Annotated in this window: 108 protein-coding genes and 2 pseudogenes (1 of these 110 only partly in view); 58 read left to right on the plus strand and 52 right to left on the minus strand. The window is 63.6% G+C overall.

Features of this window, described 5'->3' with window-relative positions; translation table 11 throughout:
• Positions 1-499: 499 nt before the first annotated feature.
• On the minus strand, positions 500-2,401 hold the full coding sequence (locus RCF13_RS11985; RefSeq protein ID WP_308141217.1) for an AAA family ATPase: 1,902 nt from the start codon (positions 2,399-2,401) through the stop codon (positions 500-502).
• A gap of 101 nt (positions 2,402-2,502) precedes the next feature.
• Complete coding sequence (locus RCF13_RS11990; RefSeq protein WP_049401586.1) at positions 2,503-3,579, minus strand: site-specific integrase; 1,077 nt, start codon at positions 3,577-3,579, stop codon at positions 2,503-2,505.
• A gap of 104 nt (positions 3,580-3,683) precedes the next feature.
• Between RCF13_RS11990 and RCF13_RS11995 the strand changes: the two genes are divergently transcribed.
• From RCF13_RS11995 to RCF13_RS12005, 3 genes are all read left to right on the plus strand, one after another.
• Entirely contained in the window at positions 3,684-4,658 is a 975-nt protein-coding gene (locus tag RCF13_RS11995; protein ID WP_049402764.1) for a DNA-binding protein, read from the plus strand.
• Positions 4,659-4,805: 147 nt separating this feature from the next.
• Positions 4,806-5,411, plus strand: coding sequence for a hypothetical protein (locus RCF13_RS12000; RefSeq protein WP_100442041.1), 606 nt, complete (start codon positions 4,806-4,808; stop codon positions 5,409-5,411).
• Between the two features lie 234 nt (positions 5,412-5,645).
• Positions 5,646-6,674 carry a hypothetical protein gene (locus RCF13_RS12005; RefSeq protein WP_049402763.1) on the plus strand — a complete coding sequence of 343 codons (1,029 nt, stop codon included), beginning with the start codon at positions 5,646-5,648 and terminating at the stop codon, positions 6,672-6,674.
• Between the two features lie 589 nt (positions 6,675-7,263).
• Here RCF13_RS12005 and RCF13_RS12010 read toward each other — a convergent pair.
• Positions 7,264-7,887: a TetR/AcrR family transcriptional regulator gene (locus RCF13_RS12010; RefSeq protein ID WP_043033616.1), complete on the minus strand. Its 624-nt coding sequence runs from the start codon at positions 7,885-7,887 to the stop codon at positions 7,264-7,266.
• A gap of 5 nt (positions 7,888-7,892) precedes the next feature.
• Complete coding sequence (locus RCF13_RS12015) at positions 7,893-8,228, minus strand: hypothetical protein (RefSeq protein ID WP_043033500.1); 336 nt, start codon at positions 8,226-8,228, stop codon at positions 7,893-7,895.
• Positions 8,229-8,254: 26 nt separating this feature from the next.
• On the opposite strand from RCF13_RS12015, the gene RCF13_RS12020 reads away from it, so the two are divergent.
• Positions 8,255-8,608: a hypothetical protein gene (locus RCF13_RS12020; RefSeq protein ID WP_043033501.1), complete on the plus strand. Its 354-nt coding sequence runs from the start codon at positions 8,255-8,257 to the stop codon at positions 8,606-8,608.
• 215 nt (positions 8,609-8,823) lie between these two features.
• Here RCF13_RS12020 and RCF13_RS12025 read toward each other — a convergent pair whose 3' ends face one another.
• The 6 genes and pseudogenes from RCF13_RS12025 to RCF13_RS26295 all read right to left on the minus strand — a co-directional run.
• Entirely contained in the window at positions 8,824-9,942 is a 1,119-nt protein-coding gene (locus tag RCF13_RS12025; protein WP_049402762.1) for an NADH:flavin oxidoreductase/NADH oxidase, read from the minus strand.
• Positions 9,943-9,994: 52 nt separating this feature from the next.
• Positions 9,995-10,522: an SRPBCC domain-containing protein gene (locus RCF13_RS12030; protein WP_223224789.1), complete on the minus strand. Its 528-nt coding sequence runs from the start codon at positions 10,520-10,522 to the stop codon at positions 9,995-9,997.
• A gap of 177 nt (positions 10,523-10,699) precedes the next feature.
• Positions 10,700-11,209, minus strand: a complete 510-nt coding sequence (locus tag RCF13_RS12035; protein ID WP_033836000.1) for a lactoylglutathione lyase family protein — start codon at positions 11,207-11,209, stop codon at positions 10,700-10,702.
• 519 nt (positions 11,210-11,728) lie between these two features.
• Positions 11,729-12,019: a hypothetical protein gene (locus tag RCF13_RS12040; protein ID WP_049402761.1), complete on the minus strand. Its 291-nt coding sequence runs from the start codon at positions 12,017-12,019 to the stop codon at positions 11,729-11,731.
• A gap of 151 nt (positions 12,020-12,170) precedes the next feature.
• The gene (locus RCF13_RS12045; RefSeq protein ID WP_231298592.1) at positions 12,171-12,644 is read right to left on the minus strand and encodes an AraC family transcriptional regulator; all 474 of its coding nucleotides are present in this window, start codon (positions 12,642-12,644) and stop codon (positions 12,171-12,173) included.
• 108 nt (positions 12,645-12,752) lie between these two features.
• Positions 12,753-12,974 (minus strand): annotated as a pseudogene (locus RCF13_RS26295) (AraC family transcriptional regulator); the annotation flags it as partial.
• Positions 12,975-13,071: 97 nt separating this feature from the next.
• Between RCF13_RS26295 and RCF13_RS12050 the strand changes: the two are divergent.
• The gene (locus RCF13_RS12050) at positions 13,072-13,980 is read left to right on the plus strand and encodes a DMT family transporter (RefSeq protein ID WP_043033504.1); all 909 of its coding nucleotides are present in this window, start codon (positions 13,072-13,074) and stop codon (positions 13,978-13,980) included.
• Positions 13,981-14,948: 968 nt separating this feature from the next.
• On the opposite strand, the gene RCF13_RS12055 is transcribed toward RCF13_RS12050, so the two are convergent.
• The gene (locus RCF13_RS12055; RefSeq protein ID WP_043033505.1) at positions 14,949-15,194 is read right to left on the minus strand and encodes a helix-turn-helix transcriptional regulator; all 246 of its coding nucleotides are present in this window, start codon (positions 15,192-15,194) and stop codon (positions 14,949-14,951) included.
• A 94-nt stretch (positions 15,195-15,288) separates the two neighbouring features.
• Between RCF13_RS12055 and RCF13_RS12060 the strand changes: the two genes are divergently transcribed.
• Positions 15,289-15,567 (plus strand): hypothetical protein, encoded by a 279-nt coding sequence (locus tag RCF13_RS12060; RefSeq protein WP_033835997.1) that lies wholly within the window; start codon positions 15,289-15,291, stop codon positions 15,565-15,567.
• Positions 15,568-15,610: 43 nt separating this feature from the next.
• On the opposite strand, the gene RCF13_RS12065 is transcribed toward RCF13_RS12060, so the two are convergent.
• The 3 genes from RCF13_RS12065 to RCF13_RS12075 are packed head-to-tail and all read right to left on the minus strand — an operon-like array spanning position 15,611 to position 20,310.
• Complete coding sequence (locus RCF13_RS12065) at positions 15,611-18,604, minus strand: Tn3 family transposase (RefSeq protein ID WP_043033507.1); 2,994 nt, start codon at positions 18,602-18,604, stop codon at positions 15,611-15,613.
• Positions 18,605-18,628: 24 nt separating this feature from the next.
• Complete coding sequence (locus RCF13_RS12070; RefSeq protein WP_005413373.1) at positions 18,629-19,900, minus strand: site-specific integrase; 1,272 nt, start codon at positions 19,898-19,900, stop codon at positions 18,629-18,631.
• Positions 19,897-20,310 (minus strand): helix-turn-helix domain-containing protein, encoded by a 414-nt coding sequence (locus tag RCF13_RS12075; protein ID WP_012480230.1) that lies wholly within the window; start codon positions 20,308-20,310, stop codon positions 19,897-19,899. The genes RCF13_RS12070 and RCF13_RS12075 overlap by 4 nt, the downstream gene beginning before the upstream one ends.
• Positions 20,311-20,400: 90 nt before the next feature.
• Between RCF13_RS12075 and RCF13_RS12080 the strand changes: the two genes are divergently transcribed.
• The 7 genes from RCF13_RS12080 to RCF13_RS12110 are packed head-to-tail and all read left to right on the plus strand — an operon-like array spanning position 20,401 to position 29,106.
• The gene (locus RCF13_RS12080; protein WP_043033508.1) at positions 20,401-22,359 is read left to right on the plus strand and encodes a cytochrome c/FTR1 family iron permease; all 1,959 of its coding nucleotides are present in this window, start codon (positions 20,401-20,403) and stop codon (positions 22,357-22,359) included.
• Between the two features lie 24 nt (positions 22,360-22,383).
• Positions 22,384-23,001: a cation transporter gene (locus RCF13_RS12085; RefSeq protein ID WP_005413376.1), complete on the plus strand. Its 618-nt coding sequence runs from the start codon at positions 22,384-22,386 to the stop codon at positions 22,999-23,001.
• A complete protein-coding gene (locus tag RCF13_RS12090) occupies positions 22,998-23,354 on the plus strand; it encodes a hypothetical protein (RefSeq protein WP_012480228.1) in 357 nt (118 codons plus the stop codon). Before RCF13_RS12085 ends, RCF13_RS12090 begins: the two co-directional genes overlap by 4 nt.
• Before the next feature lie 55 nt (positions 23,355-23,409).
• Entirely contained in the window at positions 23,410-24,687 is a 1,278-nt protein-coding gene (locus RCF13_RS12095) for a TolC family protein (protein ID WP_043033510.1), read from the plus strand.
• A complete protein-coding gene (locus RCF13_RS12100) occupies positions 24,684-25,634 on the plus strand; it encodes an efflux RND transporter periplasmic adaptor subunit (protein WP_134967680.1) in 951 nt (316 codons plus the stop codon). Before RCF13_RS12095 ends, RCF13_RS12100 begins: the two co-directional genes overlap by 4 nt.
• Before the next feature lie 8 nt (positions 25,635-25,642).
• Positions 25,643-28,834, plus strand: coding sequence for a CusA/CzcA family heavy metal efflux RND transporter (locus RCF13_RS12105; protein WP_049402758.1), 3,192 nt, complete (start codon positions 25,643-25,645; stop codon positions 28,832-28,834).
• A complete protein-coding gene (locus RCF13_RS12110) occupies positions 28,831-29,106 on the plus strand; it encodes a hypothetical protein (RefSeq protein ID WP_019184735.1) in 276 nt (91 codons plus the stop codon). Before RCF13_RS12105 ends, RCF13_RS12110 begins: the two co-directional genes overlap by 4 nt.
• A gap of 15 nt (positions 29,107-29,121) precedes the next feature.
• Here the strand turns inward: RCF13_RS12110 and RCF13_RS12115 are convergent, their stop codons facing one another.
• Positions 29,122-30,219: a UvrD-helicase domain-containing protein gene (locus tag RCF13_RS12115; protein WP_043033512.1), complete on the minus strand. Its 1,098-nt coding sequence runs from the start codon at positions 30,217-30,219 to the stop codon at positions 29,122-29,124.
• Complete coding sequence (locus RCF13_RS12120) at positions 30,197-31,777, minus strand: AAA family ATPase (protein ID WP_026070029.1); 1,581 nt, start codon at positions 31,775-31,777, stop codon at positions 30,197-30,199. The genes RCF13_RS12115 and RCF13_RS12120 overlap by 23 nt, the downstream gene beginning before the upstream one ends.
• A 274-nt stretch (positions 31,778-32,051) precedes the next feature.
• Here RCF13_RS12120 and RCF13_RS12125 point away from each other — a divergent pair, with 274 nt between their 5' ends.
• Positions 32,052-33,104, plus strand: a complete 1,053-nt coding sequence (locus RCF13_RS12125) for a DNA-binding protein (protein WP_021201903.1) — start codon at positions 32,052-32,054, stop codon at positions 33,102-33,104.
• A gap of 20 nt (positions 33,105-33,124) precedes the next feature.
• Here the strand turns inward: RCF13_RS12125 and RCF13_RS12130 are convergent, their stop codons facing one another.
• On the minus strand, positions 33,125-33,739 hold the full coding sequence (locus tag RCF13_RS12130) for a hypothetical protein (protein ID WP_238379596.1): 615 nt from the start codon (positions 33,737-33,739) through the stop codon (positions 33,125-33,127).
• Between the two features lie 266 nt (positions 33,740-34,005).
• On the opposite strand from RCF13_RS12130, the gene RCF13_RS12135 reads away from it, so the two are divergent.
• The 15 genes from RCF13_RS12135 (at position 34,006) to RCF13_RS12205 (ending at position 46,735) form a co-directional block, all read left to right on the plus strand.
• The gene (locus RCF13_RS12135; RefSeq protein WP_043033515.1) at positions 34,006-34,356 is read left to right on the plus strand and encodes a helix-turn-helix transcriptional regulator; all 351 of its coding nucleotides are present in this window, start codon (positions 34,006-34,008) and stop codon (positions 34,354-34,356) included.
• A gap of 174 nt (positions 34,357-34,530) precedes the next feature.
• On the plus strand, positions 34,531-34,950 hold the full coding sequence (gene copL / locus RCF13_RS12140; protein WP_012480218.1) for a transcriptional regulator CopL: 420 nt from the start codon (positions 34,531-34,533) through the stop codon (positions 34,948-34,950).
• A gap of 113 nt (positions 34,951-35,063) precedes the next feature.
• Positions 35,064-36,932, plus strand: a complete 1,869-nt coding sequence (locus tag RCF13_RS12145) for a copper resistance system multicopper oxidase (RefSeq protein ID WP_012480217.1) — start codon at positions 35,064-35,066, stop codon at positions 36,930-36,932.
• Positions 36,929-38,197, plus strand: coding sequence for a copper-binding protein CopB (locus RCF13_RS12150; RefSeq protein ID WP_005413421.1), 1,269 nt, complete (start codon positions 36,929-36,931; stop codon positions 38,195-38,197). The genes RCF13_RS12145 and RCF13_RS12150 overlap by 4 nt, the downstream gene beginning before the upstream one ends.
• A 12-nt stretch (positions 38,198-38,209) precedes the next feature.
• A complete protein-coding gene (locus tag RCF13_RS12155; protein WP_231352090.1) occupies positions 38,210-38,980 on the plus strand; it encodes a cytochrome c in 771 nt (256 codons plus the stop codon).
• Positions 38,964-39,509 (plus strand): nuclear transport factor 2 family protein, encoded by a 546-nt coding sequence (locus RCF13_RS12160; protein ID WP_223224792.1) that lies wholly within the window; start codon positions 38,964-38,966, stop codon positions 39,507-39,509. The genes RCF13_RS12155 and RCF13_RS12160 overlap by 17 nt, the downstream gene beginning before the upstream one ends.
• Before the next feature lie 173 nt (positions 39,510-39,682).
• A complete protein-coding gene (locus RCF13_RS12165) occupies positions 39,683-40,048 on the plus strand; it encodes a DUF411 domain-containing protein (protein WP_019184727.1) in 366 nt (121 codons plus the stop codon).
• A gap of 70 nt (positions 40,049-40,118) precedes the next feature.
• Positions 40,119-40,469: a four-helix bundle copper-binding protein gene (locus RCF13_RS12170; RefSeq protein WP_012480213.1), complete on the plus strand. Its 351-nt coding sequence runs from the start codon at positions 40,119-40,121 to the stop codon at positions 40,467-40,469.
• A 178-nt stretch (positions 40,470-40,647) separates the two neighbouring features.
• Entirely contained in the window at positions 40,648-41,031 is a 384-nt protein-coding gene (copC, locus tag RCF13_RS12175) for a copper homeostasis periplasmic binding protein CopC (protein ID WP_134967681.1), read from the plus strand.
• A gap of 10 nt (positions 41,032-41,041) precedes the next feature.
• A complete protein-coding gene (gene copD / locus RCF13_RS12180; RefSeq protein WP_017354978.1) occupies positions 41,042-41,971 on the plus strand; it encodes a copper homeostasis membrane protein CopD in 930 nt (309 codons plus the stop codon).
• A gap of 61 nt (positions 41,972-42,032) precedes the next feature.
• Positions 42,033-44,354 carry a copper-translocating P-type ATPase gene (locus RCF13_RS12185; protein WP_219625521.1) on the plus strand — a complete coding sequence of 774 codons (2,322 nt, stop codon included), beginning with the start codon at positions 42,033-42,035 and terminating at the stop codon, positions 44,352-44,354.
• A 28-nt stretch (positions 44,355-44,382) separates the two neighbouring features.
• Positions 44,383-44,658 carry a hypothetical protein gene (locus RCF13_RS12190; RefSeq protein ID WP_005413412.1) on the plus strand — a complete coding sequence of 92 codons (276 nt, stop codon included), beginning with the start codon at positions 44,383-44,385 and terminating at the stop codon, positions 44,656-44,658.
• 74 nt (positions 44,659-44,732) lie between these two features.
• Positions 44,733-45,284 (plus strand): DUF305 domain-containing protein, encoded by a 552-nt coding sequence (locus tag RCF13_RS12195; RefSeq protein WP_031269107.1) that lies wholly within the window; start codon positions 44,733-44,735, stop codon positions 45,282-45,284.
• A gap of 153 nt (positions 45,285-45,437) precedes the next feature.
• Positions 45,438-45,878: a TonB-dependent receptor gene (locus RCF13_RS12200; protein ID WP_229298439.1), complete on the plus strand. Its 441-nt coding sequence runs from the start codon at positions 45,438-45,440 to the stop codon at positions 45,876-45,878.
• A gap of 26 nt (positions 45,879-45,904) precedes the next feature.
• Entirely contained in the window at positions 45,905-46,735 is an 831-nt protein-coding gene (locus tag RCF13_RS12205; RefSeq protein WP_005413408.1) for a DUF4198 domain-containing protein, read from the plus strand.
• A 104-nt stretch (positions 46,736-46,839) separates the two neighbouring features.
• On the opposite strand, the gene RCF13_RS12210 is transcribed toward RCF13_RS12205, so the two are convergent.
• The 5 genes from RCF13_RS12210 to RCF13_RS12230 all read right to left on the minus strand — a co-directional run bounded on the left by RCF13_RS12210 (position 46,840) and on the right by RCF13_RS12230 (position 53,662).
• Positions 46,840-49,980 carry a CusA/CzcA family heavy metal efflux RND transporter gene (locus RCF13_RS12210; RefSeq protein ID WP_005413407.1) on the minus strand — a complete coding sequence of 1,047 codons (3,141 nt, stop codon included), beginning with the start codon at positions 49,978-49,980 and terminating at the stop codon, positions 46,840-46,842.
• Positions 49,977-51,491 (minus strand): efflux RND transporter periplasmic adaptor subunit, encoded by a 1,515-nt coding sequence (locus tag RCF13_RS12215; protein WP_005413406.1) that lies wholly within the window; start codon positions 51,489-51,491, stop codon positions 49,977-49,979. The genes RCF13_RS12210 and RCF13_RS12215 overlap by 4 nt, the downstream gene beginning before the upstream one ends.
• Positions 51,488-52,792 carry a TolC family protein gene (locus RCF13_RS12220; RefSeq protein ID WP_170935783.1) on the minus strand — a complete coding sequence of 435 codons (1,305 nt, stop codon included), beginning with the start codon at positions 52,790-52,792 and terminating at the stop codon, positions 51,488-51,490. Before RCF13_RS12220 ends, RCF13_RS12215 begins: the two co-directional genes overlap by 4 nt.
• 73 nt (positions 52,793-52,865) lie before the next feature.
• Entirely contained in the window at positions 52,866-53,261 is a 396-nt protein-coding gene (locus RCF13_RS12225; RefSeq protein WP_005413404.1) for a hypothetical protein, read from the minus strand.
• Positions 53,262-53,398: 137 nt separating this feature from the next.
• Positions 53,399-53,662, minus strand: a complete 264-nt coding sequence (locus RCF13_RS12230) for a cation transporter (protein ID WP_021201833.1) — start codon at positions 53,660-53,662, stop codon at positions 53,399-53,401.
• A gap of 294 nt (positions 53,663-53,956) precedes the next feature.
• Here RCF13_RS12230 and RCF13_RS12235 point away from each other — a divergent pair, with 294 nt between their 5' ends.
• The 5 genes from RCF13_RS12235 to RCF13_RS12255 all read left to right on the plus strand — a co-directional run bounded on the left by RCF13_RS12235 (position 53,957) and on the right by RCF13_RS12255 (position 58,247).
• Entirely contained in the window at positions 53,957-54,250 is a 294-nt protein-coding gene (locus RCF13_RS12235; RefSeq protein WP_223224794.1) for a BPSL0761 family protein, read from the plus strand.
• Positions 54,251-54,252: 2 nt separating this feature from the next.
• A complete protein-coding gene (locus RCF13_RS12240) occupies positions 54,253-55,194 on the plus strand; it encodes an SseB family protein (RefSeq protein WP_049401588.1) in 942 nt (313 codons plus the stop codon).
• A 175-nt stretch (positions 55,195-55,369) separates the two neighbouring features.
• Entirely contained in the window at positions 55,370-55,999 is a 630-nt protein-coding gene (locus RCF13_RS12245; protein WP_136191796.1) for a hypothetical protein, read from the plus strand.
• Positions 56,000-56,087: 88 nt separating this feature from the next.
• On the plus strand, positions 56,088-56,519 hold the full coding sequence (locus tag RCF13_RS12250) for an NIF family HAD-type phosphatase (protein WP_031269101.1): 432 nt from the start codon (positions 56,088-56,090) through the stop codon (positions 56,517-56,519).
• A gap of 1,269 nt (positions 56,520-57,788) precedes the next feature.
• Positions 57,789-58,247 carry a cyclin-dependent kinase inhibitor 3 family protein gene (locus RCF13_RS12255; protein WP_021201830.1) on the plus strand — a complete coding sequence of 153 codons (459 nt, stop codon included), beginning with the start codon at positions 57,789-57,791 and terminating at the stop codon, positions 58,245-58,247.
• Positions 58,248-58,561: 314 nt separating this feature from the next.
• On the opposite strand, the gene RCF13_RS12260 is transcribed toward RCF13_RS12255, so the two are convergent.
• Together RCF13_RS12260 and RCF13_RS12265 are read right to left on the minus strand one after the other, a co-directional pair.
• Entirely contained in the window at positions 58,562-59,236 is a 675-nt protein-coding gene (locus tag RCF13_RS12260; RefSeq protein ID WP_005413401.1) for a helix-turn-helix transcriptional regulator, read from the minus strand.
• Positions 59,237-60,442: 1,206 nt separating this feature from the next.
• Positions 60,443-60,703 carry a hypothetical protein gene (locus RCF13_RS12265; RefSeq protein WP_049401600.1) on the minus strand — a complete coding sequence of 87 codons (261 nt, stop codon included), beginning with the start codon at positions 60,701-60,703 and terminating at the stop codon, positions 60,443-60,445.
• 61 nt (positions 60,704-60,764) lie between these two features.
• On the opposite strand from RCF13_RS12265, the gene RCF13_RS12270 reads away from it, so the two are divergent.
• Positions 60,765-60,965 carry a hypothetical protein gene (locus RCF13_RS12270; RefSeq protein WP_032966765.1) on the plus strand — a complete coding sequence of 67 codons (201 nt, stop codon included), beginning with the start codon at positions 60,765-60,767 and terminating at the stop codon, positions 60,963-60,965.
• Here the strand turns inward: RCF13_RS12270 and RCF13_RS12275 are convergent.
• The 8 genes from RCF13_RS12275 to merT form a co-directional block, all read right to left on the minus strand.
• A complete protein-coding gene (locus RCF13_RS12275) occupies positions 60,962-63,928 on the minus strand; it encodes a Tn3-like element TnAs1 family transposase (RefSeq protein WP_308141218.1) in 2,967 nt (988 codons plus the stop codon). The two genes, RCF13_RS12270 and RCF13_RS12275, sit on opposite strands and share 4 nt — an antisense overlap.
• 3 nt (positions 63,929-63,931) lie before the next feature.
• Positions 63,932-64,492: a recombinase family protein gene (locus RCF13_RS12280; RefSeq protein WP_010921730.1), complete on the minus strand. Its 561-nt coding sequence runs from the start codon at positions 64,490-64,492 to the stop codon at positions 63,932-63,934.
• 175 nt (positions 64,493-64,667) lie between these two features.
• A complete protein-coding gene (locus tag RCF13_RS12290) occupies positions 64,668-65,657 on the minus strand; it encodes a DUF3330 domain-containing protein (protein ID WP_003132006.1) in 990 nt (329 codons plus the stop codon).
• A complete protein-coding gene (merE, locus tag RCF13_RS12295) occupies positions 65,654-65,890 on the minus strand; it encodes a broad-spectrum mercury transporter MerE (protein WP_003132004.1) in 237 nt (78 codons plus the stop codon). Before merE ends, RCF13_RS12290 begins: the two co-directional genes overlap by 4 nt.
• Entirely contained in the window at positions 65,887-66,252 is a 366-nt protein-coding gene (merD, locus tag RCF13_RS12300) for a mercury resistance co-regulator MerD (RefSeq protein ID WP_000995360.1), read from the minus strand. Before merD ends, merE begins: the two co-directional genes overlap by 4 nt.
• Positions 66,253-66,269: 17 nt before the next feature.
• A complete protein-coding gene (gene merA, locus RCF13_RS12305; protein WP_003156770.1) occupies positions 66,270-67,955 on the minus strand; it encodes a mercury(II) reductase in 1,686 nt (561 codons plus the stop codon).
• Between the two features lie 71 nt (positions 67,956-68,026).
• A complete protein-coding gene (gene merP, locus RCF13_RS12310) occupies positions 68,027-68,302 on the minus strand; it encodes a mercury resistance system periplasmic binding protein MerP (RefSeq protein WP_003131987.1) in 276 nt (91 codons plus the stop codon).
• Between the two features lie 12 nt (positions 68,303-68,314).
• Positions 68,315-68,665 (minus strand): mercuric ion transporter MerT, encoded by a 351-nt coding sequence (gene merT, locus RCF13_RS12315; protein ID WP_003131974.1) that lies wholly within the window; start codon positions 68,663-68,665, stop codon positions 68,315-68,317.
• Between the two features lie 71 nt (positions 68,666-68,736).
• Here merT and merR point away from each other — a divergent pair, with 71 nt between their 5' ends.
• Both merR and RCF13_RS12325 read left to right on the plus strand, forming a co-directional pair.
• A complete protein-coding gene (merR, locus tag RCF13_RS12320) occupies positions 68,737-69,171 on the plus strand; it encodes an Hg(II)-responsive transcriptional regulator (RefSeq protein WP_005413387.1) in 435 nt (144 codons plus the stop codon).
• A 197-nt stretch (positions 69,172-69,368) separates the two neighbouring features.
• A complete protein-coding gene (locus RCF13_RS12325) occupies positions 69,369-69,740 on the plus strand; it encodes a hypothetical protein (protein WP_021201824.1) in 372 nt (123 codons plus the stop codon).
• 896 nt (positions 69,741-70,636) lie between these two features.
• On the opposite strand, the gene RCF13_RS12330 is transcribed toward RCF13_RS12325, so the two are convergent.
• Positions 70,637-71,086 (minus strand): hypothetical protein, encoded by a 450-nt coding sequence (locus RCF13_RS12330; protein WP_282294867.1) that lies wholly within the window; start codon positions 71,084-71,086, stop codon positions 70,637-70,639.
• A 538-nt stretch (positions 71,087-71,624) separates the two neighbouring features.
• Between RCF13_RS12330 and RCF13_RS12335 the strand changes: the two genes are divergently transcribed.
• Positions 71,625-72,401 (plus strand): hypothetical protein, encoded by a 777-nt coding sequence (locus tag RCF13_RS12335; protein WP_032966761.1) that lies wholly within the window; start codon positions 71,625-71,627, stop codon positions 72,399-72,401.
• Between the two features lie 576 nt (positions 72,402-72,977).
• Here RCF13_RS12335 and RCF13_RS26300 read toward each other — a convergent pair.
• Positions 72,978-73,160 (minus strand): annotated as a pseudogene (locus RCF13_RS26300) (hypothetical protein); the annotation flags it as partial.
• A 493-nt stretch (positions 73,161-73,653) separates the two neighbouring features.
• On the opposite strand from RCF13_RS26300, the gene RCF13_RS12340 reads away from it, so the two are divergent.
• On the plus strand, positions 73,654-74,223 hold the full coding sequence (locus tag RCF13_RS12340; protein WP_224481995.1) for an RsbRD N-terminal domain-containing protein: 570 nt from the start codon (positions 73,654-73,656) through the stop codon (positions 74,221-74,223).
• A gap of 24 nt (positions 74,224-74,247) precedes the next feature.
• Positions 74,248-74,772, plus strand: coding sequence for a HAMP domain-containing sensor histidine kinase (locus tag RCF13_RS12345; protein WP_224481987.1), 525 nt, complete (start codon positions 74,248-74,250; stop codon positions 74,770-74,772).
• 22 nt (positions 74,773-74,794) lie between these two features.
• Here the strand turns inward: RCF13_RS12345 and RCF13_RS12350 are convergent, their stop codons facing one another.
• Entirely contained in the window at positions 74,795-75,274 is a 480-nt protein-coding gene (locus RCF13_RS12350) for a GNAT family N-acetyltransferase (protein ID WP_076738934.1), read from the minus strand.
• 133 nt (positions 75,275-75,407) lie between these two features.
• Here RCF13_RS12350 and RCF13_RS12355 point away from each other — a divergent pair, with 133 nt between their 5' ends.
• Positions 75,408-77,603, plus strand: coding sequence for a hypothetical protein (locus RCF13_RS12355; RefSeq protein WP_076738933.1), 2,196 nt, complete (start codon positions 75,408-75,410; stop codon positions 77,601-77,603).
• A gap of 72 nt (positions 77,604-77,675) precedes the next feature.
• Entirely contained in the window at positions 77,676-78,161 is a 486-nt protein-coding gene (locus tag RCF13_RS12360) for a TspO/MBR family protein (RefSeq protein WP_044571331.1), read from the plus strand.
• Between the two features lie 10 nt (positions 78,162-78,171).
• Here the strand turns inward: RCF13_RS12360 and RCF13_RS12365 are convergent, their stop codons facing one another.
• Positions 78,172-78,465, minus strand: coding sequence for a hypothetical protein (locus RCF13_RS12365; protein ID WP_005413314.1), 294 nt, complete (start codon positions 78,463-78,465; stop codon positions 78,172-78,174).
• A 251-nt stretch (positions 78,466-78,716) separates the two neighbouring features.
• Here RCF13_RS12365 and RCF13_RS12370 point away from each other — a divergent pair, with 251 nt between their 5' ends.
• The 3 genes from RCF13_RS12370 to RCF13_RS12380 are packed head-to-tail and all read left to right on the plus strand — an operon-like array spanning position 78,717 to position 83,813.
• Positions 78,717-80,954, plus strand: a complete 2,238-nt coding sequence (locus RCF13_RS12370; RefSeq protein ID WP_012480164.1) for an ATP-binding protein — start codon at positions 78,717-78,719, stop codon at positions 80,952-80,954.
• A complete protein-coding gene (locus RCF13_RS12375) occupies positions 80,951-81,421 on the plus strand; it encodes a response regulator (RefSeq protein WP_005409633.1) in 471 nt (156 codons plus the stop codon). The genes RCF13_RS12370 and RCF13_RS12375 overlap by 4 nt, the downstream gene beginning before the upstream one ends.
• Entirely contained in the window at positions 81,414-83,813 is a 2,400-nt protein-coding gene (locus RCF13_RS12380; protein ID WP_076738932.1) for a hybrid sensor histidine kinase/response regulator, read from the plus strand. Before RCF13_RS12375 ends, RCF13_RS12380 begins: the two co-directional genes overlap by 8 nt.
• 2 nt (positions 83,814-83,815) lie before the next feature.
• On the opposite strand, the gene RCF13_RS12385 is transcribed toward RCF13_RS12380, so the two are convergent.
• The 3 genes from RCF13_RS12385 to RCF13_RS12395 are packed head-to-tail and all read right to left on the minus strand — an operon-like array spanning position 83,816 to position 85,814.
• Positions 83,816-84,508, minus strand: a complete 693-nt coding sequence (locus RCF13_RS12385; protein WP_005409631.1) for a hypothetical protein — start codon at positions 84,506-84,508, stop codon at positions 83,816-83,818.
• A gap of 11 nt (positions 84,509-84,519) precedes the next feature.
• Positions 84,520-85,194, minus strand: a complete 675-nt coding sequence (locus RCF13_RS12390; RefSeq protein ID WP_005409630.1) for a ChrR family anti-sigma-E factor — start codon at positions 85,192-85,194, stop codon at positions 84,520-84,522.
• Positions 85,191-85,814, minus strand: coding sequence for a sigma-70 family RNA polymerase sigma factor (locus RCF13_RS12395; protein ID WP_005409629.1), 624 nt, complete (start codon positions 85,812-85,814; stop codon positions 85,191-85,193). The genes RCF13_RS12390 and RCF13_RS12395 overlap by 4 nt, the downstream gene beginning before the upstream one ends.
• A 134-nt stretch (positions 85,815-85,948) precedes the next feature.
• On the opposite strand from RCF13_RS12395, the gene RCF13_RS12400 reads away from it, so the two are divergent.
• The 12 genes from RCF13_RS12400 to RCF13_RS12455 all read left to right on the plus strand — a co-directional run bounded on the left by RCF13_RS12400 (position 85,949) and on the right by RCF13_RS12455 (position 97,787).
• The gene (locus RCF13_RS12400) at positions 85,949-86,716 is read left to right on the plus strand and encodes a hypothetical protein (RefSeq protein ID WP_005409628.1); all 768 of its coding nucleotides are present in this window, start codon (positions 85,949-85,951) and stop codon (positions 86,714-86,716) included.
• Positions 86,717-86,796: 80 nt separating this feature from the next.
• The gene (locus RCF13_RS12405; protein WP_043033535.1) at positions 86,797-87,747 is read left to right on the plus strand and encodes an acyl-CoA desaturase; all 951 of its coding nucleotides are present in this window, start codon (positions 86,797-86,799) and stop codon (positions 87,745-87,747) included.
• A gap of 1 nt (position 87,748) precedes the next feature.
• A complete protein-coding gene (locus tag RCF13_RS12410; RefSeq protein WP_076738931.1) occupies positions 87,749-89,026 on the plus strand; it encodes an FAD-dependent oxidoreductase in 1,278 nt (425 codons plus the stop codon).
• Complete coding sequence (locus tag RCF13_RS12415) at positions 89,023-89,790, plus strand: DUF1365 domain-containing protein (protein WP_012480157.1); 768 nt, start codon at positions 89,023-89,025, stop codon at positions 89,788-89,790. Before RCF13_RS12410 ends, RCF13_RS12415 begins: the two co-directional genes overlap by 4 nt.
• Positions 89,787-91,046, plus strand: a complete 1,260-nt coding sequence (locus RCF13_RS12420) for a cyclopropane-fatty-acyl-phospholipid synthase family protein (protein ID WP_012480156.1) — start codon at positions 89,787-89,789, stop codon at positions 91,044-91,046. The genes RCF13_RS12415 and RCF13_RS12420 overlap by 4 nt, the downstream gene beginning before the upstream one ends.
• 1 nt (position 91,047) lies before the next feature.
• Positions 91,048-91,593 carry a DUF2878 domain-containing protein gene (locus RCF13_RS12425; RefSeq protein WP_012480155.1) on the plus strand — a complete coding sequence of 182 codons (546 nt, stop codon included), beginning with the start codon at positions 91,048-91,050 and terminating at the stop codon, positions 91,591-91,593.
• A complete protein-coding gene (locus RCF13_RS12430) occupies positions 91,590-92,375 on the plus strand; it encodes a DUF1295 domain-containing protein (RefSeq protein WP_308141219.1) in 786 nt (261 codons plus the stop codon). The genes RCF13_RS12425 and RCF13_RS12430 overlap by 4 nt, the downstream gene beginning before the upstream one ends.
• Positions 92,372-93,445: a cyclopropane-fatty-acyl-phospholipid synthase family protein gene (locus RCF13_RS12435; RefSeq protein WP_049397267.1), complete on the plus strand. Its 1,074-nt coding sequence runs from the start codon at positions 92,372-92,374 to the stop codon at positions 93,443-93,445. The genes RCF13_RS12430 and RCF13_RS12435 overlap by 4 nt, the downstream gene beginning before the upstream one ends.
• Positions 93,446-93,453: 8 nt before the next feature.
• Positions 93,454-93,987, plus strand: coding sequence for a lipocalin family protein (locus RCF13_RS12440; RefSeq protein WP_076738930.1), 534 nt, complete (start codon positions 93,454-93,456; stop codon positions 93,985-93,987).
• Between the two features lie 96 nt (positions 93,988-94,083).
• Positions 94,084-94,590, plus strand: coding sequence for a GNAT family N-acetyltransferase (locus tag RCF13_RS12445; RefSeq protein WP_043033545.1), 507 nt, complete (start codon positions 94,084-94,086; stop codon positions 94,588-94,590).
• A gap of 261 nt (positions 94,591-94,851) precedes the next feature.
• Positions 94,852-95,478 (plus strand): response regulator transcription factor, encoded by a 627-nt coding sequence (locus tag RCF13_RS12450; RefSeq protein ID WP_043033547.1) that lies wholly within the window; start codon positions 94,852-94,854, stop codon positions 95,476-95,478.
• Between the two features lie 2 nt (positions 95,479-95,480).
• Positions 95,481-97,787, plus strand: a complete 2,307-nt coding sequence (locus RCF13_RS12455; RefSeq protein ID WP_308141220.1) for an ATP-binding protein — start codon at positions 95,481-95,483, stop codon at positions 97,785-97,787.
• Here RCF13_RS12455 and RCF13_RS12460 read toward each other — a convergent pair whose 3' ends face one another.
• The 9 genes from RCF13_RS12460 to RCF13_RS12500 all read right to left on the minus strand — a co-directional run bounded on the left by RCF13_RS12460 (position 97,788) and on the right by RCF13_RS12500 (position 107,923).
• Positions 97,788-98,543 carry a SapC family protein gene (locus tag RCF13_RS12460; RefSeq protein ID WP_005409617.1) on the minus strand — a complete coding sequence of 252 codons (756 nt, stop codon included), beginning with the start codon at positions 98,541-98,543 and terminating at the stop codon, positions 97,788-97,790.
• 110 nt (positions 98,544-98,653) lie between these two features.
• Positions 98,654-98,926, minus strand: coding sequence for a hypothetical protein (locus RCF13_RS12465; protein ID WP_005409616.1), 273 nt, complete (start codon positions 98,924-98,926; stop codon positions 98,654-98,656).
• A gap of 251 nt (positions 98,927-99,177) precedes the next feature.
• Positions 99,178-101,214: an elongation factor G gene (gene fusA / locus RCF13_RS12470; protein ID WP_060380914.1), complete on the minus strand. Its 2,037-nt coding sequence runs from the start codon at positions 101,212-101,214 to the stop codon at positions 99,178-99,180.
• A gap of 468 nt (positions 101,215-101,682) precedes the next feature.
• Positions 101,683-102,432 (minus strand): hypothetical protein, encoded by a 750-nt coding sequence (locus RCF13_RS12475; RefSeq protein WP_076738928.1) that lies wholly within the window; start codon positions 102,430-102,432, stop codon positions 101,683-101,685.
• A gap of 64 nt (positions 102,433-102,496) precedes the next feature.
• Positions 102,497-103,258, minus strand: coding sequence for a heme ABC transporter ATP-binding protein (locus RCF13_RS12480; protein ID WP_076738927.1), 762 nt, complete (start codon positions 103,256-103,258; stop codon positions 102,497-102,499).
• Positions 103,255-104,298 (minus strand): iron ABC transporter permease, encoded by a 1,044-nt coding sequence (locus RCF13_RS12485; protein WP_076738926.1) that lies wholly within the window; start codon positions 104,296-104,298, stop codon positions 103,255-103,257. Before RCF13_RS12485 ends, RCF13_RS12480 begins: the two co-directional genes overlap by 4 nt.
• A complete protein-coding gene (locus tag RCF13_RS12490; RefSeq protein ID WP_060380375.1) occupies positions 104,295-105,344 on the minus strand; it encodes an ABC transporter substrate-binding protein in 1,050 nt (349 codons plus the stop codon). Before RCF13_RS12490 ends, RCF13_RS12485 begins: the two co-directional genes overlap by 4 nt.
• A 51-nt stretch (positions 105,345-105,395) precedes the next feature.
• Positions 105,396-106,772 (minus strand): ATP-binding protein, encoded by a 1,377-nt coding sequence (locus RCF13_RS12495; RefSeq protein WP_076738925.1) that lies wholly within the window; start codon positions 106,770-106,772, stop codon positions 105,396-105,398.
• A 122-nt stretch (positions 106,773-106,894) separates the two neighbouring features.
• Positions 106,895-107,923, minus strand: a complete 1,029-nt coding sequence (locus RCF13_RS12500) for an alpha/beta hydrolase-fold protein (protein WP_059034410.1) — start codon at positions 107,921-107,923, stop codon at positions 106,895-106,897.
• A gap of 320 nt (positions 107,924-108,243) precedes the next feature.
• Between RCF13_RS12500 and RCF13_RS12505 the strand changes: the two genes are divergently transcribed.
• A complete protein-coding gene (locus tag RCF13_RS12505; RefSeq protein WP_043033556.1) occupies positions 108,244-108,618 on the plus strand; it encodes a hypothetical protein in 375 nt (124 codons plus the stop codon).
• Positions 108,619-108,691: 73 nt separating this feature from the next.
• Here the strand turns inward: RCF13_RS12505 and RCF13_RS12510 are convergent, their stop codons facing one another.
• From RCF13_RS12510 to RCF13_RS12525, 4 genes are all read right to left on the minus strand, one after another.
• On the minus strand, positions 108,692-109,081 hold the full coding sequence (locus RCF13_RS12510) for a DUF805 domain-containing protein (RefSeq protein ID WP_308141221.1): 390 nt from the start codon (positions 109,079-109,081) through the stop codon (positions 108,692-108,694).
• Between the two features lie 144 nt (positions 109,082-109,225).
• On the minus strand, positions 109,226-110,524 hold the full coding sequence (locus RCF13_RS12515) for a replication-associated recombination protein A (protein ID WP_224481979.1): 1,299 nt from the start codon (positions 110,522-110,524) through the stop codon (positions 109,226-109,228).
• Positions 110,525-110,888: 364 nt separating this feature from the next.
• Positions 110,889-111,527 (minus strand): outer membrane lipoprotein chaperone LolA, encoded by a 639-nt coding sequence (gene lolA / locus RCF13_RS12520; protein WP_005413289.1) that lies wholly within the window; start codon positions 111,525-111,527, stop codon positions 110,889-110,891.
• A 111-nt stretch (positions 111,528-111,638) separates the two neighbouring features.
• Positions 111,639-113,247, minus strand: partial view of a DUF3857 domain-containing protein gene (locus tag RCF13_RS12525; RefSeq protein WP_099562509.1) — the 3' portion only. Its footprint extends 335 nt past the window's final position; the window shows 1,609 of its 1,944 coding nt (coding positions 336-1,944); its start codon lies beyond the right edge, outside the window; it ends in the stop codon at positions 111,639-111,641.

Here is a 113,247-nt window from a genome sequence, read left to right on the forward strand (position 1 = left end):
AGGTCCGAGCGACTCGGCCAACTCCACGGCTTGGTGCTTGAACTCATCGGTGTAGCTACGACGGGTGATACGGGACATAAGGGACCTCCAAGTGCGATCAAAGTATCGCTTCTTGGCGTCCGCTGACGGGGGGCCAGATCATTCATCCGGTTGGCTGATGAGTTGAAGTACGGTGGAACGCCGCCGACTCTGATGTGGGAGGCGTTCCGCTGGAACCGGCAGGGTGGTCGCCGCATTCACGGATCAGACTGGGCTTGGCGCGTCTAAAGCGCCCTCTGCGGACCCGGCATTCGCAGGGCCAGCATGGCAGGGAAAGGGCGCACTGTTAGAGGCCGATTTCATGGCGCGGGAGTCAGGCAGCCGAGTCCTGCCCTCCGATGAGTGCGCGCCGGGAGAGGAACCCGCTGCCATTGCGGAGCTCTGGCAGAGGTTCATCTACGCACCGGCCCCTAGCGCCGCATTGATCTCAGCGAAGGCCTTCTCAAAGCGCTCCAGCGTTTCATTGATGGCCGTAGTTTCCGCGGCCAGCACGTGCTGATTCTGGATGAGCCAGTTGGCGGGAGTGAAATGATCCAGGGGGCGGAACGGAAGCCCCCATGACATTAAACAGTGCTTCGGCCTGTTTGACCTGGCGCGTCAGGGCACCGTCTTGGCTGAACTGCCGGGCGGAAATTTGCCCTTTTCCCTTCAGACCGTAGGCACCGTTGAGGATGTCGGCGAAGACGGCGGGTGCGAAGAAGTCCTCAATGTCGCTCTCCGCCTTTCCGGTGAAATCCGTGGCTACCAAGACGCCGGAAGTCTTCATGATCTGAGACTCCCTCAGCCGCTGCACCTTGCCTTTATCGCCATTGCCGTAGTCACACAAGGCGACCATGTGGATGCCCTTGCCAGAGAAGAGCGAGGCGAACGATTGCACTTTGTCTATGCCGCCTGTGGGGCAGATCACCCACCGGCTGTCCAAGCCTTGGCGCTTGCGTTGCTTGAGCGCGTGCGATGCCGCCTGAAGATAGAGCACATCCGAAGGTCCTTCGACCAACAGGGTATGCGCTCCCACAAACAGGCTTTGGGTAACCTCGTAACCGAGATGGGCCTGAAGGGGGAACAGCGTGTCCTGATCGACGCTCAGGACGTCCGCGGAGACCTGTGTGCCCTTAACGGTGGGGCGGCGACGCTGGTCGTAGGTGACAACGTCCTCGACGACGCGAACGTCCGCAAGACGATCGGCCGGCACCATAAAGGGCGAGTGGGTGCTGTAGATGACCTGGGGGTCGGGGAGTAGACGCTCAATGATGTAGCGGAGCAGATCAGCTTGCGCCTTTCCATGTAGCGTCAATCCAGGCTCATCCAGAAGGATGATCGCACCGGGGTTCCTCTTTCGCATCTGCTTGAACTGCGACAGGAAGGAGAAGAACCAGACGAATCCGGCGCTGCGCTCAGACAGGGGCACCGAAACCTTGTGGTTGTCATTCCGAATGCGGATTTTGGCAACAGTCCCGCTATTGAAGGGGGCGGGATCCTCGGAGAGGCCTTGGGCAAGCGCTATCTCTACACTGAGCGCGTCGTTCTGACTCCAAAACTCGAAGATCTCATCGGTAATTTCATTGGAGGCGGCTTGGCAACGTGCGTTGAGCTCTTCCAGGCGTGTGCTGGACTGCAATTCGCTGACCGACGTCCCGGCGTACTCGAGGAAGTCGAGGAAAATCTGGTCACCCGGGGAGATCGTCGCGCCGCTTTGGGTGTCACGAGACAGCTTGTCCAGCGATATCTCCCCGGACATGCGATCAAAGTGAGAGGTATAGAAGAACGCCGGCATCCTTTTCTGCAGGATATCGATGGCCGCCAGCACTGGTTTCCCCTTGCGGAAGCCGCTGATGGACCGCTTGACCGCCTGCAATTGGTCAGACGGCTCGGGGTGCGCATCTATCTCGACCACGAGTCGATCCAGCAATATCTTGGAAAACTTCTCCCGCTCCTCGCCTGCCACACCGTGCTGGTCGAGCAGAAACGCGCGCACCACGTTGGGATCGACGTGAATGCTCCAAGTGCTGTGGCCACTGTAATCTGTCGTTACGTCAACGGTCGTACTACTTAACGCGCCGGCACCCAGGACGTCGGCGACCGCCTTTTGGTCTTCGTGGCTGAGCTCCCAGGTCAGGGTGGCAACCGGTGCGGGTTCGTCGTCGTGGCGTTCCTCATACCGCGTGAGGAAGCGGCGGGGGTAATCGTGCACCGTGTCGTAAGCAAACTGGTCGGCGATGGGACGGGTACCAAACAACGCCGTCAGAATTGCAGTCTTGCCCGCCTCGTTCTTACCGACCAAGCAGGTCAGCTCTCCGACATCGAACGTTCCGGAATCCTCTGCAGAACGGAAGTTTCGGATCCGTGCCTTGACTAGCTTCATGCTGCCCCCTGATTCCTGCCGTGGATGGTGCGCGTCTTGTGCAGGATAGGGCCCGAGCGGGGCACATTCAACGCGCACTGCTGGCCGCTCGGGCCGGAGGCTCAGTCCTCATCCATCAGGCGCGCGGCGGGGTTGCTGCCGACGCCGCCCTGCTGGAAATATCCGATCACGCTGGCCACGGAGCGGTGATCGGTCATCGCCATCAGCGCCGGCAGGGCCACCCCACGCCGCGCACCTTCGGTAACAAAGCCCGAGCGCAGGCTGTGGCCGGCAAAGTCCCCGTCCAGACCGGCCAACCGCGCCCGGTCCTTAACGATGGCGGCGACCGCCTTGCCGCTGAGCGCGCCGCCCAATGACCGTGGCCAGACGCGCCGGAACAGGGGGCCGTCGGTAATCTCGGCCATGTCCAGCCAGTCCTGCAGTGCGGTGGCTGCCTCTCCCAGGATGGGCTTGTCGGGGCTGCTGCCAACCACTGGCCCGGACTGCAAGGTTTTTCCGTGATCCAAGCGATAGGTGTAGCCGCCTTCGGGCAGTCGGGTGAGGTGATTCACCGTCGCCTCGGCGACTTCGCTGCGGCGGCGCCCGCCGCTAGCAAAGGCAAAGTAGAGCAGGGCGCGATCGCGCTTCCCCTTGAGCGAGGTGTCGCAGGTGGCCGCCATTGCGCGCAGATCTGCGGCTGACAGCGCGGTCTTCTTGGCCGGGCGCTCGCCTCGTTTGTGAGAAGCCCTGCGCCCCTTGGACAGTAGGGTCCTCACGGCGCGATCCTCGCAAGGGTTGTCTTGGCGGGCCTGCTTGTGGGCCGCCGACAAGACCGCCACCCGGTGGACCAGGCTGGAGAACGCCAGCGGCCCAGGCTTCTTCTTCAGGCCCGCATGCACCAAGGCACTATCCAAGTCTGCAGGCAGATCCCAACGAAGCCCCAAATCGCCTGAGCGCCCCATGTGATCCACGATGAACTGAACCACTGCCGCCGGGGGGACGGGTAGGGCGATGGGCCTGCCATAGCGCCCTTCGAACCAGCCCGCCCAATAGCGCAGGGCGCCGGCGTAGCTGCGAATGGTGTTAGGCGCTTCGGCCTCCTGCAGGATGTCTCGCACCGCTTCTGCGGCGGAAGTGGCCAGCCGCTCCGGAACCAGCCCCGAAACGAGTTCCCCTGACGCAGCAGTGATATTATTCATATGTACTATGTATTGTGCACTATGATTAGGTTGAGCTACATCTGATAAATATGCCTTATCAGACATGGCCTGCCAATTCTCACCGTTCCGCAGAAGGACACCCAATGGCCAAGGGCATCAGCGAACTGGATGTGCACCAGGCAGCGGACGACATCATCGCCGCCGGCGAACGTCCCACCGTCGAGCGAATCCGAGCCCACTTGGGCACCGGCTCGCCCAACACCGTCACGCGTTGGCTGGAGACCTGGTGGCAGACCGTAGGCTTTCGCCTGCGCCAGCGCGCCATTGAGGCGGCGGTTCCAGGCATCCCAGAGCGGGTAGCTCACCTGAGCCAGCGTTTGTGGCAGGCCGCGCTGCAGGATGCCGGCGAGCTCGCTCAGACCCAGCTGGAGTCGACCAGGCACGCACTGGAGGAACGCGAGCGCCTGCTGGAGGAGGACCGGGTGGCCCTGACGCTGGCGATTGAGGCCAGCCAGAAGCGCGAAAGGGAGGCTCAGGTCCAGACTCAGGCCGCCGCCACCACCGCGGAGCAGTTGGCGGCACAGGTCTCCCAGATGACGGCACAAGTACAAGACCTGCTGCGCCAACGCGATGGAGCCTATGGACGGGCGGAGCGACTCGAGCAGGAACTGGATGCCGTACGCCGCAGTCTGGGCGAGGCCGCGGCCGCTCACGAAGAAGAGAGGAGGGCGCTCCAGGCGCACGTCAGGGCAGTGGAGGATCGTGCCCATACGGAGGTTGACCGGCATCGCCAGGCGTTGCGGTCAGCCGAGCAGGAGTGGGGGCGGGAGCGCATGGCCTTGGCCACCTCATTGCGAGAGAGCGAGCAACAAGCCATTGCTGCTGCCAACCGCGAGCAACAGGCATTGCGCCGACTGGAAGGCGTGAACGCGCGGGCTGATGGCTTGGAGGCGCAGCTGACGTCACTGAAGGAAACCACTCGGCAAGTTACCGAGGCACTCCGACAAGGGAGAGCGAACACGGCAACGCCAAGCAGGCAAAGCAAGCCACGCCGCACCGCGCCCAGAAGAGTGGGCGAGCCGACACAAGAACCCAATAGCAGGAAATCTAAGACTTGAGGCCATCCATTCGATCAAGGCTTCTTTCCCCGAAAGACTTGGAGGACGTACACGCCCCCCCAAAGTTCATCCTCGACCGCGCCCGAGAGCACGGCGCGACAGGCCCCGTACGAACGGTAGAAACCAGCACGCCGGAGGAGGAACGCCATGAAGCAGGGAAGAACTGACAGAGATTGGGCGGTGGTCGCTGTGATGACCTTTGCCGCAGGAGCCGTCTTGACTTGGGCACTCATGAGCAAGCCGAGTCCCAAATCCGCCACGTTAGCGCTTGACTGGCCGGCGTGGGTGCAAGCGATCGGCAGCATCGCAGCCATCATCGCCGCGGGACTGATCCCCCTTTGGCACGCCAGAGTCAGGAGACGGGAGGTCACACAGTCCCTCATAGAGCTGATTTCCTATGCGCGATTTCCAGCGACACTGATGCTGGCGCAGTTCGAGGGAGGATTCGGCGGCCCCCGGCTGATCTTGGCGCATCTGATCCAGCTTCATAAGGCTTTCGATTCAGTCAACTATGTTGACGTGCCGAACCGATCCTTGGCGATTGCGCTGCAGCAATCAGCAACGGCTGTGAGTGCACTTAAGGAGATCCAGGAACTCTTTCTGAGAAAAGAAGAGATGAAAAAGGGGCGGGGGAGCGAGATCGTTAAAAAGTACCTGCTCATGCTCGATAGAGCCGTCGAAGAAGCAATCAAGGCAACCGGTCAGCGGCCTCGAGACTTCAACTACGACACAATCGTGCTGCCTAATGAATAGCCCATGCAAATGCTGTTCGTTACAACTACGCGGTAATAGTCACAAACCTCTCTCTAGTAATCCACTGCCGAGGGCTATCCGGCAAATCGTGCGGAGTCGGAGGGAGTAGCTGGCGTCTGAACGGGGGAACTCGCCTGGCGATGTAGCAGGGGCCTGGTGCACTGGACTGTAATAGAGCAGTTTCACTGTCACCGCGCCTTGTTACGGTAAAGAACCTCCGTTACATTCGCTGCTATGAACGACCTCGACGCCGCAGCCCGCTATCTTCAGGGTCTACTACCCGACATGGTCGGTGAGCTCGAGCCCTGGCCCAGCTCCAAGACGCGCGGCTTACCCCACTTCCTCGCCACCCTATTCGGCCTGGCCGAGCTTGACCTGCTCGGCCACAGGGTGCTGCTGGCCACCGTCCCGGCGCAGACGGAACCGTTGCCACCTTTGCGGCTGATCGCGCAGGTGCATCGATTGGCGGAAAAGGCCGGCTTGAGGGTCATTCTCGTGCTCTCCGGCGTTTCGCCCTACATTCGCTCCAAGCTCATCGAGTCTCGGGTGGATTTCGTTGTGCCTGGTAGCCAACTGTTCGCTCCGAGCTTCCTGATGAGCTTACGCGAGCGCGATTCGTCTCCAAGGGTGCTCACATCCGCTGGGGAGCGGTTGAGCCATCCGGCACAAGCGGTTCTGATCGCGGCCCTGTTGCGGCCCGACTTGGAGGAGCGCGGCATCCCTGGCAGCGTCCCGTGGGTGCCGCTCGACCTGGCGCGCGAGGCAGGCTACTCACGCATGACTGCCTCGCGGGTCGCCCGTGAACTGGTGGCGGCTAACCTCGTCAGCGCCCAGCGCGAGGGGCGGGAGACGAAGCTACGGTTCTTGAAAGCGCGCCGCTCCTTGTGGGCGGTCGCGCTGCCGCGGCTGCGCTCGCCGGTGCTGCGCACCACTTGCATCGGCAAAAGTGGCTTGGACATGCTGCTGGCCGATCATTGTCGTGCTGCGGGAGAAACCGGCCTGTCCGTTCTCACCGAACTGGCGGCGCCATCGCGTCCGATCGCTGCGATCGGACGAGACTGCTTCCGTCGGCATCCGGAGCCGGAATGGTTTCCCGTGGCCGGCGAGGGCTATGCAGACGTGCAGCATTGGGCGTACTCCACCCGCCTGGGTGGCGCGGGCACCGTCGTGGACCCGTTGTCGCTGTACCTGTCCTTGCAGGGACAGGGCGACCCGAGGCTGAACGGCGCGCTGCGGGACCTGCTCGATGAGGTCTTCGTCTGATCGCAGGCGCGCGGGAGCTCGGCGAGTGGTGCCTGAACTCCGGTACCAGTCCGCGGTCATCGGGGCCGTTGCGCTGGCCGTCGTAACGCAGGAAGCGAAGCGGCAAGTGGGGCCACGAAGGATCTGGAACGTGGTGCTGAGCGTGGAGGCGCTGACGCTTGCGTTCGGCCAGCGGTTCTCGGGGGGATATCGAGGCAGCGGCTACGAGGTGCGCCAGCCCTCGGACCGACACTCAACGTTCTATCGCTTCCGGCGGCCTGCGCCCAGAAACTGCAGGAGTGGCCGACGGGTCGTTTCGACCTGATCGTCTGCAGCGGGATGGACGACTAACCCGGGCCGGATGCCCTGCTCGAACTGCGTGACGGTGCGCATGGGGCGACGAAGGACGGTAGCCTGCTGGTGGCTTGCCAATGGCTGCCCATCCTTCAAGTAGCAATGCCTTGGGCGCATGCGCTGGCTAGGATTGTGCCGCGCTGAATCTGCTTCTGGCCGGCAGACGATCACCCTCGAAGTCGCAGGGCTAGGACAACTGATCTCAATCATGGAGGGATAGATGTGGCCTAACCCTTAACAACTCCGTGAGGGCGGCTTACATCGCATCCACAGTGATGCCATGAAGGATCATTGAAGCATGCTGGGACGCAAGTTTGTCCAGCGCAGGTGCATGCGGACTCGAGGTCCCGAACAGCTCGTGGAACAGCACACCCATTACGATCGGAGCCATGATTGAAAAGGCCATGAGATTTGAGTCGCCGGCGCGGACGGTCCCCTTGGCCTGCGCCCGCTCGACAGCGCTTGCCACCAGCCGGATCATGCGAGATGCAACTTCGTCATGCCAGATCCTCGCAAGCTCAGGAAACATTCGGCTCTCCGATAGCACCATTCGCAATGCTGCAGACAAGCGGGCATCGCCACCTGATGAGACCGCTCGCTGGAGGAGCGTCGGGATTAGCTCCTCAATCGACCCGTCGAAGGTCGCCTGTGCCGTCTCAAGGCCTTCCAGATTTGTGGAGATCAACTGGCGCGCTGCGGCTCGAAACAGCTCTTCCTTGGTTTCAAAGTAGAGGTAGATCGTGCCCTTCGCGACTCGTGCGCGCTTCGCGATATCAGAGAGCTTTGCGGCAGCAAAGCCGTTCTCAAGGAAAACATCTACCGCAGCGTCTACAATCTCGAGCGGCCGCGCCTCCTTGCGACGACTCCACTTAGGTTGCATCTCGCTCACGTGCTCAATCTCTTGCCCATGCGGGAATCCCAATAGCGCTGCAGCTCGTCTAGGGACTGCGTTGGCTGTGCCAATCCCACCCAAGTGTCAGGCCGCAGAACGTAGACAGCGTCCTGCTGACGTCCAGCGCGGCCATGTTCTTCGTGCCAGGTAAACTCGCGAAGAGCCATGCCGCGGCTGTCGCACCAGCCCTTTAGTTCAGTACTGGCTCGTCCATAGACATGGACCTGCCAGCCGATTTGCTCTGAGATCGCGTAGTTGTCCTCACCACGCGTCTTCACCCAGGGCAGGCGATCGCCGCCTTCAATCTTTCCAGCCTTGCCCTGGCTCAAGGGGCTATGCGATCTACAGCATCATCATGATCAACGTTGTCTTCCACGTGATCCCGCTGATTCTCGGGGTCGGCTACGGCGCGGGAACGCTAACTGCGATCATCATCTTCATCCCCCTCTGCGCTTGGATGATCTACACATCCTTTGGCGCGGGTCGTATGAGCTATCGAGCACTAGCCCTTTTGGTTGGTGCGGGAGTGTTGTTCCATGCCCTACTCACTATTCCGATGATTCTCCTGCTGCAAGGTGCAATCTCAGAGACGTCCGTAGTCATGATTCAGGTAGCCAACCCCTTTGTGCTGATGGTCATCTTGTCGGCGGCGGAGCGCTCGCGCTTGAGCATGCCGGCAAGGCAGCGTCGGCCAAGTGCCTCTCGCTAGCTCGAGTCTTCTTCGGCGCCTAGTCAGACCTCCCATCCCGTCTCGCTCACGCAGCCGCTTCGGTGACCCCTGGCGGACAAGGCGGAGCAACTTTAATGGTGCCTGTCCCCGCCTGTGTTGAGGCGGGGTAGCAGCTTGCAATGGCGTTAGGGATTCTCGATGGGAGCCAGATCATTTGCCCCTATTGCTCGATGGAGGAGGGGGCTGGCTCGCTCCTATTGAGCCGACGCCTTGCCCGGGCCTTTGTATCTGCTCAGCCAATAGCTGTAAGGCGTGGGTAGCACGCTGGCTGGGAGCTCCTGGCCAAGCGCAATGGCCATTTGGTACGGATAGTGCGGATTGGATAGGTGGGCCCGCCCGATCATCACTAGGTCAACCTGACAGTCCGCTACAACGCGCTCGGCAGTCTGTGGATCATCGATGCACCAACCTGTGGCCACCGGAAGCCCAGTTTCATTAGCAAATCGCTCAGCAAGGGGTGCCAGGAACGCCTGTGTACCCCATGGGACGCGGCCACCAAGAGCACTGAAGCCAATGCTCACGTTGAGCAGATCAAGCCCCAACTCTCGCATTTCTTTGCCAATCTCAATGGAGTCGACCAGTGCTTGGCCATCGCGCGAGTTGTACTCCACAACTCCAAAGCGCGCGGTCAGCGGCAGATGCTCGGGCCAAACCTTACGGACGGCCGCCAATGTCTCCAGCAGGAAGCGTGCTCTGTTCTCCGCACTGCCACCGTAGCGATCCTCCCGCTTGTTGCTGTCGGGGCTGAAGAAGCTCTGCGCCAGATAGCCATGAGCGAAGTGAAGCTCCAGCCATTCAAATCCTGCAGCAAGCGCACGCTTGGCTGCAGCGACGAAATCCGCTTGAACGCGATGAATGTCCTCAACCGTCATCTCGTTGGGAACTCTATCGAGCGAGCCGCCAAAGGCGATCGGCGAGGGACCAAGGATCGCCCATCCTGCGGGATCATCGGCTGCGATGTGGTCATCGCCTTGCCATGGCCGATTTGCACTAGCCTTGCGCCCTGCGTGGCCGATCTGGATGCCAGCTACGGCACCGCCTTGCTTGATGGCAGAAGCGATGGCTGCCATTCCTGGAATTTGCTCATCACCCCACAGGCCAGCACATCCCGGGGTGATGCGTCCTTCCGGAGACACGGCGGTAGCCTCGACAATCACGAGCCCAGCGCCTCCGCGCGCAAGCGCGGCATAGTGGCTGAGATGCCAATCGTTGATACGGCCGTCCTCCGCACTGTACTGGCACATGGGCGGCACCGCGATACGATTCTTAAGAGTGACACCTTTGAGCTCGAATGGGCTAAACAGGGCAGACATAAACGGGGCTTTGGGGAGAGCAAGAGGAGCAAGCACGGGGATTTACTCCGGCTTAGGACGTTGACTTGGCGGCTCGAGCTGCTTCCACCAGGCCGTCCAGCCAATCCTGGTGACCATTGATCATTGGATTCGGCTTGGCCAGACGCAGGGCTTCTGCAGGCTGTCCCTTCTGCGTCTCCTGCGTGAGGATCCGCACTCGGCCACCATCAAGGTCTTCGACAATCCACGCATGATGAACGTCAAGTCGATCGGCAGACCCGGGCTCACCGGCCCAGCCATGCCAAGCGATCCGGCCCGGACCCTCGGAGGTAGGAGCCTCATGCTCGACGCATTGAGCCTCCACGGGGAAGCCAAAGGTTTCAAAGTAGAATCGATCCCCGTTTCGCAACAGAGGGCCGGCGCCATCGTGGAAGCGCACATTGGCTGAATTTCCGTAGTAGGTCGGCCACAGACGTGGCTCTTCAAGCAACGGCCAAACATCAGCTGCGGCAAGGCCGAGGACGATCAGCTCATTCGAGACAAAGTTTTCGGTGTAACCAGGAAGGTAGCCTTCCGGCCAACGAATGCCGTTCATTTTCATCATATGCTCCTTAGGGCTAGCGGCGCGGCTCGCCGATGAATCGTTAAAATTACGTTCGCCAGCTTCTAACTTGCAGACCTCTGACTTCTACAGCCGAGACACTTGCTCCGTACCGTCGTGTCTCAGTTTGGCGAGGACTGCCTGGCAGTCGAAAGCTGGCTGAGGGTGTGCGTGGAGCTAGACGTACGCGCCAGCTGAATACGTAAGCTCGTAGCTGTGGCTGTAGATCTCCAGGATGTTGCCCAGCGGATCCTCCATGTAAACCATCCGATAGGGCTTCTCCCCTGGGAAGTACTCTCGAACCGGCATTCGCTGCTTTCCACCAGCTGCCACAATCCGAGCGGCCAGGCCTTCAACGTCCGGATCCTGAATACAGAAGTGGAAGACGCCCGACTTCCAGTACTCGAAGTTGTTCGCGGGACGCTCGGCGTTATTGAACTGGAAGATTTCGACTCCAACCCGGTCACCAGTGGATAGATGTGCAATGCGGAAGCTGCCCCATCCAGGCCCAAACACATCCGTGCACATCACGCCAATTGCGCTTTCGTCTTCAGCAATCCTGGTCGGCGGCATGACGAGGTACCAGCCCAAGACTTCTGTATAGAAGGAAACCGCGGCATCGAGATCGGTAACAGACAGGCCGATGTGGGAGAAGGCGCGAGGGTAGGGAGGGGGTAGGGCAGGCACGGCACACCACTGAAGAGAGGGGTAGCCGCAAGATTAGACCCTGCAACTCAACCATGATCTGATCCATTTTTATCAGATTGATAAAATATTCTTATGCTGAATGAGCATTGGCTCCGATCCTTTCGGGCTATCGCAGAGGTCGGGAGCTTTACCAGGGCCGCAGGCCAGCTGCAGCTCACCCAGGCTGCGGTCAGTCAGCATGTACGTCATCTTGAGCAACAGCTGGGTGCCCTGTTTCTGCGCAGACCACGATTTATTGAGCTGACGCCGGCGGGAATGGCTCTATTGCAGTACTGCCAAGAGATGGATTCGGCCGATCGCCGGCTTCAAGCCAAGCTCGCGAGCGCGGACAGCGATCAGGGGGAGTTTGCGCTGATAACCCCCGGGAGTGTTGGCCTTGCTCTTTACCCGGTGTTGCTGGACTTCCAGCGCACCCATCCCGGCTTGATCATTCGTCATCGCTTCTCGCCGGACCCAGAAATCCTATCGGCGGTACTGGAGAAGAAGTACGAGGTGGGTCTACTTGCACTTCGGCCGGATGACCCTCGGCTGCGGGCTGAGCCCTTCACCGAGGAGGCGCTTGAGCTGGTAGTTCCGAGAGGTGCCTGCGCGGACAGCTGGGCGGATCTTCAAAAGTTGGGTTTCGTTGATCATCCAGATGGCCAGGCTATGGCCACCCGCCTTCTCGCCCGCAAGTTCCCAGGAAATCCAGGCGTACGCGCGCTTCCTATACACGGCTTCACCAATCAGGTTGCGCTCATCCTTGAGCCGGTATCGCTCGGGCTGGGATTCACTGTCATTCCGCGACACGCCCGTGAATCCTTCGCTCGGCAAGACGCAATTGAGGTGGTTGACTGTGGATCTCCGGTGGTTGACACCCTCTGGATGATCCATCGATCCGAATGGCCACTGTCTGGGCCAGCTAAATGGTTGACCCAACAGCTTCGAGGCCTGCCTCGATTCAGCGGGAGGAGGGCTCCACCTCTCGCTGGAGCGGACTGAGGCCCCTTCTATACTGGTCTGGGGTCCGGCCAGAGTGTCGCTTGAACATCTCACTGAAAGACGTTGAGTTTGCATAGCCCAGATCGTCTGCAATCTGCGTAATTGATCGGTCTGAACCCAAGGCATCAATTGCCCTCAGAAAACGAAGCCGACTGCGCCACTCTCCGAACCCCATCCCTAGCTCGCGCTTTGCCAAGCGCTCAAGTGATCGAACACTAATGTGGTGGCGCTCTGCGACCTCAAGTGCCGACGGAGAGTCCTGAAGGGAGGTCTCGGCATAGCTCAGAATCCGCTTTAGCACGTCACCGCTGGCCAGCGGCAGGAAGCTCGACATCACCGGCGCGGCCAGAATCAGGTCAAGGGCGACCGCGGAGAGTCGCCGGTCTTCTGGCTTAACGGCCTCGCCGATGTCACGACGGGCCAGTTCGTCCAAGATCTCCCTAAGCAACGAGCTAACCGCTAACGCAGTCGGAATGCTGGGCATCTGCGCCGACGCGCCGACCGAAAGGTATGCGGATCGATAAGCAACCGCACCACGGTTTCGGGATGAGTGGTGAACACCAGGCGGAATCCATATCGCATAGTGGGTAGGGGACACCATCCAGTCCTCGCCTACCTGTAACTCCATGACACCCTGCGCAACATAGTTGAACTGCCCCCACGGATGCACACGAGCATCCCAGTCGGAGGGAGGCAAAGTCCCTTGCCGAACGTAGATGTCTCCAGGGATGGAGCTGAACGAGGGGACGGGGTCCATTGCCATGTCGCATTCAAGATGAAGATTGGCGCAAATTATGGATGTAACGAAATTCCGCCAAGTCTACGCTACTGGCTGTTGATATCCAGTATCTGAGGATGCCATGTACTACCTGCTCCCCCTCCTGGCCTGCCTTCTCTGGGGCGCCAACACCATCGTTACAAAGCTCGCTGCAGGGACCGTCGGCCCGGTCGATATTAGCTTCTGGCGATGGCTTGCTGCGGCCATCATCTTGCTCCCATTCGCCCTGCCGCGCCTGAAGTCGAACCTAGCGGTCCTGAAAGCCAATTGGGCACGCTTCCTCGTGCTCGGTGCTTTGGGCGGTGTCATGTTCCAATGCCTGGCGTACTACGCCGCACATTTCACTTCTGCGACCAACATGGGCGTTATCCAGGCACTCATCCCGTTGATCGCTCTTGCCTTGTCGCGCATCTTCATGGGTCACGCAGTCCGCGGTGGCGCAGTGATTGGTTCGATCATCTCCTTGGTTGGGGTGATAGCGGTAGTGTCCCATGGTGACTTTGAAGCCTTGGTTTCCCATGGAATCAACAAAGGTGACGCCCTGATGCTGCTGGGCGCTTTGGCTTTTGCCACCTACAATTTGCTGATGCACAAGTGGCGCATTCCCGTAACGCTGATCGAATCCCTGTTTCTTCAAGCCATGTCTGCAACGATCCTGCTGCTACCTCTTTTCCTTGTCGCAGGCACTGGCGTCCAGGGTGGCGCAGCCATCGGCTGCATTGCATTCGCAGCAATCGGCGCTTCGATCATGGCACCGTTGGCATGGATGACCGGCCTGCATCGGCTGGGCTCTGCTCGCGTGGCCGGGTTCTTCAATCTCGTCCCGATCGTCACTGCATTGCTTGCGGTGGTGGTCCTCAAAGAGTCTCTGAGCACCTGGGTCGTGGGTGGCGGTTTGATGGCAGTATTTGGTGTGGTACTGGCGGAGTACGCAGCTCGCAAGAAGCCTGACGAGGTCATGGTCGTGGATGACACCTCGACCAAGCGCTGAAAGACAATTGCATAGCTGCAGTTCAAATGAAAACGGGCCGCTTGAGGCCCGTTCTCCTTGTTCGGGGAACGCTTCTTCGGCTAGCCAGGTTCAAAGGGCCCTCTCCTCAAGGTGAAGTTGCATCTAGACAGCGCTCTTCAGCTGAGTTGGGCACATGCCGGTTAGTCGGCGAAACATTGCAATAAAAGGGGAGGGGCCGCTATAGCCCAGCCGCTTGGCAACATCACCAACTTTGCAGTCGCTCTGGAGGAGAGGGAGGGACGCAGCAAGCTTCAGCCTCTGGCGCCACTCACAACATCCCAGGCCAGTAGCGGCAACCCAGCGTCTTGCAGGAGTCCGAGAGGATACGCCAGCAACTTCTGCCCATTGAACTAGTGACTGGCCACTTCCTGGATCGGCTTGTAGCGCATCGATGATGGGGGCTAACAAGCGCGAAAACGCCAAGAATGCGCGGCCAAAGCTTCTGTTCCGGTAACTCAGCGAATGACCGGGGATCACCCCAAAGCGGAAAGGCTAACAGTAGGAACCGGGGATGCTTCGCGGCCCAGCTGCGCATCTTGCGCTGCCGCCGCCAAGCGATAGCCTTTGCGTCTCGAAGCTTGTGTAGGGCGCAATCCTCCACGTCAGACAGTCGCGCCGAAAGGGTATAGGCCCCGCGACAAGCCCATCGGAGGCATTTAGGGGTTCGCTTTAGCGACCTGTGGAGCTGCTGTGGAGTGGGCCGGAGAAATGTCTTCACATCAACAACTGTAAAGACGTCGCTTCACCCGGATCTACACGAGGGTTCAGACCCCACGGTTCCACAAAACAGCCTAAAGTTTCGACCCGGCACGCCGAGGCCGATCTACGTCACGGATTTCCGGCAGGGCGTGCCCCTTCCATCCGGTTGGCCGTCTGTCACTGGCGTGTGCGCCTGGTCCCGACCGGCCGGCAAGAAGCGCGAACCTACCGCTACACCCTAAGGGGCTTTAGTCTTTGATTCGCTTCTCAAAGTTTGTGATCAACTTGCCCAGCGAAAGGCCTGTCAGGCGGGCGATATCTCTCAGCTCCACCACATCAACCCTTCTCTTGCCTGTTTCGACGTCGCTGATGAATGACTGGCTGCGGCCCAGCATGCTGGACACCTGGGCCTGGGTCAGACCGGCAGCTAGCCGCGCCTCGCGAACAGCCTCAATGAGGGCAGCGTACTCTTTTCGATGGATGGACTTCGACACGACCGCGCCTTGGCTGAGCGGCCTAGAAAGCTATATCCAGTTCTCCGATATCTAAAAACCAGATATTCTGTCTTCTTCATTGACAGGGGGACGCATGAGCGAACAGCCATACCGCTTCATCACCGCGGCCAGAAGCAGAGCAACACTGATCCTGGCAGCATCAGCACTGCTAGCTGCCTGCAGCGGTCCGACAGACAAGAAGATGGTTACGAATGGAACCCAGCAGCAATACCGGCAGTCAATTGACGCTATCGACGCGGAACTCAATGCCCACGAAAGAGCGGCCTTCAACTGGGCAGTCGCTGGGATGAACCTTGAAGAGGGTCGGCAGGGAATCATTACGTACAGGGCCAAAAGCTGCCTAAGCGACTGAATTTCAAAGTTGATTGCTCGTCTCTCGATCAGGTTCTCCCCATCTATGGGGTCTGTTCAAGCACCTTGGCTGTGTAGCTCAGCGGCGCCACTTCCCTTTCAAGATCCAGGTGGTAGTCGCCGAAGCGATTGATGTGGCTGGTCCGATAAGGCGACAGGCCGGCCAGGATCTCGGGCGTCAGTTCAATCCCCTCCTTCCTCATCTCGGCCAAGGTCCGGCTCATGCCTTCCACGTTGTGGAGGATGATCATGTTGGCCACCAGCTGGCTGTACTTGATGATCTTGCGCTGCTCGTGTTGGACGTTCTCAGCAATGATCCCCTGGCTGCCAAAGAACACCCATTTCACGAAGCCGTTGTATTCCTCGCTCTTGTTGGTGGCAGCATGGATCGTTTTGCGGATCTCATTGTCATCAATGTAGCGCAGCAAGAACAGCGTTCGAACGGCCTTGCCAAGTTCCCGGAAGGCGAAGTACAGCTTGTTCTTCCGGCTGTAGGTGCCCAGCCGGCGCAGGATCGAGGACGCGGTGATCTTGCCCAATCGGATTGAGATCACCACCCGCAGCATGTCGTGGAGATGGGTGGCGATCAGTTGCCAGTCGATGCTGTCCCCGAACAGTGCCTGGATGTTCTTATAAGCCCTACCCGGTTCGGGCCGAAAGAATGTCAGGTCCTTGATGTTCCGGATCCGGGGCATCAGCTGGATGCCCAGCATGTGGGCCAGGCCGAAGACCGGATAGCTTTGGGCCTGCGTGTCGCCATGGACGATCTCAGGCTGGATGTCGGAAGTGTTGGCCAACAGACCGTCGAGGATGTAGATGCCCTCGTGCACGCCACAGGGAATGAAGTGGCTGAACGGCGCTACGTATTTGTCGGACACGTGGCAGTAGCCGATGCCACCGTAGCCGCCGTAGCGGATGTGATACTCCGACAGCAGGTTGTCCTCGTAGACGCTCCACTTCGTGCCATCAGCTGATGCGCTCTTGCCGCTGCCCCAATAGCCAGGCAGGTCGAATCTGTTGTAGGTATTGATGACCTCCACGATGGCCTTCTCAAGCACATCCTCGGTCACGTATTTCAGGTTGAGCCAAGCGACTTGGCGCCGGCTGAAGCCCTTGATCGACCGCGCCGTCTGCGTCGGCCCCAGGTTGCAGCCATAGCAGAATAGCGTGGTGATCACACGTCGGGGCAGATCTTCGACCTGGCTCTCGGTGCCGGCGATCGGGCGGAAGAAACGGTGCAGATCCAGCCATTGGCTGGCATCGATCAGGACATCGACGATGCTGGATTCTGGAAGCCGTTCGGCGATGAGGCGATCCACCGTGGTAATCGCGCTGGAGACTTCGGCGCGTTGCCCCTTCCGCAGCACCAGGCGCCCATCCAGGATGTCCGCATGTACGTTCTCCGGGAAACGCGCGTCGACCTCATCGGCCAGGGAGGTCAGTTGTGCACGTAATCCCGCCACGAAAGACTCGGCGTCGGTGGGCAGGCCTGACACCTGGCCGTAGGCTTCCAGTTCCTGGGCCAAGGTGGCTTCATCGACCAGCTGCTCACGGTAGTCATCAAACCGTTCGCTGCTGGGAATGAAGAGATCTCCGGACTTCAGTTCGTCCTTGACCTGCACCAGCACGGCCAGCTCGAAGTACTTACGGTGCATCCAGCCGGCGCCGGCTGCACTGGCCCGCTTGCCGAACACGTGCTGACACCAGAGCTTGGACATCCAGTCAAAGTCCTTTTCCGGGTCCAAACCGAGGGAGGCGACCTCGATCAGCTCACGGCGCTGGTTGCGCAGCGAGAGCACCGCTGCGATCAGCGGCTCCATGCCGGCGTCGTGGCTGGTCGCCCGAAGTTTCATCAGCTCCAGCCCATTGAACAGCAGCGGCCTGACCGCGCCATAGGGCTGCAGCATGAAAGGCAGGTAGTTCTTCCCGGCGTAGGCCATATGTTCTTCGCATTCGGCCAGCAAGGTCGACACTTCCGCTTCCAGGCTGTTGTCGATGGCATCCACGCGCTGACTATCGCTGCCGTCTAGCTGATAGGCCTGCAGGATTTCCTTGAGCTGGCCGATGAGGAAGTCGGCCCGTTTGGCATGTTCGAGCTGGTAGGCCAGCAATTTCTGCTGGGCCGTGTTCTCCAGCCCGCGCACCTGCTTGATGAACAACTCGGCTGCATCATCCAGTGTCTTGGCATGCTGGGCGCGAATGAAGATGGTGGCCAGCGCATAGCGCTTGTCCGGAGCCAGTTCGGCCAGCTCGCTGGCGTCATAGGCCCGAGCCATTGCACGGAACTGCTTGAGCTTGGGCACCGGCACATCGATGGGAGGCAGCTGGTCGGCCAACTGCTGCAGCATGCGGATGTGCTGCAGGTAGAACCGAACTTCCTTGTTGGTGGGCCGGCCGGGCTCGCGCTTGAGTGATTGCCAGCCGGTGAACCTGGACCCTTCCGGTGCGCGCAGCAGTTCGTCGATGAGCGTGCGCGTGGCAGGCGTCAGCGCGTGGCTGATGCTGCGGTAGTAGCCCAGATTGACCCGCTCACGGGCGCCGATGGCGGCCAGCTCCAGAGTGCGGAAACCGGGCAGTTCGTAGCGATGGTGCACCAGCTCTTCGAGCAGGACGTTCACGATGTCCGGGATGGTGTGCTTGGTCTGGGCTGCTCCGGTGGCCACTGTGTCCAGCCAAGCCAAGCCCGATTTATCCAGGGGACGTACCCCGATGAATTGCCGAAGCTGCGGCATATGCCGGCGCTGGCTGCCGGAAGCGTCGTAGCGTTCGAGCTGGTCGGTGTCCAATACGCGCCCGAGTCGGGCGGCCTTGGCGATGTGCTTCCGGATCCGCTCGGGTACGTCGGCCAACAGCGTGAAGTAGCCCAAGCGTTGGAAGAGCTTGAGATGAATCAGTACCGCCAGCTGCGGACCCGGCTGGGTGGTCAGCTGCTTGGCGAATGCAATCTCAGCGGCGGTCGGGGTATAGATCTCCTCCAGTTCCTTGGCGGTGGGATCAGGCTTCAGTCGCGGGTAGGCGGTCTCGTGAAGGGTAGCCATTGGATCCGGAGGGTGTGAGGGGGATCAGTCCCAGTGCCGGCCGTCGTCTGTACTGAGCGACGCTTCCAGGAAGCACTGGTGCGTATCGGCCATGCGGTGCATGTCATCGAGCAACGTGGCCAGGATTTCATCCAGATCCCTTTCGGGATCGGTGGGAGCAGTCAACTGGTACTCGCTGCTGGCGGTGTTCAGGCGCACAGCCTGGAACGGGGCCAAGCAGATCTCTTCAATTCGGCCTCGGGCCTTGGCCGCGCCGCGGCCCGTGCGGGCAAACGGGGTCAGCACCATGCGCAGGCGCAGCTGCAGGGCCGATTTGCCCTCCGGCGCCGGCAGTGCCATCGCCGGTACCGGCACGGTTGGACTGGGCAGGCTTGCTTCAATGCGGTCCCGGGCAAACGGGTCACGCCCGTCCAGGTAACGCATGGCCGACTGCACATCGCGCCAGCCCACGTACTCCATCAAGGCCTTCATGTCCCAGCCTTGGTCGTTGGCCCAGCTGGCAAAGCCGCGGCGCAACGAATGGCTGCTGTGGAGCCCCGCATCGGCAAAGCCTGCACTGGTCAGCAACTCGCGCAGCAGGCGCACCAAGCTGTTGGGATGCAGGCCTTCGGCGCTCACCTGGCCCCATTGGTTGACTGCCCGAAACACCGGCCCTTCTTGCAGGTCGGCCGCCTGCAGCCACGCCTGGGTCGCCTCCACCGGACATAACCGCGACAGCGCCGGCACCTTGTAGGTGACGCCGGCTGCTTGGCGATCACCCTTGCTGCGTGGCAAGAAGCAGGTCATCCCCTGTCCCGGCACCAGCGTGAGATGGGCCACGTCCAGACGCAGCAGTTCATCGCCACGGAATCCCCGCCAGAACCCGAGCAGCACCAGCGCTCGGTCTCGTTGATGGCGCAGCGCCGCCGGCCCATCGCCCCGGGCATGTGCCGCAGCGATCGCCGCGGCCAGCCAGTCATCGAGCTCGACCAGCCGCCGAATCTGGAGCGGCGCGGCTTGCTTGACCTGGCCCGGGTGCAGGGTCTGGATGCCTTTGAGCACCTTGCGCACCAGCGGCGATCGGGTCGGGTCGACAAAGCCGTGGTCGCGGTGCCAAGAGGCGATGGCCGCCAGACGTTGGCGGAGGGTGCTGGTCGCCAAGGTCTGCGCATAAGCGGCCAGGTACCGGGCCACGCTGTCAGGTGTCGCTGGGAGGTGGCCTTGCCATTCAACCTCGAAGTGCCGCAGCGCCGACGCATAGCTGCGCACCGTGTTCTGGCGCGTGGCCGCATCGAGGTAGCGGTCCAGTTCGGTCACTGGCGCGTGGCCTCCACCGAGGTCGTCTGGCGCAGCGTCGACAGGATGGTGCATTCCGCCCGCTGCCCGCCATGGCAACTGGCAATCACCCGTTCCAGCTCGCTGGCCATGCGCTGCAGGTCGGCCATGCGGGCGCGCACGTCGGCCAGATGGCTGCGGGCCAACCGGTCCACGTCCCCGCACGAAAGCTCCTCATCGCCGGCCAGCTGCAGCAGGCTGCGGACCTCCTCCAGGCTGAAGCCCAGGTCCCGGCCACGCGCAATGAAGCGCAGCCGCTCGATGTCGGCCGGGCCATAGACCCGGTAGCCGTTGCCCGTGCGCCCCGGGCGCGGCAGCAACCCGATCCGCTCGTAATAGCGAATCGTCTCCAAGTGGCATCCGCTGGCGTCGGCAGCCTCACTGATTTTCATTCGTAGTACGCTTGACTCCGTAGTAGCTACGGACTTTACGCTGAACCCGTATCCGCCGCCACTCCGGCCGCGGCGCTGCATGTGACGACCATGCCACTGCCCATCGCCTTGATTCGCTACTGCCTGATTGCCTTGCTGATCGGCTGGGTTCTGCCCGCTTCTGCTCAGGCGGAGCCTGCCGCAGCAGACCTGCGCCAAACCTGGCAGATGCTCGATTACATCGCGGTCGACTACCCCGGCGCGGTCCAGGCCGGTCGCGTAATTGCCCCCAACGAATACGCCGAAATGAGCGAGTTTGCCGGCGCCGTGCGCAGTCAGCTGGCAGCATTGCCCAGTGGCCAGAACCAGCAGGAGCTGACGGCCCAGGCCGACCGCCTGGTCCAGGCGGTGGCAGAGAAGGCCGACCCGGCGCAAGTGGCAACGTTGGCGCGCGGGCTCGGCACGACGCTGTTGGCCCGCTACCCGATCGGCGCTGTTCCGGCGAGCGCGCCGAAGACCTCCCAGGCCGCGTCCATCTACAGCCAGCAGTGCGCGGCCTGTCACGGCCCCACAGGTCACGGTGATGGCCCCGCCGCGCAAGCGTTAAGTCCGCCGCCGATCGCGTTCACCGATGCCACTCGCGCCGCGCAGCGAACGCCGCTGTCGTTGTACGAGGTCATTTCCCAGGGTGTGCCGGGTACCGGCATGGTCAGCTTCTCTGGGCTGTCAGAAAGTGATCGCTGGGCGTTGGCATTCTATGTGGGCAGCTTGGGGTACTCCTCGCAAGCCAAGGCTCAAGGTGAGGCGTTATGGCGCACCAGTGCCGAGGCCCATACGCACATTCCCTCGCTCGAAGCGCTGACACGCACGCGAGAGGCCGATCTTGCCACCACGATGCCCGCCGATCAGGCAAACGCGATCATCGCCTACCTGCGTTCGCAGCCACAGGTAGTAAACGAAGCGGTACCAGGAGCCGATCGCTTTGCGGTGGCGCGGCAGCGACTGGCCGCCAGCCAGCGCGCTTACGCTGATGAGGACCTGGCTCAAGCCAAAAAGCTTGCGCTCTCGTCCTATCTGGATGGTGTAGAGCCGCTTGAACCCACGCTGGCCACGCGCAATCCGTCATTGCTGCGAGAGATCGAGACGGCCATGGCTGGCTACCGCGCGCAGCTGGATCAGCATGCGCCCGCGGCTGACGTTGCCGGGCAGGCAGCGCAAATTGCCCAGCTGTTTGATCGCGCGGACGTGGCGCTGCAGGACACCCGAATAGGCGCCAGCACCGCGTTTCTAGGCAGCTTTACCATCTTGGTACGCGAAGGACTGGAAGCGCTGCTGATCGTGATTGGTATCGTGGCGTTCTTGCGTAAAGCCGAGCGGTCTGATGTGTTGCCGTATGTGCATGCGGGTTGGATCTGCGCGTTGTTGGCAGGCGCAGCTACCTGGGCGGTGGCCACTTACTTTGTTGATATCAGCGGTGCGAACCGGGAAGTCACTGAGGGCGTCTCGGCCTTGTTCGCTGCCGCTGTCCTGCTCAGCGTAGGCATCTGGATGCACCAAAAGAGCCTTGCAGGGCGGTGGCAGGAGTACCTGCACGCCAAGCTGACGACTGCGCTGACACGGCGCTCGGCTGTTTTCCTGTTCATGCTGGCCTTTGTCGCGGTGTACCGCGAGGTGTTTGAGACGATCTTGTTCTACATCGCGATGTGGAGCGATCAGGCGTCCACCGCCATCCTCGCAGGCCTGGCGGCGGGAATCGCGGTGTTGGCTGCGGTGGCGTACTGGATGCTGCGCATGAGCAGGCGGCTGCCGATTGGCCGGTTCTTTTCGATCAGCTCGATTCTCATCGCGGTGATGGCGGTCATCCTGATCGGTAAAGGCGTGGCCGCGTTGCAGGAAGCGGGCTGGATCTCTCAAACACCGCTCGCGTTGCCGCGCATCGAGTGGATCGGCCTGTATCCCACCTGGCAGTCGCTGCTGGCGCAGGTATTGGTAGGCACCGCCGCCATCGTGGGGTTCCTCGCCAATGCCCGTTCCGGTGTGCGTAGACAGCCAGGCGCAAACAAGCAATGAAACAACACAGCAGAGGACCAAGACATGAGTGATTGCGGGTGCCACCACGAAGCCAAGAACAAGGAGGAGCGACGCATCCTCTGGATCGCCTTGGTCCTGAATGCAGCGATGGCCGTGATCGGCGGCATTGCCGGCTGGATTGCCCATTCCACCGGGCTGCTGGCTGACGCGCTGGACATGCTGTCTGACGCCACCGCCTATGCCATTGGCCTGGTCGCTATCGGGCGCACGGCGCGCTTCAAGGCCAACGCCGCGTGGGTCAGTGGCAGTGTGCTGCTGGTGCTGGGCGTAGGCGTGCTGGTCGAAGTCGGCCGCCGGGTGATGTACGGCGCCGAGCCGGTCAGCGGTTGGATGATCGGTACCGCTCTGGTCTCGCTGGCCGTGAACCTGAAGGTGCTCCGTATGCTCGCCCCCTTGAAGTCTGGCGAAGTGCATCTGCGAGCGACCTGGCTGTTTACCCGCGCCGATGTGGTGGCCAACGTTGGGGTGATTCTGGCCGGCCTGTTGGTGTGGTGGCTGGCCAGCCCCTACCCGGATTTCGTGATCGGCGCCCTGATCGGCCTGTATGTGATCAAGGAGGCTTTCGAGATCTTGGGTGATGCTCGCCGGGCGCGTGCCGACGCGCGCAAAACGCCTGCATGACAGCGCTTGGCCGGCTGAGCTGTGGCCTGCGCTGGCTGCTGCTGGCGCACTTGGCCGTGGGCCTTGTGACGCAGCCGGTGCTGGCAGTGGTTGGCGAGCTCCATGCTCAAACCCATCTGGCCGCGGCCGACCATGACCCGGCAGTGGCATCACCAGCTTCCGAGCGTGGCGTAGACGCCGCGCTGCACCGGCTACAGCAGCTGGTGCTGTGCTGTAGCCAGGCCGCGCCGGCTCCAGAAATAGTGTTGGCCATTGCTCATATCGGCCGGCATTGGCCGTCGGCGACAGCCCATGCGGACAGATATCGGCATGAGCACCTGCTCGCGCCGTTCCGGCCGCCGATCGCAGGGTGATGCGCGCCGGCGTGCGCCGGATCCCTGTTGGCTATCGAAAATTCTGGAGTACTTCATGCATGTGCGATTGGCGGCCCTGGCCGCGTGGCTACTGTTGAGCGCGGCGGCAACGCCGGCGACAGCAGAAGAGCTGATGACCTTGGACGACGCGTTTGCACGCGTGGCCCAAACCCACCCCGAGCTGCGCCTGGTCGATGCGCGAGCCACGGTGCTCGCTGCCGAGCGCGACCAGGCCGTGCAGCGGCCACCGTGGACGTTGGGGGCGGAGGTTGAAAATGCGCTGGGCACGGGCGCGGCCCGTGGCCTGGACAGCGCGGAGTTGACCTTGAGCCTGAGCTCGGTCCTGGAGCGCGGCGGCAAGCTCGACGCCCGCCGCACCTTGGCCCAAAGCCGGATTGATGCACTGGCCGTGCAGCGCGAGACCAGGCGGCTGGACCTGCTCGCCGAGACGGCGCAGCGCTATTTGGCCGTTGTCGGTGCCGACCGGCAACGCAGCCTGACGAACATGGATGTCGGCCAGCGCCAGCGGACCGTCGCCGCTGCCCGGCAGCGCCTGCAGGCTGGCGCGTCTCCCGAATCGGTGATGCTCACCGCACAAGCAGCACTGGCGAGAGCAGAGTTGACCCGTGATCGGGCCGAGCAGCAGCGCATTGCCGCCCGGCAGCACCTTGCTGCCCTCTGGGGCGAACGTGCTCCGAGCTTCGAGGTGGCCGCGGCGGATCCCATGACCCTGCCGGCGATCGCGTCCATGCAGTCGCTGGCCGAGGAATTGGAGCGCACTCCCGAGTTGGCGCAGTTTGCCGATGCCCGCCGGATCGCGCAGGCACGACTGCAGCTGGCGCGTTCGGCGGCCTCGCCGGACTTGTCGTGGCAGCTGGGCGTGCGCCGCCTGCAGGAGACTGACGACACCGCGCTGGTGGCCAGCCTGTCCATGCCACTGGGCAGCCGCAGCCGCGCGCAGCCGGAGATCCGCGCCGGCGAAGCCGAGCTGGAGGTTCTGACGATCGAGCGCGAGGCCAAGGGCCTGTCGCTGTATTCCACGCTGGTCGAAGCCCATGGTCGCTACACCGTGGCGCAGGCCGAGGTGGCACGGCTGCAAGGCGAGGTGCTGCCGAAGTTGGCCCGGGCTGAGAAGGCCGCCGAGCGCGCCTATCGCGCCGGCGCGATCAGCTACCTGGAATGGGCACAGCTGCAGTCCGAACGCACGGCCATGGCCCAGCAGCAGCTGGACGTGGCGCTCGATGCGCAGCGCGCCCTGATCGAAATTCAACGCCTGACCGGCCAAGCGCTTGTCGCGCCGCCGGCGGCTGCTTCCACCGGAGAGACCCCATGAATCGCTTTTCTTGGACCGCACTGGGCATGGCCCTGATGATGCTGGCCGCCTGCAACGCGTCGGCCCCCAACGAAGCGTCCGAAGGCGGCGCCGCCGCTGAGGGCGAAGAGCACGGCGAGCACGAGGAAGCGCCGCTGGAAACCAAGATTGCCGCCAAAGCTGCGCAGGCAGCGGGTATCCAGGTCGCACCGGCAGGCCCCGGTGAGATTGCTGACGAGCATGAGGTGCAAGGGCTGTTGACCCCGATTGACGGTCGCATCGCGCAGGTCACGGCACGCTTCCCCGGACCGGTCCGCTCCGTGCGTGCGGGCGTGGGTGATCAGGTACGGGCCGGCCAGGCACTGGCCACGGTAGAGAGCAACCTGAGCCTGACCACCTATACCGTCACCGCGCCGATCAGTGGCGTGGTCATGGCGCGCGCGGCCGCCGTAGGCATGGCCGCCGCTGAGGGCGCGCCGCTGTTTGAGGTCGCCGACCTGTCCACGCTGTGGGTGGACCTGCACATCTTCGGCGCCGACGCCCAGCACATCGGTGCTGGCGTGCCGGTGACGGTTACCCGCTTGAGCGATGGCGTCACCGCACAGACCACCTTGGAGCGCGTCCTGCCCGGCACCGCCACCGCCAGCCAAAGCACCATTGCGCGCGGCACGGTGGCCAACACCGATGGCCTGTGGCGGCCGGGGTCGGCGGTCAAGGCGCGGGTCACCGTGGATCGCCAATCGGCAGCGTTGGTGGTGCCGATCACGGCGCTGCAGACCGCAGAAGACCAGGACGTGGTCTACGTGCAGCAGGGCGAAACCTACCACACCCGGCCGGTGAAGCTGGGGCGCCGCGACGCCGAACGCGCCGAAGTGCTGGAAGGCCTCAAGGCCGGTGAACAGGTGGTGGTGGCCCAAAGCTTCCTGATCAAGGCCGACATCGAAAAGTCCACCGTGGAAGAAGAATGAGGCCCGCCATGCTCGAACGCCTCATTGGGCTGTCCATCCGCCATCGCTGGCTGACGCTAGTGCTCACCGCTGCGCTGGTTGCGCTGGGCGTGTGGAGCTACCGTCACCTTTCCATTGACGCCACACCCGACATCACCAACGTCCAGGTCCAGATCAACACCCAGGCCCCGGGTTACTCGCCGCTGGAGGCCGAACAACGGGTCACCTTTGCCATCGAAACGGCCATGGCCGGTCTGCCCAAGCTGGACTACAGCCGCTCGCTGTCGCGCTACGGGCTTTCGCAGGTCACCGTCGTCTTCAAGGACGGCACCGACCTGTACTTTGCCCGCCAGCAGGTCGCCGAGCGCCTGCAGCAGATCGCCTCCCAGCTTCCCGAAGGGTTGGACCCGGAAATGGGGCCGATCTCCACCGGGTTGGGCGAGATCTTCATGTACACCGTGGAGGCCGAGCCCAACGCTCGCAAGCCCGACGGCACCCCGTACACGGCCACGGACCTGCGCACCCTGCAGGACTGGGTGATCCGGCCGCAGCTGCGCACCACGCCCGGCGTCACCGAGGTCAACACCATCGGCGGCTTCGAGCGGCAGATCCACATCACTCCCGATCCAGCTCAGTTGGTGGCGCTGGGCTTCACGTTGAACGACGTGGTCGCCGCGGTCATGCGCAACAACCAGAACATCGGCGCCGGCTACATCGAGCGCAACGGACAGCAGTTCCTGGTGCGCGTGCCGGGCCAGCTAGCCAATCTGGAGGCAATCGGCAACATCGTGCTGGACCGGCGCGATGGCGTGCCCATTCGGGTGCGCGACGTCGCTAGCGTGGGCGAAGGCAAGGAGCTGCGCACGGGCGCGGCCACCCAGAATGGCCACGAGGTCGTGGTCGGTACCGCCTTCATGTTGTTCGGCGCCAACAGCCGGGAAGTCTCCCAGGCGGCCGCGGCCAAGCTGGATGCCGCCAACGCCAGCCTGCCTGCCGGCGTCCATGCCAAGGCCGTCTATGACCGCACCGCGCTGGTGGATCGCACCATCGGCACGGTGTCCAAGAACCTGATCGAGGGCGCGCTGCTGGTGGTGGTGGTGCTGTTCCTGCTGCTGGGCAATGTGCGCGCCTCGTTGATCACCGCGGCGGTGATCCCGTTGGCGATGCTGTTCACCATCATCGGCATGGTGCGTGGCGGCGTGTCGGGCAACCTGATGAGCCTGGGCGCGCTGGACTTCGGCCTGATCGTGGACGGGGCGGTGATCATCATCGAGAACTGTCTGCGCCGGTTCGGCGAGGCGCAGCACGCGCTAGGCCGCCAGCTCAACGATGAAGAGCGCTATGACCTGACCGCCTCGGCCACCGCCGAGGTGATCCGTCCCAGCCTGTTTGGCCTGGGCATCATCGCCGCGGTCTACCTGCCGATCTTCTCGCTGTCCGGGGTAGAAGGAAAAATGTTCCACCCGATGGCGATCACGGTGGTGCTGGCCCTGACCGGCGCCATGGTGTTGTCGCTGACCTTCGTGCCGGCGGCGATCGCCAGCTTCCTGCGCGGCCGTGTGGCTGAGCACGACAACCGCCTGATGCGCTGGTCGCGTGCCCGTTATACGCCGCTGCTGGATTGGGCCCTGCGTCGGCGCGTGGTGGTGCTGGCCGGCGCGGCCGTGCTGGTGGTGGGCTGTGGCGTGCTGGCCACCCGCTTGGGTTCGGAGTTCGTGCCGAGCCTGGATGAGGGCGACATCACCTTGCAGCCCATGCGTATTCCCGGCACCAGCTTGGAGCAGTCGGTGGCCATGCAGGAAACGCTGGAGAAGCGCCTGGCCCAGTTCCCGGAGGTGGCCAACATCTTCTCAAAGATCGGCACCGCCGAGGTGGCCACCGATCCTATGCCGCCGTCGATGGCCGACACCTTCCTGATGCTCAAGCCCCGCGACCAGTGGCCCGACCCGCGCAAGCCCAAGGCCGAGCTGGTGGAAGAGCTGGAGGCGGCGGCCAAGGAAATCCCGGGCAGCAACTACGAGTTCACCCAGCCCATCCAGATGCGCACCAACGAGTTGATCTCCGGCGTCCGTTCGGACGTGGCGGTCAAGGTCTACGGCGACAACCTTGACCAGTTGACGCGCCTGGCCAGCCGGGTCGAGCGGGTCATGCGTAGCGTCCCCGGCGCCGAAGACGTCAAGGCCGAGCAGGTCTCCGGCCTGCCGCTGCTGACCATCACGCCAGATCCGGCGGCATTGGCACGGTATGGCCTGAACCCGGGCGATGTGCAGGAAACGGTGGCCACCGCCATTGGGGGCAGTGTTGCCGGCCAGTTGATCGAGGGCGACCGCCGCTTCGACCTGGTCGTGCGCCTGCCCGAAGCGCAGCGCCAAGACCCCGCTGTGCTGGCAGATCTGCCCATTCCGCTGCCGGCAAGCACCAGTGTCGATGAGTCCAGCCGTCTGGCCGCCGGCGCCAATGGGGGGCCTCGCACGGTGCCGCTGCGGGAAGTGGCGAAGATCCAGGTAGAGCGCGGGCCCAATCAGATCAACCGCGAGAACGGCAAGCGCCGCGTGGTGATCACCGCCAACGTGCGCGAGCGCGATCTGGGCGGGTTCGTCGGCGAGTTGCGCACACGCATCGGCCAGGATGTCGCGCTTCCAGAGGGCTACTGGATCGATTACGGCGGCACCTTCGAGCAGCTGATCTCGGCCACCCAACGCCTGGGCGTGGTCGTTCCGGTGACACTGGCGTTGATCTTCGCTCTGCTATTCATGGCCTTCGGCTCGGCCAAGGATGCGGCCATTGTGTTCAGTGGCGTGCCGCTGGCGCTGACCGGCGGTGTGCTGGCACTGGCTCTGCGCGGGATTCCGTTGTCGATCTCTGCCGGCGTGGGCTTCATCGCGCTGTCGGGCGTGGCCGTACTCAACGGGCTGGTCATGATCGCCTTCATCCGCCGTCTGCGCGAACAGGGCGATCCGCTAGACGACGCTGTGCGCGACGGCGCCCTTGGACGCCTGCGACCGGTGTTGATGACCGCCCTGGTAGCCTCGCTGGGCTTCCTACCCATGGCCTTGAATGTCGGTGCTGGCTCGGAAGTGCAGCGGCCGCTGGCCACTGTCGTCATCGGCGGCATCGTCTCATCCACCGCATTGACCTTGTTGGTGCTGCCGGTGCTCTATCGTTGGCTGCATCGCGACCGAGCTCCCCGCGCCGGTAGCACTGCTTTGGAGTCCCCATGAACGAGCTCAACCTGGAACAGGTCCGTGCGGCGATGTTTACCGACCCGGGCGTGAAAGCGGTGGACGACCTGCGCCTGGTCGCCGGTGAGCATGGCCGTGCGATCGCGGCCACCATCACGGTCGCGGCGCCCTCGGTCGACCTGGACCTGGTGCATGCTGTGATTGCCCAGGTCCTGGCCGATCAATTCGGCATCGATCAGATCATGCTGTGTTTCAACGACCCGGGCCCGGTACCGCCGCCGCCCACCGCGGCGCCGTTAAAGAAGATGTGATCGCAGCCCCTGGCTCTATGCGTCTGCGCTGGCAGGCGCATAGAGCTGATGACCCGGCAACGCGCACGCGCCGGCATACACAAAGGCCACGCTTTGCCGCGCCCGGGTGAAGGCCACGTAGTATTTCGGCGGCGCGGTGATACGCGCTGCATCGGCCGTGCGCAGGTACTGCGTCAACGGCCCGTTCGGAAAGATGAGGACCCGACTGTAGGTGCGGCCCTTGCACTGCCCAAAGTTCACCGCCGGCAGTCCGTCGCACGCCTGCCGCCGGTCATGCCGGAGCACGGTGGGGGCGAACTCCTGCATGTACGCGGCCACATCCCCTGGAGCGACGAGGTAGATGCCATCGTGTCCGGTGACCTCGCCATTGCCTGATTGGGTCCGCGGCATCTGCGGATAGAGCGTGTCAGCCATATCGCACAGGGCCTGGACGCAGCGCAGACTGGTGAGGCGGTGATCCAGCCGGCATAAGCCGTCGGCCTCCCAAATCTGAAACAGCGCTGCCAGATTCGGACCACGGTATTGGCTGTACCTTTGCGCATAGTTGGTCGCATACGTGGCTTGGCGCGTATCGCCTACCAACGTGATGGCAATCTCGCTCTTCAACAGCCGTTCGACCAGATCCAGATCAAAGCCGGCCAGATCCTGGACTTCGTCGATGTAGAGCTCGTCGTACATCGCCGCCAATCGCGCCACGACCTGGCCTTGGGTCAGCTCATCGCAGCGCACAGCGAAATCGGCCGCTCGGTCCGAATACATCCGGTTGCCCGCCAGGTAGTGGCGCGCCACCTGGGTGCGTGGGGCGCGGTTGTTGGTGACACCTTCTACGAACAGGATGGTCTCGATGCGAGGCTCAGGGCAAAGCGCAGCCTGGTACGGGCGAATGCACTGGCGCAGCAGAAAGCCATACCAGCTGTGCAAGGTGACATGCGCGGGGACCGCGCCTGCGTGGGCCTCAAACGAGCGCCGGATCTCTTCCAGGTTTTCCAGCGTGTAGGTGACAATCGCGATGCGGCGCTCAGGTCGCTCCAAGGCCTGCCGGACCAGCAACGTGGTCTTGCCCGAGCCGGCTGCCGAGAGCAGGACCCGGTTAGGTGATGGCACGCTGGACATAGTCCGGGAACCTGATCGAGTGCGGGCTATTGAAAATCGCCAAGGCCGTATCGGTCTTATGGCCCTTCATGTACTTGAGCAGCGCCACCTCATCGGCAAAGGCCTTGCCCAGCACGGTATTGAGTTCGGCCAGCGAGTTGGCTTTGATCAGCTGCTCTTCCAGCGAAGGGGCGCTCTCGTCGGAATCGTAATAGATCGCGTTGATGTGCTCGGCATAGCGCTCTTGCACAACTGCGATATCACCGTCGTTGTCGGTGATCACCTTGGCCTGAATCCTCAGTCGATCGGCAATCTGCAAGAAGCGTTTGAATGCCAACGACTTGACCGAAATGATGTCTACGCCGTGAGCCATCGGCGCCACGCCGTGATGGTCACTGTAGGCACGCTGCACGATCAGTTCGTCGGAAGGGCCTTCCACCAGGATCGCCTGCTTGGCCAGGATCAACCGCAGCGTGTCGTGGCCCGGCAGCTTCATGAAATAGTCGTGGGTATCGCTGGGCAGCTGGTCCAGCTTCATCTGGCCTTGCGCGCTGAACAGGATCACGTTGTCCACGCCCAGCTTGTTCAACACGAAGCTGCTGTGGGTGGCGATGATCACCTGCTGGGCGGTGGAGAGGGCCGCAATCTTGTCGATCAGCTGGGTCATGCTGGAATAGGACAGATGGTTCTCCGGCTCCTCGATCAGCAGCACGTGAGCCGCGCCGGCCGCGTGCATCGCCAGCTTCATCTTCACCGCGCTTTGCTCGCCCTTGCCGGCCTGGGTGAACGGGAGCTCATCCAGGTAGGGTGACAGGCTGGTTTCCCACGTTGAGCGCGGCGATGTGTCCACGCCTACCGTCAATGCCCTGTGGCTGATGTCCCCGGTGTGCTCGGTCAAGTAGGCATTGATCGCTGCCACATCCGCTTCTTCGGAAAAGCTCTGCCGCATGCGGCGGAAGCTCAGCGACAGCGAGACGCGCTGCGCAGGCGTCAGTGCCTGCTCGATGATGCCGGCGATATAGCGATCGGCACCGGACAAGGTCTTGATGCCGTGCGTGTCGATGATGGTCGAGTCGAACGGAATACTACGGGCGGTGACGCCATTGTTGGCGAAGGAGTACCAGCGCACCGTGTAGTACTCCACCGGCAGGCTGACCGCGCCCTGGTGCTGCTGCAGGTAGGCGTTGAACTCCTCGCGGTAGTCGTCGTTGAGCTCGACCAGCAGCCGGATGCCGGCGGTATCCAGACGCAGGGAGTTGTTGGTGCCGCGTAACGACGCCAGCGCGGCGTCGGCGCCCAGATAGGCTTCGATGGAGATCCGTGGCGGCGAGGCCGGCGTGCCCGTGGCAAGCGCTCCCAAGTACTCCTGCACCGTGGGCTGGTGGAACAGGTAGGGCGTGAGCTCGTAGGCAAGATTGCGCCCATGCAGCTGGCCGGTGACCACCGCGTGGATGGCCTCCAGCAGGGTGGATTTACCGACCTCGTTGTCGCCCACCACCAGGTTCATGTGGGCATTGAGGGGCAGGTCCAGATGGCGAAACGACTTGAAGTTGTCGATGACGATACGTTCGATCGGCATGCACAGTCCTATGATGGCCAACGGGCTCGGTGGCGGAGCCTGCCTGCACCCTGGCTGGCCTCCTTTCCGCTCTGGGCCATACTACCCAGCGATCGCCGGCCCTGGGCGGTTTCGTACTGCTTGGGACGCCGGGAAGGGTCAGAATCCGCCTTACGCGGGATAATTCAATATTATCCCGTATAACTATTTTCGCCGACGAGCGGTCGTCTACCTGCTTTAATAGTATGTAATTACATGGTATGTAATACATTACGAAATAAAGTGAGGTGGCACGATGGCGCGCGCAGGACTCTATAAGAGTGACGTCCAGAAGGCGCGCGACGCGCTGCTGGCCCAACGCAAGAAGCCGTCAGTCGACGCGGTGCGAGTGGCCTTGGGCAACACGGGCTCCAAGACCACGATCCACCGCTACTTGCGTGAACTGGAAGGAGAGGAAGGCGGCGGTCCGGCGAGGACGGTAGCCGTTAGTGATGCTTTGCAGGACTTGGTTGCGCGCTTGGCCTCGCGGCTCCAGGAGGAAGCAGAGGCCATCCTCACCCAGGAGCGTGAGCGCCATCAGGCTGAGCTCCACAGTCGGCAACAGGCGCTTTCCGGTGCCCAAGAGGAGGCTGCCGCCTTGAGCAGTCGGCTGCAGCGCACCGAAGCAAGCCTGCACCAAGAGCAAGCTGCTCACGCCCTCCTTCAACAGAATCTAGGTGACAGGATCGCGGAAATCGCCCAGTTGAACGAGCGCATCGCTGGCATGACGGTGCGGCTGGCTGATCATGAGGCGCATACGCGTTCTCTGGAGGACAAGCATGCCCATGCCCGGGAAGCGCTTGAGCACTACCGCACTTCAACCAAAGAGCAGCGTGAGCAAGAGCTTCGCCGTCACGAGCATCAGGTCCAAGAGCTGCAAGTAGCCTTACGTCAGGCCAATGAAGCCTTGGGCGCGAAGAATCAGGAGCTGTTGGTGCTGAACCGCGACAATGGTCAATGGCTGGAGCGCCACGGGCGGATTGAGCGTGAGCTTGCCCAGCTACGACAGGCCCACGAAGGCCAACACAGCGAGGTCGTGGCGTTGCGCCAGACCGCGACGGACTATTTGGCACTGCAGGAGCGCTGGAAGACTGACGCCAAGACCTTGGATACCATGCGCAACGAGCTAGCTCAAGTTCAAGACACCCTTGCGCGGGAGCGTGAGCGCCGCGAGAGCGCTGAAGCCGATGCGTTGCGTGCCAATGCACGTCTTGAAGCGCTAGAGCCTCTACTGAATCAACTGACGCCAGCACAAAATGCGGTGAAGAAAACTCGGCGCGGCCATGCGCAAGATGGGGGAGCCGACTGACGAGGCTGCTCGTTTGTCTGCTAGCGGCTGGGGTGGCGCTCACCTGTCCAGTACGCCCATTCCATAGGGACGACCCAATCTACAAACAGTTTGGCTACTGAGGACTCCGGTGCCAAATGATAGGGCTTGAACATGCCTTGCTCGGGCGAACTGGTCATCAGGTAGCGCAGGCGCTTCTGGACCTCCTGAAAGATGGCTTCCCGCACATGGGCGCTGTCGTGCACGCCAAGACGCATCGCCACCGAGGCACCTTGGCGTACCGCCGCCCAGCAGCAGTAACGCCACCGCGCGATCGGCAAGCCCCGCGGTCCGGATTGAAAGACGAACCCCACATCACGTGCCCAGCCTGGGTCGAAGTGATGTTTGAGCAATTGCTGCTCCAGAAACTGCTCGGTCTCCCAGAGTGCAAGTTCATCCCACAGCTCCAGTTTCGCGTCCGCCAAGTCTACATCGTGTGCCATATCGCCGAGTTGGTCTTCCAGCACCGGGAGCAGGTGCCTGCGCTCGTGGGTAGACCAGGCGAAAGCCCATTGCAGATCTTCGATGGGCGTGACCTCGGCATCGGGGCGGATCTGCCATCGATCCGCTGGCCAGGGAACTTGGATCAAGGCCAAGTCTCGCAGCGTGTCCAGCACCAGCAAGGTGGAGCGGCGTGTGGGCGCCACCGGTAGGCGTCGTAGCTGCGCGGCTAACAGTGCGGCTAGGAAAAGGGTGCCACGAAGGCCCAACTCCTCGATGCTGGCGACCCCAGATGGCGTCATTGACGAGGTTCCGGGCATGCGGTTTCCGGGGATGAGGGAGCGGCGTGGCTCCTGGGGGGGGGGCGGCGCTACCGGTGTCGCCGGTTGCCTCAAAGCTAAGAATATCTTAGTATGCAAGGCTGGGTACATCCGCCATCCTTATGGGGTCTCCATGGGGTGCGCGCGTGACTTTGTCCGTCGACTCAACACCGACCTTCGCTCGACGCCTCAAACAAGCCCGCCTGCACACGGGTTTGTCGCAGAAGGAGTTGGGCATCCGGGCCGGTCTGGATCCTCACGTGGCCAGCCCCCGAATCAACCAGTACGAGCGTGGCAAGCACGAGCCCATGCTGGAGATTGCTGAGCGGTTGGCCCAAGCGTTGGGGATCCCCGCCGCCTTCCTTTACACCGACGATGATCTGCTGGCCAAGTTGCTCCTGCGCTGGGGCTCGCTAAGCAAGCAGCAGAAGCGCGAGTTGGTGAAGCTGATCGAGGCCACGCCCGAGAAGTAAACCGAACAAGCGCTCGCCCTATGGGCAACTCTTCGCCTCAACCCGCCCTTTGGGCGCTTCTGGAGGGAGCTGCAGTGTCCGCGGCTAGTGCGACTGACAAGTCGCGACATCTCAGGCTTACTTGAGATTTTGTTCACGACCGATACACACGCGCCTTGTCTAAAGTGATATACCATGTCGCCCGTGTCAGCCTCCTCACTTCTACTGCGACTGTTCCTGATCGCCATGCTCGTGCTTAACGGCGCGTGGTCGGCGTTTGCGTCCGTCAGTATGAACCCGGTCATGGAAGAGCAGGCCAGCGAAGTGGCTGCCGCGGTGCAAGTCGACGAAGACTGCTTCGCCCATCACAGTGCTGAGCATCATCCCGATGCCACATCGATTGAAAAGGCTGGCACTGGGCATGGCGACCATGCCGGTCCCGACTGTTGCAAGTCTTCTGCGTGCCGGTGCGCCTGCGTACACGCTTGCGCGAGCGCACTTCCTGCGCGCCTGCATGTTTCGGTGCAACTGGCCTTGGGCCTGGATGTCATGCCGCTGCCCCTAGGGCATGCGGCACCTGCCTTGCCTCATCTGATCCGACCACCGATCGGCTAAGCGTCCCTAGGCGCCGCAATGGCGCCGTTGGTGTGGCTTGCATGCCTGTTTAGGCCAGCCGCCCGCTCTGTACCACCGCCCGCCGGTGGCAACACGACGCTTGGAGCATTTTCATGTCGCATGATGATTTTCGTGGTCCACGCGGTGGACCGCTGCTGCCTTCGCGGCGGCGATTTGTCCAAGGCTTGGCCTTGGGAGGCGCAGTCGCAGGATTAGGTTTCTGGCCCAAAGCCAGTTGGGCGCTCAAGGGGCCGGGACAACCCAACGTACTATCGGGCACTGAGTTTGACCTGACCATTGGCGAGACGCCGATGAACTTCACCGGCAAGACCCGCACCGCGATCACGGTCAACGGGTCCGTTCCGGCGCCGTTGCTGCGGTGGCGGGAAGGCACCACGGTCAACTTGCGCGTCTCTAATGCATTGCCCGCTAACTCCATCCATGGCGCGGACACCTCCATCCATTGGCACGGCATCATTTTGCCGGCCAACATGGACGGCGTGCCGGGTCTGAGCTTTGACGGTATCGGACGTGGTGAGACCTACCACTACCGGTTCACCCTGCATCAGGGCGGAACCTACTGGTACCACAGCCACTCAGGGTTCCAGGAACAAGCCGGGCTCTATGGCCCGATCGTCATCGACCCATTGGAGCCGGAGCCCTTCAGTTTCGATCGCGACTACGTCGTGATGCTGAGCGATTGGACAGACCTGGACCCGACGGCCCTGTTCGATCGTTTGAAGAAGATGCCGGGCCATGACAATTACTACAAGCGCACGGTCGGCGATTTTGCGCGCGATGTGAAGCGCAACGGCCTGTCGGCCACGTTGGAAGATCGCAAGATGTGGGGCGTGATGCGGATGACGCCCACGGACCTGTCCGACGTCAACGCCAACACCTACACCTACCTGATGAACGGCACGACCTCACTGGGCAACTGGACCGGTTTGTTCCGCAGTGGCGAGAAGGTGCGCCTGCGTTTCATCAATGGCTCTGCCATGACGTACTTCGATGTGCGTATTCCGGGGCTGAAGATGACCGTGGTGGCGGCAGATGGCTTGTATGTCCATCCGGTTTCCGTCGACGAGTTCCGCATCGCGGTAGCAGAAACCTTCGATGTGATCGTGGAGCCCTCCGGGCAGGACGCATTCACCATCTTTGCCCAAGACTCCGGTCGCACCGGCTACATCAGCGGCACGCTCGCTGTGCGCGAAGGATTACGCGCGCCCGTTCCGTCTGTGGATCCCCGGCCGCTGCTGACGATGGCAGACATGGGCATGGATCATGGGTCGATGGATATGTCTGGCGGCAGCAAGGGCATGGAAGGCGGCTGTGGTGCGGCCATGGGCATGCCTGGCATGACCCCACCTGTCAGCGGTAACGCGACCTCGGCCCATGCAGGCCATGCGATGCCCGCCGCCGGCGATGGTGCCATGGCAGGCATGCAGCACGGGGGCATGCAATCACACCCTGCTAGCGAGACCAACAATCCCCTGTTGGACAACCAAGCCATGAGCGTGAGTTCGCGCTTGGATGATCCGGGCAATGGCCTGCGCGATAACGGCCGTCATGTGCTGACGTATTCCATGCTCAAGAGCACCTTTGAAGACCCTGACGGACGCGACCCCGGTCGCGAGATCGAGCTGCATCTGACCGGACACATGGAGAAATTCTCCTGGGGCTTCAACGGTCAGAAGTTTTCCGATGTCGAGCCGCTGCGGCTGAACTACGGCGAGCGTATGCGCATCGTATTGGTTAACGACACGATGATGACCCATCCCATCCATTTGCACGGCATGTGGAGTGACGTGGAGGACGACAACGGCAACTTCATGGTGCGCAAGCACACGGTGGATATGCCGCCAGGTAGCCGACGCACGTATCGCGTGCGTGCCGATGCGTTGGGCAGCTGGGCGTTCCATTGCCACCTGCTTTATCACATGGAAGCCGGAATGATGCGCACGGTGAGGGTCGACGAATGAACATCAATAGACGCGATACCACCCTGACTGCGCTGACGGCTATCTCGCTGGCCCTGGCCAATGCGGCCAGCGCCCAATCTATGCAGCACGGCTCCATGCAGATGGAGCAGGGCGCGCAGACCCAGACTCAGGATCACTCTGCACATCAGGCACCGACATCAAAACCTGCGCCAGCCCAAAAGCCTGCAACACCGGCCAAGACGAGCGAAGCGACGATCGATCATGCGGCGATGGGCCACGCCGAGCCGCAGGCTAACGCAGCCGAGCCTGCCATGCAGGGCATGGACCATTCGCAGATGGGGCACGGCTCGCCCGCGAGCACACCTGCGGCGCCCACAGCGCAGGCGCAGTCGATGCAGGGCATGGATCACAGTCAGATGGCACAGCCCGCTGCAGCCGACACCTCCGGCACGGCCACGCCTGCGATGCAGGGGATGGACCATTCGCAGATGGGCCATGATTCGCCCGCGCCCGCTACACCAGAAGCGGGAATGCAATCGATGGAGGGCATGGACCACAGTCAGATGGGACACGGGCCTGCAGCGCCAACGCAGCCGCGCACCCCGATTCCCGCGGTGACGGACGCGGATCGCAAGGCGGCCATCGCGCCGGAACACGCGCATCCGGTGCATGACAACTCGATCAAGAGCTACGTGCTGCTCAATCGCCTGGAAACCTGGGATGCCGATCCGGGCACCGGGCTGGGCTGGGAGGGCCAGGGCTGGATCGGTACGGACCTCAATCGCGTCTGGCTCCGCAGTGAAGGCGAACGCACGGATGGTCAGACCGAGTCGGCTGATCTGGAAGTGCTTTACGGCCGCAGTATCTCCACGTGGTGGGATGTGGTGGCCGGTGTGCGTCATGACTTCAAGCCTGGGGCATCGCAGAACTTCGCCGCTATCGGTGTACAGGGCTTGGCGCCGATGAAGTTCGAAGTGTCCGCCACAGCCTATCTCGGCGAAGGGGGCCAGACTGCCGCCAATGTCGAGGCCGAGTACGAATTGCTGCTAACCAACCGGCTGATCTTGCAGCCGCTGGTGGAAGTCACCGCCTATGGCAAGAACGATCCATTGCGCGGGATAGGTTCGGGTCTGAGTGCCGCTGAGGCGGGGCTACGACTTCGCTATGAGTTCACCCGAAAGTTCGCTCCCTACATCGGCGTGGTGTACGAGCGCGCGTTTGGCAATACCGCAGACATGCGACGCGAGCATGGCGAGTCCTTTGAAGACACGCGCTTGGTCATCGGCCTTCGTACCTGGTTCTAAGGGGAACTGACAATGAAATCCAACAAAAAGATGTGGGTATGGCTCGGTGCCGGCGTGGCATTGGTTGCGGTGGTCGCAACCGCCACGCTCTCTCTGGGCGTGTACAACGTGGCCGCCGACGATCCGCATAGTCGCCCGGTGTATGCGCTACTTGAAACGGCGCGCGAGCGTTCCATTGAGGTGCGCGCCGCCAAGCTTCAGCTACCCACGAACCTTGATGATCCTGAGCGTATCCGCCAGGGTGCGGGCAACTACAACGCCATGTGCGTGACCTGCCATCTTTCACCAGACGCGGCGGCCAACGAGATGAGCAAGGGCCTGTACCCCGCGCCACCGAACCTAAGCAAACAGCCGGTCGCTCCAGCTGAGGCGTTCTGGGTGATCAAGCACGGCATCAAGGCCAGCGGCATGCCCGCTTGGGGCGGCAGCATGGACGATGAGTTCATATGGAACATGTCGGCCTTCCTGCAGAAGTTGCCCACGCTGGACGCGACTGCGTACAAGGAACTTGTCGACAGCAGCGAGGGCCATTCGCATGGCGGCGGCGAGACGCAAGGCCACCATGACGACGAAAAGGCCGAGGATCACCCTGCCTTATTCGAGCCGGGCAACAACTCCATGCCGCATGCGCACCCGCCGGGCGTGGACGACGATCACCACGGCCCGACACCCAGCGACACGGAAGTCGGGTTGGTGAGCCACGGCCATCCCGACGGCAAGGTGGAGTCGCACCCTGCACCACACACGCCCGTGGCCGATGACGGCCATGCGCACCCCCATTGATCTTCTTGGAGCCCACGCAATGAACGCAACAGCAATCTCGTTCACCCTCGCACTGGCACTGGCCGTCGTGTCCCCCGCAATGGCGCAGGCGACACAGCCGCACGCACATCACCCCGCTGCCGCGGCATCTGCGGACGTCGACGTCCCAGTCACTGCAGAGGCCGCGGTCGCCGTAGCGGAGCGTTTCAACAGGGCCCTGTCTAGCGGCGATCTGGCCACGGTCGAAGCCCTGCTCGCTGCCGACGTTCTCATCCTCGAGTCCGGGGGCGCCGAACGCAGCCGCGAGGAATACATGGGCCATCACGCAGTCAGCGATGCGGCGTTCCTCAAGGGCGCCCATCGCCAGCTGCTCCGTCAGCGCGCACGAGCCGCTGGCGAGTTCGCGTGGGTCGGAACCGAAAGCGAGTTGCATGCCCAGAAGGACGGCCAGCCACTGACCGTCCAGAGCGACGAGACGATGGTGCTGAAGGAGACCGCGGACGGCTGGCGGATCGTCCACATCCACTGGTCCTCGCGGACCAAGCGCTGAGTCGAGAGATTGAAATGACTACGCTCACATTGCACCGTCTGACTTTTGTGGTCCTTGCCGTGGCTGGTCTGGGTGCTTGCACCCAGGATGCTTCATCCGCGCAACCCACAACCTCGCCCTCCGCACAGGTTGTCGTCCAATCAGCCGACGCGACTCCAGCAGCCCTGCCACGCATGACCGTCCACAAGACCCCGACCTGCGGGTGCTGCGGTGTCTGGATCGACCACGTGCAGAAGGCGGGATTCACCGTGGATGTGCACGACATGGATGACCTGGGTCTGGTCAAGGAGCGGTTGGGTGTCCCCTATGCAAAGGGCTCCTGCCACACGGCCGAGATCGGCGGATACGTCATCGAAGGCCACGTTCCGGCCGCGGACATCAAGCGTCTCCTCGAAGAAAAGCCGAACGCACGCGGCCTGGTCCTCCCAGGGATGCCGCTTGGTTCTCCGGGCATGGAGGTCCCGGAGGGACGCCAGCAGCCGTTCACGGTCGAGCTGATACATCGCGACGGAACCACTGAACCGTTCGCACAGCACTGATCCGTCGCAGCAACAGGGGACGGTGTTGCGGGCGCGCCGATTCTCGCCCGCGAGGAAGAAGGAGAACTACATGACTCACCATTCCGCAGCACACCGGCCCCAGGCCATGAACGAGTGCATCGACAACTGCACGCAATGCCATGCGATCTGCCTGGAGACCATCAACTACTGCCTGACCAAAGGAGGTGTTCACGCGGCCCCGGAGCACATCGCCCTGTTGGCGACGTGTGCCGATACCTGCGCAACCAGTGCCGACGCGATGCTGCGCGGTGCCAGCGTTCACGACGTGGTTTGCGGTGCCTGCGCGGAGATCTGCCGCCAGTGCGCCGATGCATGCGACGCCATGAACGACCCTGAGATGACGCGCTGCGCCGAAGTTTGTCGCCGCTGCGCGGAAAGCTGCAGCGCCATGGCAGCGTAATGCGTCGAGGATCCCGCCTGAGCCGGTGGGATCCTCGTCTCGCGAAAGCGGAAGTATCAAGAAAATCCGACAAATCGTGGTTTCAGTGACAGTCCGACATCTAACGCTTGTCGCATCGAACACAGCGCGGCCCCTCCCGAACGGGCTTTGCATCACATTCCAATGAGGATTTATCCATATGAAGTCGTCCAACGTCATTCGCTCCTTCGCGCTCGTCCTCGCAATCGCGGCCGGGCAGTTTTCGCTGCAGGTCGCGCACGCCCACGCCGCGCTGCAGCAGTCCACACCGGCGGCAAATGCGGTGGTGGCCTCGCCAGGCCAGATCGATCTCGTGTTCAACGAGACATTGATTCCGCGGGCGTCGCGTCTCAAGTTGCTCATGAAGCACGGCAGTTCCACCATGCAGATCGAGAATTTCACGACCGAGATCGTCAACAACGGCAAGACCCTGCGTGCCAAGTTGCCTGGACCGCTGGCTCCGGGCGTCTATACCGTGGAATACCGCGCCGTCGGTGGTGACAACCACCCCATGCCGGGCAGCTTCAGCTTCACGGTGCGCTGAGGAGTCGCGAATGTTCGACCTGTCGGCTTATGCACTGAGATTCTTGGAATACCTTGTCATCATGGTTCTTTTCGGGGTTCCACTCTTCGGTTGGTACGGGTCGCGTCGATCGGCACTCGCCGACGCCTTGGCCGGGTGGTCACTCATGGGCGTTCTATTGGCGGGTGCCGTAGCCGGTCTCGTGCTCACCGGGCTCGATGTCGTCTTCAAGACCGCGGGCATCATGGGAATGCCGCTTGCCGAGGTTGATCGCGCATCGCTTGGCTGGTATCTGCTCGAGACGTCCGCGGGCCGGGCAGCCATGGCGAGAGGCGCGCTGCTGGTCGCCCTGATGTTCGTGCTCGGATGGCATCGTCGCCGCGGGAAGGTGGAGACCGCCTTCCCGCTGGGGGCGATGCTGGCGGGCGGCGCACTCGCTTCGCTGGCATGGAACGGCCACGCCGCCGCTGGCGAGGGCTTGGCAGGCGCGGTCCGGCTTGCTGCAGGCATCGTCCATCTTCTCGCGGCAGGCGGCTGGATCGCAGCGGTCCTGATGTTCCTTGCCATGCTGCTGCGCGGCAAAGAGACGAACGGCAGCGGGCGTCTGCGATCAACGCATGACTTTCTGCATGGTTTTTCGACGCTGGGAACGATCTTCGTTGGTGCGCTCATCGTGTCCGGCATCGCGCACTACGGGGATCTCACCGCGTGGTCGTTTTCGGCCCTGTTCCAGAGCACCTACGGGAAGTTGCTGCTTTTCAAACTGGCCCTGTTCGCTGGAATGCTGGGTTTGGGAGCGCTGCACCGATGGACGCTGGTGCCGCGCTTGGAACGAGCGCTGACCAGCGGAGATCCCGCGCAGGAGGTGCGGGCTTTGCGGCAGAGTGTTACGGCTGAGGCCGCGCTGGCCATCTTGATCCTGATTGTTGTTTCAGTGCTCGGGACGCTCAGCCCCGAATAGCTGTGTAACCCGCAATGGCACACTGCCTTGGCAGTCCATCCCCACTAAAGCGAGCATCGGCATGAACTCACCGTCGTCCCATGACCATCACCATTCTGCAGGCGCAGCCCCTGTCGAGGCTGCGGATGGACGGGTCATCACCAATCCCGTCCGCTATACGGACGATGCTCCCCAGCAAGTTGAAGTGACCGCCCCAGCAGCGGTGGCCCAACCCAGCGGTACCCACGCCACGGTCTACACCTGCCCGATGCATCCGCAGATTCGTCAGCCAGGTCCCGGCACCTGTCCGATCTGCGGCATGGCGCTGGAGCCGGAGATGCCCTCGCTGGAGGAGGACGACAATCCAGAGTTACGCGATTTCACCCGAAGGTTCTGGTGGACGTTGCCTTTGACGTTGATCGTCCTGGTCTTGGCCATGCTGGGACACCGTCTGCCCGGCTTGTCCACGCAGGCGCGCACCTGGATTGAGCTCGTGCTGAGCGCCCCGGTGGTGCTCTGGGCGGGGTGGCCTTTCTTTGAGCGCTGCCTACAGTCCATCGGCAATCGCAGCCCCAACATGTGGACGCTGATCGGCATCGGCGTGGCCGCCGCGTTTGGCTACAGCGTGGTGGCCACCGTGGCACCGGACCTGTTTCCGGACTCTTTCCGCGAGCATGGACGGGTAGGGGTCTACTTCGAGGCGGCAGCGGTCATCGTCTCGCTCACCCTGCTCGGACAGCTGCTGGAACTGCGGGCGCGTTCCAAAACCTCGGCGGCCATCAAGTCCCTGCTGGGATTGGCGCCCAAGACGGCTCGCCGCGTCAAACCCGATGGGGGCGAAGAGGACGTTGCGCTGGATCACGTGCACGTGGGTGATCTGCTTCGCGTACGACCGGGCGAGAAGGTGCCGGTCGATGGGGAAGTCATCGAAGGCCGCGCCAGTGTCGATGAGTCGATGCTGACCGGTGAACCCATTCCGGTGGAGAAGGCTGTCGGTGATCACGTTATAGGCGCCACGCTCAACGGGACGGGCGCCTTAGTCATCCGGGCGGACAAAGTCGGATCCGGGACGGTACTGGCGCAGATTGTGCAGTTGGTAGCCCAAGCCCAGCGCTCCCGCGCGCCGATGCAGCGTATGGCGGACAAGGTGGCGTACTGGTTTGTCCTGGCCGTGCTGGCCACGGCGGTGCTCACGTTCTTCGGATGGGGTCTGTTTGGACCCGAACCGTCCTGGACCTTTGCCGTCCTCAATGCCGTATCGGTTCTGATCATTGCTTGCCCGTGTGCCTTGGGTTTGGCTACCCCCATGTCGATCATGGTCGCCACTGGCCGCGCTGCGCAGGTCGGGGTCCTGTTCCGCGATGCTCAGGCGATCGAGCAGCTACGTCTGATCGACACGTTGATCGTGGACAAGACCGGTACGTTGACCGAGGGGCGTCCAGCCTTTCGCGACACGCTCTCCAACGCCGGCTTCGACGCCGATCAGATCCTTTGTTTGGCCGGCAGCTTGGAGCAGGGCAGTGAGCACCCCTTGGCCGAGGCCATCGTGGCTGAAGCCCAGCGACGTGGCTTGAACCTGGTGGCCGCCCAAGATTTTGATTCGCTCACCGGCCAAGGCGTCCGCGGGCGCGTGTCCGATCAGGATGTCGTGCTCGGCAACCAAAGCCTGATGGCGTCGGTTGGCGCCGATGTAGCACCTTTGCAAAGCAGCGCCGAGCGTCTTCGGAAAGAAGGCGCTAGCGTGATGTTCCTGGCGGTCAATGGTCGGTTGGCCGGCGCCATTGCGGTGGCTGATCCCATCAAAGCCACGACCTTGCCTGCCTTGAACCTGCTACGTGCCGATGGCCTGCACGTGGTGATGGCCTCCGGTGACGCACAGGCGACGGCCGAGGCCGTGGGGCGCACGCTGGGCATCGAGGATGTGCGTGGTGGCGTCAAGCCGCAGGACAAGGCCGACCTGGTCCAGCAACTCAAAGCCCAGGGTCGTCGCGTGGCCATGGCTGGCGATGGCATCAACGATGCGCCGGCCCTGGCGGCAGCCGATGTGGGCATCGCGATGGGGACGGGCACGGATGTGGCCATGTCCAGCGCCCAGCTCACCCTGGTCAAGGGTGATTTGAGGCGCATCGTGCAAGCCCGTGCCATCTCGTCTTTGACGGTGGCCAATATGAAGCAGAACCTGGGCTTCGCCTTCGTCTACAACGCCATCGGCGTGCCTATCGCCGCCGGCTTGCTGTATCCCAGCTTCGGCCTTTTGCTCAGTCCGATGATGGCGGCCCTGGCCATGAGCCTGAGCTCGGTTTCGGTGGTCACCAATGCCCTGCGTTTGTCCGGCTCCACCGTTGTTGCCACCCCCCACCCTGACCGCGCCGATGAGCCTGCGCGCGGCCATTCCTGTCACTGATGGCTCATATCCCACAAGGAGTACTGCAATGAAGCGTTATGCCTCCCTCTCGATGATGGCCTTGTTCCTGATGGCGGGCGCGGCCTTCGCCGGCGGCCAGACCACCACGCCCACCACCGACCACGGTCAGCACAAGCCGGCGGCGGCCGATGCCGATTTCACCAAGCTCGATGCCAACAAGGACGGCTCGCTGTCCAAGGAAGAACTGGCCAAGCACAAGCTGGCGCCGCACTTTGGCATGCTCGATAGCAACAAAGATGGCAAGCTGAGCCCGCAGGAATTCGCTGCCGGCAAGGGTATGTAAGTGTTCTCAGCCCGGGAGCTGTTCCAACAGTTCGCGGGTTCTTCCGCCGTTCTGCCATTCCCACGGAGATTGTTATGTCCTCTTCGCACGGTACGCACGAAAACGCGCAAGACCCGCAGTCCCAGCACGCAAAACCGCACGCCTCACACCAACCTGCCCACCAGGCACAACAAGGGCATCAAGGCCATTACGGCCGCCTGTTGTTGATGATGGGCCTGTCTTTCGTGGCCATGTACGCATTGATGTACGCAATGGTCGATCAGTGGGCTAACGTCTATAACAACGTGAACCAGTTCTACATGGCGGGCCTGATGGCCGCTCCCATGCTGCTGATCGAGCTGTGGCTAATGTCCAGCATGTACCCCGATCGCCGACGCAATCTGATTCTGGCTGGTCTGACGGTGGCGTTCATGCTGTTCTGCTGGTGGGGCATTCGCACTCAAGCAGCGGTCACTGACAAACAGTTCATCCGTTCGATGATTCCCCACCACGCTGGCGCCATCCTGATGTGTGAGGAGAATCGTCTGAAGGATCCTGAGTTGGTGAAGCTCTGCCAGGACATTATTACCTCGCAGACACAGGAGATCGCGCAAATGAAGCAGTTGCTGGCTGAGCGTTCCCATTAGCTCACTGCCTTTTGCCAGCCGATATCACTTCACTGAGCCTGCGCACTGACCATTCGGTGGATCAAACGCGCGGCCACACGTGCGGTGGCTTGATCCGGATCCAGGGGCGGACACAGTTCCGCCACGTCGACCACACGTACCTTGCCCGAGGCCATGACCAGATCCAGCAGGGCTTCCAGGACCTCCAGACTCACCCCGCGTGGGTTGGGGGCGCTCACGCCCGGGGCCACCACCATTGAGTACGCCGGCAAGATCACCAGCGGCTTGGGTAGCTACACCCAGTGGCGTGGCTTGGGCTCACTGCGTATGGGCAAGAACCGTTGGACCGGCGTCTATTCGGCGCAGTACATCGGCAGCGCGGACGACATCATCGCCGTGCCCGACACGATCGGCTCGCATGTGTCCAGCGTGGTGTACCACAGCCTGCAACTGAGCTACGGCATCAAGAAGAAGTGGGATATCTCCGCCGGCGTTGAAAAAGTGCTCGATAAGAAGGCGCCGTTCGTGAAGAACAACCCCAACACCGACACCGACACCATGACGTACGACTTGCTGGGTCGTCGCTGGAATGTCCGCTTTGGTTACCACTGGTAAGCCACGATCACGAGGAGCTACACATCATGAGAAACACGCAACTATCCGCCACACTACTGCTGTTCGCTGTGGCCGGCAGTGCCGGTGCGCACGACCTGTTTGTCGCTTTCTCCAAGCCTGGCACCGCAGCGGGCGAGGCGAACACAGCGTTGGTGAACAATGGCACCTTCGATGAAAGTGCAGGTGCAGTCACCCGAGCGCGTCTACAGGACGTTTCGCTGAGTCAGGGCGGCGCTAAGGCTGCACCGGACTTGGCCAGTTGGAAAGAGGTCGGCAAGCAGAGCCAGCTCACCGTGCATCCGGCGGGCGAGGGCACCTATCTGCTGGGGGTCTCGACGATGGCCTCCACCAGCACGCGTACGGCCAGCGAGTTCGGCAAGTACCTGGAGTTGGAAGACTTGCCCGATACCCTGGCCACCTATGATGCGAGCAAGTTTCCCAAAGGGGTCACCTATAGCTATACCAAGCATGCTCGTACCATTGGACAGGTGGGCACAAAACTGACCGACGATTTCGCTGCCTCGCTGGGCTATCCGCTGGAGATCCGCTTGGCCCGCAATCCTGGAAGCGTGAAGGTCGGCGAACAGCTGTCGTTCCAGGTGCTGCAGCAGGGCACGCCAGTGCCCAACCTACGCGTGTACGTCGGTCATCGTGCTGACGCACCGGTCAAGGGTGGGCACGGTAGCGCTACGCTCCTGCGCACCGATGCCCAAGGCCAAGCCAGTTTCCAGGTGACCACCGCCAAGACCTGGTACATCCACACCAATCACATTGTGCCCTCTACACAAAAGGGTTTGGATTTTGTGTCGGATCGGGCGTCGCTGAGCTTTGAGATTTCCCCGCACGCCGGGCACTGATAAGTAAGCATGTAGGCGGTACTCTCCCCTTTGACGCCAGTCATGACTTCTTCCATGACTGGCGTCTTTTTGTGGGGACTTACCTCAAGTGCTCAGTCTGTCTCTCATTGGTCGCCCCGCGCCGCGCGCAATCCACGTCGCCGCACTAGATAGAACGCTGCGGGAATCACCACCATAGAGAGCACCGGTGCGGTGAGCATGCCACCCAGCATCGGCGCGGCGATACGTTGCATGACCTCCGAGCCGGCACCGGCACCGACGAAAAGCGGAAACAACCCGGCCAGGATGACGGCTACCGTCATCGCCTTCGGGCGCACCCGTTGCACGGCGCCTTCGTAGATAGCCTCTTGCAGGGTAGACACATCTTCCGGCGCACCGCTGGCCAAGCGCTGCTCCCAGGCATGACGCAGGTACAGCAGCATGATGACGCCGAACTCAGCCGCAACGCCGCCCAGGGCGATGAATCCGATCATGCTGGCCACCGAAATCGCATGGCCCAGCCCCCAGATCAACCAGAAACCGCCCACCAACGCCAAGGGCAAGCTGAGCAGGATGATGGATACATCGCTAAGCCGGCGAAACACCATCCAGATGACCAGGAAGATGATCGCCAACGCCGCGGGCACCACCCATTGCAGGCGTGCCAAAGCCCGTTGCAGATACTCGTACTGCCCCGACCACGCCAGACCATAGCCGGCAGGCAAACTCACCTGGGTCTGCACCGCGGCTTGCAGGTCCTGGACCACCGATCCCAAGTCGCGATCGGCCACATCCACGTAGATGTAGCCCACCAACCGGCCGTTATCGCTCTTGAGCATCGGCGGGCCTGGGCTGATTGACAGCTCCGCCACCTGGCTCAAGGTCAGTTGCACACCGCCTGGCGCGATCAGCGGCAGATCCTGCAAGGCCTGCAACGAGTCACGCTGGCCACGGGGGTAGCGCAAGACGATGGGATAGCGTTCGCGCCCCTCGATCGTTTCCCCGATTGGATCACCGCCAACGACCGTGGCAATCAGTTGCTGGAGTTGGCCTTGAGTGAATCCGTAACGTGCAGCGATTTCCGGGCGCACCTGTACATCGACATAGCGCCCACCCGTGACGCGTTCGGCCAGTGCCGAACTCACGCCGGGCACAGTCTTGGCCACCTGCTCGATCTGCTGGCTCAGGCGCTCGATCTGCTCCACATCGGGTCCGGAGACCTTGATCCCAATCGGGCTCTTGATGCCGGTGGCCAACATATCGATGCGATTGCGAATGGGCGGGACCCATAGGTTGGTCAGACCGGGAATCTTGACCGCTGCGTCCAACTCCTGGCGTAGCTTCTGGGGGGTCATGCCCGGGCGCCATTGATCCCGCGGCTTGAAGGTCACGGTGGTCTCAAACATTTCGATCGGTGCCGGATCGGTCGCACTTTCGGCACGGCCCGCCTTGCCGAACACGTGCTCAACCTCCGGTACGGTCTTGATCATCCGGCCCGAGAGCTGGAGCAACTGACGGGCCTTGTCGGCGGACAGGCCGGGCAGGGCCGTGGGCATGTACAACAGGCTGCCTTCTTCCAAGGGCGGCATGAACTCACTGCCCAACCGGCTAAAGGGGATCAAGGTGAGCACTAGCAGCAGGCCGCTGAGCAGCAAGGTGACACCGGGATGTTTGAGGACCCACAGCAGGATGGGCCGATAGCCAGCGATCAGGATGCGATTGATGGGGTTCTGCTGTTCCGGGCGGATGCGGCCGCGGATCAGGTAGCCCATCAAGACGGGGATCAAGGTCACCGACAACCCTGCTGCGGCGGCCATCGCGTAGGTCTTGGTGTAGGCCAGAGGCGAGAACAATCGCCCTTCCTGCGCCTGCAGGGCAAAAACCGGCACGAAAGACAGGGTGATGACCAGCAAGCTGGCGAACAGGGCCGGTCCGACCTCGGCCGCCGAGCGGGCCATCAGCTGCCAGCGCTCCTCACCCTGAGGTTCCCGGCCGTGCGCCTCCCGCCAGTGCTCCAGATGCTTGTGTGCATTTTCGATCATCACCACCGCTGCATCGACCATCGCACCAATGGCGATGGCGATGCCGCCTAATGACAGCAAGTTGGCGGAGATCCCCTGGGCGTGCATCACGATGAAGGCCGCCAGGATACCCAAAGGCAGGGTGATGACGGCCACCAACGCCGAGCGTAGGTGCCACAGGAACAGCAGGCATACCAGCGCTACGACCAGAAACTCTTCGCCAAGCTTGTGGGTGAGGTTGCGTACCGCATCCTGGATCAGCTCGGAGCGGTCGTACACCGGCACCACTTCCACGCCCTCGGGCAAGCTGGATTGCAACGCCTGCAGTCGCGCTTTGACGTTCCGAATGGCCCCCAAGGCATCCTTGCCGGTCCGCAGGACGATCACGCCGCCGGCCACCTCACCTTGACCATCCAACTCTGCGATACCACGACGGAAGACCGGCCCGCGACTGATCGTGGCCACCTCGCCGAGCAGGACGGGGATGCCGTCGTTGCCGGTTACCGGCACCTGTTCGAACGCCTCCTGTGTGCGCAGGTAGCCTTCGCTGCGCACCATCAGTTCGGCTTCGCCTTGTTCGATCACCGAGCCCCCGGTAGCGCCGTTGGCCGCATCCACCGCCTCGATGAGCTCGGCCACCGTCAGTCCACGGGCCGCCAACGCCTGCGGATCGGGCTGGATCTGCCAGGCGCGCACCGCACCGCCCACACTGGCTACTTCAGCCACGTCCGGCACGGTTTTTAGCTCATAACGAAGAAACCAGTCCTGCAACGCACGCAGCTGCCCCACATCACGTTGACCTGTCCGATCCACCAAGGCGTACTGGTAGATCCAGCCCAGTCCTGTCGCATCAGGACCCAGCGCCGGATTCACATTCGGCGGAAGTCGATCGCGTACCTGGCTCAAGTACTCGAGCACTCGAGAGCGCGCCCAGTAAAGATCAGTGGCATCGTCAAACAGGATGTAGACGAATGAATCACCGAAGAAGGAGAAGCCGCGTACCGCCTTCACGCCCGGCACGGACAACATCGTGGTGGCCAACGGGTAGGTGACCTGGTCTTCGATGATGCGCGGGGTTTGCCCCGCCCATTGCGTGCGGATGATGACCTGGGTATCGGACAGGTCCGGCAGCGCATCCAGCGGCGTGTTCTTTACCGACCAGATACCGACCACCGCCAGCAGCGCGGCGGCAACCAGCACCAGCACGCGATTGGCGATGCAAGCATGGATCAGGCGCGCGATCATGGTGTGCCCTCCATCGCTTCGGACATGACCTCGCTTGCCTGGCAATCAGCGGCTGCGGCGGGGCCGAACTTGGGTACCAACTGCATATCCATGAACGGTGACTTGCCCGGCTTGTCGAAATGCTTCTCCGGCACCATCGGGTCATACCAGTACTGCACCGGGCAGCGCGGCGGCGTAGAGGTGGAGGTGTCTGGCGCGACAGGCGCCGGCTGTCTGGACGGTGACGGCACGACAGTGCGTGGTTCGTGCCCGGCGTCATGGCGCTCGTGCACACCTGATGCGCTGGCAGGGCGTGTCGGTTGTGCAGCACCCAGGCGCTCCAACGCACCGGAGAGACTGGCTTCGGAGTCGAGCAAGAACTGACCCGAGACGACCACGCGTTCACCACCGGCCAAGCCTGCCACGATCTGCGTGCGCCCTTGCACGCTACGTCCCACACTCACCCGCACTGGCCGGAAGCTCCCGTCCGGATCCTGCACGATGACCCGGCTGTCCCGCCCGGTGGCGATCAGCGCCTCCGTGGGAACGACTGGCAGGGCCTGCTCGGCGTCGGGCTGCACCAGAACCTCGGCGAACATGCCCGGCACCAGCCGACGCTGCGGGTTGCGCAGCACAATTCGCGCCCGCTGCGTGCGACTAGCCATGTCGACCTGGGGAAGCAACGCCTGGATCTGTCCGGCAAAGCGCTCTGCCGGCCAGGCACTGACCGTGGCCTGCACTGAGGTCCCCGGCCGCAAGGTGCCCAGCGCTGCCTGGGGTACCGAGGCCTCCAGCCACAACGTGTCCAGCCCATTGATCTTGAACAGTGGCGTACCGGGCATCACCGTCTGTCCCTCGCGTGCCAGGATCTCGGTCACGACACCACTGTGGTCTGCGCTAAGCACGACGCCACTTCTGGCCGAGGCGCCAGAAGGAACACCCAACGAACGCAACCGTTGTTGCGCCGCACCCTGCAGCTCACGCGCGCCCGCGGACTGAGCTTGGCTCAGGGCATGTGCTTCGGCGATGGCCGCGTTCCATGCCGGGGCCTGCACGGTGGCCAGCGTTTGACCACGACGAACCTCGGTAAACGGCGCCTTTACCTGCACGTGGGTGATCAAGCCTTCCATGCGCGCACTGATCACGCTTTCCTGGGTCAGATCCCACGTCAGTGTGCCCGGCACGCGTACGGCAGTCCCTAGTAACTCTACCGTCACTTCCTGAGTGCGTATGCCCACGTTCTGCTGCAGGCGCGGATCGATCTGCGTTCCGCCCCCTATGGCCTCATCTGCGTATTTGGGCAGCAACTCCATATCCATGAACGGAGATTTGCCCGGCTTGTCGAATCGCTGCTCCGGCGCCATGGGGTCGTACCAGTACAGCACCTTGCGTGCTTGATCTGCGACGCTCGTGCCGGGGGGCGGGGTGGTATCAGAGGTTCGAGTCATCCAGGCGTAGCCGCCGGCAAAGCCGAGCGCCAGCAACCCGAGGGCCACGGCGAGCTGTGTGAGACGCGTCTTGGTCGGGCTCATGGCGTGTTCTCCTCATGGGGTAGCAGATAGGCCAGTGCCGCCCAGGCACGGCCCTGTTCGCCCAGCAGACGGGCGTTCTCCAGGTGCAATTCGATCTCATCGCGCCGCGCTTCCAGCCACGGCTGCAGGTCGGCACCGGCGCCGTAGGCGGCCAACGCCGTGCGTGCACGATCGCGCGCCAAAGGCAGGCTCTGCGTGTTCTGGCGCTCCAACTGGCCGGTTAACCCGCGCCATCGCGCTATCGCGCGTTGCACCGACTCGGCTTGGATGCGCCGGGCCTCATCGCGCTCTGCGGACACCGCCTCCAGCTCGGCCCGCCGTGCCGCGATGCCTCGTGCTTGGCGGTTCTTCTGGAACAGCGGCAGGCCCACACCCACTTCCACCATGAGCATGTCGCTGCGCGCCATGCCGTCGGGTGCGCGCTCGCGACGTCCGTAGGTGAGCTCCACACTCCAATCCGGGCGGGTTTCGGCCACGGCCGCATCCACCTGGGCCTGGGCTAAGCTCTCGCGTGCCTCCCAGCCCAGTAGTGGCGTGTGTTGGTCCAGTTTGGCCAGCAGTTGGGTGGGCTCCAATGGCAACTGCGAAAAATCCGGTGCCGCACCACTGGCCAAGATCGCCTCTGGTGCAATACCCAACCACCGCGCCAGGCCGGCCTGCGCGGCGGCGTGCTCCGCATGTACCTGCTCCAGGCGATTGTCCAACTGCAGTAGGGCGGCCTGGGCGGCAAGCACATCACTGGCCCCGGCCGTGCCGCCTGCCAAGCGAGCACGCGCCGCACGCTCGGCTATACGGGCCGGCTCGCGCAGACCTTCCAACGCATCTACGGCTTGCTGCGTACTCCACAGCTCGATCCAGGCCAGCGCGGCCGCTTGGGCCACCATCTGCTGTTCGGCCATCGACAGTGAGCGCGCTTGCGCCAGCGTCGCTTGCGCCAACGCGTGCTCGGCACGTCGTTTCGCACGCGCAGGAAACTCCTGCATCAGACCGATTTGCTGGGTGGTCATCTCATCGGCCCGCAAGCTGAAGGCATCGGGTCCGCTGACGGGCCAGTTCGCCAGCCCCACGATCAAACGTGGGTCGGGAAGCGCGCCAGCACGCGCGGCTTCTTCGGTACTGGCATCGATCTGCGATCGGCGCACCTGCAGGGTTGGGGCGTTAGCAAGCGCCCGTTGTAGGGCTTCTGTGTAGCTGATCGGGATAGCGGGCGATGCCGCCAGCACAGGACCACTGAGCGCCAGGGCAAACACGAACCCACACGCCATCTTGCGCCTTGCACGCAAGAAGAAAGACATCTCCATAAGACCTCCGGGAAACGACAACGAGCGCGCTGCAACGCATGCAGCACGAGCACGGGTCAATCCAGGAGGGGGCTTAAATCAGCAGGCTACAGAAGCGCTGCAGGGGAGGCGGATCGGACACGCACACCGGAACATCCCGATACAACTGCGCGTGTACCGGTGGCAACAGAGCCTGCACCAGCGCGAAGGCGGCCAGCGCGGGCTGGTAAGGCACTTGAGGGGCCTTCGCATCGGCCGTGGCGATGTGATCGCGCTGGCAATGCTGGTCGCACAACGCCGGAGCATCGGGATCCGGCGTGGACATCTCTTCGCAACCGACCATCAGGGTCGCTTGTCCAGCTTCCACCGATTCCAGCGGACAGGCGTAAGCCACCAGCGCGAGTTGCTGCAGCAGCAGCGCCCACAGTCCCAGCCATGCCAGTCGGGCACGAGAACGGGGTCGCCGCCATCGCCTCAGCAGCCTCACCATGACAGCTCCCGCACGCCCGAAGCAGCGCCTGCGGACGCTGGGCAGATCAGGGCAGGGGACGTGCGAGCTCTCATGATGGCCAGTCTAGCCCTCTTGGGGCCGACTGTCATTGATCAGGATCAAGCCCTCGCGCGGACTCAGCGGTGGCATCCGCCGCAGCAGGAGGATGCGACGGCCGGGGCGGCCGGCGTACCAGCCTCAGAAGGGAGCACCGCAGCGATCACATAGCCTTGCCGCTGGATAGCCTCAACCGCCTGTTCTACGGCAAGCAGGCCCTCGATCTTGACCACGCCACTGCCCAGATCGACGTCCACCTGGGCGTGGGGGTCAAGGGCCTGAATGGCTTGGGTGACCGTTCGGACACAGTGACCACAGGTCATACCTTCAACAACGAGATTCATGGACAACCCTCCAAAAGCATCGGCGGTTTGCCGACGGCGTGACGATGAGCCTTCCCACGGTGGGAAGGTCAAACGACAGGCAAGTTGAGTGGTAATCCGTCCCGCGTTGTTGACCTTCCCATCATGGGAAGGCTCAGGCTACCTGCTCGTTCCTATTGGCCCTCACTCCATGGACAGAACGCTCACTTATGCGAATTAAGTTATTGATTATATTACATTAATACAGGAATCGCAAGGTCTGTAGTTGCACCGTGCCCTGGCCGGCCACAAACGCGATAAGCTAAGCATTCCTTAGTGCTAGTCATTCTTGATGTCATGACGATGCCATCTGAGCGCACCCGCAATGTGCTGCAGGCGGGCGCGTTCCTCAGGCAGCTAGCGGCCAGCCAAGCCGTGCCTAAAGAGGTGCGGCAAGAGGCATATCGACTGCTGCGGCACTATCCAACCGTCAGCGACATCGAGGCGATTGCTGAGCACGAAGAGCGGCTGCGAGCGCTGACCCAGTCGGCCTTCGTACGACCCTACCTGAGCAGCGAGATCGAGGCGGATTGGTTCTCCGGGTACCCGCTCGGCCCTCATCGCATCTGACCATGAAGCAACCGAGCAGGCCGCGTGGAAGAGGGACTACGTCTGCGGAGACAGCGCTGGAGGCTTCCTTTGAACGGGCCCGCGACAGTGCGGCCGAGGAACGCGCATTCTTCAAGCGACTGATGGATGCGATCGTGTACGTGCATGCGCCCATCTCGGACGACGCGCAGACACTGCGGCTGGTCCAGTTCCGCCATCCTGACGGTTTCGATGCGATCCCTTTCTTTACCTCGCTCGACAAGGCGCAGGCGGCCAGCTCGTCTGCTGTCAGAATTCTGGGAGTTTCAGGCCGTGAGCTGCTAACCGGTACTCGCGGCGCGACGTTGATGCTCAATCCCAACTACGGCGGCGTTGTCCTGTACCCGGAAGAGGTTGCGACATTGTTGGATACGGGCTTTCTGGCCAGGGTGGAACGTCTGGCGCCGGCGGAGTTCGCGGTGAGACCTGCCCAGGCCGCGCCGGCTTGGCTCGCTCCGGCCATCAGCGGCAGCCTTGAGCACGCCGACTTCGTCTCGTCGGCCTATCTCCTGGAAACTCACTCGTCAGGGGGCGTCGAACAGCCTCCCGGTCTGTTGATCTGGCTGGTGGTGGACCTGGCTTTCGCCGAGCGGGCGGCTCGTCTGGTGACCACCGCCATACAGCCCTTATGCTCAGATTTGGACGTCATCATCGACTTGGCGGTCCACGACGTATCGCTGCCTTTGCCGGCGGGCTTGGATGATCCCCAGATCCTGCCCATATTTTTTCACGAGAATCAAGCCAACTTGAGCACAGCTCATCGGCCTATGAGCCCTGAAGATAAGCTACTAGCACTCCTTCCGGGATTGACCGAGGAAGAGAAGGAACGGCGGACCCGCGAGGGTATGGCCGACGTCGACGCTGGACGTACGATCCCGCACGAGGAACTACTGCAATGGATCAGGCGACGGTCAGAGCCTTCTTGAAGGTTTCCGTTGGGTCAGGAGCGTGGAAACTCTTGAATCCAATATTCAAGAAGGGCACGCGTGCCTGAGCAGTACTCCAGGAATGCCTGTGTCACGCGGCTTCTGGTTCAATCAAGCCTAGGTCTGTAATCCACGAACTGCCTGACGTCGAGGGGTGTTTCCTCGTTGAATCATGGTGTTAGAGACGATTCGGCTGTTTTTCTCACGAATCCCTGCCGACCTTCTTGAAAAACTGAACCAGACCTACCCAAACGCTTCCGTAAGGCAGGTGGTGAGAGGGCAGGTTAAGCACATCAGGGATAGCAATCCCAAGGAGATAGAAGCGCTACGACAGGAGGCCAACGATCAACTTCCTACTATCGCCGAGCTAAAGAGGGTCAGTGCGGTTGATCCAGAGTTCCGGATGGAAAACAGCTTCTTTGGGCCCAAGCCAGTCATCACCGCCCGCATCATCAACCGCTCAACACTGCCATTGAGCGAAGCGAGCTGGAATGCGGCGCTGTACATCAATGGCGATGTACAGCCTGTAGCCACGTCGAAGGTGCGCAGCGATTTCCGTTCCATCGAAGGCCTCAAGCCCGAACACCATGTTACGGCTCGATTCACTGTCGGATTCGTCAAGGGCGATAAGGCCTGGACCACCTTGGCGATTCGTCAAGCTACATCCACACGCGTCGAGCTGGAGATGATCCCTGAGACAGCAATGGACTTTACGGACAAAGCCTATCTAAGTGCCGATCTTCAGAAGCGCATTGATTTCCTTGAGAACCAACTCAAGCAAGCGAGCGAGTTCGAAGATGTCTGATGCTACCAAGCCCCGCCGGCGGATCACCCTCCGGCGGGGCTTGGTAGCGGTACCGACGTTCACCCCCGCCAAAGAGGACCATTACACAATGCGCCCGTCCATCCTCGCCTTGGACTTAGAAGGAACGCTGATTTCCAACGCTGTAAGCCAGATCCCGCGCCCGGGCCTCTACGAATTTCTGGAGTCGGCAAAGTCGCTCTTTGAGGGTCTAGTCATCTTCACCACAGTTCCGGAGCCTAGATTTCGCGAGATTGCCGACCTATTGGCTTGCGAAGGAGCGGCCCCGGGTTGGTTTGCCCGCTTGCCATACATAGACTGGACTGGGCCGACGAAGGATCTTGCCAACGTTTCCCAGCCCATCGGCTCTGCATGGCTACTAGATGATTACGCCCCCTATGTACAACCGGGACAGGAACATTGCTGGGTCCCGGTTCAACTGTTTTGTTCTCCTTACCCCGAGGACGACGCGGGACTGGACGATGCCATCGAGGCAATCCGTAAGCGACTGAACGAGTACTAGAGGGCCATCTCTTGGCCAGCGTCCAATGGGCCACAGGCTCGCCGGTCAACCAAGGTCCAGCGCTTCGTTGGAGAACCGTCGATATAGACCTGGGGGGGCGTTTACCGCGATAGAGTCCTGAGCCCCCTCAAACCATCTCATGGACCCGTGGCAGCTGGTCGGTCTACTCAGACTAGAAGCTAAAGCTGCCAACTGCCGCTAGGTTCCAGCCAGTACGCCATGCCCAGCGGCAGGAAAGTCTCCATTGCAACGTCCAGGATCAACGGCTGACGCCAACCCTGACCAGGCAAGAAGCAAAAATCCTTCCGGGCGAGGGTTCCAGCTTGCTCGCGTCCAGCTAACCAGATGCATCTGCGTTTTATCTCGCGATCAAGTGCTCGCCTCGCGGCATGCTCATCCAAACCGCTTTGTATGAACTCCGAGGCAGAATTTCGCATGCTCGCCCACAGCACGTAGCGCTTACGCCCCAAGCTGAGCGCATTCCATTCAGGCGATCCAATCGACTGAAGCCCGTCGCCTAGCTTCGGGTCCAACCGATGCTTCCGCAGAAGGTTTGCCAAGTACGCTCGAGCTTCGGTGGATGCCAGTGAAATTCCGAGATTCCGCCTCGCACTGGGCGTGCACTCAGCCGCCCACTGGGTGAGCGACCGGGTCAATGCCGACTCAAGGTTCAAGTCACTGCGAGACCACGGAGATTTGTAGGACCAAGCCAGGGGCTCATACAGAGATCTTGCGGCAAGCCGAGAACATTCGACTGGTTCGCGATGGAGGACGCGCAGCGTCGCAAGCGTGTCAAGTGCCTGCGAGGCCAACCCCTCAGCAGCTACCGGCGAACTAGCCGTTCTTGAGCGCTCTAGCGCGCACCACGCGCACGCAAGAAAGGGACCTATTGAACGAACGAAATTGTCCAGTTCTGGCCAGGGCGCGATGAGGGTCGGTTGGCTAACGACATAGGCCACACAGCCCTCAAATCGCGATACCAGTTGTCAGGATATCAACCTGCCCACAGACTGTCTATCTGACTTTCCGATATTGACCCTTAGGTGTTCTCTCCAGTTCAACGATATCTGAACATCCGATATCCTAGCCGTGCAGCGAATGAGCGGGGAGCGCCCCGGCGCACGACGCAGAACGTTACCGCATGTTGGGAGAGCCGAAATGATGCGCACCAGCGCTAGCCACCCGTTACTGATTGCAGAGTTGCCTGTTGGAGCCCATGGAGGCGGCATAGGGGTGACATTTGCGCCAGGCAAGTACCAGGAAGTCGCCATGACTGGAGCATGGGCGAGAGACCTAGATGTGGACGTCTCGGCTATTCAGGACTGGGGTGCCACTCACCTAGTCACCTTGCTTGAGCCTTGGGAGCTCAAGGACCTTCGAATCGAGAGCTTACCGGCGATAGTGGCGGGGAAGGGCATCTCTTGGCATGGACTGCCAATCACTGATGGAGCCGCACCAGACGACAGACTCCTCAAAGATTGGCTACAGCTAAGTGCTGAGCTCGTCGCTGACATGCTGAGCGGTCAAAGGATCGTGGTCCACTGCAAGGGGGGGTTGGGACGCGCGGGAACGGTCGCTGCCATGCTTTTGCTGCAGTCTGGCGAGGCCAAGCGGGCATCGGATGCCATCCACATGGTGCGGCATGCCAGGCCAGGCGCAATCGAAACGATTGCTCAAGAGGAGTTCCTAGAGTACTGGGCGCAGAGCCTTCACCCGGGCGGAGCTTGACCACTCAGGTGCGCAGTCAGGAACTCAAGGACGAGTTGCCTGTGGATCCAGAACTCGAGGGCTTCTTAGGTCTGGATCCAGAAATCGACGGCGTCTCCATAGTGGATCTTCGCGAGGGTTCAGGGCACATCAAAAATTCGCTGCCTCGAAAGCTAAGAACCTTGCTGTCGCACGAATCAGGGTCTTGTGCTGGGGCCGGACCAGCGCTATCGCTGACTAAGGCAGGGCAACCTCCAGGGACTGTACTGCGACGGCGCGATCAATAGACATCTGTCAGATGTATCGCCACCACTATCGATCTAATGAATGCTGACTCAGCCGATGCGTGCTGCCTTAGGAGTTACGATCTGACTGCACTCGTGGCCGAGGCGAAACGCCACGACGTACAGGACCGTGGCATCCATCGGCATACCTGAGCCCATCCGAATGACGACCTTACGCTGACCGTGCGACAGTGATACTCCCAGTTCCCGCAGGACCTCAATGCGCTGCTGCAGCCCGTCGTAGATGTCTAGCTTGTCGACTTCTGAATACAGGTCTTGGCAGTCGCGATACTCACGGTAGTAGTCGACCAGTGCAGCAAACTCGCTCGCCGCCTCGCGCGACAGCTCGAAAGCCGGTTCGGACAGATCCATGTCGCACGAAACGATCAGGCTGGCCAGCTCGCGCCCAGCAGCAAGCGGGGACACCGCCAGGGTGATGTAGTCGCGCTCAAACTGCGCTTGCGCCGCCTGCAGTTCCTCGTCTGTCGGCAGCGAGAAAGGCTTGTTGAGTGCATCGATGTCATTGAAATCGAAGGCGCGCGCCAGTGCGCGACGGGTGTCGAAACTGGCCGAGTCACCCTGCTCAACCCGCTGAACTGTTCGCACGTTCAGGCCCGAGATCTCGGCCAATTGTTCTTGCGACCAATGACGCAACTGGCGGAACTGGCGAATGCAGGCGCCAACCTCAGCAGCGGTAAGCAGGCGAGGCGGGGTCTTGGTGGTCATAGAAGATAACTCCGGAGGGGTAGGGAGCCCAGATTAGGAGGGTGCCGAACTTGGAAACATGACAGTCGCCCGACAGGCCCCCGACACAGTTCAACTGCCAGGACTTGCCCCAACGAGAAATCCGGGGCAACTGCTTATGCGCCCGTGATGTTCTCCCCGTGCCCCCAGAGGGGGGCGAGGCCCAACTGCCTAGTCACTCACCACAGACCCCACCCTAGACGCGCAGGCGATCCGGGACAGCTCTATGGCGAGGGCTGATGGGGGGTCAATGGCTCCAACTCTGGCAAAACACCCCCAAATTGATGATGCAGTGCATTCATCCATGCCAGAACTGGTTCGCCTGGCCACAGGTGCGCCAGATTCAGAAGGGTTAGCATGGCAAGCGCATTGCTGTTCATGGCCACCCCCGCCAGAAGCGCGCCCGGGTAGCCATTTAACTGCCTTGCCAAGGGGTGAATCCCGGCATGGAGATAGGAGTTCAAGCCGACATAAAGGCATTGTCTGGCTCTGCCCAACAACTGTGATGCTCCTCGGGGCCCAGAGGACTCAAGCTTTACGAGCATGTCCTGAACGCCAGGGAGCCTCTTTGCCGCTTGCTGACTCTCCAGAGTCAGGGGCGCAAGAAGCTTCTCGATGTCGGTGTCGGTAGCTGCATAACATGCCCAGGTTGCACGCACGAGGGCCTCATACTGGGGCCGGACCAGCGAGATTGCTGACTGGGGCAGAGTAGCGATCAGGGACTGTACTGCCACGGCGTGATCAAGGGACATCTGGCAAAGTGCCGCCACCGCCGTCGATCTTCGGTCACGTCCATGCTCTATCTCCATCCAAGCGGCTCGAATTTCACCCAAGAGCTCTAAGGAGCCCTCCAGCACAGACGCCCGATCCTGGTCAGCCGATTGAGGCACAAGTCATCCTAGAATCGTGATCTGCAGGCAAGAGTAACGGCTCGTCCATCGGGCAAAGCCCTCAGTTGGCCGGCTGGGCTGCAGCATCTGTTAGCCGGTAATCTCTGCATTGCATCATCCGTGCATCAGCAATTTCTGCGTTGCGTCAGTCGCAAGTCAAATTTTTCTGCAATGGACCGTCTTGCACTGAAATTTTATTCCTCAAAAGCTGAAATCTCTGCAATGGCACCCTAAGAATGTCTGCGATGAACAGCGTTCTGGTCCGCGCGCGATTGCTTCCTATATTGCAACCATACGCTCAGCCAGCCAACCGCCGGGATCCATGATCGCGCGAGCGGACGATCCCGGTCGCAAATGGCTGGCTGCCGTCACTCTCGTGGCTTTGAGCGATCAAGGGGAGCAGTCTGGCCCACGTGTCGAACAGAAGCCTTGGATCTTGGTGGATCAGAAGCGAAACCCGCAGCGCATCTTCCATTGCCTTGAGGTAGCCGCGGCGTATCTCAAGTGCGTTCTCGCAAGCATTGGGGCGACCAAGAATTTGTGTGATCGCGGAGGCCATAGCAGTCTGGACAGGAGGGGAGGGGAAGGCGATAGTCTGCAAACGTCTAGACGATCCCGCAATGAGCATCCTCAACGTTCTCCTCACTCGTGACCACCTCGTCGTCGCAGCGGATACCCTGGCAGAGGATGCTCTCACAGGGGCGTATTCCGCGGGGGCAAAGCTGCTGCTGATCCCTCAGCACAACGTAGTGCTTGCTGCGCGCGGGTCTACGCAATTCTTCCTGGGGGGCTCGCAGAATTCGGAAAAAATCGTACGCTAAGGTTTTCCGGGCATCCGTAGGGGCCGAAACTTCCCGTCTTCCAGTCTGCGGCTCTGCCGCCAGACGTAATCGCCGGTGAGGTTGATGTGCTCCCAGCCCAGCGGCGACAGGAATTGCAGCAGCTCGCCGTCCACCGGCTTGCCGGCCTCGACCAACCCCTGGGTGGCGCGCTCCAGGTACACCGTGTTCCACAGCACGATAGCCGCCGTCACCAGGTTGAGGCCGCTGGCCCGGTAGCGCTGCTGCTCGAAGCTCCGATCCCTGATTTCCCCAAGGCGGTTGAAGAACACCGCCCTGGCCAGCGAGTTGCGCGCCTCACCTTTGTTCAGGCCGGCATGCACGCGGCGGCGCAGCTCAACACTTTGCAGCCAGTCTAGGATGAACAGCGTGCGTTCGATCCGGCCCAGCTCGCGCAGGGCCACGGCCAGGCCGTTCTGGCGCGGATAGCTGCCGAGCTTGCGCAGCATCAGCGAGGCAGTGACGGTGCCCTGTTTGATCGAGCTGGCCAGGCGCAGGATGTCGTCCCAATGGGCGCGGACGTGCTTGATGTTCAGGGTGCCGCCGATCAGCGGCCGCAGCGTCGGGTAGGTCTGCACGCCCTGCGGCACGTACAGCTTGGTTTCGCCGAGGTCGCGGATGCGCGGCGCGAAACGGAAGCCCAGCAGGTGCATCAGGGCGAAGACGTGATCGGTGAAGCCGGCCGTGTCGGTGTAGTGCTCCTCGATCCGCAGGTCGGACTCGTGGTACAGCAGGCCGTCGAGCACATAGGTGGAATCGCGCACGCCGACATTCACCACGCGGGTGCTGAACGGCGCGTACTGGTCGGAGATATGGGTGTAGAACAGCCGTCCCGGCTCACTGCCGTACTTCGGGTTGACGTGTCTGGTGCTCTCGCCCCGGCCGCCAGCCCGGAAACGCTGGCCATCGGAGGATGAGGTGGTGCCGTCGCCCCAGTGGGCGGCGAAGGCATGCTGGTACTGGTGGTTGACCAGCTCGGCCAGGGCCGCCGAATAGGTCTCGTCGCGGATGTGCCAGGCTTGCAGCCAGGACAGCTTGGCGTAGGTCAGACCGGGGCTCGACTCGGCCATCTTGGTCAGCCCGAGGTTGATCGCATCACCGAGGATCGCGGACAGCAGCAACGTCCGGTCTTTGGCCTCGGCCCCGTCCTTCAGGTGGGTGAAGTGGCGGCTGAAGCCCGTCCAGTCGTCCACGTCCATCAGCAGTTCGGTGATCTTGATGCGCGGCAGTAACTGACTGGTCTGGTCGATCAGCGCCTGCGCCCGATCCGGCACCGCCGCATCCAGCGGGGTGATCTTCAACCCGGACTCGGTGAGGATGGCATCGGGCAGCTCGTTGTCCTTGGCCAGGCGGGCGACAGTGGCCAACTGCTCGTCCAGCAGCTGCAAGCGCTCTTCCAGATACTGGTCGCTGTTCGGGTTGATCGCCAGCGGCAGGGCCTGTTCCCGCTTGAGCGCGGCGAACTTCTCGGCCGGCAGCAGGTAGTCGTCGAAGTCGCGGAACTGCCGCGAGCCCTTGACCCAGATGTCGCCGGAGCGCAGGGCGTTCTTCAGCTCGGACAGGGCGCAGATTTCGTAGAAGCGCCGGTCGAGGCCTTCCGGGGTGATCACCAGTGGCTTCCAGCGCGGCTTGATGAAGGCGGTGGGAGCATCGGCCGGCACCTTGCGCAGGTTGTCGGCGTTCATCTCGCGCAGCGTCTGCACGGCTGCCAGCACGCCCTGCGCGGCCGGGGCGGCGCGCAGCTCCAATACCTCCAGCAGAGCCGGCGTGTAGCGGCGCAGGGTGGCGAAGTTCTCGCCGACCAGGTGCAGGTGGTCGAAGCCCTCCGGCCGGGCCAGCAGCTCGGCTTCGCTGACGCTCTCGGTGAACTCGTCCCAGGGGATCACCGCCTCGATGGCGGCATAGGGGTCGCTGCCGGCTTCCTTGGCCTCCAGCAGCGCCTGGCCGATCTTGGAGTACAGGCGCACCTTGTCGTTGATCGCCTTGCCCTGCTTCTGGAACTGCTGCTGATGCTTGTGCTTCGCGCCGCTGAACAGCTTGACTAGGATGCGGTCGTGCAGATCCACCAGCTCATCAATCACGGTTGCAGTGCTCTCCAGCACCACGGCGGCCAGGGTCGCATAGCGCCGCTGCGGCTCGAACTTGCCGAGGTCTTTGGGCGTCATCTGCCCACCCTCGCGGGCCAGCTTGAGCAGGCGGTTCTGGTGGATGTGCCGGCCCAGGACTTCGGGCAAGTCCACCAGCTGAAATGTCTTCAGCCGCTCGATGTGCTCAAGCATGTGCCGAGAGTTGGGTTTCAGCGGTGCCTGGCGCAGCCAGGTCAACCAGGTGATGCTGCTGCCGGCCTTGAGCTTCAACAGCTCGTCCAGCTTGGCCCGATGCGAGTCCGTGAGCGGTTCAACCAGGGCGCGGTAGACCCGCCGATTGGCCCGTGCAATGGCCTCCGAGCAAGCCCGGTCGATCGCGCTCAACGCCGGCAGGATGCGTCGCTTCTGCCGCAGGCTCTCCAGCGCCTGGCCGGCCAGCAGCAAGCCCTTGTCGGTCTGCTGGGCCAGTTCGGTCAGCTCGCGCACCAGGGCGCGGAAGTCGGACAGGCCGAACGGGGCCAGTTGAAGGTAGGTGCGCAGTTCCTGGGCGTGCTCGCGACGGGTCACATCGCGCTCGCCGTACTTCGTCCAACTCGCCGGATCGGTCTGGACTTGCTTGGCCACCCACAGGATGACCGGTTCGGGCAGCTCGCTGTCAGTGCCCAACGCATAGCCGGGGTAGCGCAGCAGGCAGAGTTGCACGGCGAAGCCGAGGCGGTTGGCGTCGCCGCGCCGCTGACGGATCAGCGACAGGTCGGAGTAGTTGAAGGTGTAGTAGCGGATCAGGTCATCCTGGCTTTCTGGCAACGCGAGCAGGGTGCCCCGCTCCGTGGCCGAGAGGATCAAGCGACGCGGCATGTGTCAGTCGTCCGTGCGGAGGTACTGGTAGAGGGTTTCCCGGCTGATGTTGAACTCGCGGGCAAGCTGCGCCTTGGGCTCGCCGGCCGTCGCTCGCTGCCGCAGGGTAGCAGCCTGCTCATCGGACAGGGCTTTCTTGCGGCCCCGGTACGCGCCACGCTGCTTGGCCAAGGTGATGCCCTCACGCTGCCGCTCGCGGATCAGGGCGCGCTCGAACTCAGCGAAGGCCCCCATCACCGACAGCATCAGGTTGGCCATCGGCGAGTCCTCGCCAGTGAACACCAGGCCCTCCTTCAGGAACTCGATGCGCACGCCGCGTTGAGTCAGCTTCTGTACCAAGCGACGCAGGTCATCGAGGTTGCGGGCCAGCCGGTCCATGCTGTGCACCACCACTGTATCGCCTTCGCGGACGAAGCTCAGCAGCGCTTCGAGCTGGGGGCGCTGGGTGTCCTTGCCCGATGCCTTGTCGGTGAACACCTTGCTCACCTGTGTCTGTTCCAGCTGGCGTTCCGGGTTCTGGTCGAAGCTGCTGACCCGGACGTAGCCGATGCGGTGCCCCTGCACGATGTCTCCTTGGTTGAAGGCGGCTTAAGTGCTCCTTCTGTTCCGTTGTGCCTCAAACCCCGTTTCTGTCAGGCTGAAATCTATGACCTTCGCAGGCATGTGTCAAAAAATGCGAAAGATGACTCTATTCTGACTAAGCGGCGCGGCCCTGCCTGACATCCAGTTAGGGTATGCCTCAATCTGACGGTAGCGAGTCGCAGGCGTTCGGATCGGCATCGGTTTCGTTCCCTGTCTTGGCACGCGCTTCGAAGCGTTGATAACACTCCAACCCGCAGAAGTGCTCGACGTATTCCGCGCCTTCCGGGGTGAAGGCGGCATCGAGCGGGATTTCCTTGCAGCACACGCAGCAACTGGTGGTGGTCGAGTCACTTGCATTCATGGTGGCACCCCTCCATTGACTGACGAAGACGGCGAATGCCGCCGCCGGCATTGGCTTCGCGAACAGGAAGCCTTGTCCTGTGTCGCAGTCCGCTTGTCGCAATAGATCAAGACTCGCCGATGTTTCCACGCCTTCAGCCACCACATCCATGCCCAGCCCGTGCGCAAGCTGAATCACGGTGTGCACGATGGTTTGGTCGCGGCGGTCGTTGGCGAGCCCGGCGACAAACGATTGGTCGATCTTGAGCGTGCTGATTGGGCAGCACTTCAGATGTTGCAGACAGGAATACCCCGTCCCGAAGTCATCGGCGGCGAAGCGCACACCGATCTGCCGCAAGGCGTCCAGGGCGGGGAAGATCGCCGGATCACCAAACGCGACCGATTCGGTCAGCTCGATTTCGAGATACTCGGCGGGCAACTCGGCATCAGCCAGCACGCCCTTTACCCACCCGTCGAAGTCCGGTCCCACTTGGCTCGCCGAAACATTGACGGCCAGCCGGAACGGTCGCCATGCCAGCATTCGCCAGTCACGCATCTGGCGGCAGGCTTCGCCCAGCACCCAAGCGCCGATTTCAGGCATCAGGCCGGACGATTCGACCACGGGCAGGAACTGGCCCGGTGGCAATAGTCCAAGCGTCGGATGACGCCAGCGCAACAGGGCTTCCGCGCCGACAATCCCACCACTGCGCAGATCGACGACGGGCTGGTAGTGCAGTTCAAGCTGCCCGCGCTCGACCGCTTGGGCCAGTTCCGGCGTCGTCCATCCATCCGGCCGGAAAGCGCTCATTCTCTTTCCCTGAATGCCCGCAACGCCCGCGACAGGGACAGAAGGAACAGGCCGGTCAAACCGAGCGCCGCGATGACCCAATGCTCGCCGAGGAAAGCACCGGCGGTTGTGCCGGCCAGCACGACAGCGAGGATGGGCAGGTGGCAGGGGCAAGTCAGCACAGCCAGTCCGCCCCACAGGTAGCCGGTGATCGGTTTGTGCGTCTCGGACGGCAAGCGCTCGGGGTTGTTCATGGCAGACTCTCCGCGTGCTGTGCCGGCTCGGTCGGCAGGGTGGCCAACTGCACTTCCAGATCGGCCAACGCTTCGCGCCGACGCTCGACGAACTGACGCAGCAGGGCAAGCTGCGCGGCCGCTTCGTCGCCGTCCGCCGCATCCAGCGCCCGGCACAGCCGCGCCAGCGCGTCGAGGCCGATGCCCGCCTCGAAGGCCGCCCGCACGAAGCACAGCCGTTGCAAGGCGGCGTCATCGAACAAGCCGTAGCCGCCTGGTGTGCACGCCACCGGGCGCAGCAATCCGCGCAGCAGGTAGTCGCGCACGATATGCACGCTCACCCCGGCATCAAGAGCCAGCCGGGACACCGTGTAGGCGTTCATTGAACACCTCCTTTTTCTCACCCGGCGCAGCAGGAAAGCTGCTTCACATCCTTGTTGAAGGTCTGCGCCGCGAGCTTCAACCCCTCGACCATCGTCAGGTAGGGGAACAACTGGTCGGCCAGTTCCTGCACCGTCATGCGGTTGCGAATGGCCAGAGCCGCCGTCTGGATCAGTTCACCCGCTTCCGGCGCGACCGCCTGTACGCCGATCAGCCGATGGCTGCCTTCCTCGATAACCAACTTGATGAAGCCGCGTGTGTCGAAGTTGGCGAGCGCACGCGGCACGTTGTCCAAGGTCAAGGTGCGGCTGTCGGTCTCGATCCCGTCGTGGTGGGCTTCCGCCTCGCTGTAGCCCACGGTCGCCACTTGCGGATCGGTGAACACCACGGCCGGCATTGCGGTCAGGTCGAGCGCCGCATCGCCGCCGGTCATGTTGATCGCGGCACGGGTGCCGGCCGCTGCCGCCACATAGACGAACTGCGGCTGGTCGGTGCAGTCGCCGGCCGCGTAGATGTTCGGGTTGCTCGTGCGCATGCCTTGGTCGATGACGATGGCACCTTGCGCATTGACAGTGACCCCCGCTGCGTCCAGCGCGAGGCTGCGCGTGTTCGGTGTCCGACCGGTGGCAACCAGCAGTTTGTCGGCGCGCAATTCACCGTGCGTGGTGGTCAGCACGAATTCACCGTCCATATGGGCGACCTGGCTGGCTTGCGTGTGCTCCAGCACCTCGATGCCCTCGGCACGGAAAGCGGCTGTCACCGCCTCGCCGATGGCCGGGTCTTCACGGAAGAACAAGGTATTGCGCGCCAGGACCGTGACCTTGCTGCCCAGCCGGGCAAAGGCCTGCGCCAGCTCCAGCGCCACCACCGACGAGCCGATTACGGCAAGGCGTTCGGGAATGGTGTCGCTCGCCAGGGCCTCGGTGGAAGTCCAGTAGGGTGACTCTTTCAAGCCCGGAATCGGCGGGACCGCCGGGCTGGCACCCGTGGCGACCAGGCAGCGGTCGAACATCACGACGCGCTCGCCACCCTCGTTCAAACGGACGGTAAGGCTCTGGTCGTCCTTGAAGCGCGCCTCACCGTGCACAACGGTGATGGCCGGATTACCGCCCAGGATGCCTTCGTACTTGGCGTGCCGCAGTTCGTCGACGCGGGCCTGCTGCTGGGCCAGCAGCTTACTGCGGTCAATCGTAGGCACAGTTGCCGCAATACCGCCATCGAACGGGCTTTCCCGGCGCAGATGGGCGATGTGGGCGGCGCGGATCATGATCTTGGACGGCACACAGCCGACATTGACGCAGGTGCCGCCGATGGTGCCGCGCTCGATCAGCGTGACCTGCGCGCCTTGCTCGACGGCCTTCAGCGCCGCCGCCATCGCGGCTCCACCGCTGCCAATGACCGCTACCTGCACCGGGGGCTCGTTGCCACTGTGCTTTTCGGCGGCGGCCATCCATCCCCGCACCTTGTCGAGCAGTCCGACGCGGTTGTCCGCCAGTGGCGCATCGGCTAGCGTTGCCTTGTAGCCCAGTCCGGCCACGGCGGCAGTCAGCGCGTCCGGCGATGTGCCCGGCACGATGGCGAGTTGCGCTGTGCCCTTCGGATAGGACACCAGCGCCGACTGCACGCCTGGCACTTTTTCCAGCGCTTCCTTGACGTGCGCCGCGCACGAGTCGCAAGTCATGCCGGTGATTTTTAGATGGGTCATGCAACAGATCCTTTATCGTTTGTGGCGCCAGACAATGACGTCCGTTGTGCTGCGGTGCCGTTTTCAGTGACTCACTGCTTGACGCTGGACGGATAGCCCGCGTCTGCGGTTGCCTTGGTCAGCTTCTGCACGCTGGTCTTGGCATCGTCGAAGGTGACGACCGCTTGGCGTGTCTCGAAAGTCACGTCAACTTTGCTGACGCCTTCGACCTTGGAAATCGCCTTCTTGACAGTGATCGGGCAGGCGGAGCAGGTCATGCCCGGTACGGACAGCGTGACGGTCTGGGTGGCGGCCCAGACGGGGGCAACAACGGCGGCGAGGGCGAGGGAGGCAAACAGTTTCTTCATGGTGAACTCCGATCAGTAGAAAAATGGCATGACGTAGGGAAATCCGAGCGCGACCAGAACCAGCGCGGCCACGATCCAGAAAATGAGCTTGTAAGTAGCTCGCACTTGGGGAATCGCGCAGACCTCACCCGGTTTGCAGGCCGCTGCCTGCCGGTAGATGCGCCGCCAGGCGAAGAACAACGCCACCAGCGCCACGCCGATAAAGATGGGGCGATAGGGTTCCAACACCGCCAAGTTGCCGATCCAAGCGCCGCTGAACCCCAAGGCGATCAGAACCAACGGCCCGAGGCAGCAAGCCGAGGCGAGGATGGCGGCAAGCCCTCCAGTGAAGAGCGCGCCGCGCCCGGTTTTTGGTTCAGACATGCGCTTGTCCTTTCGAATTGAAATTGGATAGCGTAACCTTACTTCCGTACTCATGTACGGAGTCAAGCGATATGGAAAACAATTTGGAGAACCTGACCATTGGCGTTTTCGCCAAGGCGGCCGGGGTCAATGTGGAGACCATCCGTTTCTATCAGCGCAAGGGCTTGTTGCTGGAGCCTGACAAGCCCTATGGCAGCATCCGCCGCTATGGCGAGGCGAATGTAACGCGGGTGCGCTTCGTGAAATCAGCCCAGCGGCTGGGCTTCAGCCTGGATGAGATCGCCGAGCTGCTGCGGCTGGAGGATGGCACCCATTGCGAGGAAGCCAGCAGTCTGGCCGAGCACAAGCTCAAGGACGTGCGCGAGAAAATGGCTGACCTGGCGCGCATGGAGGCCGTGCTGTCTGAGTTGGTGCGCGCCTGCCATGCGCGAAGGGGGAACGTTTCCTGCCCGCTGATCGCGTCACTACAGGGTGGAGCAAGCTTGGCAGGTTCGGCTATGCCTTAGCGTGCTTTATTTTCCGTTTTCTGAGACGACCCCTTAGAAAGCCTAGTCAAAGAGCTGTCACGAGAACACCGTTAGCTTAGCGTACGATTTTTTCCGAATTCTGCGGTTCCCCCTTCCTCCGCATCTACGAGCTTGCACTGCAGGCCAGCTTCCGCGCAGATTTCACAATAGAACAGCTATCTGCCGAGCTAGGGCTGGTGGTGGACCAACTCTGGCCGAACTTTGAGAAAGCGGTTAGCGAAGCGGGATTGCCGATCGAGCAACTCGGGACCGAGTTGGTGCTTGGTGGATGGTCGTTGAAGAACGGCCGGATGATGGCCACGGCGTATGCGAAGAGTGACAGCCGGCGCCCTTGCGTTGTCCAGCCGATCGGGGGGCAGATGGCGTCGCCGGGCGAACCGCTCCAGGCCGCGACCCCTAGCATGGCCCAGGTGGATCTGCTGGCCCATGCGCGTCTCCAGGTCAGCTACCTCAATGGGCAATTGGGCCGGAAAGTAGCAGGAGGTCGACTGCTAGTTGGGTTTCTGCAGAAGGGGCAAGCCCTGCTCAAGGATCTAGGAGAGATCTAGGTCGCGGGAGTCAAATACGCTAGGGGCTGAAATCGAAGTTCAGGTCTGGCCCTAAGGCAGAAGGCCAAAGCAGACCAAGGTCGTCCGTGGATTTGGGATGTTTATCGAGGGCAGGGTGGATGTCCGCTTCTGGCCGGAAGCGGACATTGGGCGGCGACCGGCCCGGTGATGGCATCCGCCTTCGACCCAAAGCGGGCATCGTTCTCGACACACCTGAGTTGATCCGTACTCCAAAGCCTGTTTCCGCTACCCCTTGTAGTGCTCGACGTAGAGCCCCAAAGCTGCCAACGACGCATACACGGCGGACCCAGCGTTGGTCGCGTACAAGGCAAAGGGAACCGGAGGATCGCAGGGAACTGTTGCGATGAACCACGGAGCTGAGCTCGTCAAGCTCGTCCTAGGTGATGTGAGGAATCCTAGCTCCCTACGCATACCTAGCGCCTCGCGGACGTACGCCTTGTTCCAGCCGCCAGTCTTGCACGAGACCCCAAGAAGTAACTCCGTAAATGCGGGATAGCGACGGGTCTTAATCGGACGATATACACCGACGTCAATCTCGTGACGGTCAGCCGCTTTGACCACCGTCGTGCCTTTCCAGCTATGGCTTAGTGTGGTGACCTGCACTGAAATCCTAATCTCGAGCTTCTCAGTAGACGTAGATCCACTGATGTAATCGTGATCCGGATGGTTTGCTTTGCATGGAGATCCTCCAAACGTCAGGACGCCTGCCATCTTGGGGGTACACGTGAGCTTGTAGCCCGCACTATCGATGATTCGCAGAAGCCTAAGCAGCACCCGAAGTTCGTAAGCCTTTCCTTGCGCGTAGGGAGACCCGCTCGCCTTAGCACGCGAAATGGCTGCTTTCACAGCGTTGAGGATTGCTAACTTACTGATCGTCACAGTCGCGGTCCTCGTGGCGCGTGTTCCTCGCGAGGGTCGTCCGGTGGCAGATATCGAGCGATATAGGCCTCAAGATCTGCCTGCTCGTGATCCGTCAAACGCTGGGGTGATACAGTTGGTAGATGTGACCGGATTGAGCGAACTCGGCGACCTTCTGGTGTCTCAACAGTGTAATGAACGTCCTCCAGTCCGGTGAGACCTTGGACCAGCTTCCCGATCTCACCCAAGGTTTGCGAGAGGGCGTCTTGGGTCGTCACAGGTCTAAAATCGAGAACCGCCGCAAGTGCGGCTGCAGCTTGTGCATTCGTGTCGTCCTCGTAATCAGACATCGCCTGAACAATCGCGGAGCGAAGCGATCTAACAATTTGTGGATCAAGCTCAGACGCAAGGGCTAGCGCCTTCCCTATCTCCCTAATTACCTCTTCACCACCTTGATCTTCTGCCATTCACAACTCCACAGCTGTAGACATTAACGGGCCGCGCGGGATGAACCGCCCGGATTCTCTAAATTCAATTGCCGAAGGTTGCCGTTGGCAATGTTCCTTAAGAGTAAGGCACAGTGCGGTTTGGTTCCATAAGCGGATCGCGCTGGCTGTATCCCGAAGTGTGCGATGACGCCGAAGCTGGATAGTGTCGCTGAATTGGACCATCAGGCACTTAGGTCTGAGCCCTGATACAGATTGATGATATGACTCCAAGTCGCGTACGGGCTGCGAAGAGCACCGGCTACTTTGGTCCGCTTCTGACCGAAAGCGGACATTCGTTTAACCAAGGGTGAAGGAAACTTTTAGGGCCAGGATGGACTTCAACTCTCTCGTTCGCTCGCTTCTATCCGATGCGAAGATGCGCCGTAACAAGCCTCTGCGAGACTAGTGCGCGAGCCAGGTCGCTGACATTGCTCCATGGCCTATGACGTGCCCCGCACCCGCTGGTCAAATGGAACCGCCCTCGGCACCATGGGCACGACCATCTAAGGAGTTCTTCATGCTCTACCAAGATAAGTACGTCGCCTTCATCGACATGCTCGGGTTCTCCGCACTTGTCCAAGAGTCGGCAGCCGACATGAGCAAGCTTGATGAAATAGCAGAGGCCATCGACAGACTAAAGAACACAGCGTGCTGCAACCCAGCAACAGGACTTTTGTTCACTTACTTCAGCGACTGCATCGTCATATCAAGCAGCCGCTCTCCTGCTGGCCTTGCCGACATCCTGAGCTGCATCAGAATGTTGGCCGAGAACCTGCTAGTGGTTGATATATTGATACGTGGAGGGCTCACAGTTGGAAGCATTCATCATGATTCTCAGATGATCTTCGGACCGGCGATGCTGGACGCCTATCGCATGGAATGTAAGGAAGCACGCAATCCCATGGTGCTCGTGAGCGAAGAGGTGCGATCGGATGCTCGCGCTGCGGGGTTAAGCAACCTGTTGACGTGGGATGACGAAGAGCCAGACCGCCACTATGTCCACTATCTGATCTCGTACAGCGCTTATGACTCTAATCCAAGGGCGGGCGTCGTGATTCTCGATAGCCAGGCCGCTCTCATCCGGCATTTCATCGCCAAGAGGCTGCTAGGCGCTCCGGGTAAGATCCTGGATAAAGCCGAGTGGATGGAACGATATTGGAACGAGAAGGTGGCGACAGGTGGAATTCTCGGACGTGTTGACAGGGTCGCAGACCTTGTTAGGCCCAATGCGCGACCATTTCGCAGCAGACTCGCCGTTCTAGCACCGCAACCGGGCGCCACTAGTGTGGACTAGCGAATCAGGCAAGCAGCTGCCGATTCCTTGCAAAGATTCAATTCAATTGGCCATACGGAAGCACGTGCAATCCCTGATGGCAGTCGGGACCACCATCTCCCCATTGCCAGCCGCGTCTGAACCAGCGCCCGGAACGCTTCAGCGGAAGGGGCTGGTCCCTTCCGCTGGTGCCTGCCCTGGTTGCACCGGCTATGCGCGGCCACCACGTTCCCGGACACGTCTCTGCCCCCGTCCTGTTGGGCCACCAGGTGCTCGGCGGTGCATTGAAAGGCTCGGGCCTTACTGGCCTTCAGCCCGAGCTCTGAGGGTGCAGTGAGCCACATCGGCAGGCCGCAATAGAAGCAACGGCCCGATTGGGCGTAGAAGGCAGAAGTGCGAAGGGATCTGCGGCGTTTGGCGGTCATGGATGGCTCCGGAATCGAAGGATTCCCGTGCCCCCATTGGGTGGACCTCGGGCACCCGGAGCCTATTGGCTATGCGGGCACAACACCGGCGCTTTATAGCGACTGGCTAAGGCGTTATAGCTCAGCGCTTGAGCCGCTACAAGGCCCAGATGCCGACCAGAACGGGAGGGAGTCACCGACGCCCAGTTAAGGTCAAAGCTTGGTCAGGGGGCGAGCGACGCGCTTGAGCAGGTGGAGCGGGGCGTGGCGCGTCACCCAGGGAAGTCGCGGTGTTGTAGTCCTGCTCAACCCGCTGAACTGTTCGCACGTTCAGGCCCGAGATCTCGTCTAATTGTTCTTGCGACCAATGTCGCGACTGGCGGAACTGGGAAGTGCAGGCGACAAGCTCTGACCGATCAGGTGCGCAGTTGGGAACTCAAGGGCGAGCTGGATGTGGAGCCAGAAATCGAGGGCGTCTTAGGTGCGGATCCAGGAATCAAGGGCATCTTTGGGGGAGATCTGGAAATCGCGGGCGTCCTTGTGGGGAAATACGGGCGGACAGCTGTGGGATCTGGGGCGTTTCCGTTGTGGCAGTCACCATTTATCACGTCACTGTTGCGGTCAAGTAGGCCTAGAAGGCCTTCTCAACGCAACACCTCAATAACTACCACTTTTGCGCATAATGTATATTATGTTACCAAGAGGTCTACCCATACGAACCCCAATCAGTCCAGTCCTGGCCGCACGCTGCTCCCCTTCAAGCAACCCTCCCAACGCCCGCAGAACCTGGCTCCACGGCGCCAACTTCTCACCCAGCATGCAGGCCCGCCGGTGTAGGCTCGACGCACCACTTAAGGACGGGTTTGGCGATGCGCCTGGCTGATTTTATCGAACGGAATGCGCGGGAAATCCTCGAAGACGCGGTGGCATTCGCCGAAACGCAGGCGCCCGATACCGTCGAGTTCAGCGCAAAGCAACTTCGGAATCATCTTCCCCAGATTCTTCAGGCGGTCGTAGACGATCTCAGATCGCCTCAAACAGCCTCCCAGCAGGTCGCAAAGTCCCACGGGCTTGCACCGTTGAAACCCGGCCCCGAGTCCGCCGCGTCCTATCATGGCCGAACCCGCGCCATCGCCGGCTTTGGTCTCAACCAGATGGTGGCTGAGTATCGAGCACTCCGGGCTTCGGTACTTCGGCGATGGGCATCCGACCAGCAGCTGATAACTTCATCGATCGATGACATCCTTCGTTTCAATGAGGCCATCGACCAGGCGGTCGCCGAATCCCTTGCTCAGTTCTCTGCCGAGGTCGAATCCTGGCGGCAGATCTTCCTGGCAGCGCTCGGGCATGATCTCCGAGGTCCTTTGGCAGCGGTCATGTTCTCGGCGGACACTCTGGCCAGTGGGCTGCAGGATCCGGCATTGTCCAGGCAGGCCTAGCGGATCATCAATGGCAGCATGCGCATGAACAAGCTGCTCGACGACCTGCTGGCTTACAGCCGCAGCAAGCTGGGCGATGGCATGGCCATTCATCCGGTGGACTGCGATCTTGCCCAATCGCTTGGCGAGGAAGTCGAATTGCTTCGCGCTGCCCTGCACCACGTCCCCATCAAATATGAGGCTGAAGGCGATGCCCGCGGTTGCTTCGATGCCTCTTCGTTGCGCGAGGCGGTTCACAACCTCACGACCAACGCTGCAAAGTACGGAGAACACGGCACCGATGTGCGGATCAGCCTTGAGGGCCTCGTCGACCAGATCATGATCACGGTGAGCAACACCGGGGCCGAACTATCGGACGAAGCGTTCAACAGTCTGTTCGATCCCTTGCGCAGAGGCTCGCACAACGCGTCACAAGGCGAACACGCGAGCTTGGGCCTCGGCCTGTTCCTGGTGCGGGAAATCTGCCACGCGCACCGCGGCAAGGTCCATGGGCGATGGCGGGATGGTCGCACTTCATTCGTCATCACGCTCCCAAAGAACGCTGATTGAGGCGACCGGCCCGGCGACGGCACTACAGGAACCTGTGCATCACGAAGACATCGACCAACCCCAACTGACCGTGCCGGAACGCCTTCGGTAACGTCCCGACCACGTCGAACCCCAGCTTCCGGTACAGCGCCACCGCCGGGCCGTTGGTACTGACCACGTAATTGAACTGCATGGCCAGGAATCCTTCCGCCCTCGCCCGCTCCAGGCTGTGTTCCACCAGCGCCCGGCCCACGCCTTGCCTCTGTGCCGGCGCATCCACCACATACGTGGCGCTGGCCACATGCGCCCCCAGATCAGGGAAGTTCGGGCCCATCTTGTACATGCCCGCCACCCGGCCCTCCAGCACAGCTACATGAGGCGCCTGGGCCTGGAACCAATGCGCGCGAAACGTCTCGACGGCGAAAGAGCCGGCAAAGGGCAGCGCATCCTGCGTCGCAATGGCCGTCTTGAACATGCCCCACATCACGTCGAAATCGCCTGCGCGGGCGGGCCGGATCTCCATGCGTCTCCTGCAGATCTGTGGTCATGACCAGGCCGCACACTACCAGAATCGAGCTCCGGCCCCGTAGCTGCTTCACGCGCCACCGCCATCCGCTCCGTAATAGTTGCGGAAATTCCAACCTTTTGAGCAGTAGATGCCCCCTGTTTCCGCGCACATCCCGCACCGGCTTCGTCGATGGCGCGTTCCTGCCTACGTCCTGCTGGGCATCTACCTGCTGTATCTGCTGGCCGGCAACATCTTCCTCAACACGCCCCTGTTCGACCAGGTCACCAACCGCAAGCCGCACAAGTTCGTAATGACCACTGGGCCGGCCATTACGCTGTTGCCCGGCCACGTGATCGCCTGGAACGTGCACATGCGCGGCCACGTGAACCACACCGTCTACGTGTTGCATGCAGACCGCGCCAGCGCCCGATTGGCGGTGCTGCCCCTGTTCCAGCGCGAGGTGCGGGTGCCAAGGCTGCAGGCCACCGGGGTTTCCGCCGAGATCAGCCGCGTCGAAGAGGCCATCCCTTCACCGCCGCGCAGCGACCAGGGCTGGACCTTGCGTTTCGACGCCATCCACAGCGACAGCATCCGCAGCGCACGCTTCGGCAAGCTGCTGATCATCGGCAAGGGCCAGGGTACCGTGGGGTTCCTGAAGCAGCTGCGTGGCGGCCCATCCGAACTGTTCGATTCCGAGGTCTCATTCAGCAAGGCAGACACCAGCTATGACGGCGTGCAGCTGTTGGGCGACATGGATCTCACCGCGCGCTTCAGCTATCCGCGCCATTATCGGGACCAGGCGCCCGGCCTGGCCAAGTTGAAGCTGCTGCATGCCCAGCTCGAGGTGGACGCCCGCAGCCAGGGCCTGCGCATGGACACCGATGCCACAACGCCGAAGATCTCCAGCGCGCCCGTGCCCGGGCGCCTGCAGTTGGCGCTCCACCTGATCGATAGCCAGCTGCAGCCCGGCGACCACGCGCTGTGGCAGGTGCCGCTCCATCTGGGTGATGGCGCCCCCGATCGCGGCATGCTGGCACTGCAGCTCAATGTAGCCAAGGACCTGCGCCTGCAGGCCCGCCTGCCGCCAAAGCCCGGTTCAGGCAGCGAGGTGGATGCCGATCTGCATATCAGTGGCCGGGACATTCCCTTCCAGCAGCCCGCCCAGCTGCTGGAACGCAGCTCTGGCTCAGTGCGCGGCGAATGGACGTTCACCTCGCTCAACTGGATCCCTGCTCTGTTCGTCCGCAAGCCGTGGCTGCAGCTGGACGGCGGCGGCACGCTGAAAGCCGATCTGCACCTGCGCAATGGTGAACTGATCGAAGGCAGCACCGTGGACATCCCGGCTGCCGAGGCCGTGGCCGAAGTCGCCGGCGTACGCCTGGCGGGCACGGCCAGCGCCCATGGCCAGTTGAAGACCGGCAGCCCCAGCCAGGCCCAGCTGTCCGTCCGGCTGCCGCGATTCACTGCGCGGCCAACCGATGCCAGGGACGTGCGCCTGTTCGACGGCCGGGATCTGGCCCTGGACCTGACCGGCGATGGCCGCCTGCAGGAACTGCGCAAAGGCGTCCGCGCGCAGCTGCGCTTCAGTGAAGCCACCATCCCTGATCTGACCGCCTACAACCGCTACCTCGGCTCACCGCAGGTGCGGCTGCTGCGTGGCACTGGCACCGTCAGCGGTGATGCGACCCTCGATACCGACGGGCGCGTCGGCCATGGCATGGCCCGGCTGTTGGGGCGCAACGCCAGTGCAAAGGTGGCAGGGTTGGACATGGGCGGCGATATCGACGTGAACGCAACGCTGCGCCGCGGTGACTTCAATCAGCGTCATTTCGATCTGTCCGGCACCACGGTCGAGCTGCGCAACGTGCAGGTGGCGGACACGCAGGGCTCGACGGCATGGAAAGGCCGCGTGGCCTTCAAGCGTGGCCGTATCGATGCGCAGTCTCCGTTCCAGGTGGATGCCACCACGGACCTGGATCTCAGCGATGCGCGACCGTTGCTGGCGCTGTTCGCAGAACGCACCGACTACCCGCGCTGGACCTTGTCGCTGCTGGATTCCGGACAGGTACAGGCACAGGCGACGCTGCGCTGGCGCCCTGGCCATCTGGTCATCGATGGCCTGCAGGCCGAGAACGATCGGCTGTCGGTACGCGCGCGGCTGGATCTGCTGGAACAGCGCAAACGCGGTGATCTCTATCTCCGGTGGGGGCTGCTGGGTGCGGGCATCGAGCTGGACGGCGATCAGCGCCAATGGCATCTGGCCAAGGCGCGCGAGTGGTTTGATCAACGGCCTTCCCTGCTGCCAGCAGGTCAGGGATCGTCTGCCGCCGGATCTTCAGACTGAAGGCCCGCGACCTGCATCCATTCGCGGCCTCTGCGCGTATACCGGATCATGCGCATCAGGGAGCTGTACGGTATGAAGCGGAGTTCGCAGGTTTTCGGGCTGCTGGGATGGGTGGCGATCACCTTCGTCGCGGCCGCCCTGGGCGCGTGGGCGTCCACATCCGCGGCCAGCTTCTACGCTACCCTCGATCTTCCCCCGTGGGCACCACCGGCCAGTGTCTTTGGTCCGGTGTGGACCCTGCTCTACGCCATGATGGCGATTGCCGCGTGGTTGGTGTGGCGCGAACGCGGTTGGCGCGGGGCACGTCCGGCGCTGATGCTCTACCTGGTGCAGCTTGCCGTCAATGCGCTGTGGAGCTGGCTGTTCTTCGGCTGGAAGCTGGGCGCCCTGGCCTTCGTTGACATTCTTGTATTGATTGCGCTGGTTTGCGCAGCGATCGTCGCGTTTGCGCGCATCCGTCCGACTGCGGCGGCGCTGCTGCTTCCCTATCTGGCCTGGATCTCGTTCGCCTCGGCGCTCAACTTTGCGGTATGGCGAGCCAATCCCGGGCTGCTGTGATCTCCGCCGCTTACGCCTGGGCAACCACCTGCGGGCGCCAGGTCCGCAGCAGGGCCGGCTTGAACGCCTGCTGCCCGCAGCCGGTAGGGCATCGCACCACCCGCGCCGCAGTGTGGCTGACCAGGCCCTGCCCTTCTTCGGCCTTGAAGATCGTCTCGCAGGACAGGCACCGGGCAACCAGCGAATACAGGTGCAGCAGCCGGCCACTGGCCGGGTCCTGCAGCGCGTCCACATCCAGCAGTTCAAACTGGCAGCTGTCAGCCAGCATGCGGTACGGGGACAGGGGCGCGGGCTGCAGGTTCACGGGGCGGTCGCTCAGGGAAGTGGATCCACTCTAGGCAATGATCTGTCGAGCTGATGTGCAGCGTAGATGTATTCTTCGCGAAAACCTCAAGTGCTCGACCTCGTCCCTACATGAAGAATTCAGCTTGGACAGAAGCACGCTTCACACGCATACACTGGTAGGCGAATGCACGATTTTGCTTCACCATTGAGGGGTACCGGATGTACCACTGGGCCTTTCCAGCCATCCACGAATGATGAGTCCCGCCCTTGATGCCTTCTGCTGAGTCCGCGCACGACACTGCCTTGTCCAGTTGCGCGCGCGAACCGATCCACACCCCCGGCGCGATCCAGCCCTACGGTGTGCTTCTGGTCGTTGAACCGGAGTCCCTGCAGGTGCGCGAGCGCGCCATCAGCCAGCCCGGGCTGCTGCAGCAGTTCGGCGAACCGTTGATGCGGCACGTCAGTGAGGTGTTCGGCGGCGTGCTGGCGCCGTTCCAGGGCTTGTTCCAGCAGGCCGTGATCGGCAGCAGCGCCCATGTCGGTGCCGTGCATCTGGACGGCCACGGCCGGCATCAGCTGCTGGTGCACCGTTCCGCCACCGATCTGCTGGTCGAGCTGGAAGCACCGGTTCCGGGCCAGCCCGGCTCGCTGGAAGAGCTGTATCCGGCCATCCGCGAGCTGATGGCCGGCATCGAGTCGGCCAGCACCGTGGAAGATCTCTGCCAGCTGGCTGCCGCGCACATGCGCCGGCTCACCGGCTTCGACCGCACCCTGGTCTACCAGTTCGATGCTGGCTGGAACGGTGTCGTGGTGGCCGAGGATGGCAACGGCCTGTTGCCGTCCTACCTGGACCTGCGCTTCCCCGAATCGGATATTCCAGCACAGGCCCGCGAACTCTACCGCCGCAACCGGGTACGCCTGATCGCGGACAACAGCTACACCCCGGCCCCGCTGATGCGGGCCGAGGATCAACGCGACGCGCCGCCCACCGACCTGAGCATGGCGGTGCTGCGCAGCGTCTCGCCGGTGCACCTGCACTACATGCGCAACATGGGTACCGGCGCGTCGATGTCGGTATCGCTGGTGCATGAAGGCCGCTTGTGGGGCCTGGTGTCCTGCCACACCGTGCAGCCACGCCGCCTGCCCTACCACGTGCGCACTGCCTGCGAGTTCATGGGCCAGATCCTGTCGCTGCAGATTGCGTTGAAGGAGCGTGCGCGTGCGATCGAAGAGCGCGTTGCCCGTCGTTCCATACTGGTCAAGCTACTGGGTCGCATGGCCGGCGACGAGGACTTCATGGCGGCCCTGCGCCAGGACGAGGCCAGCCTGCTGTCGCTGACAGGCGCGGCCGGCGCGGCGATCGTGCACAAGGGCGATTGCCTGCGTGTTGGCCAGTGCCCTTCTTCCAGCGACGTGCTGGCCCTGGCGAACTGGCTGGCCACGCAGCAGGCCGGCCAGGAAACCTACTGCACCGATCACCTGGCAGCCGACTGGTCGCCTGCCGCGCACCTGGCCGACGTCGCCAGCGGCCTGCTGGCGGTGTCCATTTCGCAGCTGCATGACAGTTACCTGATGTGGTTCCGCCCGGAAGTGGTGCGCACCGTGCGCTGGGGCGGCGATCCCCGCAAGGAAGCAGCACCGGGCGTGGCGCTGTCCCCGCGCAACTCGTTCGAGGCCTGGAAGGAGACCGTGCAGCAGCGCAGCCTGCCGTGGAGCGACGCTGACTGCGACGCGGCACACGAGATGCGCACGGCCATCGTCGATATCGTGTTGCGCAAGGCCGAGGAAATGGCCGAACTGAACGAGCAGCTGCTCCGCAGCAACAAGGAACTGGAAGCCTTCTCCTATTCGGTCAGCCACGACCTGCGCGCTCCGTTCCGTCACATTGTCGGCTATTCCGAGCTGCTGGGCAGCTCGGCGGGCGAGCGCCTGAACGATACCGAGCGCCGATTCCTGGACACGATCGTGGAATCGGCCAAGTCCGCCGGAACACTGGTGGATGACCTGCTCAGCTTCTCGCAGATGGGGCGCTCCACGCTTGGGCGTGTGCGGCTGGACATGAGCGCGCTGGCCGAGGATGTGCGCCGGAGCCTGGCCCTGGACTACACCGGCCGCGACGTGCAGTGGACGCTCGCACCGCTGCCGGAGGTCGAGGCCGATCCGACGATGCTGCGCCTGGTATGGCAGAACCTGCTGGCCAACGCGATCAAGTTCACCCGCGAGCGCGAACACGCGGTGATCGAGGTTGGTCACGAGCGAAACGACGACGAAGACCACTTTTTCGTGCGCGACAACGGCTGCGGCTTCGACATGCGCTACGTGGACAAGCTGTTCGGCGTGTTCCAGCGCCTGCACCACGTCGAAGAGTTCGAAGGCACCGGCATCGGCCTGGCCAATGTCCGCCGCATCATCGGCCGCCATGGCGGCCGTACCTGGGCCGAGGGCGAGCCCGGCAAGGGCGCCACGATCCATTTCACCCTACCCCGCTTCACAGGAGAACACCCATGAGGGACCTGCGGCCGATCCTCCTGGTAGAGGACAGCCCCAAGGATGCAGAGCTGACGATGGCCGCGCTTGCGCGCTGCCAGCTGTTGAACGATGTCATCCATGTACGCGACGGCGCCGAAGCGCTGGATTACCTGCGCTGCGAAGGCAAGTTCGCCGGCGCCATGCACGGCGGCCCGGTGGTGGTGCTGCTGGACCTGAAGCTGCCCAAGGTCAATGGCCTGGAGGTGCTGGAACAGGTGCGTGGCGACCCGCAGCTGAGCAGCACGCCGGTGGTGATGTTGACCTCCTCGCGCGAAGAACAGGATCTCGTGCGCAGTTACGAACTGGGCGTGAATGCCTTCGTGGTCAAGCCGGTCGACTTCAAGGAATTCTTCGACGCCATCCAGGGGCTGGGCATGTTCTGGGGCATCACCAACCAGCCACCACCGCATCGGCCCAATGGCTCGGGGCAGCACAACAATGCGTGATGGATCGCGCCGCAGCGAGCGCCTGCGCATCCTCATGCTGGAGGACAGCGCGCTTGATGCGGAGCTGATCACCGCACAGCTGCGGCGTGCCGGCCTGGAATTCGAGGCCGAGCGCCTGTGGACCCGCAACGCGTTCATCGAGGCCATCGACAGCCGTGCGTTCGACGTGATCCTCGCCGACCACGTGCTGCCCGGATTCGATGGCGATGCGGCCCTCGCACTGGCACGCGAGCGGACTCCGCAGACCCCTTTCATCTTCGTCTCCGGCACGCTGACCGAAGAGCTGGCGGTGCAGGCGCTGACCCGTGGCGCGCGCGACTATGTAGTCAAGCAGCGCCTGCAGCGCCTGCCGGATGCGATTCGCCGCGCCCGCCAGGAAGCCCATGAGCGCAACCAGCTGCTTCATGCGCAGGCTGCGCTGAATGAGAGCCAGGCGCAGCTGCAGCAGGTGACGGATGCCGTACCCGCGCTGATCGCCCAGCTCGACAACGCGCATCGCTACCGGTTCGCCAACAAGGCGTTCCTGGACTGGCATGGATTCAGCCTGGCCGAGCTGCTGGGCCGGACAGCGCGCGAGGTCAGCGGCATTTCCGCCTTCGAACACGCCCTGCCGAGCCTGGAACGGGTACTGCAGGGCGAGCGCACCAGCTTCCAGGTCGAACTGGTGCACCGCAGCGGGCAATCACGATTCGTGCAGATGGACTGCGTGCCTGAGCATGCGGCCGACGGCAGCGTGGCCGGCTACATCTGCCTGGGTAGCGACGTCTCGCAGCTGAAACAGGCCGAGCTGGCCCTGCGCGAGGACAACCAGCTGCTCGAGCAGCAGGTGCAGGCGCGCACGGCCGAGTTGCGCGCCAGCAAACGGCGCCTGCAGGCGATCTTCGAATCCAGCTTCCAGCATCAGATGCTGCTGGATCTGTCCGGGCGCGTGGTGGATGCCAATGACGCGTCACTGGCCGCAGTGCTGGCGGAAAAGAAGGACGTGCTTGGCCAACGCTTCGGTGAATCGCTCTGGTTCGCCACAACCGATGGCATCGGCGCGCTGATCGATCGGGCCGTCGCTGCAGCCGTGCAGGGCCGGAGTTCGCTGCATTCATTGGAGCTGGAACTCCCGACCGGGCCGCGCAGCTTCGATTTTTCGTTCCGCCCGCTGCTCGATGCCGAAGGCGTGGTCACCGCCGTGGTCTCCGAGGCCGTGGAAACCACGGCGCGCCTCCAGGCCGAACATGCACTGCGCCAATCACAGAAGATCGAGGCGGTCGGCCAGCTCACCGGCGGCATCGCGCATGATTTCAACAACATCCTGACGGTCATCTCCGGCAACGTCGAGCACGCCATGCTGCTGAATGAGCGCGCGGGGGAAGCCGGGGCGATGGTCAGCCGGGCGCTGGACAACGCGCTGAAGGGTGTCGGGCGTGCCGCCAGCCTGACCCAGCGCCTGCTGGCGTTTGCCCGACGCCAGCCGCTGCACAGCCAGGCCGCCAACCTCCACGAGCGCCTGCTGGACATGCACGACATGCTGCAGCGTGCACTGGGTGAGCTGGTGCAGCTGGAGATCCGCAGCGCCGAGGACATCTGGTGCGTGGAGATCGACATCAGCCAGCTGGAGGCCTCCGTACTGAACCTGGCGGTGAATGCCCGCGATGCGATGCCGCACGGCGGGCGGTTGGTGATCGAGGTCGACAACAGCCACCTCGACCACGACTACGCTGCCCTGTTCCCGGATGCAACACCAGGCCAGTACGTGATGTTGCGGGTGCGCGACAACGGCCATGGCATGGACGCGGCCACCCTGGCCCGGGTGTTCGAACCGTTCTTCACCACCAAGCAGGTCGGCCGCGGCACCGGGCTGGGACTGTCGATGGTGCATGGGTTCGTCAAGCAGTCCGGCGGCCACGTGCTGATCGATTCGGTGGAAGGCGGCGGCACGAGCATTACCATGATGTTTCCGCGCTCGCCGCTGACCCTGCCCCGCGAAACACGCACCCCGCAGACCGGCCTGGCCGACTACTCGCCGCGCGAGGAAACCATTCTGGTGGCCGAGGACAACGACGATGTCCGCGCCTACACGGTGGATTCGCTGCGGCTGCTCGGCTACCGCGTGCTGGAAGCCCACGATGGCCCCTCCGCGCTACGGTTGCTGGAGCGCCCCGACACCAGGGTGGACCTGCTGTTCTCGGACGTGGTGATGCCCGGCATGTTGGGCTGGGAGCTGGTCCGTCAAGTCCGCGAACGCTGGCCGGAAGTCGCCGTCCTGTTCACGTCGGGCTATCCACGTGACCACGATCAGGCGGGCAGCCAGGGACGCGCGGTTGCCCTGCTGCCGAAGCCGTTTACGCGAAGTGACCTGGCGCTGGCGGTACGCACTGCGCTGGAGGCCGCGCCGCACTGAGCTCAGGAGGCCGGATCGCCTAGGCCAGCGGCGATCCGGTTGATGTCCGCGCACTCCACCGTGGCCGGCGGATGCTCCCTGCCGGCCAGTGCAATCATCGCCTGACCGAGAGCCAGATTGCTGGTCATCAGCGATGGCGCAATCGCGCTGGCCAGCTTCATCAGCGGCGCACCGCCCCAGTACAGGGGCTTCAACAGGGCATGACGGGTGCCGGTGCCCGGGACCGGCCTGACACCGCCCGGGCGCAGCATCACGGTGCGCACCGGCAGGCCGTGCAATGCGACCTCGGTCTCGCCCTTGATCCTCAACGGCATCAGCCGGCTCCGAGGGTCCGCGCCGGCACCGGATACATACAGAAAGCACCCTTCGGGATTCGCAGCCGCCCAGGCACGGGCCACCGCCAGGGTGGTGTCCAGGGTCACGCGTCGGTACTCGGCCTCTGCCGTGCCGACCGGTGGCGCCCCGGCACAGTAGAAGCAGGCATCGAACCCGGCCAGTTCATCCGACCGGTCCTGGATACGCAGGAAGTCCGGAACGATCAGTTCGCTGCCGGCGCCGCTCAGACTTCCTGGATGGCGGACCAGCGCTGTCAGGCGGGACACCTGCGGTGAGCGTTGGCAGGCCAGCGCCACACCCTGCCCGACCAGGCCTGCGGCACCGGTCAACAGAATCCGTAATGCGCCCGTCCCGGCCATCGTCGTCCCCGCTAGAGTTTCACGAAACGCTGGATCTTCCGCGCCAGCCAGCCACTGAACACCAGCGGCGCATCCAGCGCTGACACGCAGATGCAGGGGACACCGGGCGCGGTCACCGGTTGATGCTCCACGTCTTCGTCCAGATCTGCCACGTCGCCCGGCGCGAACAGCCCCAGCGCATCGTTGTACGAACCCCGCAGGATCTGGGTCAGTTCGCTGCGGCCATGGCTGTGCATGGGCAGGCATTTGCCCGGGGCGATCTTCAGCATGATCAGCGAAGGCATCTGCTCTGCACGGATGCAGTGCACGCCCGGCGCCATCCAGCGCCAGCGCAGGTCGCTGAGCGAGGCGCCGAAGTACGGATGCAGCGATGCAGGCAGATGGTCCGGATTGGCCTCAGGGCGCTCCTTCGGCACGGGGCGTGCGACCCCAGCCATGGGCACCGGCGCTTCCGCGGCCAGCTGCATCAGCATCGCCTCGCGCAGTTGTTCGCGTCGCGTCTCCGCTGCAGGTGGCTGGGTCTGCTCCAGCAGCACCGAGCCGATCGCTTCGGCGTCGCGCAGGCGCTGTCGGCAATGGGGGCACTGCTCCAGATGGGCACCGGCGACGATGCTCAACGGCGCCGGCAGCGCGCCGGCGGCATAGCTCATCAGGGTCGATTCGTGCAGATGGTGGTGCGGGTTCACAGCGCACCTCCCACTTTGGCCTGAAGCTGCAGAAAGGCGCGGCGCAGGTGCGATTTGACCGTTCCCAGCGGCATTCCCAGCGCCTCTGCGATCTCGCTGTGGCTCTTGGCCTCAAAATAGGACATCCGCACCAGCCGCGCCTGTACTGCGGGCAGTTCGTTGATGCGCTGGCGCAGACGCGCCTGGTCGGCGAACTGCTCGGCACTGCTGCGCTCGATCACATCCAGCGTTGCAGCGTCCTCCACCGCTGCCTGCACCTGCATCCAGCTGCGCTCGCGACGGATGCGATCGATATGCAGGTTTCGCGCAATCCGGTACAGCCACGTACTGAGGGCGCCTTGGGCTGCGTCGTAGTCGGCGGCCCGCAGCCACAGGCGCAGCAGGCATTCCTGGGCCAGTTCCTCGGCGACGCCGTCGGGTGCACCCAGGCCGCGCAGGTACACGCACAGCCGCGGCATGAAGTAGTCATAGATCCGCATGAAACAGTCGCGGTCGCGCAGGCGCGCCACGCCGTCCATGTCACCGGCCCAGTTCGTCGGCTCGCTGCTCGGCTGCTGGGAACTGGACACGGTGCGTGCGCTATCGAAGTTGAGGAGTGTGCTGGCGGCGTCAGGGTACATCCGGGTTCGCGGCGGGCGGGTGAAGGTCTGTCCTCTGTACGCGCAGGGGCAGCAATTGGATGCAGACGGCACGACGCATCCAACCGGCCGCCCCCGCCGTATGACCTGGGCCCTCCTCTTCCGGATGAAGACCCATGCGCACTGCCTGGCTGCTGCTGTGCCTGCCCCAAGCCGCGCTGGCGGCACCCTGGTTGCGAAGCGAGGGCGTGGCCACCTCCGCGCAGGGCGACCTCCTCTACCGTGAAGTGCACTGGCGACGCGAGGCAACGGAGGGCGCCGAGCGCTGGGTGCTGTACCAGTGCCCGGATGGCCAACCCTTCGCCCGCAAGCATCTGCCCGCCAGCGCCCGCCCACAGGCACGGGGATATTCGCTGGAGGACCGCCGCAGCGGCCAGACCGCCGAGGTCGACGCCGCCGGCGACTCGGTGTCGATTGCATGGAAGGAGGATGCCGCCAGTGAGCTGCGCAGGCGCCGGCTTGAACAGCCGCCGGACGCGGTGATCGATGCGGGGTTTGATGCCGCAGTACGCCTGCACTGGCCGGCGCTGCTGCGCGGCGAACGCATCACACTGCCGTTCCTGGTGCCTGCACGCCAGCGCTACTTCCCGGTGCAGGTGCGGCGCGTCGGCCCGGTACGCTGGCAGGGCATCGACGCCCAGGCCATCGAGGTCAGCCTGGACACCTGGTACGGCGGCATCGCGCCGCGCCTGGCCCTGGTCTACGCCACGGCCGACCGTCGCCTGCTGGAGTTCCGCGGCACCAGCAACCTGCGCGATGCGCGCGGCACTTATCCGCAGGTGACGGTGCGCTTCCGGTCGCCAGCTGCCGAGCGACCGGCAGGTGACTGGCAACAGGCGTGGGCGCAGCCCCTGGCCGAGCGTTGCGCCGTGACGCCCAGGTGAAGCGAAATTCAGTTCGAAGTGGCGCATCCATTGCGCACCCTGCTGCGTAAAGGAAGACACGACACCCGCCGAGATCCGCCATGGCCTCTGTAGCGCCCCTCCCCCGTCGACGCTGGCGCCTGCTGCGTACGTTGCAGCGGTGGGTGGATACCAGCAACGCCACAGAGACCACCGGCGAACAGCCAGGACGCATCGACTGGGTGCGCGCGGTACCCTTTGCACTGATGCACCTGGCCTGCATCGCGGTGATCTGGGTGGGCGTGTCATGGACGGCGGTCGTCGTGGCCACGGCGCTCTACGCCGTGCGCATGTTCGCCATCACGGCGTTCTATCACCGCTACTTCTCGCACCGCACCTTCCAGGCATCGCGTCCGGTGCAGTTCGTGTTCGCAGTCATCGGCGCGTCCAGCGTGCAGCGCGGCCCGCTGTGGTGGGCCGCCCATCATCGCCACCACCATCGGCATGCCGACCAGCCACTGGACCCGCATTCGCCGCGCGAAGGCGGCTTCTGGCGCAGCCACATGGGCTGGTTCCTCACCCGCGAGGCATTCGCGACCGATCTGTCGCGGGTACCTGACCTGGCGCGCTTCCCCGAACTGCGCTGGCTCGACCGTTTCGATACCGCCATTCCCGTGCTGCTGGCCGTCGGACTGTATGCATTGGGTGCAGCACTGGAACGCTGGGCGCCCGGCCTGCACACCACGGGCCCGCAGTTGCTGGTGTGGGGCTTCTTCATCTCCACCATCGTGCTGTTCCATGCCACCGTCACCATCAATTCGCTGGCCCACCGTTTCGGCCGCCGCCGCTTCGAGACCCGCGACGACAGCCGCAACAACCTGTGGCTGGCGCTGCTCACCTTCGGTGAGGGCTGGCACAACAACCATCACTTTTTCCCCGGCACCGTGCGCCAGGGCTTCCGCTGGTGGGAGGTGGACCTGACGTGGTACGGACTGCGCGCGATGGCGGCGCTGGGCCTGGTCAAAGGGCTCAAGCCCATCCCCGAGTGGGTCCTGGCCAAGGCGAGGTACTGAGATGCGCATCGCGGTCATCGGCTCGGGTATCGCGGGGCTGGCCAGTGCCTGGTGGCTGGATGGCCAGCACGAGGTCACGCTGTTCGAGGCCAACGATTACCTCGGCGGCCACACCCATACCCACGACGTGCAGGTGGCGGGCCGAGGCATGGCGGTGGATACCGGTTTCATCGTCTTCAACCCCCAGCACTATCCCTTGCTGTCGGCGCTGTTCGACGAGTTGGGCGTGGCCTCGCAACCGACCACGATGAGTTTCTCCATGCACAGCGAGCGCAGCGGCGTGGAGTACAACGCCACCTCGCTGGATGGGCTGTTCTGCCAGCGCCGCAACCTGGTATCGCCGCGCTTCTGGGGCATGCTGGCCGATCTGCGCCGGTTCTATCGCGACGCGCCGTTGCTGCTGGCCGAAGAAGACGGTCCCACGCTCGGCGAGTACCTGCGCAGCCAGCGCTATGGCGAGGCGTTCATCGACGAGCACCTGCTGCCGATGGCCTCGGCGCTGTGGTCCTCGCCGACGGCCACCGTGCAGGCGTTCCCGGCGCGCTACCTGGCCCAGTTCATGGCCAACCACCAGATGCTGCAGATGACCGGGCGGCCAAGCTGGCGGGTGGTCAGCGGGGGATCGACGCGCTACGTGGATGCGCTGCGTCGCCGCTGGCGCGTGCATGAGCGGCTGCAATGCCCGGTCAGCAGGGTCGAGCGCATGCCCTGGGGTGCACGCGTGCACAGCAGCGCCGGCGTGGAGGCCTTCGACGAAGTGATCCTGGCGTGCCACAGCGACCAGGCACTGGCGTTGCTTGCCGACGCAGATGCCATCGAACGTGAGGTCCTCGGCGCCATCCGCTATCAGTCCAACGAGGCGGTGCTGCATACCGATGCATCGTTGCTGCCGCGCAACCGCAAGGCGTGGGCGGCCTGGAACGCGCACGTACCACAGGATCGCGCGGCGCCCTGCACGGTCAGCTACTGCATGAACCTGCTGCAGGGCCTGCCGGGCGACATCCCCCTGGTAGTGACCCTCAACCGCAGCGAGGCAATCGATCCGGCCAAGGTGCTGCGGACCCTGCATTACGCGCACCCGGTACACGACCACGCTGCAGTACGCGCACAGCAGCGCTGGGCGGAACTGCAGGGCCGCCGCCACACATGGTTTGCAGGCGCCTATTGGGGCTGGGGATTCCACGAGGATGGCATCCGCAGTGCCCGCCACGTGGTCGATGCCCTGCAGGCCTGCGCTCCACATCGGAACGTATCCGCCTCGGATGAGGTGGCGGCATGAGTGCCAGCGCGCTCTACATCGGGCAGGTGATGCATCGCCGGCATCATCCGCATCCGCATGCATTCCGTTACCCCATCGCGCAGCTGCTGCTCGACCTGGATGAACTCGACACGGTGTTCGCCGGGCGCTGGTTGTGGTCGGTCAATCGCCGCAACCTGGCCGAGTTCCGCCGCAGCGACTACTTCGGTGATCCCGCGCGGCCGCTGGCCGATGCGGTGCGCGATCACGCTGCGGGCACGCTTGGCTACCGGCCAACCGGTCCGGTGCGCCTGCTCACCCATCTCCGCTTCGCCGGGCATGTCTTCAACCCGGTCAGCTTCTACTACTGCTACCAGGCCGACGGCAGCACGCTGGACTGCATCGTGGCCGAGATCACCAATACCCCCTGGAAGGAACGGCACGCCTATGTGCTGCCGGTCGCCACGGCCCTCCACGAAGGGGCGTCATTGCGCTGGCAGTTCGACAAGCGCTTCCATGTCTCGCCGTTCATGCCGATGGATTGCCGCTACGACTGGCGCTTCAACCGACCGGACCAGGACCTGCGCGTGCACATGCAGGTCTGGCGCGACGGGGTGCGCCAGTTTGATGCGACCCAGGCCATGCAGCGACATGCCTTGAACGGCCGTGGGCTGGCCCGGGTGCTGGCCTGCTATCCGCTGATGACCACCCAGGTGGTGGCCGCCATCCACTGGCATGCACTTCGGCTGTGGATGAAACGCAACCCCGTGCACGACCACCCTGCTCTTGCCGAGAAACCACGATGAACTCGATGACCCCTCTGGTCGCCCTGCCGCGCCCCGGCGCCCTGGATGCGTTCCTGCGCCGCCGCCTGCTGGCCCAGCTTGCCCCCATGCGCGACGGTCGCCTGTGCGTACGTGACGCATTGGGCGAGGTCTGGCTGGGCGATGCCTGTGGCGAACTGCATGTCACCGTCACCATCGATGACCCTGGGTTCTATCGCAAGGTTGCAGCGCAAGGCAGTGTGGGCGCAGGTGAAAGCTACATCCAGGGCGAATGGCACTGTGATGATCTGGTGGCACTGATCCGGCTGTTGGTACGCAATCGCGACCTGCTGGACGGCATGGAGCGTGGCCCGGCCCGCGTGGGTGGCTGGCTGCTGCGGGGCTGGAACCGCCTGCGCCGGAACAGCCGTGAGGGCAGCCGCCGCAACATCGCCGCGCACTATGACCTGGGCAACGATTTCTTTGCCCTGTTCCTGTCGCCGGACCTGATGTACTCGTCGGCGTTGTTCGCCAGTGAGTCCGAACCACTCGAATCGGCCTCGCGGCGCAAGCTGGACCGCATCTGCCAGCAGCTGCAGCTCAAACCCGGCGACCGCGTGGTGGAAATCGGCACCGGCTGGGGTGGTTTCGCGGTCCATGCCGCCCGGCACTATGGCTGCCATGTCACGACCACCACCATCTCTGCAGAACAGCATGCGCTGGCCGCCCGGCGCGTACGGGAGGCGGGCCTGCAGGACCAGGTCACGCTGCTGATGCAGGACTACCGCGACCTGCAGGGCCAGTTCGACAAGCTGGTGTCGATCGAGATGATCGAAGCGATCGGCGCCGAATACCTGGACACCTACATGGCCACGCTGCAGCGCCTGCTCAAGCCTGATGGCGTTGCCCTGCTGCAGGCCATCACCATCGAGGACCACCGCTACGAACAGGCCCGGCGCAGCGTCGATTACATCAAGCGCTATGTGTTCCCGGGCAGCTTCATCCCATCGATCAACGCGATCATGGCCGCCAAGAGCCGATCCAGCGACCTGCAGCTGATCGCCCAGCAGGATTTCGGCCACTCCTACGCATTGACCCTTCGCGCCTGGCGCCAACGTTTCCTGGCCCAGCTGCCGGCAGTGCAGGCGCAGGGTTTTGACGCGCGCTTCTGCCGGCTGTGGGAATTCTACCTGGCCTATTGCGAGGGTGGCTTCCTGGAACGTTCGATCGGCGTCTCGCATCTGCTGCTGGCCCGTCCGGACCACCGGCCCATTTTCGCTGCGACCGACAGCCACTGACATGCATCGCTTCTGGGCCAATCTGCTCGGCAACCAGCTGGTCTGGCTGTGTGCCGTGGCCGGCGCGAGCCGCGGCTGGCAGTGGCCCGCGCTACTGGCCGCTTCGCTCTACATCGGCAGCCAGCTGTTGACCTCACCGCGCCCCCGGCTGGATCTGCGGCTGTTGATGTTGGCACTGGCCTGCGCATGGCTGGTCGACGCCAGTGCCGCCGCCAGCGGCACGGTGCGCTACGCGGCGGCCCCACTGGGTTGGGCGCCACCGCCGTGGATCATGGCGTTGTGGGCGGCGTTCGCGATGACGCTGACCACGTCGATGCGCTTCCTGCAGCACCACCCGGCCCTACCGGCCCTGTTCGGCCTGCTGCTGGCACCGCTGGCCTATCTGTCTGCCGCACGCGGTTTCGACGCAGTGCGGTTCGCAGATCCCGTATGGCCAGGACTGCTGGTGCTGGGCGCGGGCTGGAGCATTGCGCTTTCCCTGCTGTGCCGGACCGCCCGTCGCGGCATGCACATCCCGCAGCCGCCCTTCGCAGGAGCGTCGTCATGATCAATCTGATGTGGGTCCTGCTGTACGCCGTACTGGTGATGAGCTGGGGCTGGGCCTGGCAGCGCCGCCACCACAACATCGGCGTGGTCGATGTGCTCTGGGCAAAGGGCGTGGGCGCCTCGGCGCTGTTGCTGGCGCTGCTGGGCGACGGTGCGGTGATGCCGCGGATCGCGCTGGGCGTGCTCGGCGGCTTGTGGGGCAGTCGACTCGCCCTGCATCTGTGGCACCGGGTCCGTCACGAAGAAGAGGACGGACGCTACCGCTACCTGCGCCAATACTGGCACGGCCACCAGGGCAAGATCTTCGGCTTCTTCATGGCGCAGGCGCTGCTGATCCTCCTGTTCGCCCTGCCCTTCGTGGCGGTGGCTGCCAACCCTCGGGCCGACCTGACCCTGTGGGTGGTGGCCGCAGCGCTGGCCTGGCTGCTGAGCGTCGGCTGCGAAAGCCTGGCCGACCGCCAGTTGGCCCGCTTCCGCGCCGACCCGGCGAACAGGGGCCGCACCTGCCGCGCCGGGCTCTGGCGCTATTCCCGCCACCCCAACTACTTCTTCGAGTGGCTGCACTGGTTCACTTATGTCCTGCTCGCGGTCGGCTCGCCACTGTGGTGGCTGGCCTGGGCCGGCCCGCTGCTGATGTACGTGTTCCTGCGCTATCTGAGCGGCGTTCCATTCACCGAGAAACAGGCACTGCGCAGCCGCGGCGACGACTATCGCGCCTACCAGCGCAGTACACCGATGTTCTTTCCCTGGTTTCCCCGTTCTTCCAAGGAGCATTCCGCATGAGCGCGATCCCGTCACTGAACCCAGCCGAAGATGCGGAAACCGGGTTGATCGCCTGGGCCGAACGCGGGCTGATCCCCGATGCGGCGCTGCGTGCGGGCATCCGCCGCTTGTGCGCGCAGCGCCTGCATGAAGAAAGCGAGGGTGGCATCGAAGGCCAATCGGCACGCTTCAGCCGGCGCATCGTCGAGCTGGCCGACAGCCCGCTCGCGTTGCATACCGACGCAGCCAACCGCCAACACTATGAAGTGCCGGCAGCCTTCTTCCAGGCCTGCCTGGGCAAGCGACTGAAGTACAGCAGCTGCTACTACCCCACCGGGCGCGAAACGTTGGACCAGGCGGAGGACGCCATGCTGGAACTGTACGGCCAGCGCGCCGGACTGGCCGATGGCCAGCAGATTCTTGAGCTGGGCTGCGGCTGGGGCTCATTGACCCTGTGGATGGCCGAACGCTACCCGCAGGCGCATATCACTGCCGTCTCCAACTCGCACAGCCAACGCCAGCACATCATGGCGCAGTGCCAGGCGCGCGGCCTGGACAACGTCAAGGTGCTGACCTGTGACGTCAACCAACTTGATCTGCCGACAGCCCGGTTCGACCGGTGTGTCTCGGTGGAGATGTTCGAGCACGTACGCAACTACGAGCGCCTGCTGGCAGGCATCGCACGGTGGCTGAAACCGGATGGCGCGTTGTTCGTGCACATCTTCGCCCATCGCACACTGATGTATCCGTTCGAGACCGAGGGTGGCGACAACTGGATGGGCCGCCACTTCTTCACCGGCGGCCTGATGCCGGCCGCCGACACGCTGCTGCATTTCCAGCGCGACCTGAGCCTGGATCAACGCTGGTTGCTGGACGGCACCCACTATCAGCGCACGGCCGACCACTGGCTGGCCAACCAGGATGCCGCCCGCGAGCAGGTGATGCCGGTGCTGATCGCCACCTACGGCCAGGCTGCAGCGAAGGTCTGGTGGCAGCGCTGGCGGATGTTCTGGATGGCATGTGCCGAACTGTTCGGCTACGACGACGGCCAGCAGTGGCTGGTCGCCCACTATCTGTTCCGACCCCGCTGAGGTGCCCCATGAGCATGTTCTCGCTGCTTCCGCTGATCGCAGTCGGCCTGTTCGGCTCAGGCTGCTCCTCCAGCGACACCCGGCCGCTTCCGCGTGCGCCGTCGGTGGATGTGCCACGCTTCATCGGCGACTGGTACGTGATCGCCCATATTCCGTCCTGGCCCGAACGCGATGCCTACGATGCGGTGGAAAGTTATGCCTTGAAGCCCGACGGGCGCATCCAGACCACCTTCACCTATCGCAAGGGCAGCTTCGATGCGCCGCAGAAGTCGATGCACCCCGTCGGCCGTGTCGAGAAGGAAGGCAATGGCGCGATCTGGGGCATGCAGTTCATCTGGCCGATCCAGGCCGAGTACGTGATCGCCTGGCGGGATGACGACTACCGCCAGACCATCGTGGCGCGCAGCAAGCGCGACTATGTCTGGTACATGGCGCGTACGCCGCAGGTGTCCGACGGCGACTACCAGAAAGCCGTGCAGCGCATCGCCGAAATGGGCTACGACATCCGCCGGCTGCGGCGCGTGCCGCAATCCATCCGGTAGTGCGTGGCAACAACGACCCGATTGCGCCCTGCGTCATGCATCACCCGGCAGAGGATGCCAGAATTCCCGGACAGACCTGAGCCGGGGATCAGCACGATGGGCAGCCACGCAGAAGCGACATGGAACGGGCTTGAAGTGCGGCAGATCCGTGCGAGCGACCTGGATGTGATCTGTGCCCACCGCGAAGCCATGTTCCGCGAGAGTGGGCGGACCGAGGAGGTCCTGCGGGCGATGGCGGCTCCTTTCCGTGCCTGGCTGGCGCCGCGCCTGGCCTCGGGCGAGTACTTCGGCCATGTTCTTGCAGACCAGGGCAGAACCATCGCCGGCATTGGCCTGATGCTGATCGACTGGCCACCCCACCCTGCCCATCCGGAACAGGGCTGCCGCGGCTACGTCCTCAACGTGTATGTGGAACCGGAGTACCGCCGCCGGGGCATCGCCCGGAAGCTGATGGTCCTGGCAGACCACGCCTTCGCCGAGCGTGGCGCCACCTACGCGGTCCTGCATGCCACCGCGCAAGGGAAGCCGCTGTACGCCGACCTTGGCTGGGCCGGAACCAGCGAGATGGCACGCAGCCTGCGCGACGAGGGGCGAACGCCCTGAAGTCGATCCCGGCCGGTGCGGATCGGTGGCATGCCGCACCGGAAGCTTCCCGATGACATCCACGCCAAGCGCCATCACGCTTGCGGAAACGGCTTGTTTCCGCCCTGGCAATCCATCCCGCCAATGGATAGCCCCGAATCGATGGATAAAGCGCATCGATTCTTAGGAATAATCGCAAAAATCAAGCATTTTCGATGTTCGCCGCGACAGCAGCGCCAGAATGGTCATCACGCCCCATGGGCGCCGATCACCTCCCTGCGCATGAATGGACCTCCTGCCCCGCGCCCGCTGCGACTGGCACTACTGGACGACCACGAAGTCGTCCGTCGCGGCACTGCCCTGCACCTCTCCCGCGACGCCCGCTTCCGTATCGTCGCCAGCCACGCCCGCAGCGACGAACTCATCGACAGCCTCCAGCAGATGCGGGTGGATGTCGCGATCATCGATCTGACCCTGGCCCGCGACGATCGCAGCGCGTCCGAGCTGACCCCGCTGCTGCGCGAGCACTTTCCTCGCGTCACCCTGCTCGCTTTTGCGACCCTTTCACCCTCGATCCACATCAACCAGCTCATCGCCACGGGTGTCAGCGGCGTGGTCAGCAAGGCCGAACCACTGCCGATGCTCGCGGACGCGATCGTGCGGGTATCGCAGGGCCTTCCGCGACTGCCACCCGACTGCACGCTGCCGGGAGACTGCGAAGAGCTCAGCCGCAACGAGCGCGAAGTACTGGAGCTCCTGCTGGCGGGCCTGACCGTTTCGGAAATCGCGCTCCGCCGCCATCGCAGCATCAAGACCGTCAGCACACAGAAGGTTGCGGCCCTGCGCAAGCTCAGGCTGCGCAACGATGCCGAGATCTACGCCATGCGGCAGCAGCTGGAATCACCGTGAAGATGCGCGATCGAATGCGTACATCCACCCTCCTGCTGTTGGCGCTCATCCTGCTTCCCGCCGCGTCGGCCGAGGATGCGTCATCACTTGAATGGGGGCCGGGGCGCGAAGTCCGGGTGGCGACCACGCCGTCGCTGCACCCGGTACCCGCTGCACTCGCTGGCGGCACGACGTTGCCAAGCCTGGCCCATGGCTACGCCAATCTGGTTGCACGGCGTTCGCAGCTGCAGTTCCAGGAGCACCAGCATCCCAGCACCGGCGCATCGGTGGCTGCCGTCTGCAGACGCGAAGCGGATCTGGTACTGGTGATTGGCAACCACCTGCAGCCACCCTGCCCCGGCCTGGTGGCATCCAGCACGTTCCGCGGTGGCAAGACGATGCTCGCCGGCCGCAGCGGCGAACGCCTGCCACGCGATATCACGGAACTGGACCACCAGGTCCTGGCCGTGCTCGAAGGGGGGCCGTATGCGGGATGGCTGGCCGCGCGCCATCCGCACGTCCGCCTGCTACACCTGGCCGATCGGCACGCCACGCTGGCAGCTGTTGAAAACGGCACCGCCGATCTGGCAATCGGCCTGGAAACGACCCTGCGGCCCCTGATCCGTCGGCATTTCGCCGGGCACTTGCACCTGCAGCCTTTCGACAGCGATTTCTCCACCGACCTGCACCTGCTTGCGCGCCACGAAGATCGCCAGCTGCTGGAGCGCATCGAGCGGGCATTGCACGACATTACGCTGGAGGAACATGCCGGCCTGTTGCAGCTATGGGCCCAACAGGCGGCCCCCGCCTCGCTGGAGCACGTCCTGGACTGGATGCGTCAGCTGCCCCCGCAGTGGCTGCCGGCCCTGGCTGCCGCATTGGCAGTCGCCCCGTTCCTGTGGCATGCCTGGCACAGGCGCCTGCGTGCTGAAGGCCGTGCCCGCGCCCGCGCGATTGGCATGTTGAGCCACGAGGTGCGCAATTCGGCCCAGGCAGTCCTTGCCTCGATCGACCTGCTCAGCCAGCCGTCGGCGCCCATGGGGCAGCGAGAAGCGCTGGCGGCTGCACATGCCGCGGGCTCCTCGCTGCGCAACCTGCTCAACCGCTCGCTGGAGTTCTCACGCCTGGCCAGCGGCACCTTCAAGCCGCACGTAGAACCTTGCGACATTGCACGACTCTGCCGCCAATCGCTGGATGCAATTCGTCCCCAGGCTCGGCAGCGCGGGCTGGCGCTTCGCTTCGACTGCCTCCCCGAGCCCTGCCCCATTGTCGCCATCGATCCGGAAGGACTGCGCCAGATCATCGACAACCTGCTGGGAAACGCACTCAAGTTCACCGACGTCGGCGGCATCGAGCTGCGCCTTCAACTGACGCCAGGCAACCACCCTCGTGAGCTCATGCTGGATGTGATCGACAGCGGAATCGGCATCACTGCAGAGCAACTCACCGTGCTGTTCCAGCCATTCCAGCAGGGCGGAGACGGCAAGGAGCGCGGAGGCAGCGGATTGGGACTGATGATCGCGCATGCGCTTGCCCGCGCAATGGGCGGCAACCTGTCAGTACACAGCGTCCCCGGGCGCGGCAGTCGCTTCACCCTGCGCCTGCCGGTACGCCCCGCCAAGGCCAAGGTCACGTCAACCGCCAGCGCCGGCGCGGGAACGCCGCTGGGCGGGGTTGAGCTGCTGCTGGTGGAGGACCACGCCCTCAATCGCCGGGTCATCAGCGAGCAGCTGCGCCGCCTGGGTGCCGATGTACACGCGTCTGGCGACGCCGCCAGCGCGCTTGCCGAGCAGGCCGTGAGACCGCGCAGCGTGATCCTGCTCGACATCGGGCTCGGGGACATGCATGGCTATGCGCTGGCCATGCAGTTGCGCAGGCAGGCGCGCGCCCCGCTGCGACTGATCGCGCTGTCGGCACGCCGTGATCGTCGGCATGTGGCGCGCTGCCGGAAAGCAGGGTTCGACGCCACCCTGACCAAGCCACTACAGCTTGAGTCACTGCTGCGGGCGCTGGAGCTGCCGGCGACCGGACAGGCCATCGCAACGGGCACAGCCGCAGGCGACCCCGACTACATCACGGACATCGGCCACGAGCTGCTGCGGATCGAACAGGCCATCGATGACGCCAGTGCCACTGACCTATGCCATCACGCGCATCGGCTTCAGGGGGCCCTGCAGATATACGGGGCTGCCGCAGAGGCGGACACGGCGGGCGACCTGTGGGAGCTGGGTCGCGACGCCACACCCGACTGGGCCGATGCGCGACGCCTGTTGCGCGTCCTTCAGCAATGGCATGGCTCCCGCGCTGCGGAAGCCATGCCCGGGGCCTGATCAGGCCGCCAGACGCTCGACCTGGCGACGGGTCAGGTCGTTGAAGCGACCCAGCGACATCAGATGCTGGTGGATCAGCGCCAGCCAACCACTGCGATGCCACTCGATCACAGTGGCTTCCGGCAGCGCGACGAACTTCTCGACGTCGACGACCTGGAAACCATTGAGGTTGAATTCACGGCCATCCGGGGTACGCACGGTGGCGTTGCGCTCGACCAGCAGGCCGTTGTCGATCAGGGCCTTGGAGAAGGCCTGGGTCTGTTCGTGCTCACGGGTGAACTGGCCACAGAACTCCAGCGCCTGCTGCACCATGTCGGTGGCCTTGCCATCGACGAACAGCGGCTGGCCTTCGTCACCGCCCTTGACCACGCGCGAGCTCTCTTCGTCGATGCCCAGCAGGAAATCATTGTCCGAGCCGGTGTCGATGAAGATGAAGGGGTGGCGACGCAGGTAGGCCGGGATATAGGCCTCGTCTTCCCACAGGCCATCCTTGATGAACAGGTTCTGGTCGGATACGCCAACGGCAGCCATCGGCACTGCGGTCGGGCCAGCGAAGAGGATCGGGAAGTGGTGCAGCGCCAGCGAGAACTCGCCGAGCACCAGCGGAATGGCGTTGTTGCCCGCGGCAAACTCGAGCCTGCCCGGCAGGATGCGCAGGTCGGCGTGCACATCGGCCTGCAGCGGCACCGGACGGGTGTAGAACAGGGGGGCGTTGCTCGGCGCCGCTTCGGTGGTGGTGTCGCTGGTGGTGGTCATCTTGGGAACCGTTCGATCATGCGCGCCTGCCATCCCGGGCGCGCCAGCGGGAACAACCTGAATCCCGCATTATCAACAAGCTCGATGACAACGGCCACCCCATCGTCGGCCTATTTCAGCTGCAGGGGGTACCGCTGCCAGAGCACATGGACCAGGAAACCGGCCAGTTCGGTGTCACGCGCGCTGACCGCTGCGCGGATCTTGTCCAGCAGCACCATGTCCGAACAGGAGCGCACATCCGCGTGGTTGGCCTGCCCTGCCCGGCGCGCGCGGTAGCGCGCGGCCCGTTGCGCGTCACTCATGGCGTACCCGAACTTGGGCGGACGGCCGCGCTTTCGCGGCAGGGTCAGCTCCAGGGTTCCGGGGTCTTTGTCATCACGCATGAGAAGGGTGCGGGCGGCGGCGAGCAACGGGGGGTGCGCAATTTATCGTGAGGCATCACTTTAATCCAGCTTTTTCTGCAGTTTTGTTGCGATGCAATGCAAAAAAATCGCATCCCGAGGGCCCCATCCACGCATGGCGTGGATCTACTGCAGAGCTCGCGACCCGATCGCCCTGTAGATCACGCCATGCGTGGATGCGCGCCCCGAACACAAAAAAGGGGCGCCCGCGAACGGGCTCCCCCCACCTTTCCTCATGCAGCGCGTACCGGCTCGTAGCCGTGCAGGTGCGCCTCGCTACTCGCCCGCCCCTGGCTGAGCGAACGCAACGACGTGGTGTAACCCACCAGCTGCGCCAATGGCGCAAAACCACTGACCTCAGCGCGACCGTCCTGGTCCTCGATGCGGGCGATGCGACCGTGGCGCCGGTTGAGGTCGCCGACCACATCGCCCACCGACGCCGATGGCGAATGCACCGTCACCGCCATCACCGGTTCCAGCAACTGCGTGCCACCTTCAGCCAGCGCGGCCTTGATCGCCTCGGCACCCGCGCGATGGAACGCCATCTCCGAAGAGTCCTTGGCATGGGTCTGGCCATCGACAAGACTGACCTCGATGCCGACCACCGGATGACCCTGCGGCCCTTCCGACAGCGCGGCACGTACGCCCTTCTCCACCGCAGCGATGAAGCTGCGCGGCACCACGCCACCGACGATGCGGTCGTTGAACACCACCTTGTCATCCTCGCGCGGCGACACATCCAGCACCACGTGCGCGAACTGGCCCTGGCCACCGGTCTGCTTGACCAGCCGCCCGACGACGCCGGTCATCGCACGCAGCGGCGTCTCCTGGTAGGCCACGCGTGGCGCACCTACGCCCACGTCGACCTTCCATTCGCTGCGCAGGCGCTCGACCATCACCTCCAGGTGCAGCTCGCCCATGCCCCAGACCAGGGTTTCCGCCGTGTCGCGATCGGTTTCGACGCGGAACGACGGATCTTCCTGGGCCAAGCTGGCCAGGCCCTGCGCCATCCTGATCAGGTCGGCCGCACGCGCCGGCTCCAGGCGCCACGCCAGCACCGGCGCCTGGGCCTGGATGTTCTCCAGGCGCAGCGGCTGCGCACGGCCGCTCAGCGTTTCGCCACTGACCGCATCCTTCCAGCCCAGCACCGCGACAATGTCACCGGCCACGGCCTGCTCGATGTCGTGGGTCTGGTCGGCCTGCACCCGCACCAGCCGGCTGACACGCCGTCCCTGTGGGTGCTGCGAGCTGGCCACCGCGTCGCCCACCTTCAAGGTCCCCGAGTACAGCCGCACGAAGCTCAGCGCGCCGTGTTGCTGGTGGGTGATCTTGAACAGCAGGCCCGCCAGCGGACCGTCCGGATCCGGCGGCAGCACCACCTCGCCGCTCTCGCTTTCGGCGGTCACGGCAGGGCGATCCAGCGGCGACGGCAGGTAATCGACCACGGCATCGAGCAGCGTCTCGATACCCTTGTCCTTGAACGCAGCACCGGCCAGCACGGGCACGCCCGCACCCGCCAGCGTCGCCCGGCGGATCGCCGCGCGCAGCTGTTCGGCATCGATCACGCGACCTTCCAGCCAGGCATCGGCCAGTTGTTCATCGTGATCGGCCACGGCCTCGACCAGCGCATCGCGCTGAGCCTGCCACTGCGCGCGTGCCGCGTCGTCCCACGGGGCCACCGTGGTTGCGGCGCCATCCTGCCACTGCAGCACGCGCTCATCGACCAGGTCGACCCAGCCATTGAAGCCGCTTTCGCTGCCCAACGGCACGCCCAACGCCCACGGTCGCGCCTGCAGTTTGTCCTGCAGCTGCTCCAGCACGCGCTCGAACGAAGCACCGACGCGGTCCATCTTGTTGACGAAGGCGATCAGCGGCACGCGATGGCGACGCGCCTGGCGCCATACCGTCTCGGACTGCGGCTGCACGCCGTCCACGGCCGAGAACACGGCCACGGCACCGTCGAGCACGCGCAGTGAACGTTCGACTTCGATGGCGAAGTCGATATGGCCGGGGGTGTCGATCAGGGTCAGCCGATGCGACGGCAGGTCACGTGGCGCCCACTGCGCCTGCACGGCGGCAGCGCCGATGGTGATGCCGCGTTCGCGCTCGATCGCCGAGAAATCGGTGGTCGCATTGCCGTCGTGCACTTCGCCGACGCGGTGGATCTCGCCGCTTTTCCACAGCAGGCGTTCGGTCAGCGTGGTCTTGCCGGCGTCGATGTGGGCAATGATGCCGAGGTTGCGACGGCGGGAAAGGACGTGGGTGTTCATAAAGAGGTTCCTGCAAAGCCAACTTCAGGGGCCGCACACCCCGGTTGGCGACAGGGTGCGCGGCTAGCGTTCGGTCTCGGCGATCTGGTGCATGGCACGTTCTCCTTCGCAGTACTGGGTAGAGTCGAGTAGGTAGCGTCGACTGGGTAGCGTCGACTGGGTAGAGTCGACTGTTAGTCGACTAATGAGAAACAAAAACAAAAAGAGCGCCCCGGAGGGCGCTCTGTCGAAGGTCCAGCGATGACCGCTTCAACGGCCTCGTGGGGCTCCAGGCAGACACGCCCGTTCCGCGCTTGCGCGGGTCAGGGTGAAAAACTTCAGGAGCGGCATCCGGTTCATGGGGCGCATTCTAGACCTGCCAATCTGGCGCGCAAGTGAATATTGCACACAATAATAGAACGATGAGGCCGACCGACATCGGGGTCGGATCCCTTTGCCCAAAGCAAAGGGCTCTGCCCCTGCCATGTCCTACTTGCAGTCGTGCAGCTTGCGCGCCTCACCCACGGTCGCCGCCTGGTCGTCGCCCATCGAGATCCACCCCTTCAGCGACGTCGCCGGGTCCATGTGCGGCAGCCGTGCGCCACCTTGGATCAGCACTTCGGTCCAGCTCCCCACCGGCGCCAGCTCGGACAGGCGTGCCGCCTGATCGTCCTCGGTACTGAACATGTCGTCCGGGCCCGCCGGAGGCGTGGTATTCACGGTTTCCGTCTTGTGGGTCCGGACCCGAAGTGCACCGTCCGGCAGCCGCTGGGTGATCACCTCGTATCGCTCAACACCATACGCCCAGCTGCTTTCGCCAACGCTGCGGGTCTCGCTGCCGTCATCGGCCACGGCCACCACCTCGCCGGCCGGCCCGATGACGCCCGCGACAGCCCCCAGGCCTGACATCAGCGCCTGATAGACGATCATCTGCCGCTGTTCGGAGGTCAACGCACCGGCCTTGAGCTTGGTCGCAGGAATCTTCAGGTACGCCGTCTCCCTGCACAGCACCAGCACCTGCTGGTCGTCCCAGCTCACCGACATTTCCTCGTTGGCGAAGTACTGCGTCTTCATCGACGTCACAGCGGCACCGTCGCTATTGGAATGTCGGGTCTCGATCAGCGAGGCGTTCTCGGCCGCGTCGGTCAGCGAAACCTGAGAGGTCGAAGCCGCATTGGCAGCGCAAGCGGAAGCAATCATTGCCGCGAGCAGCACGCTGCAGGTAACGGTGCGGAACATGGCATCAGTCCATTGAAGAAGACGAAGCAATCATGATACCCGGAGCAACCTGGCGGGCCCTCGCTCAGGTCACCACCACCAGCGGCACCCCGCGCCTTGGGTGCTCCAGCACCACCACATCCTGCTGGTAGACCCGCTGCAGGTTGTCTTCGGTCAGCACCTGCAGCGGCGTGCCATCGGCCGCCACCCTGCCCTGTTCCAGCAGCACGATGCGATCGGCGTAGCCAGCCGCCAGGTTCAGATCGTGCAGCACCACGATCACGCACGCACCAGCTTCGGCACTGGCACGCACGCTACGCAATGTGCGCTCCTGGTGGCGCAGGTCCAGCGCGGCGGTCGGCTCATCGAGCAGCAGCAGCGGCGTATCCTGCGCCAGCACACGCGCGAACGTGGTGCGGGCGGACTCGCCACCGGACAGCTGCTGCACCTCGCGCAGGCGCAGCGCCTGCAGTTCGGCGGCATCGATGGCCGCTTCCACCCGGGCTTCGTCCGTGACCGGGTCCGGCGGGTGTGGCAACCGGCCCATCGCCACCACCTCCTCTACGCTGAAGGCGAAACGAACGCCGTGCTCCTGCGGCATTACCGCGCGCTCGCGCGCCAGCGGCCCGGCCTTGTAGCTGGCCAGCGGTTTGCCCAACAGGCTCACCTCGCCCGCATCGGCGCGCAGGTCGCCGGCCGCTACCGCCAGCAAGGTGGACTTGCCTGCGCCGTTCGGGCCAACCAGCGCGGTCACCGTACCCGGCTCGAACGCGAGCGAGATGCCATGCAGGATCTCGCGCTGCTGGCGGCGCACCACCACCTCGTGCAGCTTCAGCAGTACGCTCATGGCGCCGCCTTGCGGCGCTGCTGCAGCACCAGCCAGAGGAAGAACGGCGCGCCCAGCGCGGCCGAGAACAAGCCCAGCGGAATCTCCGCCGGCGGATCGAGCGTGCGGGCCGCGGTGTCGGCCACCACGATCAGCAGCGCGCCCAGCAGGCCGGACAACGGCAGCAGCCAGCGATGCCCGGGGCCGACCAGCAGGCGCGCCACGTGCGGCACCACCAGGCCAACGAAACTGATCGAACCGGCAAAGGCCACCGCCGCGCCCACCAGCAGCGCACTGAACGCCACCAGGCGACGCCGCGTGCGGGTCACGTCCAGCCCGAGGTGCTGCGCCTGGCGTTCGCCCAGCGCCAGCATGTCCAGCGGCGTGGCCAACCGCTGCAACGCGAACACGCCGATGGCAAACAGGGGCACCACCGCCGCCACATCGGCCCAGTTGGCACGCGCCAGCGAGCCCATCTGCCAGAACACCAGCGACTGCAGTTCGCTTTCGCTGGCGATGTAGGTGAGGAAACCGATCAGCGCCGAGCAGAACGCGGCCATCGCGATGCCGACCAGCAGCAGCGTGGCATTGCCACTGCCTTTGCCGGGTCGCGCCAGCGCGTAGGTCAGGCCGATCGCCAGCGCACCGCCGGCGAATGCCGCTACAGGCACCAGCCAACCGGCTGCGCCCGCAGCGCCGAGAACAATGGCTGCGACTGCACCCAGCGCAGCACCCTGGCTGACACCGACGATGCCGGGGTCGGCCAGCGGATTGCCGAACAGGCCCTGCAGGCTGGCGCCGGCCATCGCCAATGACGCGCCGACCATCGCGCCCAACAGGGCACGCGGAATGCGCAGCTGCCAGACCACGGCCAGGTCGCGGCCGCTGACCGCCTGCGGATCGAGCAGCCCCAGCTTCACCGCCAACGCCTGCATCACCTCCAGCGGCGGCAGCCGCAGCGGGCCCACGGCGAACGAGGCCAGCACCGCACCCAGCAGTGCCAGCAACGCCACCAGCAACATCGTCCGCCCGCGACGGCGGCGCCGATCCGCTGGACTCATGCCTTCGGCAACGCCGCCAGGGCCTTGGCCAGCGCCAGCGCGCCCGCACCGGAACCGACACTGGTGTACTTCAGCTGCACGTCCGGCATCACCCAAACCCGATTGGCCTGCCCGGCCGGGGTCTGCTTCAGCGTCGGGTACGCCTTCCACAGGCCCTCGGCACCGCCGAACAGCTGCAGGTCATGCTCGGTCACCAGGATCACCTCCGGCGCTGCGGCGACCACGCCTTCATTGCTCAGCTGCGAGTAGTTCTTCACCCCCGCCTCGGTGCCGATGTTGACGCCGCCAGCCAGCGCGATCAGCTGCGCCGAGGCGCTGTCGGCACCGGCAACAGTCGGTGAGCCGCCAGCGCCGGTGGCCGACACGTGGATCAGTCGTGGCGCATGGCCCAGGCCCTTGCCAATCGCTGCAGCCTCGTCGAGCTGACGCTGCACCTGCGTGGCCAGTGCTTGCCCTGCCTCGGCCAGCCCTAGTGCAGCGGCGACCTTGCGCACCTTGTCCGGCGCCGGCTGCAGGTCATCGATGACCACCGCCGGCTCGCCCACTTCGCGCAGCTTCTTGGCCAGTTCGGTATGGCGGCGCAGGCTGTTGCCGAGGAACAGCGAGCCCTGCAGGCTCAGCACGCCCTCCACGCCAGTGGTTCGGTTGAACAGGAACTGGTGCGGCGCGGCCAGGCCGGCCTGGGTGGTGGTGTTGGTCGGCGCGGCAAATACCTGCTTGCCCAGCCCCAGTGCTTCGATCACCGCGATGACGTCGTCGCCACCGGCGATGATCCGGCTGGTGTCGGCCACTTCGATATCGGCGCCATCATCGGAATGCACCTTGGCCGGCAGCACCGCCTTCTGGCCGTGCACGGCCGGCATTTCGGCTCCTGCCACGCGCTGCCAGCCTACCGGCAGCACGGTTTCCGCAGCGGCCGCCGTTGCTGCGGGCGACTCGGCAGGCGTATTGGCATCAGAGGGAGCCGACGAGCCGCCACAGGCAGCCAACGCCAGCGAAACAGCGAACGGAAGCGCACACAGGCGCAGACGGGACGCGATGTTCATGCACATTCTCCTTGCTGGCAGGGCGACGCGCACGCCACCCTGCCCTGTGACTTACTGCTTCGGGGTGATGCGGGTGATGCGGTCACCCTTCGGGTCTTCAGCGCCGCGCGACTTGTTCACCGCGAACACGTTGCCCTTGCCATCGGCGCGGACGTGGTTCGGCAGCGTGCCGCCATCAAGATTGGCGACCACCTTGCCGTCACCGTTCACCACGGTGACCGTGCCAGCGCCACGGTTGCTGACGTAGGCGAGGCCGGAGGCATCATCGAAGGCGACGTTCAGCGCGCCGGCGCCGACCGGCACATCGTGCAGCACCTTGCCGGCGGCCACGTCGACGATCAGCAGGTTGTCGGTGCCCTGCGAGGCCACGTACAGGCGGTTGCGTGCCGCGTCGTAGGCCACGCCCGAGGCACTGATCGAATTGCCCAGATCGATGACCTTCTCGACCTTGCCGCTGGCCACATCGATCACCGCCGCTTCCGGGGTGCCGATGCTGACGGTGAACAGCTTGCCGCCCTTCTCATCCAGCACCAGGCTCATCGGGGTGAACTTGCCGTCGTCCACGCCGGATTCCAGCGTCACCTGCGGCAGTTCCTTGAAGGTCTTCGCATCGAACACCGACAGGTGGTCCTCGCCGGTGGCAGAAGCGAACACCTTGCCGCGCGTGCCGTCGACCACCACGTCGCGCGCGTGCGGCACGGCATCGACCGGGAACTGATGGACCAGCGACAGGTCCTTCTGGCGATAGACCGCGATGGAGTTCTGGCGGGTGTTGGTGACCCAGACATTGCCGTTGGCGTCATCCACGCCCACGCCGTAGACCGCGTACACCGCGCCATTGGTGCTGCCCGGCACTTGCGCCGGGGTGATCGCCTTGGTCACCTTCAGCGACTTCGGGTCCAGCTTCAGCAGCTGCGACTGGGTCACCGGCGGGCGACCCACCGCCGAGGTCACGAACACTGCGTTGCTGGCGGCGCTGTAGGCGGACTGGTACAGGCCCGGCACCAGCTTGTTGGACTGGGTGGCGAACTGCGCCTGGCCGGACAGCGGCAGCTGCGGCGAAACGCGCAGCTTCAGCACGGTGGCCGCAGCCGGTTGGCTGGCGCGCACCACCACCGGATGGGTGCCCGGCACCGCGTCGGCCGGAATGCTCAACTGGGCCTTGAAGTTGCCATCCGCGTCGACCACCAGCGGCTGCGCGTTGAGCACGCTGTCACCGCGCAGCAGGCTGACCTTCTGGCCCGGCACGAACCCACGGCCGACCACGTCGGCAGTGCTGCCGGGAACCACGTTCTCACCGCGTGAGACGACTTCACCCTTGAAGGTGGCGTTGGCCGGCTGGTCGAACACCGGCTGCGCGGTGGCGGTCACCGCCAGCAACAGGCCGGCGGCGAGAGAGGTGAGACGGAATGACGGACGGAACGACATGGAAGGCTCCTTGCACACGTAGGCCGCGCCACGTGACGCGGGATTCATCGGTTGCCTGGGCCGCTGCACGCCGGCAGCCTCGCCTGGGTAGTGGGGTCGCACGGCATCGCGTGCGAAGGGATTCACTCGGCGGCGTTGTCACCACCCGTGGGGGCACCGTCACCGGCGCTGCGGTCGGTCACGCCGTACAGTTCATGCAGCGCGGCATGGAACGAGGCCGGCAGCATCGGGCCGTGTCCCAGCCCCGGGAACTCGCGGTACTGCACGCTCATGCCCGGCACCTTGGCCAACCGTTCTGACAACTGCATCGCCGCATCCGGCGTGGCGCCACCGATGCGGCGCAGGTGCGCGACCACCCGTGGGTTGCTCATGTCACGCTTGCCACGATCGCCAACACGCTCGGCACCGCCCAGCATCAACCAGAGCTTTGCCGGCTGGCCATGCACGTTCTGCACGAACTGCTGTTCCGGATCACCCAGCGCCGCGCCCTGGCTCCACCACAGCGAGGGACTGGCCGCCAGATAGGACTGGAAGGCGGCGGGACGGGTGTACAGCGCATTGAGCACGAACAACCCACCCAGCGAGTGGCCCCACAGCGCTTGCTGCTGCGTATCGATGCGTGCGCGACGCTCGACTTCCGGCTTGATGCGGCGTTCGATCACATCCAGGAAGGCCGCAGCACCACCGCCGACCGCCTGGGTCGTACCGCTCTCATCGTCGGCGCGGTCGATCCACGCGGTGTAGTCGCGGGTGCGCGCCTTGGAATCGATGCGCAGGTCATTGTCGTAGCCGATCAGCACCAGCACCGGCGGCGCCTTGCGCGCGGCCAGTTCGGCCAGCAGCGGCTGGTCCAGCACCATGGCGACGGCATTGCCGTCCAGCGCGTAGAGCACCGGGGATGGCGTCTTGCCGGCCTTGGCCGGAATCGCCAGGTTCACCCGCCAGCGGCGTTGCTGGTCGGGACTGTCCACCACGAAATGCTCGAAGCGATAGCTGGCCGCCGGCTCGTCGAGTACGGTATGGCCGATCTTCTGCAGCGGATTGCGCTGCTGCGCATGGGCGTACGGGGTGGCCAGGAGCAGACCCATCATCAAGGCGGCCAGGCCGCGGGCCAGCGGACCACGGCGCGAAGGCGGGACGAAATGCATCATCAGCGGCGGCAGGAGCGACCAATGGCCGCCGGTTCATAGGGGACCGCAGTCTACCTTAAACGCGAATGATTATCACATCGATCAAACGTCACACTGTGTATCACGCGCGCGATACGTTCATTTTCCCGGTTGCACCGGAAACACTGAATCCACTATTTTGCCCGGCAGCGGGGCGCAGGAGCGCCCTACCCTCGCAGGGCTGCGGATGGATGGGTGATCGAGCCATCGGCCGCGCCCTGTCCTTGCCAAACCTATCCACGCATGGCGTGGATCTACTGACCACCACCCACGGGAATGGATCCCGTGACTGCGAGAACGCCTTGAAGCGCACCACCCTGATCGTCCTTTCCCTTGGCCTGCTCGCACCGCTGGCCGCCCATGCCGCACAGGACCTGCCAACGCTCTACCAGGCCTTTGAAGAGGCCGGCAATTCGTCACTGGGCATGGACCAACTCAACCAGACGGTGACATTCACTGCCGTAGCACTGAGCGTTTCCAGCAACCTGGCGGGCGAGCCGCTGATCGAGGCCGGCGATGACCAGGGCAATGTCCTGGCCCGGCTGACCAGCGACGACGAACAGCAGGCGGCCAAGCTGGGCGCACTGGAAGAAGGCGCGACCTTCACCGCCAGCTGCACGCTGCAGTTCAGCTCGGGCACCGATTACCTGTCCTTCGGCGATTGCACCATCAAGTAAAGATGAAGCCGGCAAAATGCCGGCTTCATTTCTTTGCCTCTGTAGCGTCGAGCCATGCTCGACTCATGCATCATCACGGCCCCGTAGGCACCGGACCATACACGTTCTCCTGCGGCGTGCCCGGCAGCAGCGAGAAGATCATGATCACGATCCCGCCACCCGGTACCAGCGCCAGCAGGAACAGCCAGCCCGACTGGTTGCAGTCATGCAGGCGGCGTACGGTCACTGCGATCAGCGGCACGATCGTGGCCAGCCACATCACACACAGCAGCACCACCATGCCGATCAGGATGCCGGCCAGCGCTTCGGCACTGTTGCGCAGGAGGATCGCCAGCACGCCGGCCAGCAGCATCACTGCCGTTGCGACCAGGAACAGGAACAGCTGGTACATCCAGTACTCGCGGCGGTTCGCGCGACCCTCGAACTGGGCGTTGCGCTTCAACGGCAGAATCATTTCCTGCACGGCATCGATCCTTGAAAAAGTAGCCGCGCAGTGTGCCAAATGAACGCGTGCAGGACAATGTAGAGCCAAGCCATGCTCGGCTGTCGGGAGCCGTGAAGTGCTGCGAAAAGCAGTCGAGCATGGCTCGACGCCACATGAACCGGGTCAGCGGCCCTTCGCGGCGCGCGCAGCCTCGCGCTCGGCGCGCAAACGATCCAGCTTTTCCTTCAACTTGATTTCCAACCCGCGCGGCACCGGGTTGTAGTACACCCGTTCGCCCATCGCATCCGGGAAACCGGTCTGGTCGAGCGCGATGCCACCCTCCGCATCGTGGTCATACTGGTACTCGGCGCCGTAGCCCAGTTCCTTCATCAGCTTGGTCGGCGCATTGCGCAGGTGCAGCGGCACTTCTTCGGTACCACTCTCGCGCACGTCGGCCTTGGCCTGGTTGAAGGCCGCATAGCCGGCGTTCGACTTGGCGGTGCTGGCCAGGTACAGCACCAGCTGGGCGAACGCGAGTTCGCCCTCCGGACTGCCCAGTCGCTCATAGATGTCCCACGCTTCCAGCGCCATGCTCTGCGCACGCGGGTCGGCCAGGCCGATATCCTCGATGGCCATGCGGGTCAGCCGGCGCGCCAGGTAAGACGGATCGCAGCCGCCATCGAGCATGCGGGTCAGCCAGTACAGCGCGGCGTCCGGGTTGGAGCTGCGCACGGATTTGTGCAGCGCCGAGATCTGGTCGTAGAACTGCTCGCCGCCCTTGTCGAAGCGGCGGGTACGATCGGCCAGCACCTGGGTCAGGGTCTGCGGCGTGATGCGACCGCCCTCCCCGCCCGCCAGCTCGGCGGCGATTTCCAGCAGGGTCAACGCACGGCGCACGTCGCCATCGGCGGCGGTGGCGATTTCCAGCAGCAGTTCGGGAGCGACCTCGATGCCCTCCTCGCCCAGGCCGCGTTCGCGGTCGCCCAGCGCACGTTCCAGCGCCTCGACGATGTCGGTCGGCGAAACGCCTTCCAGCACATGCACGCGGCAACGCGACAGCAGCGCCGAATTCAGCTCGAAGGATGGATTCTCGGTGGTGGCACCGACGAACAGGATGGTGCCGCGCTCGATATGCGGCAGGAACGCATCCTGCTGCGCCTTGTTGAAGCGGTGCACCTCATCCACGAACAGCACGGTGCGGCGGCCTTCGGCGAAGCGTTGCGCGGCCTCGGCCAGCACCTGGCGCACCTCCGGCAGGCCGGACAGCACGGCAGAGATGGCGCGGAATTCCGCATCAGCGTACTCGGCCAGCAGCAGCGCCAGCGTGGTCTTGCCGCAGCCCGGCGGCCCCCACAGGATCATCGAATGCACGCGACCGGATTCGACCGCGCGGCGCAGCGCACTGTCCGGCGCCAGCAGGCGCTTCTGCCCGACCATTTCATCCAGGGTGCGGGGGCGCATGCGCTCGGCCAGCGGGCGCATGTGTTCCCGATCGACGCTCAGCAGATCGGGTCCGGGGAATGAAGTGGAGCGATGTCTTGGCACCCGGTCATTGTACCGCGCCGCCCAACGGTAGCGCCGGGCCGTGCCCGGCGGGCGGGACGCGATGTCTGGTAGTGCCGGCCGCTGGCCGGCAGATCAACAGCGTGTCAACCAAGGTTGACACCCACCAAGGCGGTGCCGGTTGGCACCCACCAGAGCAGTTGGCGCCGGGCCACAGGATTCGGTAGTGCCGGCCGCTGGCCGGCAGATCAAAAGCATGTCAACCAAGGTTGACACCCACCAAGGCGGTGCCGGTTGGCACCCACCCGAGCAGGTAGGGCCAGGCCATGCCCGGCGTCCGCCATCAATTACCGATGACGTCGGTGCCCTTCGGCGGGGTGAAGCTGAAGGTGCCGGCCGCGAAGCCCGGATTGCGCTTCCAGCCACTGAAGCTGATCACGGTACGCTGGCCAACCGCATCGGTGATTTCCATCTTGGCCAGGCCTTGGGCGTTGAAGCCCAGCGCGGCGTACTGGAAACTGGCTTCGGTCTCGCGCTTCGGCGACAGCGACAGCCACTGCAGGCCGTCGCGCTGCGCGGCCTCTTCGCTGACGTCGTACTGCTGCTCCAGCAGCGCCGGGTTGATCAGCGCGGTCAGCGGGCTGTTCTGCTCTTCCTTGCCCTGCTCGCGCACGGTGGCCTGCTCCAGGTCCGGCTCGTACATCCAGACCTTCTTGCCGTCGGCCACGATCAGCTGTTCGTGCGGGCGCACGTATTCCCAACGGAACAGGCGCGGCGCCGACAGGGCCACGCGACCACTGGTCGATTCCTTCACCTTGCCGCGGCTGTCGAACACCTGCTGGCTGAACTGGCCATCCAGGCCCTTCAGGCCGCTGGTGAAGGTCTTCAGGTCATCGCGGGCGCCAGCCCAGGCGCTGCCGGCGGCGGCGCAGGCCACGGCCAGGGTGGTGGTGGCAAGGAAACGGCGGAAGCGGAAGTTCATGCGGGAATCCTGTGGGCGCGGGCGCCAGGAAAGGTGGTTGCCAGTGTGCCCGGGGAAAGATGAATGGGCGATCAGGGCGACATTATGCCGCCCTGAACGTCCATCGGCGATTCAGCCACCGGATCCCGGCAGCTTGCCGTACAGCACCTGGCCGCGGAAGCCACGCCGCACTTCGCGATACAGCGCGCGGAACGCCGGATAGTCCTGCGGCTGGCACAACGCCTCTGGCCCACGCACTGCATTCTGCTGCAAGCGGTGGTGCACGATCACCTCCTGACCCTCGCGACTCCAGTCCACCCGGTACTCGCCGGCGGCATTGGCGAAACGCTGGCTGGCCGGGATGGCGATGATCGGCGCATTGGCCGGGAACTGCAGGCGATAGGTTTCCTCGCGCAGGCTGGCATTGCAGTAGAACGGTGTCTCGTTGGCCGGCGCCGAGGCGGTGGCGTACAAGCCACGCACCGACTCGCCACCCGGCGGGTCCGGCACGGCCATGCCGCCGGCCACGCTGAAGTCGGCGTAGTCCTCGGCCTGGAACGCCATGCGATAGCCAAACGGCCGGGTCAGATCGACCGGCACGCCCTGGATCTGCAGCTGCCCTCGCCCATCGAAACCGGAGGCGGCCATGATCTGCTCTTCAGCGCGCGCACGGTTCTGCGCGTTGAGCTGGGAGAACTGGGCGCGCATGCCGATCTCGGCGTTCTCGCCCAGCTTCGGAATGGTCTCTCCACGCAGGTTGCCGTTGGCGTCGAAGGTGAAACGTACTTCCATCGAGGTGGCGTTACGCTCCGGCGTGTTGGCCGGGGTGCGTGCCAGCGTGGCGTCGCGGGTACGCATCACCGGCGCACCCAGATCACCTTCCGGCAGCTGACCGAAGCGCGCCCACGCGGTGGTCGAATCCAGGTACAGATCAAACTCGGGAATGTAGGTGATGGCGTGGTTGAAGCGGCCCAGCACCGGAATCTTCGGCAGCGTCGGGCCGCCGCCGGCGCCGATCAGCACCGGCGAGCTGGCGATGCCCTTGGCTGCCAGCAGCGCCTCCAGGATCGTCACATGGTCCTTGCAGTCACCATAGTGGTTGTCGAGGATGCTCTGCGCGCTGTTCGGCTCCAGCCCGCCATTGCCCAGGTACACCGCCACGTAGCGGATGTTCTGCGCAACCCAGCGATACAGCGCATCAGCCTGCTCGCGGCGGTCGCTGATACCCGCGGTGATCTCATCAGCCAACGCCTGCAGCGCCGGGGTCACCTCAGCCGCCGGGCCCGCCTTGAGCTGGTAGGCGCGACCCATCTGCGACCAGTCACGATAGGTACTGGCCATGATGTTCGGACCGAACTCCCAGCCCGCCGCCGACCAGTTCTGCGCCGACATCGCCTCGCGACGCTGGTAGCGCCAGCGCCACTGCGCCTGGCCATTCTTCACCGTCGGCCGATCGCTGCCCTGCACGCCGCGGCTGTCGATGAACATCGGCAGGTTGGCCGGCGCACTCAGGGTGACTTCGGCGTCCTCGTACTCGGTGAACACATTGAAGGTCTCCCACAGGCCGAAATAGCCCGGGAAGTGCGGCGTGGCCTGGGTGCGGCGCACCTGGTAGTACAGGCGGGTGCCCGGGGCCAGGTTCGGAAACACGATCACCCGCACCTTGCGGTCGGCATACATCGCCGCCGAGGCGCTGGAGTAGCTTTCCTGGGTGTAGATGCGGTCGGCCGGCACGTCACGG

The sequence above is a fragment of the Stenotrophomonas maltophilia group sp. RNC7 genome (assembly GCF_030910085.1).
Taxonomy (GTDB): Bacteria; Pseudomonadota; Gammaproteobacteria; order Xanthomonadales; family Xanthomonadaceae; genus Stenotrophomonas; species Stenotrophomonas sepilia.

Coding starts and splice junctions, on each gene's coding strand:
- RCF13_RS11985 (WP_308141217.1), bottom strand. CDS start 2,401: ATGAAGCTAGTCAAGGCACGGATCCGAAACTTCCGTTCTGCAGAGGAT.
- RCF13_RS11990 (WP_049401586.1), bottom strand. CDS start 3,579: ATGAATAATATCACTGCTGCGTCAGGGGAACTCGTTTCGGGGCTGGTT.
- RCF13_RS11995 (WP_049402764.1), top strand. CDS start 3,684: ATGGCCAAGGGCATCAGCGAACTGGATGTGCACCAGGCAGCGGACGAC.
- RCF13_RS12000 (WP_100442041.1), top strand. CDS start 4,806: ATGAAGCAGGGAAGAACTGACAGAGATTGGGCGGTGGTCGCTGTGATG.
- RCF13_RS12005 (WP_049402763.1), top strand. CDS start 5,646: ATGAACGACCTCGACGCCGCAGCCCGCTATCTTCAGGGTCTACTACCC.
- RCF13_RS12010 (WP_043033616.1), bottom strand. CDS start 7,887: ATGCAACCTAAGTGGAGTCGTCGCAAGGAGGCGCGGCCGCTCGAGATT.
- RCF13_RS12020 (WP_043033501.1), top strand. CDS start 8,255: ATGATCAACGTTGTCTTCCACGTGATCCCGCTGATTCTCGGGGTCGGC.
- RCF13_RS12025 (WP_049402762.1), bottom strand. CDS start 9,942: ATGTCTGCCCTGTTTAGCCCATTCGAGCTCAAAGGTGTCACTCTTAAG.
- RCF13_RS12030 (WP_223224789.1), bottom strand. CDS start 10,522: ATGAAAATGAACGGCATTCGTTGGCCGGAAGGCTACCTTCCTGGTTAC.
- RCF13_RS12050 (WP_043033504.1), top strand. CDS start 13,072: ATGTACTACCTGCTCCCCCTCCTGGCCTGCCTTCTCTGGGGCGCCAAC.
- RCF13_RS12060 (WP_033835997.1), top strand. CDS start 15,289: ATGAGCGAACAGCCATACCGCTTCATCACCGCGGCCAGAAGCAGAGCA.
- RCF13_RS12065 (WP_043033507.1), bottom strand. CDS start 18,604: ATGGCTACCCTTCACGAGACCGCCTACCCGCGACTGAAGCCTGATCCC.
- RCF13_RS12075 (WP_012480230.1), bottom strand. CDS start 20,310: ATGAAAATCAGTGAGGCTGCCGACGCCAGCGGATGCCACTTGGAGACG.
- RCF13_RS12080 (WP_043033508.1), top strand. CDS start 20,401: ATGCCACTGCCCATCGCCTTGATTCGCTACTGCCTGATTGCCTTGCTG.
- RCF13_RS12085 (WP_005413376.1), top strand. CDS start 22,384: ATGAGTGATTGCGGGTGCCACCACGAAGCCAAGAACAAGGAGGAGCGA.
- RCF13_RS12090 (WP_012480228.1), top strand. CDS start 22,998: ATGACAGCGCTTGGCCGGCTGAGCTGTGGCCTGCGCTGGCTGCTGCTG.
- RCF13_RS12095 (WP_043033510.1), top strand. CDS start 23,410: ATGCATGTGCGATTGGCGGCCCTGGCCGCGTGGCTACTGTTGAGCGCG.
- RCF13_RS12100 (WP_134967680.1), top strand. CDS start 24,684: ATGAATCGCTTTTCTTGGACCGCACTGGGCATGGCCCTGATGATGCTG.
- RCF13_RS12105 (WP_049402758.1), top strand. CDS start 25,643: ATGCTCGAACGCCTCATTGGGCTGTCCATCCGCCATCGCTGGCTGACG.
- RCF13_RS12110 (WP_019184735.1), top strand. CDS start 28,831: ATGAACGAGCTCAACCTGGAACAGGTCCGTGCGGCGATGTTTACCGAC.
- RCF13_RS12115 (WP_043033512.1), bottom strand. CDS start 30,219: ATGTCCAGCGTGCCATCACCTAACCGGGTCCTGCTCTCGGCAGCCGGC.
- RCF13_RS12120 (WP_026070029.1), bottom strand. CDS start 31,777: ATGCCGATCGAACGTATCGTCATCGACAACTTCAAGTCGTTTCGCCAT.
- RCF13_RS12125 (WP_021201903.1), top strand. CDS start 32,052: ATGGCGCGCGCAGGACTCTATAAGAGTGACGTCCAGAAGGCGCGCGAC.
- RCF13_RS12135 (WP_043033515.1), top strand. CDS start 34,006: ATGGGGTCTCCATGGGGTGCGCGCGTGACTTTGTCCGTCGACTCAACA.
- copL (WP_012480218.1), top strand. CDS start 34,531: ATGTCGCCCGTGTCAGCCTCCTCACTTCTACTGCGACTGTTCCTGATC.
- RCF13_RS12145 (WP_012480217.1), top strand. CDS start 35,064: ATGTCGCATGATGATTTTCGTGGTCCACGCGGTGGACCGCTGCTGCCT.
- RCF13_RS12150 (WP_005413421.1), top strand. CDS start 36,929: ATGAACATCAATAGACGCGATACCACCCTGACTGCGCTGACGGCTATC.
- RCF13_RS12155 (WP_231352090.1), top strand. CDS start 38,210: ATGAAATCCAACAAAAAGATGTGGGTATGGCTCGGTGCCGGCGTGGCA.
- RCF13_RS12160 (WP_223224792.1), top strand. CDS start 38,964: ATGCGCACCCCCATTGATCTTCTTGGAGCCCACGCAATGAACGCAACA.
- RCF13_RS12165 (WP_019184727.1), top strand. CDS start 39,683: ATGACCGTCCACAAGACCCCGACCTGCGGGTGCTGCGGTGTCTGGATC.
- RCF13_RS12170 (WP_012480213.1), top strand. CDS start 40,119: ATGACTCACCATTCCGCAGCACACCGGCCCCAGGCCATGAACGAGTGC.
- copC (WP_134967681.1), top strand. CDS start 40,648: ATGAAGTCGTCCAACGTCATTCGCTCCTTCGCGCTCGTCCTCGCAATC.
- copD (WP_017354978.1), top strand. CDS start 41,042: ATGTTCGACCTGTCGGCTTATGCACTGAGATTCTTGGAATACCTTGTC.
- RCF13_RS12185 (WP_219625521.1), top strand. CDS start 42,033: ATGAACTCACCGTCGTCCCATGACCATCACCATTCTGCAGGCGCAGCC.
- RCF13_RS12190 (WP_005413412.1), top strand. CDS start 44,383: ATGAAGCGTTATGCCTCCCTCTCGATGATGGCCTTGTTCCTGATGGCG.
- RCF13_RS12195 (WP_031269107.1), top strand. CDS start 44,733: ATGTCCTCTTCGCACGGTACGCACGAAAACGCGCAAGACCCGCAGTCC.
- RCF13_RS12200 (WP_229298439.1), top strand. CDS start 45,438: ATGACCAGATCCAGCAGGGCTTCCAGGACCTCCAGACTCACCCCGCGT.
- RCF13_RS12205 (WP_005413408.1), top strand. CDS start 45,905: ATGAGAAACACGCAACTATCCGCCACACTACTGCTGTTCGCTGTGGCC.
- RCF13_RS12210 (WP_005413407.1), bottom strand. CDS start 49,980: ATGATCGCGCGCCTGATCCATGCTTGCATCGCCAATCGCGTGCTGGTG.
- RCF13_RS12215 (WP_005413406.1), bottom strand. CDS start 51,491: ATGAGCCCGACCAAGACGCGTCTCACACAGCTCGCCGTGGCCCTCGGG.
- RCF13_RS12220 (WP_170935783.1), bottom strand. CDS start 52,792: ATGGAGATGTCTTTCTTCTTGCGTGCAAGGCGCAAGATGGCGTGTGGG.
- RCF13_RS12225 (WP_005413404.1), bottom strand. CDS start 53,261: ATGGTGAGGCTGCTGAGGCGATGGCGGCGACCCCGTTCTCGTGCCCGA.
- RCF13_RS12230 (WP_021201833.1), bottom strand. CDS start 53,662: ATGAATCTCGTTGTTGAAGGTATGACCTGTGGTCACTGTGTCCGAACG.
- RCF13_RS12240 (WP_049401588.1), top strand. CDS start 54,253: ATGAAGCAACCGAGCAGGCCGCGTGGAAGAGGGACTACGTCTGCGGAG.
- RCF13_RS12250 (WP_031269101.1), top strand. CDS start 56,088: ATGCGCCCGTCCATCCTCGCCTTGGACTTAGAAGGAACGCTGATTTCC.
- RCF13_RS12255 (WP_021201830.1), top strand. CDS start 57,789: ATGACTGGAGCATGGGCGAGAGACCTAGATGTGGACGTCTCGGCTATT.
- RCF13_RS12260 (WP_005413401.1), bottom strand. CDS start 59,236: ATGACCACCAAGACCCCGCCTCGCCTGCTTACCGCTGCTGAGGTTGGC.
- RCF13_RS12265 (WP_049401600.1), bottom strand. CDS start 60,703: ATGGCCTCCGCGATCACACAAATTCTTGGTCGCCCCAATGCTTGCGAG.
- RCF13_RS12270 (WP_032966765.1), top strand. CDS start 60,765: ATGAGCATCCTCAACGTTCTCCTCACTCGTGACCACCTCGTCGTCGCA.
- RCF13_RS12275 (WP_308141218.1), bottom strand. CDS start 63,928: ATGCCGCGTCGCTTGATCCTCTCGGCCACGGAGCGGGGCACCCTGCTC.
- RCF13_RS12290 (WP_003132006.1), bottom strand. CDS start 65,657: ATGAGCGCTTTCCGGCCGGATGGATGGACGACGCCGGAACTGGCCCAA.
- merE (WP_003132004.1), bottom strand. CDS start 65,890: ATGAACAACCCCGAGCGCTTGCCGTCCGAGACGCACAAACCGATCACC.
- merD (WP_000995360.1), bottom strand. CDS start 66,252: ATGAACGCCTACACGGTGTCCCGGCTGGCTCTTGATGCCGGGGTGAGC.
- merA (WP_003156770.1), bottom strand. CDS start 67,955: ATGACCCATCTAAAAATCACCGGCATGACTTGCGACTCGTGCGCGGCG.
- merP (WP_003131987.1), bottom strand. CDS start 68,302: ATGAAGAAACTGTTTGCCTCCCTCGCCCTCGCCGCCGTTGTTGCCCCC.
- merT (WP_003131974.1), bottom strand. CDS start 68,665: ATGTCTGAACCAAAAACCGGGCGCGGCGCGCTCTTCACTGGAGGGCTT.
- merR (WP_005413387.1), top strand. CDS start 68,737: ATGGAAAACAATTTGGAGAACCTGACCATTGGCGTTTTCGCCAAGGCG.
- RCF13_RS12330 (WP_282294867.1), bottom strand. CDS start 71,086: ATGGCAGAAGATCAAGGTGGTGAAGAGGTAATTAGGGAGATAGGGAAG.
- RCF13_RS12335 (WP_032966761.1), top strand. CDS start 71,625: ATGCTCTACCAAGATAAGTACGTCGCCTTCATCGACATGCTCGGGTTC.
- RCF13_RS12340 (WP_224481995.1), top strand. CDS start 73,654: ATGCGCCTGGCTGATTTTATCGAACGGAATGCGCGGGAAATCCTCGAA.
- RCF13_RS12345 (WP_224481987.1), top strand. CDS start 74,248: ATGAACAAGCTGCTCGACGACCTGCTGGCTTACAGCCGCAGCAAGCTG.
- RCF13_RS12350 (WP_076738934.1), bottom strand. CDS start 75,274: ATGGAGATCCGGCCCGCCCGCGCAGGCGATTTCGACGTGATGTGGGGC.
- RCF13_RS12355 (WP_076738933.1), top strand. CDS start 75,408: ATGCCCCCTGTTTCCGCGCACATCCCGCACCGGCTTCGTCGATGGCGC.
- RCF13_RS12360 (WP_044571331.1), top strand. CDS start 77,676: ATGAAGCGGAGTTCGCAGGTTTTCGGGCTGCTGGGATGGGTGGCGATC.
- RCF13_RS12370 (WP_012480164.1), top strand. CDS start 78,717: ATGCCTTCTGCTGAGTCCGCGCACGACACTGCCTTGTCCAGTTGCGCG.
- RCF13_RS12375 (WP_005409633.1), top strand. CDS start 80,951: ATGAGGGACCTGCGGCCGATCCTCCTGGTAGAGGACAGCCCCAAGGAT.
- RCF13_RS12380 (WP_076738932.1), top strand. CDS start 81,414: ATGCGTGATGGATCGCGCCGCAGCGAGCGCCTGCGCATCCTCATGCTG.
- RCF13_RS12385 (WP_005409631.1), bottom strand. CDS start 84,508: ATGGCCGGGACGGGCGCATTACGGATTCTGTTGACCGGTGCCGCAGGC.
- RCF13_RS12395 (WP_005409629.1), bottom strand. CDS start 85,814: ATGTACCCTGACGCCGCCAGCACACTCCTCAACTTCGATAGCGCACGC.
- RCF13_RS12400 (WP_005409628.1), top strand. CDS start 85,949: ATGCGCACTGCCTGGCTGCTGCTGTGCCTGCCCCAAGCCGCGCTGGCG.
- RCF13_RS12405 (WP_043033535.1), top strand. CDS start 86,797: ATGGCCTCTGTAGCGCCCCTCCCCCGTCGACGCTGGCGCCTGCTGCGT.
- RCF13_RS12410 (WP_076738931.1), top strand. CDS start 87,749: ATGCGCATCGCGGTCATCGGCTCGGGTATCGCGGGGCTGGCCAGTGCC.
- RCF13_RS12415 (WP_012480157.1), top strand. CDS start 89,023: ATGAGTGCCAGCGCGCTCTACATCGGGCAGGTGATGCATCGCCGGCAT.
- RCF13_RS12420 (WP_012480156.1), top strand. CDS start 89,787: ATGAACTCGATGACCCCTCTGGTCGCCCTGCCGCGCCCCGGCGCCCTG.
- RCF13_RS12425 (WP_012480155.1), top strand. CDS start 91,048: ATGCATCGCTTCTGGGCCAATCTGCTCGGCAACCAGCTGGTCTGGCTG.
- RCF13_RS12430 (WP_308141219.1), top strand. CDS start 91,590: ATGATCAATCTGATGTGGGTCCTGCTGTACGCCGTACTGGTGATGAGC.
- RCF13_RS12435 (WP_049397267.1), top strand. CDS start 92,372: ATGAGCGCGATCCCGTCACTGAACCCAGCCGAAGATGCGGAAACCGGG.
- RCF13_RS12440 (WP_076738930.1), top strand. CDS start 93,454: ATGAGCATGTTCTCGCTGCTTCCGCTGATCGCAGTCGGCCTGTTCGGC.
- RCF13_RS12445 (WP_043033545.1), top strand. CDS start 94,084: ATGGGCAGCCACGCAGAAGCGACATGGAACGGGCTTGAAGTGCGGCAG.
- RCF13_RS12450 (WP_043033547.1), top strand. CDS start 94,852: ATGAATGGACCTCCTGCCCCGCGCCCGCTGCGACTGGCACTACTGGAC.
- RCF13_RS12455 (WP_308141220.1), top strand. CDS start 95,481: ATGCGCGATCGAATGCGTACATCCACCCTCCTGCTGTTGGCGCTCATC.
- RCF13_RS12460 (WP_005409617.1), bottom strand. CDS start 98,543: ATGACCACCACCAGCGACACCACCACCGAAGCGGCGCCGAGCAACGCC.
- RCF13_RS12465 (WP_005409616.1), bottom strand. CDS start 98,926: ATGCGTGATGACAAAGACCCCGGAACCCTGGAGCTGACCCTGCCGCGA.
- fusA (WP_060380914.1), bottom strand. CDS start 101,214: ATGAACACCCACGTCCTTTCCCGCCGTCGCAACCTCGGCATCATTGCC.
- RCF13_RS12475 (WP_076738928.1), bottom strand. CDS start 102,432: ATGTTCCGCACCGTTACCTGCAGCGTGCTGCTCGCGGCAATGATTGCT.
- RCF13_RS12480 (WP_076738927.1), bottom strand. CDS start 103,258: ATGAGCGTACTGCTGAAGCTGCACGAGGTGGTGGTGCGCCGCCAGCAG.
- RCF13_RS12485 (WP_076738926.1), bottom strand. CDS start 104,298: ATGAGTCCAGCGGATCGGCGCCGCCGTCGCGGGCGGACGATGTTGCTG.
- RCF13_RS12490 (WP_060380375.1), bottom strand. CDS start 105,344: ATGAACATCGCGTCCCGTCTGCGCCTGTGTGCGCTTCCGTTCGCTGTT.
- RCF13_RS12495 (WP_076738925.1), bottom strand. CDS start 106,772: ATGTCGTTCCGTCCGTCATTCCGTCTCACCTCTCTCGCCGCCGGCCTG.
- RCF13_RS12500 (WP_059034410.1), bottom strand. CDS start 107,923: ATGATGCATTTCGTCCCGCCTTCGCGCCGTGGTCCGCTGGCCCGCGGC.
- RCF13_RS12515 (WP_224481979.1), bottom strand. CDS start 110,524: ATGCGCCCGCTGGCCGAGCGCATGCGCCCCCGCACCCTGGATGAAATG.
- lolA (WP_005413289.1), bottom strand. CDS start 111,527: ATGAACTTCCGCTTCCGCCGTTTCCTTGCCACCACCACCCTGGCCGTG.